The organism is Acinetobacter sp. CY73 (assembly GCF_059515865.1).
In genome coordinates this window covers 115,343-230,685 of the sequence record NZ_JCAKMZ010000001.1, presented here as the reverse complement: position 1 = coordinate 230,685, position 115,343 = coordinate 115,343, and the positions used below count along the sequence as shown (strand labels likewise).

The following is a 115,343-nucleotide window of genomic DNA, read 5'->3' as shown; positions in this document are numbered from 1 at the left end:
ATACTGAGCGCATTCAGCATACTCTCTTGCATGATGATTGAATGATCGTCACAATACAAAAAAATAAAATCGAATTAAAACAATGTGGGTCATTATTTTTTCTATCTTGAGTATGATCATCATCGTGGTGATCATTAAAGTATTTCTGTCTGATGCTGATGAAATCCCCAATACAGCTGAGCTACCAACTTTCAATAATCAAGATATCCCTCCTCAACGGCGTGCTGATACTGTTGAACAAGACAATTCTCTTTCAATTGATGCCCCCATACAACGGTCAGGTAAAGGCAAAGAATTAGGAACTATCAAATCTGTAAAGTCTAGAAAAATGGGAATGGCTGAAACAATTGCTGAAGATATGTTTGAGCAACCTCAGCTCATCACTTTTGATCAGTTATTGCAGTATAGGTTAGGATTCGATCGTGATGGAAAATTGCATTATTTTATCTGCTGTTTTCTTTATAGTTTTGTTTTGGTTTTTAGATGTATTTTATTTGCATTTGAATGCTTAGGCTATTTATTCTTCCATATGGTAATCCGTTTGTTCTTTGGAATCTTGATTCGATTAATCTTATCTGTGATTCTACTGCCATTTAGAGCGATTGCTTATCTATTTAATGAAGTTTAATCAGCATTTAAGAATATAAACTCAAACGCTTTAAATAAAAATAAAGGTCATTAATTAATGGAAATGGAACTGTTAGCAACAACGATTTGGTTCATTATTTGGTGGCTCTATGCCCTTTATGATGTTTTTTTCTCACGCTCTCACGAGATTATTCCTGAAGAGTTATGGGGAATTAGACTTAATCCACTGATCCAGCACAGTATTAAGGTCCTTATCTTTCCACTGTATGTGCTTTATCACTGCATAGTAATTCTTTTCAAATGTATTCAATATCTGTGCTATCAAATTTTCTTTGAACTCATATTGATGAGCTTATTGAGAATTATTGGGTTAGTGCTCAAAGGAATTTTCCTGTTTCTAATACGGATATTCGCCTAAAACGACTAACCCTATACTAAACTCTTCATAATGCATGTTTCATATGGATTATGAAGAGTCTTATGATCTAACAATCAATCCTCTAAAATTGATTCAAATGCTTTTAGACGTTTGCGAATTGATAATAACTCAATGATTGTTTTCCATGATGAAACTAAATATTGGAAAGACTCACGCACTCTATTAAAAACACCCATTATTTGTTGAATTAAACCTAAGGTTAATAAACCTGCTGCGATAGCAGGAAATAAAACAAATAAGCTAAACAATACGTCTAACTGTCCGTACCAACGAGCAAACAAATTAAAATAGGCATAATGAAAATATAATTTAAAATAATTTGATCGAATATTTTTAAATAACTCTTTTAATGTCGCAGGCTCAGCTCGATCACTATGATCTTCGCCATAGACCAATTCCTTGCGATACGCCGCTTCCACTTTTTGGTTATTGAATTCAAGACCTGGTAGCTTTATACCAACCAACATCAATAATAAGGTACCAAAAACAGCCCACCCAATCGCGGCCCATACCAGTGAATATTGTAACTCCCCAATAATAGGAAGAACTGGTACTTTACTTGATAATGTAAACAACAAAGGTAAAAATGCAATTAACATTAGAATAGCACGAACAAGTTCGACTCCTAAATCTTCGACAATCGTTGCAAAACGCATAGTATCTTCTTGTACACGTTGTGATGCACCTTCAATATGTCTTAATTTATCCCAATGCGTTACATAGTATTCATTCATTGCAGTACGCCATCTAAAAATATAATGACTAGTAAAAAATGCGCTTATTACTCCACTCATTACCGAAATAGCTGCAAGTGTAATAAATGTAGTGGATTCAGCATAAAGCATGCTTACATCGCCACCACCAGTATTTAAGATCTTCTGAATAGCATCCCAAAAAGGAACATACCAAGCATTGACCGCAACACTGACTTGAACACTTAACCAAATATTAAACAGAATAAATGCTGAACCACACACTGACCATAACTGCCAAGGGTTATTGGATTTCCATTTCCAGAACAATGCAAACAGTAACGTTGCTACGAAGAACCACAGATAAAACCACAGGAAAGCTGGTGACCAAAATCGACTGATTCCAATAACCAGTTCCGCATCAGCATAGCCTTGTGCAAAGCCAAAATAGCTTCCCCAGCTGCTACCCCCAGCAAAGTTCCAGAGTCCAACATTGATAATAAACCACAGTACTAATGAGCTAAAAAACCATTTTGGATGTGGAAAAAAAGACTTAAACATCGACTTTCGTTATCCTTAATTTTGTTATGAATACTATTTTTTGAATACTAATCCTAAAAACTTGAATCGTCTCATTTTTTTAGAAATAATTTGTTATCGATGTTTGCTTTTATTCTACTTTCTGTATTTAGAATTCAACATCTAACTCTAATCTAAGTCTTTTCACTTCAGTGCAAACTTCAGTTCAAACCGAGTCGATTGCAATGAATTGAGGCATGCACAATCAACTCATTCTCTTAAAACTAATGATCGAAACACATCAGCTCACGATGACTCAAATCAAACGCTTTGAGTACTAAATACTTCACAATCAAACGCTTTAAGTACTAGATACTTCACCATCAAATCACTTCAAAATCAGATGACTTAAACATCGTGCCTATAAATTTTTTACTTTAAAACTAGATCAGAAAGCTTTTGACTGGTTTGAATGGCCAATTGATCAACCCAATGACTGTAATATGCTGAGATCCATAGTGTGATCAGGATAAAAATCCCCGAAGCTATTATCGCTGAGGTTGTATACTGAAGACCGAGACTTAATAAATAATTAAAAATAGGCACACCGACAACATACAGTATGATCAAGTGGAGTAGATAAATAGAGAATGAAAGCTTACCCAACCATACCAAAATCTTTTGATCTAAAATTTGGGAAAGTTTTGGACTCATCAGAATGCTATAGACAATCAGCATACCTGCAAAAAAATTGCAGTAATCATAAGTCCGCTCACCTAAAAATGCATAAAGCCATTGATAAGAAGCACTATGATTATGTGCACCAGCCAAATATAAACCACTGATTAACAATGCCATAGCACACGTTAAGCTGAGTTGCTTGCCATATAAATAATAATAGAGACCAATGACAAAACTACTAATACCGAGAAAAAAACCTTCACCTTTTAAGTACCATGCCAACAATGGTAAAAGGATCGATCCAATAAAAAATGTCACCCGACTGAACTGATAAACGTAGAGCAGTAGAAATAAGACCAAAGATCCAATCAATTCGATGTGCATTGTCCACAGCACCCAATTGACTGAGCTTTCAGCAAAGAAAAATGAACCGATCGTTCCTTCATAGAGGGCAAGCTTTAAACTAATATCCTGCATGACATACGTCTGAAACCAACCATTCATTTGACTACTATCAACATGAATAGTTTGAAATACTGCCCAAATGATCAAACATGAGATGACAGCAGGTATAGCTAAGCGTGGATAGCGCTTGATCACCATACTTTTGATTTTTGCTTCAGCTTGTTCAGGCTTTCTTAAAATAGCGTAAGACAATACAAAGCCACTCAGCACAAAAAAAAGAAATACGGCTGCTGTGCCTGAGTACCAAAATGCAAATGGAGAATGATGAATAAAAGATTGCCATGCAGATGTTGAAACTTCAGCAGGATTAAAATGATGCAAAAATGGAAAAAAACTTAGACTTAAATGGGAAAATACCACAGCCAAGCATGCTAATCCTCGAATGCTTTCAGCCGAATTAAGTTTGACCATAAAGCTAAATTTTCCTATCTATTTTGAATAATGATGGTTTGAATATTTACATCTAACAAGGTGAATTTAAATTATTCAATCCGAATAATCTGTCCAGATTCATCATGATATACCGTCACAATTTTCTGCTGACGTGAGCGATGAATTTGTTCGGCTGACAGTTCAAAATGTTCTGCATAATCCGTAATCCCTTTGACTTGAACGTATTTGATTGACTTGGCTGGAATAAAGTTACTCCATAACCACAGCATCAAAGCACATGCCAAAATGGCCACAAAACCATTTTCAAGTACACTCCAAAACACATGCATGATTTGATTGACCAGTTGATGATTATGCTGATCAAACACCCCCAATGAAACCATCAAGGGTTGCCATAATAATAACCATCCTGCCCAAAGCAACACTGTGGTCGTGGTGCTCAAGCATCGTTGTTGCCAAGGCAACTGATCTCGGATATCAATAATGATGGAATGAATATTCACAATGCATCTCTTCAATTAGCTGTCATTACGAACACCACGGTCGGGACTGACCCAACGTGCACGTGTGTGATCTTTGCGTAATAACACTTTAGGCATCGCGACAATCGTGGCTGATACGGTAATCATCCAAAACAGGAATGGATACCAAATCATCCAAAAATAGTTTTTTGCTAGCCCTTTTTCATATCGACTGTCCATCCACATGCTAATTGCAAACTGGAATAAACACGTCGCCCCGATAAAAATCCCTGTGCCATACGGCAAAAATGGTGAACTAACCTCTGGAAACCCAACTGCTGGCAATAACCAACTGAGAATCCACAGAATCACCAAAAATAACATCAGATAAGACCAAACCAAGGTCAAGCTCATTTCGAGTAACAATGGCCATAAAAAATTCAATTTCGGTTTAAACAGCACATCTATGTTTTTAGTGAGGACTTGTGCCCCACCCATTGCCCAGCGCAGGCGTTGTTTCCATAATCCCGTAATCGTTTCAGGCATCAGCACCCAAACAATGGCATTCGGTTCAAACTCAATATCCCACCCTGCACGTTGCAGTTTCCATGAAATATCGATGTCTTCTGTCAGCATATTGGGTGACCAGTAACCCACTTCATGTACTGCACTTTTACGAAAAGCGGTAATTGCCCCCGATACCGTAAAGAGTCGTCCAAATGTCCGTTGCGCACGTTTGATCATACCAATAATCGATGAGAATTCACCCACTTGCACACGACCAAGTAAAGTAGATCGATTGCGAATGCGCGGATTTCCCGTCACAGCAGCCACTGTTGGATGATGTTGAAAATGACGAATCATCCACTGAGCTGCATGTGGATCCAGTAAAGCATCACCATCTATCCCCAATAAATATTCCGCTTCAGTCACCAAACTGCCTGCTTGTAGTGCCATGGCTTTGCCCTGGTTTTCGGCCAAATGAACGACTCGCAGATTTTGAAAGCGCACGCTCATACGATCTAACACAGTACCTGTATGATCCGAACTGCCATCATTAATGGCGATCACTTCAAAATTCGGATACTTCAATTTTAAGGCTTGCCCAATGGTTTCTTCTGCGTTGTCTCCCTCATTAAAACAAGGCACCAATACCGCAACCAAAGGATAATCCTGAAGCGATGGAGGCAAATCAAAAGCAGGCTCTTTACGCTCACGAATACAAAAAATCAACGCCCCGATCATCCAAAGATACGACATAAACAATGGATAATAGAAGATGAAGTTCAATATCGACTGCCAAAGATTTTGAAATGTGTGCATGTATCAAGGTTGCCTTAAGGGATCAAACCAGCAGGTTTGGTATCAAATACCGCTTTCAGTATTTTTGGGTTAGGATGGTCATCGAACGGATTGTCTGGATAATACCCAACATGCAATGCACCTTGTTGATAAAGTGCCTTAAAGGTCTCTGCCATTTCTTCGGATGACACTTTTTTGTTGTTTCTCCAATCCACTGCCTGAATTTCAAAGACCGTTTTTTTCAAACCATTTGGATATTTTGACACACGGCTGACCAAGTCTCTAAAAAACTTCTCTTTATCTTCAACCTGTTCCATATAAGGCATCGCCATAATCGCAGTGAAATCATAGTGATCAAGTGAGCGTTCTAAAGACTGCGCATACCAATTTTCAGCATAAGCAGATAATGCCACTTGAGCATACATATTTCGCGCCGTCATGAGGAACGGTTGGTAATAACGAATTTCTTCTGCCAACTCCATTGAAAAATCATCAATGGTTTGTGTCTTAAAAGCAGTCCACTTTTGTAGTTTTTTATCATCCGCACGGATATCTGCCAAGTTCGCAGGTAGGCCCGCTTTTTGATAGGCTTTGAGTGCGTCGTGACTGGCATCTTCATAATCCGACATGGTCGCGTCATCATGAAAAATCACGCCATTAAATGAAGAGGATTTTGCCAAGTCTTGATAAATCCCTTTAATCATCATCTGAGCAGGTTTCGAGTAAGGGCTTAAACGGTGATAGCCCATATTTAAGTGCTTGCCCTTCGCTGTGTGCTGCGTTTTGACAATATTCTTAGAAACTGGATTAGTTTTGGGTAATTCCCATGCATAAACGGGCATCCATGCATAAACACGACTGACTTGAGTACGCGTTTGAATCTGCCAACTCACGCGGTTAAATAAGTCTTCGCGCATGGGAATAAAACGATTTGGGAAATAAACCAAATCTGCTGAACCATTGCCATCAGGATCAGAGAAAGCTTGTAAATAGACCGTGTTGACATTCATCGCTTCAATACGATCCAACAGCATACCTAAGTTTCGCTCTTGCTGTTTCGGATCAGGATCGTAAATATAATCTAAATCAACATGCATCACTTTTTGCGGGCGATGATGATCAGTCCACTGTTGTTGGCGAGCATGAATTTCTTTTTCTAAATCACTAGGTGTCGTGTCATTTTGAATTAAAATTCGGTTCAACTGCCCTTTTAACTGATGCTTATGACCACCCAAATCATCCAGCGTTAAACTCAATGGCATCCCTGCTTCTTGTGCCAATTCAACCGTTTTTTGGTTATAGCGACCATAAGGCCAAACCATTGCCCGCGGAGCTTTCAGTCCATGCTTTTTAAATAATTGATTATTTTTAATCAAATCCTGTTGAATACGTTGTGTATAGTGACGGTCTGATTCATAGCTACGCGTCGCACGATCATATAATCGAGTGGTTGCGGCTGGCTGAGTATTGCCCTGTGGATTGCCTAAAATACCATGATGTAAATCATAGCTATGACTTCCAATTTCAACTAAACCACTTTTCTGAAGTTGTTGTAGCTGTGTCCAACTCAGCATTCGTTCACGAGCAACAGCTTCATCACCAAACTTGACTTTTTGCTGACCCGTTGGCTCTAACCATGCCCCCACAATTGATAGAAGCGCAGGAATCTTTCGCTGTTCTAAAATCGGAAAAACAGTATCGTAGAAAGATGCATAACCATCATCAAAAGTCAGTAACACTGATTTCTGACCCAGTTTTTTCTGTCCAGACTGCGCAGCGATAACCTGATCAACACTGACAAAATGATAGCCATTTTTAGACAACCAATCTAAATGCGATTTAAATTGTGTGGCAGTTACTGCGTAATTCGGTATAAGACTATTTTTATTTTGAGTCACTTCATGATAGGACAAAACAGTTAACTGTTTTAAATCATCACTCTGAAGTTTGTCAGGATTCTTTCCTTTTGCCAGCACAGACGATGTCGAGAAGGCACTTAAACACGATATTGCAATCATGGCAGTCAGAGAAAAAATACGAGATGTCATAACATTAACCCTATTGCCATTTACATGGATTGCAAAAGCTCATTTGATCATTCAATTATAAACACGGATAACTCAATTATCTGAATAAAAATTAAGAAAATCAAAAGCTAAAATGGCTTTGAAGAAACAGAGAGAAGTAAGAAAACAAACTTAAATAAAACTATGACCAAAATAAGTTGGGCATTTAAACACTATTCCAGTATTTCTTCTGTGAATAAATGTAGCTTTAATCAGTCTAAATCCTTCATTAATCGAACATTTCCGCTATTATTTTACTGTTTCTGACTAAAATACAAGCACTCTCACAAGACATCTAAAATTCTAAAACACTTCATCAACACTTAACATGTGATATGAACCCTTTCACCAAGATCACTAAGTACCTTTAGCATTAAACCAATATTAAAAAAGCCCTCAAACTTGAGAGCTTTTCATCAATAGATCAGTCTTTAAAATGACTCATCTATCAATCATTAATCACGCGTTTTAACGTCATATAATTCAATTTCAAAAATTAAGTTCGAGTTAGCTGGGATGATATTGCCCATTTTGCGTTCACCATAAGCCAAGTGAGCAGGTACGATGAGTTTACGCTTCCCCCCCACTTTCATACCGATAATGCCTTGATCCCAACCTTTAATTACACGACCCGTACCAATCACCGTTTCAAAGTAGTTGCCACGGTCAAGTGAAGAATCGAATTTAGTGCCATCTTCTAACCAACCTGTGTAATGTGTCGTAATCAAAGCACCTTTCACCGCTTCTTTACCTTCACCTACAACCAGATCAATCACTTCTAATTCAGCAGTCATTTCAAATATCCAAAATCAATTTTTTCAATACGGGCATTATAAACGTTTTAAAGGACTTCTATATTGAATCATTGCAAAAATACGATCTGAACTTTTAAAAGTTCTATTGCAAAATTCCAAAATAAAAAAGGATGCTCATTCAGCATCCTTTTGAATTCGTTGATTCAGTGTTATTGCAACTGAGTCCACTCAATTTCAGCTTGTGCATTATCACCAATCAATGTCCATTCACCATCCATGACATTGAGTTGAAGTTGCATCGTACGCTGACATAAGTCTTGGATTTGAGCAGTGGTCTTTTCACTTAACTGCCAAACTCGGACATTTTTCATGGTTTTCAGTTTGCTGTTGCGTTTATACCATTCATCCACACTTGAACCATACGTCATGACAGCGACTTCTTTACAACGTGCACTGGCTTTTTTGACTTTATCTTCATCTGGTGCACCGACTTCAATCCACTTTTCCAATTGACCTGTCAGGTCTTTTTGCCAAAGTGCAGGTTCATCCGTTTCAAATAAATCTTTGGTGAACTCTAAACGTTCATGAGCAAAACGTGCATAAGCCAAGACACGCACCATTAAGCGTTCAATCGTTTCAGAAGGATGTAATGCCATTGTCAGTTGATAGTCACCGTATTGGTGAAGATCCATATTGGCAATATTCAAATCTGCCTTATAAATTGTAGCTTTAAGCGCCATAAAAGAGTCCTCAAATTTGGCGCTAGCATATAAGATTTTGGCTAAAATTACTTTTATTTTTCAGCAGAATCGATACGGCAAGTTAAAATAGCAGTTTCAAGCTCAACCCAATCTCGATCATGTTGGGTAATCACTTCAATACGATTATCGATATTTTCTTCACCAGACTTATAATTCAACTGGTCAGGGTTAAAGTTAAAAGTCATCCAACCTTGATTGGTATTAAAAATCCCCTTAATTCTGATCCAGTCTTTTTGGTCGCATAAAACATCCAAAAGATCATAAAAATCAAATTGCCAACGCTTCGAAAATTTCCAACCTGCTACAGTATAGCCCTGTGCAGTTTCTACATAATGATAAGGAAGCTGTTTGATTTCTGCTAAAACTTTGCCTTCTGGAACACTACGTTGAATTTGGATCAAGGGCTGAATTTTGCGTTGAATCCCATTGAAGGTGATATCAATTTTTTGTAGGTCTACATGACCTAAATCTACTTTCAGCCACTGCTGTACATATGCCACATATTCATCTTGTAATTTAATTAATGCTGTTTCATCCACATCATTCATTTGATTGGCATGAGAAATCACCACGATTTGTGCGACCTTTAACTGATCCCGATAAAGATGTTGTTGCGTCCATTCAGCATCATGCAGACGTGAACCATCGATAACCGTGATCAAGGCACGCATATCAATTAAACCTTGCCAATGCGGTTCAGTTAATTGTTCTAAAAGCTGTGCAGGATGCCCTAATCCTGTTGGCTCTATAAACAACCGATCAGGCTTCGATTCTTGGATGAGTCTTGATAATGCAATTTGCATCGGCAATTGGCTGGTACAACACAGACAACCGCCAAGTAATTCTTTGACTTGATAGCCTTCAGATTGAGGCAATAATTGTTGATCTACACCAATTTGACCAAACTCATTCATGAGTACAGCCCAAGTTTCACCTTCAGGCTTTTGAGCCAACAATTGTTGCAACAGTGTCGTTTTACCTGCACCGAGGAATCCAGAAATGATATGGGTTTTAACTTGAGTTTGATGAATCAGTTTCAAAATAATCTCGAATAATCACGATGTAGACAATAGATAGGAATTAAATATAAAGATGCATTGCATAAGTAATTATTGTTTAACTTTAGATGAGGAAATACAAGTATTAGAATAATCCAATCAATAAACGGCGAATTAAATGATATCAACCCACTGATTTAATGAAGCATTTACAAATATTTATTGATACTATTTCGGTTGTAAAGTTCGTTTTATATATCTAAAAAATAAATTAATTAAGAGGAAATCATTCATAACTTCAATTTTGAATATTTACTATTTAAAAACAAAGTGTTCATTCTAAGTAAAAATATCGATCAAATATTAAACAATAATTCATATTTTCATACATTTTTAAGCCCTTAAATAGCGATTTTATGAACAAAAGAAAAACAAAAATGCAGGCTTTGTAAGGCTGTTGTTACTCGTAGTGTTACGCTTTGTTGATTTCATTGCCCTGATTGAATTATGGGCTTAGCATGATTTTCGTTACTTCAATTTGTGTTAGCCGATTGCTACAGCGAGCACATTGATAATTTTTTAACACTTCAGTGTGAACCTGTGTATACGATGATATGCACGCCTAAGTTCAACACGTTATGATTAAATGAATAAGGATGCCACCATGAAATTAGTTAAAACTTTACTTGCAACGACATTAGCTTTCACTGCGTTCTCTACTTTTGCAGCAACAGTAAAAGAGGACGCTAAGGATAAAGATAAAGAGAACGAAAGCATTGTGATTGCGTCATCTCAAGAAAATCCAGTGAACTCTGAAGCACCTGCAGCAAGCCCATCTTCTGCACAACCTACTACAGATATTGCTGCTGAAGAGCCAACAGTTAGCCCTTCGACTACACAACCTGCTCAATAAGGTTAAGTAAATCGATTAAAGCGTCAATCCACTTGGCGCATCAGTAATATGGAATATTGATCTATATGAGGCTGATTTTCAATTCTTCTATTGAGACTAGCCTTTATTCGGATCATTCAAGGATGAATATTTAAAAGTAAATTTATTCTGTACTCACTCATAAAGAGATAGCGTTTTTTAACCCTATCTCTTTTTTATTTCTGGCATTCACCATCGAAAGTGAATCGTTATTTTTTGATTCGGGTTGCAAATTTTATCTAAATTTAAAAATAAAAATTATATTTAAATCCTTATTAATATTACATTTACGAGTGAAATCTTTAAACCAATTATTCAAAAAAATTTGCAACAGAGTTTTTGAAACATTACCCTGTGTGTTTGTAGTGAATTGGAAACCAGCCTAGACTTTTTTCATCCAATAAAATATAAAGCCAACTGCATCACACTTTTGCGTTTAATTTATTCTTTTTTTTGTTGTAGAGACAATAATAATGAAACTTAAAAATTTAGCCCTTAGTGGTTTACTCGCCATTTCACTTGTTGGCTGTGCTAAACCGTTACCTGCCGATAAAGTTGCTTACGCTGGTACTTGGACCAGTGCTGATAGCCGTGTCAATATTACGATTACACCAGAAGGTCGTGTTGAATATAGTAATAAACAACCTGGTAAAAGCTCTTCTGTATCGGCACCGATCAAATCCTTCAATGGTGATAACTTCGATGCAGGTATAGGGCCATTAACCACAACGTTCAAAGTCAATCAGCCTCCCAAACAAGATCAACAAGGCAATTGGTTTATGATTATTGATGGTCATACTTTGGCTAAAGTTCAATAAGATATTGATTCTTGAAAATCAATGGACACCGCTCCAAATTAAAGTCTAGAAAGCATTGACTGCTCTGTTTTATAGCCTTGATAAAAGTAAATGTGTTCAGTCAAAAGCTAAAATTTGAGCTAAAAAAAAGATCTCTGTCGAGATCTTTTTTATTGTTATCAGCATCAATTGAAATTTAAACTGATTTTTTATAAATGCTACATGAAGGGTGGTGATTTTCACTCAAACGTGCGATTTTTCGATGTTCTGCTGCTTCAAAGCGGCAACGCTTCCAATCATTGTCTAAATTTAAACTTGGAATCTGTTTCGGCTTTCCATGTTCATCGACTGCAACCATCGTAAAGTAGCAACTATTGGTATGTCGAACTGTTCGTTTTTGAATGTTTTGTGCTTCAACTCGGATACCAATTTCCATTGATGTACGACCAACATGATTGACGCTTGCAAGAAATGTGACTAACTCACCGACATGAATAGGCTCTTTAAAATTCACTTTATCTACAGATAAAGTCACCACATACGAACCTGAATAACGACTGGCACATGCATAAGCCACTTGATCAAGTAGCTTTAAAATGGTTCCACCATGCACATTTCCAGAAAAGTTGGCCATATCTGGAGTCATCAAAACAGACATCGTTAATTCGGATTGATCATCTGTTAGAGGCATAGTTTGATCGAGTGAAGACATATATTTTGAACCAATAAATGACGTGAAAAGATATATTTCTATTATATCTTTATTTTGCACAAACTTTGTTTAATTCAACGTTTAAAATTGTGCAAAATCGTTGATTTGTAAAATTAATCTTTAAATTAATAGCGATCAATTTTAAAACGGCTTTGAACATCAAAAAACTGGATATTGAACGAATCCTTTGAAACTTAGCAAGATAAAGTTGTTGATGACATTAGCTATCGCTTTCAACGAGTCTCATCATTTCAGCAGAGATATTATTGAAATGGAGTGCTTCTTGAAGCGAGCAATCATATTGAATTTGATACGTTTGATCAGCGTTAATCTCTACAATAACAAATACCATATCAGGCTTATTTGATAACTGAACCTTTTGCCCAACTGAAAATAAAGACATGAATTTCCTCTATTAATTATATTTTATCTTAAAGTGCCAAACATAAATTATTATTTCGGATCATGCCTATTATATTAAAATTGACCGATAAGTAAATTTAAAACGATGATTTACTAAGAGATAATAGTTATCAAACAATACTCAATAAGGATCATTCTGATTATATTTAATCCTTCTTTAAAAGAATAAAATAAGGAATACTTTCTAAATTATTCTACTTGCACGGAAAATTGTTGTGCTTTTTCAGCTTTTTTTGATTGCACTAGAACCTCGATGCGATTTAACTTTTGCTCCGTAGCTACTGCCCCAGCTTGTATGGTCGTTTCACGTCCCTTGACATCAAAAATATGGATTTTTTCACGTAGGTCGGGTTGTATGATGATATCTGCATTTTTGAGTTCTTCTGCAGCAAGTCGATTTTGCATAATATTTATATTTTGGTTAAACATACCCCATACATTACTCGTTTCAGTGTGAATGGGTTGAGCCAAGATATCGACGGCGATAATAATATCAGCACCTAAATCTCGTGCGACATTAACAGGTACAGGACTCACCAATCCACCATCTACATAATCTCGACCTGATATATTGACTGGAACAAACATACTTGGGATTGAAATAGAAGCACGCACTGCCTGACCAGTACTTCCCTTATTAAAGATCACTTTATTGCCGTGTTTAAGTTCTGTTGCAACGACATACATAGGAATTTTCATATCTTCCAACAGCTTTTGATCCACTTGTTCATTAACGTAACTTTCGACTTTCGATCCATCAAAGAATCCTTGAAGTCCAATATTAAACTCTCGTACGTCATTCACTTGCAGATTTAAAGCGATATCTCTCAACTGTTGAGCTGTTTTACCACTTGCATAGATTGAACCTGCAATGCTCCCTGCACTTGTACCTACAATAAAATCTGGGTGAATTCCATTTTTTTCTAATACTTCAATCACACCAATATGAGCATAGCCACGTGCACCACCACTTCCTAACACTAATGCAACGACAGGCTTTGTATTTTTTTTGTTTTTAAAAATGTTGTAGTCCAAGTCTGACCTTGCTTCTGTGCTTACATTTTGCTGAAGCAGTTGAGTCGATCGTTGACTAGGCTTTATATTATTTGGTTGGCATGCAACCAAAGCAAAACTTGTGAACAACGCCATTAATGTTAAAAACTTCATATGTAAACAAAAGCAATAGATGATCGAGTCTATCAAAGCATAACATTGCGATAAACTTTGTATGAATTATTTATGACAATTCGACATTGATGTCTTAAATGTGGAGATTTAAGTCTCATTTTATGCTTTCTTGTTTTAGTCTCACAGACTGCGTTAAATCATCAAAACTTACATCCCTTAAATCAAAAAAGCCCTATCGAAATAGGGCTCATTAAAATCAATAAATCAATCAAATTAGCTAAAGAATTTAAGGATCATTTGAATCACTGTAGCATTAATAATATCTACGAAAAATGCTCCACATAGAGGAACAATCAAGAATGCCTTATGCGATGGACCATACATATTGGTGATGGCTTGCATATTTGCAACAGCAGTAGGAGTAGCTCCCATACCAAAACCACAATGACCTGCAGCAAGCACTGAAGCATCGTAATTTCTACCCATTACGCGGAAAGTCACAAATGCAGCATAAAGTGCCATAGTTAAAGTTTGTGCACCCAAGATTACAACTAATGGACCAGCAAGATCAGCTAATTGCCATAGCTTTAAAGATAATAATGCCATCGCTAAATATAAAGATAATGAGGCATTACCAAATACATCAATAGCACGATCGAAAATTGTAACCTTAAGAACGCTCTCAAGAATGTTACGTAAAATCACACCACCAGCCAATGCCCATACGAAAGTTGGTAATTCAAACCAAGTCCCTTTACTAAAACCTGTCATGAACTCAGCAAATGCTAAACATGCTGCAAATAGACCTAAAGTCGTAATCGCATTATCAGCTGTAATAAGACGAACTTGATTGCGATTTTCAAAGGCTACAAATTCGGTTTGCTCATTTAAAGACGTCGAAGGATCATTATTTAAATCAGTTTGTCCAACAGTTCCTGGGGTGGTGATTTTGTATTTATTGATTAAAAGTTTAGCTAATGGACCACCAATAATACCACCGATGATTAAGCCGAATGTCGCACTCGCCATACCTAATGCTAGCGCACCTTGAATGCCGTGCTCAACTTCAAGAATTTCTCCCCAAGCACCCGCTGTACCATGACCACCAGTTAACGTAATTGAACCAGCAATTAAACCGATTAAAGGGTCAATTCCAAGTAAAGTCGCTAAACTGATACCAACAGCATTTTGCACAATGATAAAAGATGCAACACAAACTAAGAAAATGACTAATCCCATACCGCCTTCTTTAAGCTTTGCGAAGTTAGCGCTAAGACCAATCGAAGCAAAGAAGATCAACATGAAACTTGTTTGTAATACTGAACTAGTGGTGATGCTATATCCCCACAGATTATGCACAATTAAAGAAGCAACAGCTGCGACCAAACCACCAGCAACAGGCTCAGGAATATTATATTTTTTTAGAAAATTGATATTATTTACTAGGAAACGACCAAGTAATAAGACGATTACCGCTGCAATGAGCGTGTAAAAAGCGTTAAAAGTTATTTCCATCATTAATACTCATCAAATACAACGTGAAATTTTTAATGTCATGCTTATTTTTTTAATTAGCAAGATGATTCAAACGATATCCAATTTCCAAAAGATTTAACTTGAGAATACCTAAAAGTCAAACCTATTCCATGATCAAAACGATTATAGACACCATCGTTGTTGACCTTATCTTAATTGCGGATATGACTTAGATTCAATTATGTTAATAAAAAACATACAGACATTAAAACAAACAAGTTTAAAAATAAAATCGCAAGCCTGCCTAATAATAATCCAAATTGGATACATTGATTCCTCTGAACATCCCTTAACCTTAGACTTTAGAATCAAAGTTTTGAAATACGAGAGGCGAGCATTTCGAATACTAGGCGGTGATTATGCACTTTTTTTTATAAATGTCTTTACTTTCGTTTATTAATTAGCCATATTTTTTATCGACTTTAGTCTTATACCTACTCTTTTAAATAATAAAAACTCATATCTAAATAACCCGAATCCTGCTTAAGGAAATGAGATCATTCATCTTGAGACTTATCCATCATTTTGAGCATAAAAAAGTCTATGCTTTGGTCTGATAACACTAAAAACTAATCATAAAATTACATTTAGCTTATGGTTTTAAAGAAAAATCCTTATCCGCGATTCGGGTTAAATAATAAAAAAACCGAGGTATAAACCTCGGTCTTAATTTCTATGTATTTAATCAATTAGAAGTTGTATTTAGCCATTAAGCCAACACGATTGTCCTTAAATGACTGTCCAGCAAATGTTTCACGTTTACCATTGACGTATTCAACACCAAGATCGATTGGTTTAACAGGTGTATAAATTAAGTTCGCCCAAGCTTGTTGAACCTTCTCATTTGCTGATGTGTTTAATGACGCATATTCTGTGCCATCATCTGCAAATACCGCACCGTAAGCTAGAGTTGTACGTAATTTAGGTGAAATTTTATAGGTTCCACCCAATTGTACACCAATCGCTTCGTTTTGCTCGATATCATTATTATCATCAATTACATATGCCGAATTAGAGCCATATAGATAGTTACTATTGCCTTTAACATATGAAACATCTGCAGACACTTTAAGAGGGTCAGAAACCTGGTAGTTTGCACCAGCGGCTACACCAAAACCAATCGCGTCATCAGCAGATTCAGCTTTATAATGTTCGATTAAAGCACGTGCAGAAGCAGAACCTTTTCCTTCTGCAAAACCTTGAGTCACTTTTGCTGTTAAATTTGGCAAGCTATATTTTAAATTCGTGCCAGAAGAATTACCTTCTTCTGCTGAAACAAGTAATTGAGTTTGTGGTGCAAGTTTATGTGCATAACGCACTTGGGGAATACGAGTCGTACCACCGCCTACGTTAGTACCAAAATCAATCATCTCAGGTGCATGATTCGACAAGAAATTAGATGTTGTTTGACCAAATAACCAATTGTTGAGCGTTAAATACGCGTGACGTACACGAAACTGTTCGCCATCACCGCCTGCAAAGTCAGCTTCAATTTTACCACCAACATCTGCACCTTCTACGTTGGTTTTAAAATCAAGTCCAATACGTGTTGTTTTAGCAGTAGCGCGTAATTTATCTTGCGCATCTTCTTTACTCGTATGTACTGAGTTAAAATCGTTATTAGCACCTTCAATGATATAATTCGCATCTCCACGAACAAAACCATATACAGTAACATCAGCACCTGCTTTAGTTTTCGCTTTAATTACTGTTGCAGCAGGTTGAGATGCAACTTCAGCTAATGTGACTTGTTGTCTTTGTTGAACTTGTTGCTGTTGGTTAACCAAAGCTTTTAGCGCTTCAATTTCTTGACGTAATTGTTGGATTTCTTCTTTTTCTGTCGCTGCATGTACAGAACCCATCATTACAGTTGTTACTGCAATAGCTAAACCTTGTTTAAAAAAAGTGCGACTCATTTGGTTCTCCAATGTTTTAATGTGCATCCGTGCATTTGATTATTCTTGATCACAAACAGTTAAAATGTTTATCCCAGGCAACAATAATCTATCAAACCAACGCACTACTCTGCATTAAACCGATAAGTAATAAAAGTAAAAATTATAAGTAACATAATGTGTATCAACACATGACCTAATCTAACAAGTTCTTCACAATTTTCAAATAACTTTTGTCAAATCAGACCATAAACTCAAGCATATTTTATGATTATCATTTCAAATAACTTGATATATCTGTATGTTAATTCAAGCTTTATGCACAAAATTTAGTCGCATTAGACCATAGTCTATATAGTAAATTATTCAAGAATAACAAACCAATAAGGAAATATTTATATGAATCAAGAACAGATTAAATATGTTGATGACGCTATTACCAAACGACAATCTATTCGTGCTTTTCTTGATAAACAAGTCCCAATCCAAACCATTAAAGATATTTTAAAGGTGGCTTCAAGAGCACCCTCTGGAACCAATACTCAACCATGGAAGGTTTATGTGGTTACAGGAAATAAGCGTGCTGAACTTATTCAAAATGTGTGTGATGCCCAAGTTGCGCTCTATCAAAAACCTGAACTTAAAAAGTTTCACACTGAATCATTCGCTTATTATCCCGAAACGTGGATCTCACCTTATATTGATCGTCGTCGTGCCAATGGTTGGGGTTTGTATGGCTTGCTGAATATCCAAAAGGGAGATAAAGAAAAAATGGCAGCTCAACAGTTGCGAAATTTTCAACTCTTTGATGCACCAGTCGGTCTTTTCTTTACTGTAGATAAAGCCATGGGCATCGGCTCAAAGATGGATATTGCCATGTTAATTCAAAATGTAATGATCGCAGCCAAAGCTCGCGGTTTGGATACTTGTGCTCAAGTAGCATGGAATCACTTCCATGGAATTGTACTGAATGTTTTAGGTGCTCCTGAAAACGAAGAACTGGTCTGCGGTATGGCTTTAGGCTATGCAGATCCTCATCACATTGTGAATAGCTTTATTACCCCGCGTGAGCCTGTTGAAAATTTTACTGTTTTTTTAGATTGACAATTTTTTTAGATGTATTGAAGCGCTACTTCCGATTCTAAGGATGAGGTTGAATGACTCAATTCGTGACAACAATTCAATTCATACTCACTGCTTAAAACCACCAAATACCCATCCTAATTTTAAGATCAGCGTTCTATTCAATCTTAAACAGCGATTGGTTTTAAGCACTTTCCATCTGCGCGATTTTACATAATTTTAAAACAGCAATCAGCCCACCACAGGTAAGGATTAACATAAGCACCCCCATATTCATCAACGGTGTAGCTGTTAAGAAGTTGAGAACCACACCACCCAGCAACCCTAGCGAAAACTGCATGCTTCCCATAATTGCACTTGCTGTCCCTGCACGCGCCCCCTGCTTAGCCATCGCCAGTGCCATCGAATTTGGCCCTGTAAAACCAATGCCTGACACTGTCATAAATAATCCAATCATCACGATGACCAATGAAGGATCTTTCAGCCAACTGACTAAAAATAACATTGCAGATCCAAGCACTTGTATGGTGCCACCAATCTGCAAAAGGCGATAAATACTTAACTTATTGGCTAAGCGTTTATTCAATGAAGATAAAATAATGATTCCTAAAGCATTGAAACCGAACAGAACAGCAAACAACTGCCGATCAATACTGAACTGATCCATAAACACTGCAGGAGCTGAGCTGATATAGCAAAACAAAGCTGCACCTGTAAAGCATCCAGCCCACATCGGTAATCTAAAACTTTTGTCTTGAAAAATAGCAGAATAAAGTAGGATCACCTGCTTAAAATTCAGCTTTAAACGGCGCTCCACGGGCAATGTTTCATCAAACCAGATATGGACGCAGATTAGACAAAATAAACCAATTATGGCGAGCACGATGAACACCGCTTGCCATGGGAAAATATATAAGACAAACGCCCCTAATAGGGGTGCAACAATGGGGGCTAATCCCATCACCATCATCATATTTGCAAAGGCTTGGGCAGATGCATTTAAATCTAATTTATCTCGAATCGCAGCACGTGCCATTACCACACCGACGCAGCCACCCAAAGCCTGTAGCACTCGTGCAGCAATCAATGACCAATCATCTGGTGCGAATGCACAGAGTAAGCTCGCGAATGTATATAAAGCCATGCCGAAATAAAGTGGCTTCTTGCGCCCAATCCGATCACTCAATGGCCCATAAATGAGCTGACCGACAGCGAGTCCAAAGAAATAAGCAGGCAAAGTATTGGCGATCTGCTGAGTCGTTACCTCAAAATAATCTGCCATTTCAGGTAATGCAGGCAAATACATATCAATGGACAACGGACCCAAAGAGGTAAAGAGTGCCAGTAGTACAATCCATTGCATGGAATATTGTTTTTGTTGACTATTTTCTGTCATTTGGCATTTTCATTTTGTTGATGACTTTGTGATGAGTGTATACTGATCTAAAAATATTTTATGCTTGTTATAAGTGAATATTCACCAATTATTCATACTATAATGTGCTCAATAAACTAAATGCACGAACAAAAAGGATTGGGGTTTGAATACTTGGTTGATGCAACTTAAAAAAGCAACCTATAACACTTCCATGATGTATAGCCTGCGAATGATTATTGCATTTTCAGGGACTGCCTTTATCCCCTACTTATTGGGTCAGCAAATAATGACTATTCCCTTAACATTGGGTGTGGTTGCAGCAGGTTTAAGTGATATTGATGACCGATTCTCGGTCAGAATCATGAACTTGATTTATACCTATATTGGTTTTTTTATTAGTGCTTCAGCAGTTCAACTGTTATTTCCTTATCCAATCGCCTTTGCCATTGGCTTAATTGGTGCATGCATTGGTTTGATTCTGCTTGGATCCTTAGGTCGACGTTATGCCACCATTTCCTATGGTTGTCTGGTCATTTCCGTATACACCATGCTCGGTGTCGATTTATTCGATGACTGGTATATGCAACCTTTGCTACTGGTTGTCGGCGCAATTTGGTATGGCATCATCGCGACCATTAGTTTTTTGATTTTTCCTGCACGCGAAGTTCAAGATCAACTTGCCAAAAGCTATTCATCTTTAGGTGACTTCTTATTTGCTAAATCAAATCTCTTTGATGTAGACATGACAGCAAACAGCTATCAAAAAAGTATGATTAGCCTATCGCTTGAAAATGGTAAGCTGGTTGAAATCTTTAACGGCATGCGTACCACCTTATTAACCCGACTTAAAGGTGACCGAGGTCAAAGTGATACACGTCGAAGTTTACAATATTATTTCGTTGCTCAAGACATTCATGAACGTGCAGATTCAGCGCACATTGATTACCAAATCTTGGCGAAAGTTTTTGAGCACAGTGATATTCTATTCCGCTTTCAACGTATTCTCAGCTTACAAGCCAAATCCTGTAAAGACCTGAGTGACAGTATTGCCAATCGAACCCTCTATGTGCACAACAGTCGTTTTGAGCACTCTTTTAGCAACTTAAAACTCTCCATTGAAAAACTCAAACAAGATCAAAATTACGATTTGATTTGGATTAATGCGCTGTATTCTTTATTTCAAAACCTAAAAGCCATTGATGCACAACTACGAAATGTAGAAACCGTACGTAGTATTAAGTTAGACAAAAGCAAACATATCGAAAACCAACTCAAAGATGATGATCTTAAAGGTTGGGAAGACATCGTGGCACGTATTCGCCAAAATTTAACGCCTGAATCCGTCTTATTCCGCCATGCGATTCGTTTATCAACCGTGCTACTGGTGGGTTATATCTTCGTTCAGGTGACCAATATTGAATATGGTTACTGGGTATTACTGACTGCTCTTTTCGTCAGTCAACCCAACTTTAATGCGACCAAACGTCGTTTGCGCTTACGTATTTTAGGCACTATGGCAGGTATTGTGTTAGGTTTCATCATTTTGTACTTCGTACCCTCAATCGAAGGTCAATTGCTGTTACTCGTGCTTAGTGGTGTGCTATTTTTTGATCTACGGAGTAAGCAATATGCTCAAGCCACAGCTTTTATCACCATTCTGGCGTTAATTAACTTTAATCTTGATGGTTTAGGCTTTGAAGCCGCCTTGCCTCGCATGATTGATACGATTATTGGTTGTGGACTGGCTTGGCTAGGCGTGACGTATATTTTTCCTGATTGGAAATTCCGTCGCCTCCCCCACACCATTTCACGTTCTATTGAAGCGCAATGCCAGTATATGTCTGAAATCATTAAACAATACCAACATGGGCGTAATAACAGCTTAAATTATCGAATCGTTCGTCGCGCTGCGCATAATCGCGATGCTGATGTTGCATCACTGGTTTCAACTCTTGCCACTGAACCTGATTTCGATCCAACACAGAAAGCCATGGCATTTGAGTTCTTATGTTTAAATCATACCTTCTTAAGCTATATCGCAGCTTTGGGTGCACATCGTGATCAGATTCAAGATCAAGAGACATTAAAGTTATTGGATCAAGCTTTAGATGATATACAAGGTGCTCTTCTTCATGATCAACGCCCAGAACTGAGCATTATCAATATGCAGCAACTGATTCGTAAACGTATGAATAGGACAGAAGAACTCGCTTCAAAAGAATTGATCGTATTACAACAACTTCAATTGATATTCAGTATATTGCAACAACTGAGTGGCTTAAAACAAAATTTAAGCCATGAACGAGATGAGCAATCCACTGAATTAGCATCGATATAATGCGATTTTTTTGCATGGCAAATTAGTACAATATACTCACTGATTGTATTAATTTAATGCTAAACTCCATTTAGATTTACACTTTTTGTTAATGACACTATGACTGCGAAAAACGTTTACGCCTACACCTTACAACCCGTTCCTTATGAAGTTTCTGAAGCTGAACAACGCAATGCTCAACTCGCTATTTGGCGCAGTACCAATAAAATTGGAACCAAAGCTTGGGCGATCATGGCAGCAGTTGTGGTGCTTTCTATTCTGGGTTTGATCTTCATTAAACATTATTCAAATGTGATTTGCTGGGTCGCACTTGCCTGTGTTGCCATCTACTTTTTAGTTCGTAAATTCGGACTAGAATGGTACGTCAAACGTAAAATGAATGAGTTCCCAGTTGAACAAATCAAAGGGATCAAACTTGGTGTACAACCACACGGCATCGTGATGCGCCAAAAAATGGGCTTACAAGAAGGCGTAGGTACAGTCGGTTGGAGTGACATTTATGAATGGTATAACACTCCAGATTTCATCTTGGTGAACTTTAAACTGAAAGGTCAACAAGGTGCTTATATCCTGCCTAAGCGCATGAATAGCAAGAATTTCTCTTTTGAAACTGTACGCAAACATTTGACTCAAACTGTTGGCGCGCCAAAATCTTTATAATCCTATTGATTTAAAAATTTTTTAATCAATTTCAATATTAAACCTCCTGTCATAGGAGGTTTTTTATGACCAACACTTTTTATTGAATGATAATGAGAATAAATATTATTCAAAATTCCACATTTTGCACATAGTCTTCATATATAATCCTTAAATCCTCCACATTTCATCCTAACTATAAGTTCATGCTCAAAAAAAGCTTTTTTCAGATCCATTGGTTTCTAGGTATTACTGCAGGTCTCATCCTTTCCTTAATGGGCGTGACGGGTGCAATTTATTCATACGAACAACAAATTCTAAAATGGATCAATCAGGACAGTTATATCGTTCAAGTTCAGGACTCAGCTAAACTTTCGCCTGCTGAAATCTATCAGCATTTCCATACGCATAATCCTGATCTAAAAATTAACAGTATTACAGTTGCATCCGCTCCAGATGAATCATCAGTAATCAATGTGGCGAAAGAAGGTCAACGTCGTGGTCTCAACATGATGATTAACCCCTACACCGCTGAGATGCTACCTGAGATCAAGGGCCGTGAATTTTTTGCTTTTATTCAGCAATTGCACCGTAACTTAACTGTGGGTCCTGTGGGTAAACAAATCACAGGTGCTTGTGCACTAATGTTGATCTTCTTTGTTCTCAGTGGTCTCTACCTACGCTGGCCTAAACGCCACACATGGAAACAATGGTTTGCAGTAAAACCGCAATTAAAAGGTCGTAATTTTATTTGGGATTTACATGCCGTTGTCGGTACATGGGTGATTATTTTCTATCTTATTTTCGCAATGACAGGACTATATTGGTCTTATGGTTGGTGGCGAGATGGAATGTTTAAAGTGCTTGGTGTTGAGCGTCTTCAAGCAACTCAAAATGTACAGTCTCAACGTGAACGACCAACGGAAGGTGCTGTCCATTCAGCAAATACGACCCAGTCTCAAGAACGTGGACAAAATGCTGAAAATACGCAAACTGGTGAACGTGGTGAACGTGGTGAACGTGGTGAACGTGGTGAACGAGAATCTCGTCCAAAGTCGATGGATTCAATCCAAACGCATCGTGCTTTAAATCAAGCATGGAGAGCTTTCCCGACGCAGATGAAATATGAGTATTCGACTCTAACCCTGACTTTGCCTAAAAAAGATGATGGAAAACTTGAGCTTAGTTTTGTTGATCAAGATATTCAGCATGAACGCGCTCGAAATAAAGCTGTTTATGATTATCATAATAATCAGTTTAAAGACGTTGAGCTTTATGAAGATAAAAAGCTCAATGAAAAAATCATGAGCAGTATGTTACCTGTGCATCGTGGTAGTTTCTTTGGCCCTGTTTATCAATTTGTCGCAATGCTGGCATCTTTAGCAATGCCATTATTCTTTGTTACGGGATGGATGCTTTATCTTAAACGCCGTAAGCAGAAGAAGCTCACATTAGCCGCAAAACAAACGGGCGCAGCACTGACCATTGATCCCAATGCCACGCCATGGCTGATCGCTTATGCTTCACAAACAGGTGTATCTGAACAATTGGCATGGCGTACGGCAAGCAGTCTTCAAGAAGCACACCAACCTGTAAGCGTCAAATCAGTTCAACAGTTAACTGAAAGCGACTTTAAAGATTCAACGCAGATTCTATTTGTTGCGAGTACCTATGGCACAGGTGAAGCACCAGATCTTGCCTCATCTTTTGAAAAGAAATGGCTCAACTCGACATTAGATTTAAGTCATCTTAACTATGCAGTACTTGCACTGGGCTCAAAAGAATATCCTGATAGTTACTGTAGCTTCGGTCATAAAATTGCTGCATGGTTAAAGCGAAACAATGCAAAAGCATTGTTTAGCACCATTGAAGTCAATAATGCCGATAACCATGATATTCAACGTTGGAATGATGCACTTGCTCAGGCCTCAAAACTTGATTTAGTGAAGATGTCGATTGATAAAGTCTTTGATGAATGGAAACTGAATCAACGTACTTTATTAAACCCCAATAGCCAAGGACAGCCTGCATTCAACATTGAGTTGACAGCTCAACATGAAGCAACATGGCAAGCAGGTGATATTGCTGAAATTCGCCCTGGGAATAGTGTGGAACGACTTGAATGCTTTATGCAAAAGTATCAAATCGATCCAAACGCTATGGTTGAATCGTTACAAATCAATATCAGCGATGCTTTACGCTATAAGCATCTGGATATTAACGTTGAACCTTTTGCCAATCTAGATCATTTAGTTGAGCAACTGAATGATTTGCCGACACGTGAATATTCAATTGCCAGCATTCCAGATCAACAAGTCCTACGCTTAGTCGTCCGCCAACAGCAGGATAGTGAAGGTAACCTTGGCTTAGGTTCTGGATGGCTAACTCAGCACACTGCCCTACGTGATCAAATTCAACTTCGTATTCGTACCAATGAATCGTTCCATCTGATTGGGGATAATCGTCCGATCATTTGTATTGGTAATGGTACAGGCATTGCAGGCTTAATGAGCTTAATCTCTGCACGTATACGTCAGGATTATACGGATAACTGGCTGATCTTTGGTGAGCGTGAGCAAGCACATGACTTCTTCTACAAAGAGACCATTCAAGCGTGGATGAATACTGCGATGCTTAAGCGTATCGACCTCGCTTTCTCTCGTGATCAATCTGAAAAAGTCTATGTACACCATAAACTTCGTGCAAATGCGGATGAGCTTAAAGCTTGGATCGATAAAGATGCAGTAATTTATGTTTGCGGTAGCATTGACGGCATGGCAATGGATGTTGATCATGCATTAATCGAGATTCTCGGTGAAGCGTGCATGGATGAACTGCGTGAAACTGGACGTTATCGTCGAGATGTATATTAATTTTTAGATTCAATCTTTCTTTCAATTATTTTCTTAAAGCCGAGCCTCAGTGCTCGGTTTTTTGTAGTACTTCAATGACAGCATGTATTTCGATTATTGATTAGATATTACCACTACTTCTGAATTACATTAACTTTAAGTATGATGCCTTCAACGACTATTGCTATCATGCTTAATCATGCAAATATACTTCAGAATAATACTCGCACTACTGGGTTTGATATTACTTATAGATGGATTGTATCTTTTAGCTCAGGGTAAAATTCATCTAGGCATCATTCTTCCTGTATTGATTGGCATAATCTTCTGTATACATGCCATTTTTTGGCAAGCGATTCAAAGTAAATTAAAGGGATCTAAACGCTTAAAAATGCTGTGGCAAGCTTTATGGGTTATTTTTGGAATTTGGCTGATCTCACTTCTGTTATTTTTTGCTTATATTCAGATCAACAAGAACAATGAGGCTGAAATCCAAGCTGTTAAAGCCATTATTGTATTAGGGAGCGGTCTCATTCAAGGGAAACCTTCTCCGACACTACAAGCGCGATTAGATCGAGCAGCAGAAATCTATCAGCACTCTCCTAATGCGATGATTATCGTCACAGGAGGTCTAGGATTAGCTCAAAAACAGACCGAAGCTCAAGTGATGTCTTTTTATCTTCAACGACATTATCAAATCAATTCCAATAAGATTCTGCTTGAAGATCAAAGTACCAGCACAGAACTCAATTTGAAAAATAGCAAACCACTCTTAATCCAGCTCCAGATCAGCTTAAGTGATCCCATTGCAATTACCACCAGTGACTTTCACAGCATTCGTGCTCAAGCCATTGCACATGAACAAGGCTATCGCAACGTTTATAGCTATAGTGCAAATACACCCCTCGAAACCCGCTATAACGCATGGTTAAGAGAATATTTTGCTTATATCAGTGGTTGGGTATTAGGTGAGTATTGAAAAAATTGGATGCTATTCTTTGTAGTTAAACTATAAAAGACCAATTGGCTCAACTTATTGGTTTTTTAAATCACTTATTTTGCATGTAAACGAATTTTACGTGGCAATGGTAATGGCTGATCTTCAAAGCGCTTGGGTTCTTTAATATACAAATCATAAAGATAAGCTTTCAAATCAACTAAAAACTGACGTCCAGATACCAATACATTTTGCCCTTCAGGCATTAAATTGATGGATAAATGTGTATTGTGCTGACGAATATAAGGCACAATATTCTCTACAAACTGATTCAGTGGAATTTCTTCAATTGCATAATCAGCCCATTTATCACGAATCAATAATTGAGCCAGATTCTTATTTTGCCACACGGCTAAAGTTTGTTGACCCGATGGTGTTGAACAGAGTGCCCAACCATCATTATATAAGCCATAGATTTTCGCTTGAGACACGATGGACTCAATGAATTGAGTATATTGCTCTTTAGGCGGAAGAATAGTATTCGAAATGGAAGTATTGGATTTCCGCTGATATGGATTTCTCATCATTGTTTTTATATAAAAATAATTATGTCAACATTTTATACAAAAAATGTGAAATAGGAATACTTTTTTAGATAAATATGAGATTTGTATAGACTTTCTAGAGAAGAAATATGGTGGGCGCTGACGGGATCGAACCGCCGACATTCTGCTTGTAAGGCAGACGCTCTACCAACTGAGCTAAGCGCCCTGAGGAAAAAAATTCATGAATTGAATTTTTGACGCAAGACAAACGCAGTGCGTAGTCTATGCAAATTCTAACCAATTTCCATTTCAGGGAATGAAAATGGCGCAGCGGACGGGACTCGAACCCGCGACCCTCGGCGTGACAGGCCGATATTCTAACCAACTGAACTACCGCTGCACGGCAAACTTATAAAATAAGTTTTATATCAAAAGATTCACATCTTAAGATATGGTGGGCGCTGACGGGATCGAACCGCCGACATTCTGCTTGTAAGGCAGACGCTCTACCAACTGAGCTAAGCGCCCTTAAAGGGTCTAACTATTTGACTTTAGGATGGCGCAGCGGACGGGACTCGAACCCGCGACCCTCGGCGTGACAGGCCGATATTCTAACCAACTGAACTACCGCTGCATCACAAAAATCTGGTGGGCGCTGACGGGATCGAACCGCCGACATTCTGCTTGTAAGGCAGACGCTCTACCAACTGAGCTAAGCGCCCTTAAAAGGTCTATTACGTAAATGGCGCAGCGGACGGGACTCGAACCCGCGACCCTCGGCGTGACAGGCCGATATTCTAACCAACTGAACTACCGCTGCACTTACATAATATTGCTATTAAAGCACAAACAACATGTTATCTGAATTAAGTGGCGCAGCGGACGGGACTCGAACCCGCGACCCTCGGCGTGACAGGCCGATATTCTAACCAACTGAACTACCGCTGCACTTAAAACATTTAACGTAAAGGCTTGGTGGGCGCTGACGGGATCGAACCGCCGACATTCTGCTTGTAAGGCAGACGCTCTACCAACTGAGCTAAGCGCCCTTTACGACTTCATCGTTTGTGTGGTGCATTATAGAGAATCCTCACAGCCTGTCAAACGCTTTTGCACAGGTTTATGTGTTTTTAAGTTTGAGTGATTAAAAAATAGATCATTTCAATCAAAAAAGCTGTTTTTTCGCTATTATCGATCTATTTATGATCTTATTTTTTAAAATATTTTTTCAATTTTAAAATGAAATTTTAGATCAAGTAGCATAGAGCGCTTAATGTTTAAGCTTTGATTTTACTTTCTGATAAAAAAACCAATGCACCCTCATCGATTAAATCAAAAACTTCTTTGACTTCTTTACTATTCATACGAATGCAACCGTGTGATTTTGGAATTCCCATAGGCTCTGTGTCTGGCGTGCCATGAATATAGATGTAGCGCTGATAGGTATCACATCCTTTACCGAGGTTAAAATCTTGTTCTAAACCCTTTAACCAAAGAATACGTGTCAAAATCCAATCACGTTCAGGATTTGACATACCCAAATCTTCATCATAGACCTCCCCCGTCCACTGTCTTGCTTTGAAAACAGCATTGATGGGTAAATCATGTCCGAATTTATTTTCAACGCGATGCCAACCTCGAGGAGTTTTACCAGAATTTTCCTGCTCACCAATACCATTCAAACCACTCGAGATCACATAGAACTTATTTTGTTTAGGCAATGACAAGGTTTGTGATTCTAGATCAATCACAATGTCGGCTTGGTCTAATGCATACATATATAAAGCCCTACCAGTAACAATGGTTTTTAAAGTTGATTCTCATTGAATGGGGTTTAATAAAACTCATAGCCCATTGATAAAAGTTATATTGAACACCAGCTCATCAGAAATCCAATTATAACGACTAGAACGAAAGTAAATACTTTAGAGATTGTACTTGAATGGTTGAATCATTTTTACAGTCGAAAATTGGTATTTAAAAGTGGTTAGTACGCAATTAATCCACACTTTTATTTTCGTTCTGAATCTTTTCAGTGTATGAAGGCTTTTCAGGACGCGTCCATAACCAAATGGCAACGATCAGCATCGTCACATCGGTAAATATTTTCACCATTAAAGGTGCAGTCGTCATCAGCATTAAAATCGCACTCATCAACATCATGATACTCGCAAACCATTTAGCCTTGCGAGGCACCGTGCCATGTTCACGCCAATTTCTGAGTGTATGTCCATATTTAGGGTGGTTGAGCAACCAAGCATCCATTTGTGGCCATCCTTTTGAAGCTGCCCAAGCTGCTAAGATCAGAAATACTGTCGTTGGCATACCGGGCAAAATAGCCCCTATAAAACCTAGTACCACAAATACAATCACTAGGCTGCGCCAAAACAATATCTTCATACCACAACTCATTCAAATGAATCTCATCAGTATATATGTTTTTGTGGCAGAATCTGTTTGTAAAATGCTGTTCTCACCTATTGTGATGGTCTTAGAGTCTGTTATGACAAATCTTTTTGAGCCGTGGTTATCTTTCAAACATCCTCTCGTCAGACAACTGGCTTTTGCTATTGCCAGCCCGAATATTTTAAAACAGATTCCTCAAGACTTAGTGTTAAAACATGCTTTTGAACTACATCCTGATATCTTTTGGCAACAACAATTTGAACAATACCGCTCTCGATTAGAACAATTAGATTTAAATCCAAATGAACTTACCCATTTTATAGCGAAGCTTAAAAGCACACGTTTAGGACTTCGATTTGAATACTTAATGTGGTTTTGGTTGCAAGATAGTGAATATCATCATTTGAAAATCATTGGACACAGTATTCAAATCATTGACGGTCGGCATACGGTAGGCGAACTTGATTTCTTGATCCTGAATCAAATGACTCAACAGGTCGAACATTGGGAAGTAGCGCTTAAATTTTATTTATCTGAACCCAGCTTATTACTTAAAGAGTGGTATGGCTTAAATCGGAGTGACACCTTATTTAACCCGAATCGCGGATAAGGATTTTTCTTTAAAATCATAAGCTAAATTTAATTTTATGATTAGTTTTTAGTGTTATCAGACCAAAGCATAGACTTTTTTATGCTCAAAATGATGGATAAGTCTCAAGAAGAATGATCTCATTTCCTTAAGCAGGATTCGGGTTATTTAGAAAACTGAATCACTTCTCTCAAAAACAATTTCAATTCGATCATATTGATTTGAATCAACAACAGTACAAAATTGATCGAAAATTTGCTGTACTGAAAGGACAGTTATACCTACCCGAAACTATTCCTCAAAATCAGTACACATCATCAATTTCATCTCCAATTGCGAGTTGGGTCAATCCAGCACGACGTATAGGTCAATGGGGATATCATATTCGATCTGATTTTTATCGTGTAGAACGCCAAGAGTGGATTTGTACTCAGCAAGCTCAAAGCTCACCCAATGCAGTTTGGTGGTACGATGGTTTATACCGAAATTATCAAACTTTAGAAGAGTTTATGTTTCGTCAAGCCGAATATATACATAGCAGTGTAAAGATCTTGTAACGACTTCTTGCTTAAAATACACACAATAACATTCAAGTAATAAAAAGCTCATACTTTTTTAGTTGATTCATTTCTATGCTGTTTACACATCAGAATAAATTACAAACTGGAGATGATGATGACAAAAATATTAGCTGCTTCTTTATTGGTTGCTTTCGCTTTAACTGGTTGTAATACTTTTAAAGGCGTGGGAAAAGACGTTTCTAAAGCAGGTGATGCAGTATCAAATACTGCTGAAAAGACTTCAGAAGAAATCCGTCGTAACTAAGATAGAATCACGTTAAAAATCAGTTTTTATAATTTATTTTTAACCAATTAATATGATTCTTGATTATAAAAAAACCTTATCTTTGATAAGGTTTTTTTATTTATCCTACAAATAATCAGCTTCAAAAATATACATTATCATTTAGAAAGTGCATCGATTATGATAATTAGAAATATTGACTAGATATTACTCCAATGACGCAATCTGCTACTTTAGATTTAAGCTTAGAACTACTCCGTCAACCTTCTGTAACCCCTGAAGATCACACTTGCCAAACCATTATGGCTAATCGGCTCAAAAAAATCGGGTTTAATATCGAAAATATGCGTTTTGAAGATGTAAATAATCTTTGGGCGCGTCGTGGAACAGAAGCTCCTGTGTTTTGCTTCGCTGGACATACGGATGTCGTACCAACAGGTAAATTAGATGCATGGGAATCAGACCCATTTCAGCCTGAGATTCGTGATGGAAAACTCTATGGTCGTGGCAGTGCAGACATGAAAACCGCATTGGCAGCTATGGTGGTTGCTTCTGAACGCTTTGTGGAAAAACACCCTAATCATAAAGGTTCGATTGCATTCCTCATTACATCCGATGAGGAAGGTCCTTCGATTAATGGTACGGTTAAAGTTGTTGAAGCGTTAGAAGCACGAAATGAAAAACTCACTTGGTGTTTAGTTGGAGAGCCATCGAGTACCCACACGCTTGGTGATATCGTTAAGAATGGTCGTCGTGGCTCACTGAATGCCAATTTGACAGTCAAAGGTAAGCAAGGTCATGTTGCTTATCCTCATTTGGCAATCAATCCCATTCACACCGCTGCAAGTGCTATTGCGGAGTTATGCGAAACGGTTTGGGATCATGGTAATGAATACTTTCCTGCTACGACTTTCCAAATTTCAAATATTAATTCAGGTACCGGTGCAACCAATGTTGTTCCAGGCACAATGAATACTTTATTTAATTTTCGTTATTCAACAGAAGTGACTGCTGAAGAGCTTAAAGCACGCACTTTGGAAATTTTGGATCGTCATGGTGTTGAGTACGACATTCATTGGACACTTTCAGGTTTACCCTTCTTAACTCCTGTAGGTGAATTGGTCAATGCCGCTCGTACTGCCATCTTCAACGTGACAGGGACTGAAACACAACTATCCACGTCTGGTGGAACATCTGATGGCCGCTTTATTGCCCCTACAGGTGCGCAAGTGCTTGAATTGGGTGTATTGAATGCCACCATCCATCAGATTAATGAACATGTCAACATTGCTGAATTGGAGCCTTTGGCTGAGATTTACGAGCAAATTCTCGTTGAACTCTTAGCGTAGTTAAGAGTCATTAAAATAAAAAGGGATGCATGAGCATCCCTTTTTATCTTAATTTTTAGCTGGATGCTTCAGTTATGAAAACTGCGATTGAATATATGCTAAATCAGGCACGTGAAATAACTCGGTACCAATGCGAACATATTGCATAATACTTTGATCTTGAATAATCAAATCATCATCAACCACTTCAGAAATACGAATACGAATAGACTTCGGCATCTCTTGACACATCAAAGCAAAACGCTGATCAATCTCTTCACCTTCAATAACAAGTGCTACACCTGACTGTCGATCAGGGTTATTAACATGAAAGACCGGCAATTTTTTATCGTGCCATTCGACTTGATTAACTTGTGTTTTGCTATCTAGTGCGGATAAAACCACATTTTGAGGTAACAACATCGGTGGTTTTGCGAAACACTGAATGATGTATGCATCAATAAATCCTGTAGATACCGTAATTAGATACTGTAACTCTTGAGTCTTAGCATAGTCATTCGATTTGAGCGTTAAATTTTCAGTCATTATGCTTCTCTACTGGCCTGCAAAGCAGCGGTAATATTTTCTAATAAATTGGCTTCTTGGAATGGTTTACCCATATAGTCGTTTACACCCAAGCTAAATGCACGCTCACGATGTTTCTCACCTGTACGTGAAGTAATCATAATAATTGGCAAGTCACGATGAATTTCGTGATGGCGAACCAAGTTAGTGACTTCAAAACCATCCATACGTGGCATTTCAATATCGAGCAACATTAAGTCAGGTTTGACATTTTCCAACTGCTCAATCGCATCCACACCGTCTTTAGCGGTAATCACATCATAACCATGACGTTCAAGTAATCGTGACGTTACCTTACGTACCGTGACTGAGTCATCGACGATCATCACCAATTGACGTTGATCATTACGACGTGTATGCACACGTTGTTCAATTTTGACGTCTTCTCGGCTACTTGCCAATACTTGACGTGCAATACTCTGACCATCAAGAATCAAACAGACTTGACCATCACCGAGAATCGTAGCACCAGATATTGCTGCCACTGATGAGAACTGCTCACCAATTGGCTTCATGACAATTTGAGAGCGAGAACCAATCAACTGATCGACTAACAATGCAATGGTGTTGCCCATATTACCTTTAATCAGGAGTACAGGTAATGAGTGTGCAAGCCCCGCAAGCTTTGGAACGGGTTGATGTGCCACAAATTCAGCTAGATAACGAAGCTTGTAGCTTTGATTATCGATGTCGAAGTGATCTTTATTGCTGTTAAAGAACTCTTCCAGTGCAGCGGGTGAGATACGGACGATACGATCGATTTGGGCAAGCGGTACAGCAAATTGCTGATCCCCAACTTTCACCATCAATGCATCACTGACCGCGACCGTGGTTGGAACACGAATCGTAAATATCGAACCTTGCCCTAATGTAGAAGCAACAGAGACTTGACCACCGAGTGATTTAATTCCACTTTGCACCACATCCAACCCAACACCACGACCTGAAATTTGCGTTACTTTTTCAGCAGTAGAGAAACCTGGATGGAAGATATATTGAATAACATCTTGATCAGAAAGTATTTGATCCTTTTTGATCAATCCTGAGTCAATCGCCTTCGTTCTAATTTTGGCTGCATCGATGCCACGCCCATCATCTTTAAATTCGATGAGAATATCGGTACCTTGACGACTAATATCAAGTTCAATCTTACCTTGAGCAGGCTTTTTGCTATTTAAGCGCTCTGTCGTCGTTTCAATACCATGATCTAGTGCATTACGTAACATATGTTCTAGTGGAGAAACCAACTTCTCAAGAATCGTACGGTCCAACTCACCTTCAGTGTTGTTTACCAAAAGCTCTGTCGGTTTGTTTAAGGTCGTAGATACTTGACGAACAAGTCGTTGTAAACGAGGCAATAAACGCGAGAATGGGACTAGACGTGCACGCATCAAACCTTCAGATATTTCAGCTTGAATACGAGACTGTTGTAACAGTACACCTTCTGTATCTTTGATTTTTTCAACCAAAGTTGATTTAAAGTCCACCAAATCTGATGCTGACTCGGCGAGCGACTTCGATAATTGGTTAATTGAAGAGTATTGGTCCATTTCTAATGGATCGAAATCTTCATAGCGCCCATCGAGATCGCCATGCTTCGCAATAATTTGAGATTCAAGCTCACCATCCATTCGACGTAATTGGTCTGCCAAACGTTGAATGGCAAGCTCCATATCACTCAATGTGTTGCCTAATTGACTCAGATCCATCTCAATACGTGAACGGTTAATCGCATTTTCACCCGAAAGATCGATCATTTTCTCAATCAAATCAGCAGAGATACGAATCATCTCATCATTTTGTTCAGCATTCGAATCCATACCTAACTCACCCATCATTGAAGGTGGTTCGGTACCATCGCCCTGCACAATCTCAACCGTATACTGGTCTTCTAATAATTCTGCACGCGTCAGCTTCTCAGGTAATTGTGCTGAGACATCCGTGTACTGAATATTTTCAAGACTGGTCTTGAGCGAAGTGAAATATTGGAAGTTTTCTTCGAGTACAGCACCTTTAATCCAGTTAAACGCTGATTCCAATAATGAATCGTATGCATTTGAATTAAAGTTATGCAGTGCGAATTGTTCAAATGCTGTTTCAAGCTCGTAAGCAATATCTGCGACTTGCTCCATTTGAACCATTTTTGCACCACCTTTTAAGCTGTGTGCAATACGTTGTAATTGAAGTAATAAACTACGATTACTACGTTGATCAGCCCATTGAGGTAAGAGTGCTTTAGCTTCTTCAATCAGCTCCTCTGCCTCTTCAGCAAAGACTTCTTGTGCAATACCCTCGACAGAACCCTTTGGAACTTCTTCAACCAATGAGTTTGTAACTTCTTTAGATTCAGTTTCAGTTGTAAATTCAAATGATTCCGATGCTGGGGTAAGATCAGGCTGAGCCAAATGCTTTTCATCAACAGCAACTGAATGATCTTCTGGCAACAATTCTGAATGCAAGTTAGGTTCAGGCACTTCAACAGAAGACGGCATACCCACATAATCAGGCTGACGTTGTACGATATTTTGAAGTAGCGCAATGGTGTAATTCGCAGGGTAATCTGTTCGCTCTTCACGAAGAGTTTGCATGCGATCTGCAATATCATCTTGCACTAAACGAATAGCTGCGACCAATGGTTCTGTGGTTTCCAATTGATCATTGATAATACGCTCATAAATTGTTTCTAATTCATGTGCGATCAACCCAATATGTTCAGCTTGAACCATATTTGCACCACCTTTCAGGGTATGCAAATGGCGCATTAAATTATTTAATGCAGTCGTATCATTTAAATGTTCAGACCACGTATTTAGATCTTCATCAATCGAAACTAGAATTTCATCCGCTTCTTCGATAAAGATATCTAATACATCGTTATCAAATGCACGAACGGCCTCTTCAGAATCAATATCTTGTTTATCAGCAACCAATTGAGTGGTTACAAAAGACAAATCGAGAATATCAAATTGAGATGTTGAACTCTGAGCTACATCAGATGGAGAGTTAACTGGTTCAACAAAATCCATATCTTGTTGTAAGTAAGTACTCAACTCATCAATGGTTTGTTTTGCATTGTCACTTAAACCAACCCTTTGACCTGATGCCAAAGTATCGAATAAATGAATAAACTCTTGATGCGCCCGACCAAATAATTCGAAGATATAATTGGTATTCAGTAGATTCTGATTACGAAGCACTGAATCATAGCTGGACTTTAACGCCATACCATATTGGTGAATCCCAAGCGCGGCACGGTTATTCGTATGTTCAATAATTTGCTGTGCTTGTTGACTTAATTCTTGGAAATATGCTGGATATTCATTTTGAGCACGTTGATCGAAATCAAGTTCAGTATCCAATAATACATCAATATTTAGACTCATTAAGTGAGTCAACATATCCGGACCTGATGCTAACTGCTCTACATGACTCGCTTGGAAGTCATATAAATCCCACGCTTGATCAAATTTCTGCTGAACCTGAACAAATCGCTCAGATTCATTGGTGTTGATGCGAATCAGATATAAATAATCTTGAATATATTCAACATAAGTCGACAGTAAAACACTCTCATTTGTAGAGGTTTCAGTATCACTTTTAACCAAAGATTTAAAGACTTCTTCAAGCTTGCTACTTGACTCAAAGATATCGTTCACCTGCGCCATTGAAGAACTACCACGCAAGGTATGTAGCGCTCGAATCAATTGATTATATTGATCAGCAGAATGCTGGTCCAATTTCAAAAATGATTCAATGGTTTTGACATGCTCTTCAGATTCTTCAAGGAAGATTGACATGGTTTCAGTGAGTTGAGCTTGCTCAAAGATCAGAGCTTCACTTGCAACATTTTCTTGAAGCGTCACAGCACTTTCTACACTGTTAGCATCAAAATTGAATTCAAATGAATCTTCGCCATGGATCAATTCAGATGCACTTGAATCTTCATGATCAAGACCTTTTTCTAAACCAGTGATCGAATCTTCGTGATTCAAACTTATTGCTAAACCTAATAATTCTTCTAATGCTGGTTCAAGGCTCAAATTTTGTTGTAATTGTTGACCTATAAGCACCAATGGTCGTAAATCTAAAGTATGTTCACGTCTATTTTTGAAATCTGGATAAAGTTTATACTGGTATAGATTAAATACAGTCATCACATACTGAAGTACATTCTCTGATAACTCTACATTATTCGCGATGACGCGATTGAGTGTATCTTCAACCGTCCAAGCCAATTCGCCTGAATATTTAGCCCCAACCATACGGCCAGAACCTTTTAAAGTATGAAAATTACGTCGAATCGTAACCAATACTTCATCCTGACTTGGCTTTGCTACCCACTGATTCAGCAATGGCTTTAAAGTTTCAAAAATTTCTTCCAATTCTTCGACAAAAATTTCTAAAATTTCAGCATCCTGATCAAGATATTCATCTTCAGGCAAAACAGTCGAATCGACTAAATGTTTTAATATTTCTTTCATAGCTCAGGCTTCTATGCTTAGTCTCTAATCCAGAGAGTAGAACCTATTAACTTATATATTCAATGCGAACAACGCATTGAATCAAAGATTATCTATAACTCTGTAGCCCCCACCTCATGATGAGGGCTACTCCCCAAAGAATATCTAACGATTAATCAGGTAACTTAAAGTTCGTTACAGATTCACGTAGAGAGTCAGCCATATTTGCCAACTCAGACACTGAGCGAGCTGTATCGAAAGTCGCTGTTGTCGTTTGCGAGGTAATTTCTTGAACAACATTCATCGTGTTCGCAATATGACCCGCAGACGCAGACTGAAGTTTTGACGTTTCAGAAATGTTAGCAATCAGTTTTTCTAAGGTATTTGATACAGTTTGAATCTCATCCAAAGCTACACCCGCATTCTTCGCAAGATTCGCACCACGTACAACTTCCGACGTCGTTTGTTCCATTGAAATGACGGCTTCATTGGTATCTGTTTGAATCGTCTTAACCAAAGTTTCAATCTGTTTAGTCGCAGAAGCCGAACGTTCCGCAAGACGTTGTACTTCATCTGCAACCACGGCGAAACCACGACCCGCTTCACCTGCCATCGACGCTTGAATCGCAGCGTTTAATGCCAAGATGTTCGTTTGATCGGCAATATCGTTAATTAACGATACGATGTTACCAATCTCTTGAGAAGATTCACCAAGACGCTTAATACGTTTCGAGGTTTCTTGAATCTGCTCACGAATCGTATCCATACCCTGGATCGAACGGTTTACAACTTCAGCACCATTGGATGCAATTTGTACAGAACGCTGTGCTACTTCAGCAGATTCTTCTGCGTTAGCAGAGACCAAATCAATAGATTGTGCAATTTCGTTAATCGCTGTAGATGCACCTGCAATTTCTTGCGCCTGATGCTCAGATGCTTCAGCTAACTGATGCGTAATCTGCTGCGTGTCTTGGGTATATTGTGCAACTTCTTGCGATGTTTCATTAATACGCGATACAAGGTCACGTAATTGGTCAATCGCGAAGTTAATCGAATCGGCAATTGCACCGGTAAAGTCTTCAGATACTGTTGCATACGAACTCAAGTCACCATCCGCCAAATCGGCAATCTCGTCCAGTAAACGTAAAATCGCATTCTGGTTACGGTCATACTCGTCCTGTAAACGCATTACACGAAGTTGATCTGACTGACTACGAAGAACCAATAATTTGAATACGCTGTATAAGAAAGCGATCAAAGCAATCAGCAGCAAAAAACCTGGTAAAATCGTTTTTAAACCAGAATTAACTTTAAGCTTATCTAAGCTCTCAAGAAGAGGATCAGACTGAGCTGAAATATTAGCAACAGCTTGACGAACTTTTACAATTTGTTCTGAGTTAGATAATACAGAGGCTGAACCCGACTTAATAATCGTATCGTAATCACTTTTGATACTTTTTAATGACTCTCGTGCTTCTTCGTTATCTACTCGTGCAACACCAAGTTCAGCATTACCATTTAATTGTGCATTAACATAAGAACCGAAAGTTTCAATATCTGAGTTAAAGTCATCTGCAGAACCACTTGCACTGTCTGTACCACCCAATACTGAACCAATCGAACGTAAGATACGTTCCGCAATAAAGACTTGGTTTTTACCAATAATCACTTGGCTACTTGGCACATTATTACGCGCCATTTGATCGACCATTAAGTTATATTCAGCCTGTATGCCTGGAATCGTTTCTTTGATTGCAAGGTTGGTGTCATATAACTGATTAATGATTTTTTGTTGAGATGTGATCAGATTAATATCTTTATTTACATTACCCCAAATCTGTTCAACTTTAGCTAAATCATCATTATTTGAGTGAATGCTTTGAACAGTTTCAAGGTTGGTTGCAAATTCCTTTTGTGAATTCGTTAAAGCTTGAATGGACTCTTTTGTACCTGAAGACATAGCTTCCGATGCTTGGCGAGACATTGTTTGCGATAATAAACGCAACTCACCTACACTACGTGTTAAATCGTTATTACGAGGTACACTGTAGAATAGATACAGTAAGATCAAAACTGAAACCAACAAACTGATTAGACCTAGTTGTAAATAAGATCTTGTTTGTTCAGTATCGCCAAACAATTTAGAAAATTGGTCGGCTTTCGCTTTCAGTTTAGTCACAAATACTGAATTACTTTGGTGAGTATTCTCACTTGCATTTTTCTTGTTCAGTTTAAAGCCCATCCAGCTTCTCCCCATTACGTGACTGATTAAAGCCTACGTCAAAACTAGTTTATAAATTTTTCTGATGCGTTCATGAATTGCGGATCATTTAATAACCGACTGAACATAAAAATATTCCAAGCTTGATTATGTTGCTGGAAATATCCCTGACAGTACGGCTTAAGCTTTTCGTCTATTTGTTTATTTTCTGAAAAAAAGCTTTTTTTATTAAAATGTTGTATCCCCAAAACTTGATCAACAATCAAACCAACATAATGATCATTATGGCTAATGCATAAAACTTTTTGAGTCGGTACGAACTGAGTTTTTTGATCTGAAAGATAATTTGCCAAATCAGAAACAGATAGCAAACGACCACGAATGTTTGCCAAACCTTTTACCCACCCTTTCGCCATTGGAACCGGCGTACAATCAGGGGGATAAATCACTTCAGATACTTCACCTAATGGAGCAACAAAATATTGCCCCAACATTTCAAATGCAATGCCTGACCATCGGTTTACTTCTTTATCATTGCCTGCGTAGTTTTTATTGCCACGCTTGGACAATCGAAGCAATTCGATAAATCCATTTGCTGCCATATTTTATCCCACAGTGAGATATCGTTTTATCACACTAATCAATTGACTTTCATCGATTGGCTTAGTTAGGTAGTCACACGCACCTTGCCTTTTTCCCCAAACACGGTCTGTATCCTGATCTTTAGTACTCACGATCACGATCGGTATGTGTTTAGTCGTTACACCTCGAGCAATTTGACGTGTCGCTTGAAAACCGTTTACACCAGGCATCACAATATCCATCAGGACGAGATCTGGTAATTCGGCTTGAGCAAGCGTAACGCCATCTGCCCCATTTGATGCTTCAATCACATCAAATCCGTTTTTATTCAATATTTCTTTAAATCGAAACATTTCAGTTGGTGAATCATCAACAACAAGAATACGCGCCATTTTTTTCCCCAATAAAGCAATGTCGTCTTTTATGCAGTTACATGATTACGTATAGCATTTAGCAATTCGTCTTTACTAAAAGGTTTGGTTAAGTATTCATCAGAACCTACAACTCGTCCTTTCGCTTGATCGAATAATCCGTCTTTACTTGACAACATAATGACCGGAATGTTTTGGTAATTTTGCGAGTTTTTAATCAATGCACAAGTTTGATAGCCATCTAAACGTGGCATCATAATATCCACGAATACGATATCAGGATTTGCTTCTGCGATTTTTGAAAGTGCTTCAAAGCCGTCGACCGCAGTTACAACGTTAAACCCCTCGCGTTGTAACAATGTTTCAGCTGTACGACGAATGGTTTTTGAATCATCAATTACCATGACTTTAAGATTTTGAAGTTTTTCGTCCATTTAACGACCCTTCCCAGTAAGCTGAATTAAGCAGAGCTGAACTAATTTATTTTTACAATAATTGTCATTTTTTAACATATTTTCACTATCTTTTTCAATGAGCTTTTCTCTGTCTAGCGTTAATGTGTCATAAAGGAAAATAAAAGAGATAACCCGTTCATACAATTTATGTAATATTTTCGAGTTATATATTTATAAATTTAAACTAACACCCTAAAATGCTTGGGTTAAAAGCTAAAATAAAAAACTCTTTTTCTTTTTGTGGGGAATAAATGTCCAAATTTTTGAATTATTTTGCTACATCTTCATTCCTTTCTCCTTCGAAGCAAGTTTATGTGCTTTCTTCCGTTTTGTCCATTTTTATAGCGGCTGAATGTTTTGCGAGCAAAGCAGTCTGGTATCGTTACTATGACAAGAATGGTACTGCCAACATTAGTAGCACTGTAACCCCTGCGCATATTCGTAATGGTTATGAAGCGCTCGATGCCAATATGCAGGTGATCAAAAGAAACAAAAGTTACAATGCAGAGGCCGATCAAAATCAATCTCGTGTTCGCGAGCAACAAGCACGTCAACGCGAACACGATATGAAATTAAAAAGAGCATATGGGACCAGTAAAACTGCAGCGATGAAACGCGATGAGTTGCTGAGAAACTACAACAAACAAATTGAATTGCAACAGCGTCAGCTAAAGCAAATTCAAAAAGATCGTATTATGTTCAAGCGTCAAGAAATGGAGCATTTTCGCAAAGGACAAGCAGTTCCCAATGATTTAAAAGATCGTTTGAAGTACAACATGCAGAACATTACCAATATCAAAAAAAATATTGAATCTTTACAAACAGACTATCGAAATACGCAGACCCAATACGCCACAATTATAAATCGCTTAAAAGCCCTTGAATAAAAAGGCTTTATATGGAAATAAGGACCACAAATGAAACCCACACTGCATAAAGATCCACAGACACGAGCTGTACTCAAAATCTCAGTATTGTGCCTAAGTTTGGTCCTTGCTGCATGCCAAAAATCCGAAGAAAAACCGATCCAAAAGCAAGAAACCCAAACCAAAATAGAACTGATTCAACAAGATGTTATTCAAGTTGAACAAGGAAGTTCTACCCAGCGAACTGCATTTTCAGGAACGATCAAAGCCGTCAATCAAAGCTCCATCCAATCTCAAGTGATGGCAACCGCTACTGCTGTGAATGTCCAAGTCGGTCAACAAGTCAGTCGCGGGCAAACTTTAGTTGAACTTAATAATCAAGACAATGCATCTCGTTTAGCACAATCTAAAGCCAATCTTGCTTCTGCCCAAGCTCAAGCTCAACAAGCTTTAAATATGGTACAACGCAAAAAACGCTTATATGACCAAGGGTTTATTTCTAAAGTTGAATATGAACAAAGCCAAGTAGACTACAAAGCACAGCTTGAAACCGTTAAAGCACAACAAGCCAATGTCGATATATCCGTTAAAGCGAATCAGGATGGCATACTTAAAAGCCCAATCTCAGGCACGATTACCAAACGTAGTGTAGAACCGGGTCAAACCGTTTCTGTAGGGCAAACACTGCTTGAAATAGTCGACACCTCTCAACTTGAGATTCAAGCCAAAGTCTCGGCTGATCAGCAAAGTGCCTTAAAAGTTGGCAATCAAATTGAATATAACTTGCAAGGTAATCCACAAAAGTTGACTGCGACTTTGACACGTATTAGCCCGATTGCAGATCAGGTCAGCCGTCAGATTGAGTTCTTTGCTCAACCCAATCAAATGATTAACTCTTTAAGCATTGGTGCTTTTGTAGAGGGTTCTATATTGGGAAATAATAGTATTCAAGGTCAAAAAATACCGCTCGACACCATTCATGACTTACAAAACAAACCTTTCGTTTGGGTGGTTCGACAACAAAAATTAAAACAAGTGCCGATTAAAATTTTAGAACAACGACCCAATCAAAACCTCTCGATTGTTCAAGGCTTAGAAGCAACTGACCTCATCAGCAAAGTTAAATTTAGTGCAGATGATATCGACAAATCTGTCTTGATCTCAGCTAAGTAAAACAGGAGCATTGCTATGTGGCTCACTCGGATCAGTGTTAAATATCCTGTTTTCACGATTATGATGATGTTCTGTCTAATGGTGCTTGGTCTCGCCTCTTGGCAACGTATGGGCGTAGAAGAGTTTCCAGATGTCGACTTCCCTTTTGTCGTGATTTATACCAACTATCCAGGTGCGTCACCTGAAACCGTTGAATCTGACATCACCAAGAAGATGGAAGATCAAATCAATACCATCTCAGGGTTAAAGCAAGTTATTTCCCAGTCAAGTGAAGGTTTATCTACCATCATTGCTGAGTTTAATTTGGATGTGCCTTCAACCGTTGCTGCCCAAGATGTTCGAGATAAGATTGCGCCTGTGACCGCTCAATTTCGAGATGAAATTGAAGATCCCATTGTGGAACGTTACGACCCAACTGCTAGTGCGGTCATGTCTGTGGTTTTCGAATCCGATCAGATGTCTCTACGCGAGCTCAGTTCTTATCTTGACCAACGGATTGTTCCTCAACTCAGAACCGTAACAGGTGTAGGTACCGTCAATTTGCTCGGTGATGCACAACGGCAGATTAGAATCGAAGTTGATCCTTATAAATTACAAAGTTTTGGGATCGGGATCGACCAAGTCATTAACACCTTAAAAGGTGAAAATATTGAAGTTCCTGGTGGAACGCTAAAACAAGGCAATTCCGAACTTGTTGTTGAAATTAAATCTAGGGTGATCCAGCCTCAATCTTTTGGTGAGTTGATTGTTGCAACTAAAAATGGCTCGCCTATTTATCTCAGACAAGTTGCCAACATTCAAGACGGCCAAGCCGAGTTGGAGTCCAGTGCATTTCTGAATGGTAAAACGGCCATCGCAATGGATATCTTACGTAGTTCAGATTCAAATGTGATTGATGTTGTCGATGCCAGTTATAAAACGCTCAATAAAATTGAACAACAGTTACCTAAAGGTACAACACTCAAAGTCGTTGTAGACACCTCCAAAGGTATTCGTGCAAGTATCAAAGACGTCGCTCGAACCATTGTCGAAGGCGGCATTTTAGCAGTTCTCATTGTCCTACTCTTTTTAGGATCATTCCGTTCAACTGCCATTACAGGTTTAACCTTACCGATTGCATTACTCGGTACACTGACCTTTATTTGGATGTTTGGTTTCACCATTAACATGATGACTTTACTGGCTTTATCGTTGAGTATCGGTCTGTTAATTGATGATGCCATTGTGGTTCGAGAAAATATTGTTCGTCATGCAGATATGGGTAAAGATCATGTTACTGCAGCATTGGATGGTACCAAAGAAATTGGTTTAGCCGTCCTTGCAACCACTTTAACCATTGTTGCAGTTTTCCTTCCTGTAGCATTCATGGGTGGGATTATCGGTCGTTTCTTCTATCAGTTTGGGGTGACCGTCAGTACTGCTGTCCTGATTTCGATGTTTGTCAGTTTTACCCTTGATCCAATGCTGTCCGCACATTGGGCAGAAAAGAAAAATCCAAACAAGCAACCTGGCCGTGTAAAACGATTTTTCTTGTGGATCTCAGGCAAACTGGATCAACTTACCCATGTCTATGAAAAGTTGCTCAAACTCGCACTTCGTTTCCGTGTGATTACATTGGTCATCGCATTTGCATCACTATTTGCTGCTTTAGGTTTATCAAAGTTGATTGGTACAGAGTTCGTGCCTGTTCCTGATAAGGGTGAAATTCGAGTCAAATTTGAAACGCCTGTCGATGCTTCTCTTGAATACTCTCAAGCCAAGTTAAAACAAGTCGATCAAATTATTCGTCAGCATCCTCAAGTTCGTTCAACTTATGGTGTGATTAACGGCGTGACAGACCGCGGTAAAAATCACGTCAGTATTCGTGTCTCTGTTACGCCTCGACAAGAGCGAACAGAAACCCTTTCTGAACTCAACAATCAACTCCGCGATCGCTTAAAAAGTGTGGCTGGGATTACCGTCACCTCTGTTGCTTCAGCCGATGAAACCGTTTCAGGTGGTCAAAAACCTGTGATGATTTCAATCAAAGGCCCTGATCTAGATGAGTTACAGAAAATTTCAGATCGCTTTATGGCTGAAATGGAAAAAGTCGAGGGCGTTGTCGATCTCGAAAGCTCATTGAAAGAGCCAAAACCTACACTTGAAGTTCATGTTAATCGTTTACTTGCCAATGACCTTGGATTATCGGTCGGTCAAATTGCCAATGTGATTCGCCCACTCCTTGCAGGTGATGATGCAACCACATGGAAAGACGACAAAGGCGAGAACTACGACGTGAATTTACGTTTATCAGAAGATAAAAGAACGCTGCCAAGCGACATTCAGAATCTATATCTAACTTCGCAAAAGATGGATGAGAATAATCAACCGATTTTGATTCCCCTCTCAACTGTTTCCTCACTTGAAGAAAGCTATGGTGCCTCACAAATCAACCGTCGTGATTTGGCACGTGAAGTTTTGGTCGAGGCAAATACTTCAGGTCGTCCTGCGGGTGATATTGGTCGTGATATTAGTGCAATCCAAGATCAATTCGAAATGCCTGCTGGATATAGTTTCGATACGCAGGGTTCAAATGCGGATATGGCAGAATCTGCAGGCTATGCAATGACTGCAATCACGCTATCCATCGTATTTATTTATATTGTTTTAGGTTCCCAGTTCAATAGCTTCATTCATCCTGCTGCGATTATGGCCTCCTTACCCCTATCACTGGTCGGAGTTTTCTTAGCCTTATTCGTGTTTAATTCCACCATGAACTTATTTTCGATCATCGGGATTATTATGCTCATGGGATTGGTCACCAAAAATGCCATTCTGCTGATTGACTTTATTAAAAAGGCGATGGATCGTGGTGAGAGTCGTTATGATGCTATTATTGCAGCGGGTACGACACGTCTTCGCCCGATCCTGATGACCACCAGTGCGATGGTTATGGGTATGGTACCTTTGGCACTCGGTTTAGGTGAAGGTGGTGAACAAAGTGCACCTATGGCACATGCCGTGATCGGTGGGGTCATTACCTCGACCCTCCTGACATTAGTGGTTGTCCCTGTGATCTTTACCTACTTGGATGACTTTAAAAACTTTATGATGCGTCAAATGCGAAAAATCGTGTCATAATATTGCCAGTTGTAATGAGGTGTCATTTTGAATGTGCACCTCATTTTTTATCATATAATCTTATGCTTTAACGCTAATTATTAGGACAGTTTCCATGCGCGCGAGTCGCTTTTTATTTGCTACGTTAAGAGAAACCCCAAGTGATGCTGAAGTTATTTCACATCAGCTGATGCTTCGTGCGGGTATGATCCGTAAATTGGCTTCAGGTTTATACACTTGGTTGCCGATGGGTGTACGTGTGTTAAATAAAGTGGAAGCGATCGTACGTGAAGAAATGGATCGTGCAGGCTCATTACAAGTGTTGATGCCTGTGACTCAACCTGCTTCGCTTTGGGAAGAATCTGGTCGTTATGTGGAGTATGGTGCTGAATTGCTACGTTTTAAGGATCGTCATAACAATCCTTTCGTACTCGGTCCTACGCATGAAGAAGTTATTACGGATATGGCGCGTAACGAACTGAAAAGTTACAAGCAATTGCCTGCCAACTTCTATCAAGTTCAAACCAAATTCCGTGATGAAGTTCGTCCACGTTTTGGTGTCATGCGTTCACGTGAATTCATCATGAAAGATGCCTATTCTTTCCATGTTGATCAAGCGTCTTTACAAGAAACTTATGATGTAATGTATGAAGCATACTGTCGGATCTTCACACGTTTGGGTTTAGATTTCCGTCCAGTTCAAGCAGATACAGGTTCAATCGGTGGTTCAGGTTCGCATGAATTTCATGTATTGGCTTCAAGCGGTGAAGATGATATCGCCTTCTCTACTGAATCTGATTACGCTGCCAACATTGAAATGGCGGAAGCTATTTTGGTGGGTGAACGTGCTGCACCGACTCAAGAATTAAAAATTGTTGAAACACCAAATCAAAAAACCATTGCTGATGTTTCTGCTTTCTTAAACACTGAAGCAAAAGATTCAGTGAAAGCCTTACTCGTTCAAGGTGTTGCTCAACAAGAAGGTCAAAAAGCACCAGTGGTTGCATTATTCCTTCGTGGTGATCATGAGCTGAATGAAATCAAAGCTGAGAAGCATCCTCAAATTGCATCACCATTGACTTTCGCGACTGAAGATCAAATCGCTGAACTAGGCTTAACTGTAGGATTTATCGGTCCTCAAGGCCTAGTTGAAAAAGGCTTAACTGTGATTGTGGATCGCGCTGCCTCTGTATTGTCTGACTTTGTTGCTGGAGCGAACGAAGTGGATAAACATGCCACTGGCGTAAACTGGGAACGTGATGCTCAATTTACTGAAGTCTATGACCTTCGTAATGTGGTTGAAGGCGATCCATCTCCAGATGGTCAAGGCGTATTACAAATCAAACGCGGTATTGAAGTGGGTCATATTTTCCAATTGGGTCAAAAATACTCAGAAGCTTTAGGTTGCAAAGTTTTAGGTAAAGATGGCAAACCATTTACAGTCACCATGGGTTGCTACGGTATCGGTATCACTCGTGTTGTTGCGTCTGCGATTGAACAAAACTACGATGACAAAGGGATTATCTGGCCTGCTGCGATTGCTCCATTCCAAGTGGCGATCGTGCCAATGAATGCTCACAAATCACCTCGTACTTTAGAAGCAGCAGAGTCTCTCTATGCTGAACTTCAAGCGGCAGGATATGATGTATTGTTGGACGATCGTGATGAACGTCCTGGTGTTAAGTTCTCTGATCTAGAAATTAACGGTATTCCACATCGTATTGTGATTGGTGAAAAAGGTTTGGATGCAGGGACTTTTGAATATAAAGGTCGTACTGATGCTGAATCTGTAAATATCAGTAAAGAAGAAGTTTTAGCGAAAATTGCAGAATAAACATTTGCACCCTAAACCTCTAACTTAAAAAAATCCCGCCAAGTGCGGGATTTTTTATCTGTCTATATCTTATTTCTATATCTGCTAAAAATAATATTAAAGCCCGCGAATACTGACTTTCAGGTCTTTAACACTCGCACCAATTGCTCCAAAACTTCCCATTGAACCATTAGGTAAACCATTAAAGATGGTAGGTGAAATTGCAGCATCATTTCCCAGCATCACATTATTGAGTGCCACGTCCATTTTAGAGGAAGTGCCCGTGTTGCCAAAAACAAAACCAGTAGGCTCTACACCTGCATAAAAACCATTTAAATTGATTCCAGTCGCCGTATTTCCTTTCACTTGAAAATCAAACTTCGCCGATGTATCACCAGAAATCACTGCGATTGGACAGCCAGAGTCCGTACCACATATCGACTGAATTGCTCCACTGAATTTAATCATTTGGCTTTGTGGCACATTGCCCAATTGAATATTTACACTGGGTGAGTTGCCTTGCACAAAATTAATTTCAAAATTGTTTGATGCACTACCGATTTCTACAAATTTTGAAACACCGCCATTAAGCACGCCCGCAGTTGTGAAGACATCCTTAGATTTTCCTAAACCTGTCGTCGCATTGGTATTTGCAAGATACACAGCAAAAGGACTCATTCTCAACCCTGTGATTTGACTTCCAAAGCCCAAACCAATATTGGCGAATGCTTTTCCATTTCCAGCATCCGTATCCACTATCGCATTGAGTGTAGATGAATTATTTGCCCCTAGAAAATTAATCGACATCGGAGTATTTGCTGTTCCTGCCAAAGTCAAAGAGGCCGCTTGATTATAATCTTGATTTAAAATTTTCGATCCAATGCCATCTTTGTCAATCAATGCGATTTGACCGATATCAACTTGCGGGAGCGTAATCCCAACGTTGATTCCATCTTGGCCTGTTGTTGTCGACAATGTTTGATCATCCAAAGCTTCTAGTGCCATAACTTGCGTTAATGGCATCATCAACATCGTCAGGACATATATTTTATTTTTATTCATTGTAAATATCCCTATCTTTTAATTTCGTGGCACGATATTAAATTCACTTGAGATGCGCCCACCTGTAATCGCTAACTCACCTAAACGTGCACCCGGGCCTGTATTGGGTGGATAGAAATTGATATCTCTTGCTCTAAACACACCTGAAGTGGTTTGCTGTGGATTTAAGAGTAAATTCGCATGGAAGCCAACTTTTGCATTTCCACTGGTCTGATCTTTATTCACCACAATGGCATTATTAAATGCCACTTTACCTGTAATTCTATCTAAACCGAGTGTCGAACCATTTTGTGGATCACTAATCTGAACAGTATTGTTATTACCTTTCAGATCAAGCTCACCTGCCACAGATAAGCGACTACCATCAGCAATTGAACTATTCGGAAGTAATGAAAAATCAATATCTCCGCCTAAACGTAGTTTCAAACCAAACAGTACATCATCAGGGAGCGAGAAATTATTTGCAGTAGAGGCACTCTGCGTTGCACAACCCGCAGCAGAACTACTGAGCTTACATGTTTTATAAGTTGTACCTGGTAAATAACCTGCTGCAACTTCAGCCGACATCACAATCAACATATCTTTTAAACTGACGTTCAGACTGCCATTTTCCACACCCAAATGACCCGCACCTTTAAGCAGGGTATCCACATTTCGCAGTCCCATATAGTAATCCGTTGTGGTATTGGTTTGGCCTACTTTTCCGCCATCAATCAACAGAATCGACGTTGTTTTATCGCCTTTGCCTTTACTCACACCTTCAGTACTCATCGCAATCGAAAGTCCCAAACGTGCTGTTTCACCTGCACTGCTGACCAAATTTTTAACCACATTTGAACCTGACAGTGTGTAATAAAATGCTTGATCTGCTTGAACTTTAGTACCATACAATGCCAAATTTGCATTTAAATTATAAAAAGGAAGTGCAAGTCCCCACTCATTATTTAAACCATTATTGGCAAATAAATTTGCATCATCCACACCCGCACTCGTTGTAAAACGACCACGACGCGCTAAGGACTGGAACTCAGCCCCACGAATAGCCACAGCAACACTATATGGATTAGTTGTACTAATCGCATTATGGACATATTGTCTATAATCGAGATCTTTAGTAAGAAACTCACCATTACCAAAACGGCTGGTTTGAAACACATTGTTCACAGGAATAGATAAAAACTTGGTGTCCACTAAGTTAATGTAGACATTACCACTGTCAAAAGATGCACGACTGCCTGCCATCAATCCAGTTAAATTACTGAACTCAAATCCATAAGCATTTAAACCCGCACCACCAATTTCAAGTTTTGTCGCTTTGGATGCATCGCCGCCTAACATTGAATCGTTATCATTGGTGAATTCAGCTTTCATCCGGAAGCCAATCCCTGAATTCCCAATATTGTTCCCGCCTTGAGCGCCATCTGTGCGTACAGCATTACCCAATACGTTTTCTTGACCTTTCGTACCTCGAAATTCAAGTGATGAGTTCACCATACGTCCACTTGCACCTAAACGAATAAGCCCTTTTGCACCTTGCGGACTATTTGTTGTGGCATCTATGGCATAAGGATTTTGCGCATTCGCCTCTTTATTCAGCATAATCTCTAAGTTCAAACCAGAACTTGTGGTTACCCCATTTGCTGAATAAGTCCCTGTATTTTTAAACCCTGCATTTGAAGACGCTGGATCTGCGACGCGATTTAAATCGACATAACCTAAATTTTCATTGGGTGTACTACTCATCGTTGCATAACGATCAACAGCACCATCACGAGTGTTGGTTTGCATTCTCAAACCTTCAGCTGAGTCTACAAAAATTGAACCTTTACCTTCAAAGTTAAAGTTGAAGTTTTTAAGAATCAACTGATTCAGCTTAGAATTGACATCTGTTTGCCCTAAATAAATATTGGCATTTTTAAGCCCCATCGACATTTCGCTCAGATTATCTTTGCTAAATAGCCCATCGATGGTTCTTAACTTTAGATCAATATTCGAAGCGGTTTGAATCGCTAAATTACCAATCGCAGGGGTACAGCTGGCAGTTGAAGCACCTTCACAAATACGGAAAGAATCTACAGTAACCAACGCAGGCGAAGCACTCACTGCTAAATCTAAGCCAACTTTATTGTCTTTACTGCCCGTATTGATCTGAATATCTGCACCCAATGGAGCAGATGATGCATTACTTTGGCGTATCTTAACTTGATCAGCAGTTGCTCTTAGTGTCGTACCATTTGCATTTAAACTGCCACGACCAGCATCATCGGACCAATACAGTTGATCAATATTGGCTTCACTTAAGGTCGTTGAAATTTGAACGCCATCTTGACCATCAACGGCTCTTAATGCTTCGTCTTGCATTACTTCGAGTGCATATAATTGACCCGAAGCGAGTAAAACACTCATCGCCAAAGTATTTAACATTAAAATCTTGTTGTGATTTTGCTTCTTATTTTTTATCACGATTTTATTATTCATCACTATTCCCTGTTGGCTGATTGGTAATTAACAACGTGGATGACTAGCATCACAACCAAACATCATCACCTTACCTTGAAGTGCTAAATTTCCATTCATACGCACGCCCATAAAACCTTTCTCACGACCATGATCGTATGCAGATTTAGGTGCATTTGCCGAGTCATAACGAGATACTTGTAGATAGCCATGATCTGCTGGATTTGTACTATCACCGTCGCTGGTTGCCGAGGAGACAAACGTATCTTTGCCAAAGGCTAGAGCATCAAATCCAAAGTTGCGGATTTGAATCGGTAATTGAGGATCAAAGCTTAGTTGCATCGCAGCTTTGATCTTGTCGGCACCACCATCATTTTTGTAGGTTAAATCGATACCATCCAGTCCGATTTTTTGGATATTAATGGTTCCTTGAATACCTTTCATCACCAGCCATAATTTGTTGCCACCAGTGCTACTGGCTTGTCCATTTGCATCAACATAGCGATTGTTGACTGCAACAGCTAAACGGCAAAACTCAACTTTTTCACAAACAGCACCCGCACCATTATCAAAAACATACTTACCATCAATCAGTTTTTGATTCAGTGAGAGTTTTATTGATAAATCTGCGCCAGATTGACCTTCAACTTCTTGTAAAGCATGGTCGCTTAGAGCTTCTAATGCAAAACTTTGTGTAGACATTAAACTCGCTATAAGAAGAGTCGAGAGTATTTTCATTAGGTTCTCCTTATAGTCCTTTGGTGGTGATTTTAAGATGTTGGATTAATACCCCATCAATCACGGCTGAACCCATATTTTTAAAGTTAGCCGCTGGCGCTGTTGCACCCGGTGTTTGAGCCACTGGACGCATAGCACCAAATGAAACACCGACTGCATCTGCACCTTTGTATGCACTCAACGTATTTTTAGATGCATCGTAAACGGTTGAACCAATCGTAATACTGCTGTGGGTCGCATTATTCCCTTGATATCCAGTCAGTCCATTATTGCCACACTTATAAACGTTACAGGTTGAGCCCTGATATACAGTTGAATTGGGGTTGTCGTAGTCAGTATAAATTTTTCGGTAAATTTCTTCTTTATTGGGAATACGAGTCAGTTCTAAACTGAAGTTTGCACCATCTGAGCCCAAAATCAGCGGTTGATACAATGAACCTAACACTAAGTTTGCATTCAAATTATGGATAAATAATCCTTCATTCGCATCAAAAATTGGCGCAGATGTTCCATTCACTGCAGGACTATCTAACAAATTGGTATTCGTGGTTTCTCTGGTACTTAGACGTAACACTTTATCGTTTAAACTTGTGGTCTTTAAATTCGCTGCATCACCACTGTTTAATCGGACTAAGCCCGCTATACCTAAAGTATTATTATAAAAAGCACTCATCCCATTGGCATTTGTAGAACCATTTAAAGTTTGAAACACCTGTAAACGACTGCCATTAAGGGTGAAATCATTCCAAATGGCTTGTAAACGTAATCTATTCGCACGCCCTTCAGTTGTTTGATTGGTCGCACCTAATTTATACAACGATGCATCACCTTCTTTTTTACTTGGATCCAACACAAAAGCATCCGCCCATAGGCCCATTTTTAACTTATATGCATCTGCACCATCAGCGGCATTGGTCGGAATGGAAGTATTAAATAAAGGGGCTTCTAAAGTCAGGTAAGGCACCTGACACTTTGGATCACTTGCCGCACACTTACTATTGAGATCAAAATTGGGCACTTGATTTTCAGTTTCTACTTTTAAAATCCATGGATTGGTCGCCGTTCCCCATGAACCAATACGCGCTGCAGCATCAGAATTGGCCAATCGGGAATTATGATTTCCATCAGATTTGGACAGTGCTAAACCATAAACAAATAGATCGGCTTTACCCACAGAGTGATCTTTAGCATCGACAACATTGTCTTTATTCGTGTCGAGAGCTGCGTTGGTTAAAGGCCCAACAGGAATAACATGGATGTAACCTGTATCTTTAGATCGATCAGTGAGATCAGTACCCGTTGAATTTTCGCCCTGAAATACAAAGTAGGCATCTTGGGGTACGAGAGCAATACCCTCACCCGTTGTAGTACTTAAAGTTTCATCAGAAAGAGGCTGCAGTGCGAAGCTCATTTGCGAGATGCACAAAGTCATCAAAGTCGATAACATCGTCTTATTAAAATTAAACGTATAATTGAGTGTAGTCATCTTGACCTTCCTTTTTATACGATGCTCCGCACCATATTTTTATTTTTGGATTTTAAATTTCTAATTTTTTAAGAAAGATCCATTTTTTCTTAAAACATTTGATTAACGCATCACATTTTATATTATCCAAGTTGAATGCTTTATGCAAAATAATGCGTCCTAAAACACACTTTTTCCGATAAGTGATTGTTATTTAATTTATTGAAGAATAATAAAAACTTATAACCAATGAATCAGTTTTTTAATGAGGTATATTTGATTGTTTTTTGTTATTACACTTTATTTTAGACTGATCAAAGTGTCCTAAATAAAAAAGCAAACGATGGCGTTTGCTTTTTTAACATTCAGCGAAGCCAATATTTTAAGTTTTTGGAAGCGTCACACCTGTTTGACCTTGGTATTTACCACCGCGGTCTTTATAAGACGTTTCACACACTTCATCTGATTCAAAGAATAACATTTGAGCTACACCCTCACCTGCATAAATACGTGCAGGTAGGTTTGTAGTATTAGAAAATTCCAAAGTCACATGACCTTCCCACTCGGGTTCAAGTGGTGTGACGTTTACGATAATACCGCAACGTGCATAAGTCGACTTACCTAAACAAACTGTCAATACATTGCGTGGAATACGGAAGTACTCAACGGTACGCGCCAAAGCAAATGAGTTCGGTGGAATAATACAAACATCAGCTTCGATGTCGATAAAACTTTTTTCATCAAAGTTTTTTGGATCCACAATGACTGAATGAACATTGGTAAATACTTTAAATTCACGTGCACAACGTACATCATAACCATAGCTCGATACGCCATAAGAGATGAGCTTTTGTCCATTCTCATCTAAGCGAACTTGGTTTTCTGCATACGGTTCAATCATGCCGTGATTTTCGCTCATTTCGCGAATCCAACGATCAGACTTAATTGCCATTTATATTTCCCAAAAACTGATTTCAATTACTGCGGGTTACTTTAACTGAATTCGACAATAATGGAAATAACAAAGCCTTGATCATGCTCATTTGCGTTGAACAACAACTGTGTGCACTTGAGCTATGTAAGATATGTAAAACGATGAGTATTTTAAAGGCTCAAAAGTGCTGAATAACTGAGTGGAATAGAAAAACTCATCAGAATCAAAGATGCCGTTTTTTGCATATTTTTTTGATTAAGCCAATGGATTTTATTCGACGCTAATAAAGAACCCAATACTGTCCAACTAAAAGCTATTGGAATAATCAAAATCAAGAAAACCAACATGTGCGGTACATAAACATGCGCATCCGTCCAAGCCATATTGGGAAAAATCGCTGAAGCAAATAGCAAAGCTTTTGGATTTAATAGCGTCGCTAAAAATAACTCACGCGCACGTATACACGAATGAACTAATTCTTCATCTGCCCCAGCAGTACGCCATAATTTGATCGACAAATATAGAAGATAACCTGCACTGAATAATTTAAGAATAGTCGGTAATAAAGGCATATGAGTTGAGACTTTGCCAATGAGAAAGCCCCAAAATGTAATTGAAATCAGATAGCCAATCGCTTCTGCTGGGATAAGTCGAAATGATTTCTTTACCCCCACTTGAATCCCCGAAGATGCAAGTAATGTGTTTGTGGGTCCTGGTGTGAAGAGGATCGTAATCACTAAACCGATAAATAGCCATGAAATCATACAATAAACTCACTCTTGAGCGATTGCAGATTAATCCTGTTTTTTCAGCCTTGCAAAAAAATAATTGTGAGTAGACATGAGCTAAAAACAATATTTATTTAAATAAAATAATTTCAACCAGTTAATGATTTTTAATATTTCTACTCCACAGTCATTTCGCTCTATTTCCCAAAATTCATCCAAATGTGTTAAAAATTCAATTTTTATAATTGTTATGAACATTTTTAAATCATCTAAAAATTAAAAAAGAGAGCCGAAACCCTCATTTTTTAAGATACTCATTAAATGATTTTTATCTATTTCAGCTTTTTTTGTACTGATTATTTAGATGTACTCGCAGATACAGTCACTTCACCTGAATCCGCCTGAACAGCTTTTTCTTTGGCTTGAACAAAAGCTTCAGGGAAATCAACATGGTTAATAATTGCGGCAGATGCTGTAAGTGAAGTAAAACTGAATGCAAGAATGATCACTTTTAAGGTACGCATATCAATGAACCTACACATTATTGTTGGGAGAAGCTAAAGTATAGTGATTAAAATTAGAGTAAATAATCACAATTTTGCATGTTTTATAGTCAGTTTAAGGTTTCGAGATTTCTCAGCTTTAAAATCAATGTTCCAATTTAAATGCTAATCTAAGAAACAAAAAAGCCCAACATCAGTTGAGCTTTAAATATTTAAGAATAATTGTGCGGTTTTAAGATATTCATAAATTTAAAAAATACGATTTTCTTTCTTATCAGCTTTAGGTAATTGCTTTGCAATTTTTTCAGCAATCTCAATATAAGACCGAGCTGCACTGTCTCCTGCGATCACAGAAGGCTTACCAATATCAGCATTTTCACGAATACTCGCGTTCAAAGGCAAACGACCCAATAGAGGAATATCGTATTGTTCCGCCAATTTATCGCCACCACCTGTACCAAAGATCTGCTCTTCAAATCCACAATTTGAACAAATATGCGTCGACATATTTTCAATCACCCCCATCACTGGGATGCCGACTTTGTTAAACAATGCGATGCCTTTAGTGGCATCCATCAATGCGACATTTTGAGGTGTTGTCACAATCACAGCACCCGTCACAGGAATCCGCTGTGCCAAAGTCAACTGAATGTCTCCTGTTCCAGGTGGCATATCAATCAAAAGCACATCTAAGTCTGGCCATAACGTTTGATTGAACAACTGCATCAAAGCACCTGTTGCTTTCGGTCCACGCCAAGCGACAGGCGTATTGTGATCACCTGTTAAATGACCAATAGACAGTACAGCCATGCCATAAGCATCAAGTGGTACGAAATGCTCAGCTTCAATCATTGGCGTGCGACCTGCATTACCTAACATAGTTGGAATACTTGGTCCATAAATGTCCGCATCTAGTACGCCAACTTTTAATCCCATTTGTTGTAATGCCAATGCGATATTCACTGTTGTGGTTGATTTACCAACCCCGCCTTTACCCGAAGAAATGAGTACAACATTTTGAATACGTGGATGCTTTGGTACATCACGTTGCTGTGGCGCAGCCTTTTGAATCGGTGGGTTATTTGGATCGACTTCTGCTGTGTGTTGAGCTTGATTTGGTGAAACTTCGGCTGTTGAATGTGTTTGAACTTTAGGTTCAGTTTGAGCCGTTGCAGAAGCATCAATCACTGGAGGTAATTTTGGATTGGGTTGATGAGACTCTACATTTGATGCAGTCTGTGCTGGCTGAGATGAACAACGCTCACCCGCAGTATGATTGTGCCCACAACCACTCGATTCACCATGTTCATGCTTTTGTTGGATGACATGCATATTCAATTCTTGAATACCACATGGCTCAAGCGCATCAGCAAGGTCATCATGAATTTTTTGTAAATGTCCCGCCTCCGACTTGAACGTATTAATCGTGATTTGCAGAACGTGCCCTTCAACATTCACTTGGCTGATGCGATCTTTTAAAGCATGATTTGAATTTGGAAGGATATAGCGCTGTAAAATCGCTTGGATTTCTTCTTCCTTCACCTCCTGAGCGGGTGCAAAAACTGATTTAAGTGAAGAAAGCCACGACATATATTTGCTCCAAACGGACATACAGCTGAATACCTTAGTGTAACTTGAAATGTCATTAAATTTAAGCCTCGTTATGGCGCAAATCATCTAGAAAACTAAATTCCGACTAAATCAATCAGATTTATTCTACTTTTCAAGTAAAAATAATAAATTAATGACACAATTTGTCATTTATTTATCACGCTTTTTTTTGTTTAAATACTTGCCATATCAGGATGATACGACACAAAAATAATGTGTTTTATTTCACACTTTGTGCTTATAATCCAAAATCAAACACAATTTAATGGATTAGCATGAAATCAATTCTCATTTTTTTGATTGCTGGGCTTTTTTCTTTTTTAACATTTGCTTCAGTCGAAACGTCTAGCTTTAAAACCGCGAGTAATCAGACTGTTGCACTTGGTGATAGTTTGAACCAATTAATGAGCCGTACAGGTCAATCACCAACTGCTATGCGAACCACCCCTTGGCAAGAGGGTTCTAATCAGGTCAATGCTATGCAATATGACTATAACATTGGCGACAATGTTTATACGGTGACTGTGGTTAAAGAACAAATTAGAAAAATCGAAATAAAGTCTTATCTACAATAAAAATATTGATCCATAAACAATCCTACAATGTAGAAGAGCGCCAAATGGCACTCTTCTTTTTTTTGCTATAACGTTTAGATCATTTCAGTTGAATTCAATCTATTAATCAATACTCAGCTCAATACAAGCTAATCGATTTAAAAATCAATTAAACTTTTTTATCATCATTTGTTGGATTATCTGTATTACTACTGTCTTGATTACTACTGTCTTGTGTAGACTGATTTTCCGTTTGAGCCTGATCGTCTTTTTTGAATTTAGACAACGTCTCACTGGCCTTTTTCTTTAATTCATCAAACTTTTCAGTTGCCTGAACTTTGAGTTCTTCTAGCTTAACGGTAGCATCCTGTTTAAGTTCATTGGCTTTCACCTTAGCTTCATCCAATTTATGACTGGCTTCAGTTTTTAAATGTTCAAACTTTTCTTGAGCCGTTGCTTTAGCATCTGAAAATTTATCCTTTACCTGCTCCGCTTTATGATCAAGATTTTCTTTTCCCTCTTCGGTTTGCGTGTGACTTTCTTGCTTCAACTCATCTACTTTTTTTTCAGCTTCGAGTTTTGCCACTTTGGCTGAGTGTTTTAAATCATCCAACGCTTTTTCACCGTCTAATTTTACTTCTTGCGCTTTGTGCTTAATATCCGTACCTAAATCAGTTGCTTTATCTTTCAATTGTTCTGCATTTTTATTGTTGCTCATGTCTGCACCTCTGATTGGATTGATCACTGGATGAATCATTAAATTGTCTAACAATTATTTATACAGCATTTCATTCACTTGCATTGCTTTAGCATCATTTTGCAACAAAGTGACTACATGCCGTTGCGCAGTATTTTTTGCTTACAAGTGTTACAGTCATTTTTCAAACATCAAAAATGACCATTAGAAGTAAAACGATGCCAGATACTCAAAAAACGACACTTGATTCGAAGCTAAAACAGAAGATTATTCAAATTTGTGAAGATAAAATCAGACAGAAAGGTGACAATGTCGGCTTATCGTTTTATGCTTTCTTTACCAATAAAAATGATGATCCATACACCTTAATGCAAGTGGCTACATGGTGGATTCAAACGCATCAATTGGATCATTTTGAGAAAGCGACCAAAATTAAACAGCTCATAGTGCAAGATGAAAACTAAAGTATGAGCAATTATCTTGGTATATAGTGAGCTATATTTTTGATTAAGGACATTTAAAATATGAGCCAAAGCGAGTTATCTGACGCAACATTATGGTGGGGAATCAATATAAGAACAGGCGTTGTGACTTTTGATAATCTTTCTTGGTTGAATAATGATTACAAGCTAAATAAAAATTCTTTCTTAGATTTTTCTGAAGATTTATTACAAATAAAATTTTTAGAGAAAAACATAGTACTGGATGCAGGTTGGTATAAATATAATGGTAAAGGTAATGGATATTTTAAGGTTTGCTTAATCAAAGATCAAAATTGGGAAAAAGCACTAAAGTACTATCATTGTAGAAAGGCTTGTACTTTAAAGAGAAAGATAATAAATCTTATAAATTATGTTGATTTATATTGAATTAAAAAAATATAGCTATAAAGAAGGCAAATGTCTATTCACCTCCTTTTATAACATTATTTCTTCACTGTACTCATAAAGCTAATTGCTGCAAATAACCAAATAAACAATATAAAACTACGCTCTTGATTAAAGTTGGCAACATCAGTTCCGTGTAACATGTTATGTCGTGTCATGGTGACCGTTGAACTACTGTCCATTTTATACGGTGCAAGTTCTGCAAAGTATCGATTTAACTCGGTTGCAATTTTTGCTTTGTGCCAAAGGCTTTTAATCTCATGTCCTTTTAGACCAGGCACAATTTTATAAACGTCAACAAACTTCGTTTGGCTCTGTCTGAGATAGCCTTGTGCAATCAGCACATCTGTCAGTAAACCTTCCAACTGCGCATAAATCACAGGGATACATCCTGCATAACATTCAAGTTGATAAAGCTTGAACGCTTCTTGCAAAATTTCACGGCGCTGTGCTTTTAGATCACCAATTTCTAATTCATCAAAGGCTTGTAAAAGCTCGTTTTGAAAATATTCTGTCTTGATTAAATCGAGTAAATTGAACTGTTCGGGATTTGCTTCATTCTTTTGAATAAGTGTCCAAAAGTGCATCAGATTCAAGGCATCATTAGCAATCTTAGCTTCAATAGGTTGATCTAACTCATCTGCAAGCACATCAAAATAAGATTCTTTGGTGGCTAATGTTCTTAAACTTTGGATCAGTAAAGTATGTTCAGCTTCACCAATCTCCTGCCAGTATTGATTGGCTTGTTCTAAAATGCTTTTTCCAAGCACTTTATTCGGTGTACGCTGAGGAATGCGTGTAATCTCACGATCAAACTGATCATCTTCAAAGTCATCATCTTCAAAATCGTGGTAACGATCATTATGGCTGTCGATCATGCTTAAAACCCTTCAGAATACTTTCACATCATATTAAGCTGACATTATCGCTGTAATTGCACTTTGAATATATAAAAATCTACTTTTAAACAGAATTCACTTATTCCGTTGTGCATCTGACATGCAAGTCATGTAAAATCATCCACCTTGCTTAAAATACGAATGAGAGAGTTATATCCGTGCGTAATATCTTAGTCACTAACGCCCTTCCTTACGCCAATGGTCCTATCCATATGGGTCACTTACTCGGTTATATCCAAGCAGATATTTGGGTTCGTGCCATGCGTGCAATGGGTCATGATGTGACTTATGTCTGCGCGGATGATGCTCACGGTACAGCGATCATGCTGCGTGCCGAAGCCAATGGTATTTCACCTGAAGAACAAATCGCCAATGTTCAAAAAGAACATATGCGTGATTTTGATGGTTTCGGTGTGCATTTTGACCATTATGACTCCACAAACAGCGATGCCAATAAAGCACGTGCATCTGAAATTTATATTAAAAACCGTGAAGCAGGCAATATTGCTGTTCGCCCTGTCACCCAATTATTTGATCCTGAAAAAAGCATGTTCTTGTCGGATCGTTTCATTAAAGGCACATGCCCGAAATGTAAAGCGGAAGATCAATACGGCGACTCATGTGAAGTCTGTGGTGCAACTTACAATGCCACTGAATTGTTAAATCCTAAATCAACGCTTAGCGGTGCTGCACCTGTTGAAAAATCTTCAGATCACTACTTCTTTAAATTGCCGAACTTTGGTGAATACCTACAAAAGTGGACACGTGACGAAGGTCGACTGCCAGTTTCGATTGCCAACAAGTTAGATGAGTGGTTTGAAGCAGGTCTGAATGATTGGGATATCTCTCGTGATGCGCCTTACTTCGGTTTTGAAATTCCAGATGCGCCAAACAAATACTTCTACGTTTGGGTCGATGCGCCAATTGGCTATATGTCGAGTTTTGAAAACTACATCAAAACCAAACGTCCAGAACTTAGCTTTGATGATTATTGGAAAAAAGATTCTCAAAATGAGGTGTATCACTTCATTGGTAAAGACATCGTGTATTTCCATGCCTTGTTCTGGCCTGCAATGCTAGAAGGTGCGAACTACCGCACGCCATCAGGTTTATTCGTCAATGGTTTCTTGACTGTAAATGGTCAGAAGATGTCGAAATCCCGCGGCACATTCATTAAAGCAGAAACGTATTTAGAGCATTTAAACCCTGAATACCTACGTTACTACTTCGCTTCTAAACTTTCGGACAAAGTTGAAGATTCTGACTTAAACCTTGATGATTTCGTTCAAAAAGTGAATTCTGACTTAGTCGGTAAAGTGGTGAACATCGCCAGCCGTTGTGCCAAATTCATTAACACCAAATTTGATAATAAACTTTCTGCAACTTGTGCCGAGCCTGAATTGGTACAAAGCTTTATTGATGCAGGTGCATCTATCGCAGCTCAATATGAAGCACGTGAGTTCTCTGCGGCGATTCGTGAAATCATGTCTTTGGCGGATAAAGCCAACCAATACATTGATGAGAAAAAACCTTGGGCGCTTGCAAAAATTGAAGGTGAAGATCAACAAGTCCATGACGTGTGTTCTGTGGGTATTAACTTGTTCCGTCAATTGGCAGTTTACCTTGCACCTGTATTGCCAACTTTGGCAAAACAAGTTCAAGACTTCTTGCAGTTAGCATCTTTCGACTTTGCTTCTCGTGAAATGATTCTTATCGGTCATGAAATTGCGTTGTTCCAACCACTGATGCAACGTGTTGATCCGAAAGCGGTTGCTGCGATGGTGGATGCATCTAAAGATTCTTTGGCTGCACCTGCTGAAGCACCTAAAGCTGAGAAGAAAAAAGAGAAGAAGGTCGAAAAGAAAGCTGAACCTAAAGTTGGCGAAGCTGCTCTTAACACAAGCACCATTGGCATTGAAGACTTTATGAAAGTTGACCTGCGTGTAGCTGAAGTTTTAGAGGCTGCTACGGTTGAAGGTTCTGATAAACTTTTACAACTCACTTTAAATGTCGGTGAAGCTGAGCCACGCAACGTATTTAGCGGTATTCGTGAGTTCTATGCGCCGGAAGACTTAAAAGGCAAATTGGTCGTGATGGTAGCAAACCTTGCACCACGTAAGATGCGTTTTGGGATCTCAAACGGTATGGTACTCGCTGCGGGTAATGGCGACGGTGTTTGGGTGATTTCACCTGAAATGGGTGCTAAACCGGGTGATAAAGTGTCTTAATTGATATTTTTAAAATAAGGCTTCTTCGGAAGCCTTTTTCATATAAAAGGGATAACCATGTTAAGAAAAATAATCATATTGCTTTTTAGTTTGTTCATCTCACTGATGGTACATTCAGCTGAAAATGAAATAACCTATAAATTTAGTCCATCTGTTCAAGTGCTTAAGAACAACTATCAAAAACTTTTAAATATTTTAATGTCTGAGCATTCAACTGCTCATAGCATTTCTTACTCGTCTGAATTAGATCTGCTAGTAAAAGAAGGTAATGAAAATAAAATTGCTCAGTATGCTGAACAAGAAAAGTTAAAATATCTTGATATGTTAAATCAATTAATTTCTCAAGGTGACTCATCTGCATCAATGGCTCTCCTAGAGTTCGCCCTATTCTTCAAGGAACGTGAGCTAAGATCTGAAATTAATATCACTCCTATTGAAAAACTCTCAGATCAGAATAATGCTTATGCCTCGTATCTACTGGCTCAACACTTTAAATACGATCCCAACAAATATCTAAAATTCTTAGAAAAAGCAGGCGAACAAGGTTCACCTATCGCACAAAGAAGACTTGTCGATGAGTATAATTTCCGATTACCTGAAGAGTTACAAAGTACAAAAAAGGCGGAGTATTGGAAGCAAAAAGCGATAGCTTCAATGGGTTCTGATGAATATCAAAAGGAAGTCTGTAAGTTAGCAAATTGCGACACGAGAGAGTTCAAGCTGGTTGATTTCTCTAAAGATATTGAGAAGATCTTAAATCAAGGGAAATAATAGTCTTTCTTATACCCCACTCTATAGATAGCGATTACTCTCTTTGACTGTAAACCTTGCACCACGTAAGATGCGTTTTGGGATCTCAAACGGTATGGTACTCGCTGCGGGTAATGGCGACGGTATTTGGGTAATTTCACCTGAAACTGGTGCTAAACCAGGTGATAAAGTGTCTTAATTTTCAAATTATTGAGATGAGAAAAAAGCCTTACATTGCAAGGGCTTTTAAAATTATTTAACAATTTTGCCAGAGTGTTTAAGTAATAATCCTAACATTGGTATTAGCGGAAAAAAAATTGTCACGATATTCCATACAGTGACTCTTCTTGATAAAGAAATTTCACTATAAAACCATTTCCACCAAATGAATTGAAAAAATAAAATTGAAATTACTGATAATAGAAAATATATCTTATAAAATCTTATGCTACTAAATTTAATTATCAAACAATACAACAGTATATGAAAAATTAAATTATATAATAAAATTAATACAATACAAAAAAAAGGAGCTAAAAATAAGATAAGAGGTAATAGAAAAAAACCGAAACCTACGTCTCCTTGTACATTACCAACATCAAAAATAAAAATCGAAATTACAATAAAGGAAAGGACATTTCGCATCATTAGTGAAGCTTTTAAATTGATCTGATGTTCATTGATAAGAATTTTTAGATGATAGATAACGTGGCGATATGCTTTAAAAATAAGTTTATAAAAAAGAAAACAAACGACAAGATAAATAATAATACAGAAAGTAATTAGAATTAAAACTCCCATTTTAATAATTCCCCGATAAATTATTATAATTATTTTTCACATACAAAAGATTAAAATTGATCATAAATTCTATGCGTAAAAAAGACCATTCGGCTCAAATGAGGAGAATGCCAGTTTGAGTGAAAAACACCATATTTTTGTATTTTAAACTGCTATTTATCGTAAAGTAATTTGATAACTTATACCTACCTTAAGTGAAATCTTAGAACGCTCAACAATAATTGATTGGAAACTCAACTCTCAATTTATTCTTGACCAATTCGCAGAAACCAATAATTTGATTTCACTATCATTCATAATCAATTTTAAGAATCATATCAATTATTAGAAAAAATCCGTTATTTTTGTATATTAAGTAAAGTTATATTTTACCTCCGATCAATAAACTCTAAATACCCTCTCCCCTCAGCCTTTTGCTCCTTAACCACACCTGTCCATTGATAAGAACTGACATAACCCGCTGCCAAACCATAACAATAGGGAGTGTCCACCACAGCAACAATCTCCAACACTTTCTCACCCTGATGATGTGCCACCCAACGAAACGACTGCGGTACTTCCATGGCATGACCATCAGGCGTCATCAATGACTCTGTTTTCAATGCCACCACTTCGAAAAAAGCATCATCATACTGAATCGATGTGCCATTCACATGACGGTATGACACCGCCGTATACGCAGGCTCACCCGCAAAACCAATGAATGCCAAAACCAACTGCTCTTCTGCATTTAGGTTAATCACCTGATAACTAAATGACGATAAGGGTAAAGTCAAATTATGCAACAAAAGCTGTTTAGGCAACATCGACACTGAAATCGACTTCCAATGTTCCAATGTACATAGGCCTGAGACTTTGACGATTTCACCTTTTTGCGTCAATGAACCTCTATACTTCATTAAGACACTAAAATGTTGATACAACGAACTATGCGAAAACCACGTCAAAGCATCCGTTGGCGTTAAAGTAAGATCCACTTTTAAGTCATCTGAATTAGATACAAGACGATACTTGCCATCTTCCTCATAGAGCGATGAATCTTCAGCAAAATCGATCCGAAATGGTGACTGTTGGAACTTTAATTGATGCTGAATATCATAAATTTTATAGGCATCTTTTGTTTCCGACAGCGCTGTGCCATGTACTAAAGTTGCGCTATTTTCAGGCGCTAAATTCGTCAGTTTAGGCGACACTTTAGTGATCTTCGCCCCTACATCACCAATTACAGCAGCATAAGACAAATAACGATACGGTTCAGGCAAATCAGGAATCATGATACCGTAATGTGTACTCGCAAATTGTGAATGAAATACATGCGCATCAAAATTATAATCACGTGGAAGTTCAGCTTGCGCATCGGGTGAAACCGCACCAAGGAGCTTGGTACCCACTTGACCAAGACGATATTTTACTTTCTGTTGTACGGTATAATTTCGCGGCTTACTGCTTAAAAGTGAATGCATGTATTGCTCAGGGAGAATGAGATCATTACAGACTACTTAGATATAGATGTGAAGTTTATGGCTGATTAGGACTCGAGAATGTGATTAAGGGTCATATCCAAGTTTTTGTAGGACAATTTCATTCGAGATCAGACGTTCAGATCAGCAGAGACTGTATCAAATGGAAGCAATTTTTCTAATATAAAGCCAGTATCAATAATTTGAAACCAGCTTGTTTTATTTCATTTTATTCAAATTCCAAGAATGGATATTTCATATCACTGATTTCATATCACTGACTTCATATCACTTATTTCATTCCAAAGATCAGCTTTAAGCCAAGTACAGTCATGACTACACCCGCAGCACGATCAAACACCGCTTTAAATTTTAGATAAACACGACGTGGTTTTTCCGCAGACAAAGCTACAGCAACCAAGGAACACCAGCCTGCATCAATAAAAAAACACAGCAACGGTAATACAAAGTAATAATAGGTCGGGATTTCTTTGGGTAACAATGCGGTAAAAATACTGGCCAAGACAATCGCAATTTTAGGATTGGCCAATTGCGTAATTAAACCTGTGGTAAAGGCACGACGAAAAGACATTTGTGTTGAAACAGATTGATCCGCTTCAATCGGTTCTTTGGCATGCTTAATAATTTTATAGGCAAGCCACAATAAATATAAACCACCGCAGATTTTTAAAGCGAAGTATGCTGAAGGCACAGCGAGCAATAAAGCTTGTAAGCCCAATACAGCAAGCAAGCCAAATATCGCAGCACCAGTTCCTGTACCGAATGCTGTATATAAACCATGCTTACGCGAAATCGCAATTGAATTTTTAGCCACATAAATAGAGGTCGGCCCAGGACTCATCGCACCCAACATCAGTGCAAATGCTATCGATCCTAAAATCCAAAATGATTCCACCGCGACACCCTAACCCAATTTGATTCTGGTAATTCTACCGATTTAAAAATTGAATATCTTGCTATATTTCAATTCATTTTTACAATTTCACCGAATAATTCACTGCAAATTCATTGAATCACCTTCGAATTCAATGCATGATCCATGAATGACATGATTTTTAGATTAGAACCTTTTAGATTAGAACTTTTAAATTAGAACTTTGAGATTAGAACAAAGATGAAATTAGCCGAAGCTTTACTGCTCCGTAGTGACCTTCAAACCAAACTGGCTTCTCTACAGCAACGTATTAATAACAATGTGTTAATTCAAGAAGGTGATCAAGCCAGTGAAGATGCCAATGCATTAATTCAAGAAGCATTCGCAGTCAATCAAGAACTACATCAACTGATTCAGCGTATCCACTTGACCAATGCACAAGCACAGTCCATTGAAGGAAATCCGCTATTGGCTGTTCTCAATCAACGAGATTTATTGACGCAGCAGCATCGCGTATTGCAACAGGCGATTGATAGCTCTCGTCGTGAAAATGGTCGTTATAGTTCAAGCGAAATTCGTTGGATCAAGACCATTTCCGTTGCGGATTTACAAAAACAGGCCGATGCGATTAGTCAGCAACTGCGAAAAAACAATTTGGAAATTCAGGCATCCAATTGGCAAGTTGAATTAATATAGATCACTCAAATTCAGGAAGTTTATCTTTCTCACCCGTTCGGGCATATTGGGCGAGTACACAGCCTTTTATTCGTTTGTAAGGCTTTAATTCAACAAACGATTGCAGAAGTAAAACGTCTACTTCAAAAGCTTACAATGCTGACGTCGCACCCTGCATCTGTTATCTTTTACAAGGTACTTTTCACGACCACGTACTGACACTATGCCCACCGTATTCTTTTTTCAGTTCCTCTATGGATGAAAATTAAAATTGAGCTCTCTACATATTCAGGGTGCTGATTTGACCTGACTCTCGTTCAGCGATTGATTGTTCAGTGGTAGATGGTTATCTGCTAATTTATAATCTTTATCATGTACAGGAACGCCACCAATAATCATCGTGCGCGCTTCAATGTTACGATCATCGGCTTGTTGCATAGAGTCACATCCGAATAAAAATAAACTCAGCATGAAGAATAGGATTTTATTGTTATTGATCATGGCACGCTCCTGATGTGCTTGCTGTGTTTAGATTAACATGACCGTATAAAAAATAAACTTTTATTCCGCCTGAGATTTTCCATTCATACTACTTCAGTATTTATTTTAAGATTTCAGATTTTAGAGTTTAAGCACGGTGAAGACACTGACCTGAAACCAATCCCCCAAGTTCGATAGCCTTGCGTATCAATATGGAAGCGTTGTTTGCTATATAAGCCTAAACCGAGGCGATGTTTTTTGCCTTGCTGATGCCAAAACTGACACAGTTTTTGATCGATTTCATCATGATTGACATAAGGCTTTCGATGCTCATCCAAGGTTTGAAAGTCGACTGCAAAATTATTTAAATGCTTACTGGCTTTCGCGCCATGAACACAGGTATTGGCTTCTCGACTTCGATATACCGACACGATTTTATAATGGGCAAAATAACCTTCTTGTTGCAACTGTTCAATCAACTGTAGTGGCGCAACCAAATTCGACCATAACTTTTTAGGTGGCAAACTAAATCGATGTTGCTGACATTCAGCGCTCAAAGGGTGAGAATTCAGGGTCAACTCATATAAAGTCGGCACTTGTTTTACTTTAGATTGAAAGAACCTTTCGTATTCTTCGATTAATTGCGGGTCTTGAGTGAGTTTCCATTGTTCAAACTGTTGCTGATACTGTGCTTGTTGTCGTTTATCTTTGACTTGTTTTAACTCCTCAGCAGACTGAGTTTTATTTTGAGAATTCTGTTCAGAGCAACCAGAACTAAGTAAAAAGCAGAAAAAAGCACTCGAAAAAAGTGTAAAGGAACGCGAAAGCATATTATTTTTGGATCAGTTATTTTGCGTCATACTAACAAATTTGAAGCGCCAACACAGTTTTTATAGCGCTTTAAAGAAAAACCATATTGATTTTTAAGCTCATATAATTCGAAGAGATTCCACGTTAAAATGGAAATGACCAATCTAGTACGCTTCCTGATCAAATTTTGTTTAATCTTATCTTCCACGCTTTAGAGAATAAAATGTTTGATGACATCGCCCAAACGGTAAATGAGCAACAGATTGAATATTTAGGTGTGCCACTCACTATCAAACGTCTAGATCAGATTCATCCGCAGATTTCAGGGAATAAGTTTTTTAAGCTCAAATATAATTTTCAAGAAGCTCAACAACAAGGCTTTAAAAGTGTGCTGACCTTTGGTGGTGCATACTCCAATCATATTGCTGCAACGGCTTTTGCAGCACATCAGTTTGGTTTTAACAGTGTTGGCATCATTCGTGGTGAAGAACTGAAAGATCGCCCTTTAAACCCAACTTTAGCAACAGCACAAGCACTAGGCATGCAACTACACTTTATCAGCCGCACCGCCTATCGTGATAAAGATCAACCTAAATTCCTCAGCAAGCTCGCTCAACAATTTCCATCGCATTACATCATTCCCGAAGGCGGAACAAACCAACTGGCGATTCAAGGGTGTAAAGAGATTTTAAGCGTACAAGATCAGCAAAATTTTGATGTGATTTGTTGCGCTGTAGGCACAGGTGGAACCATTACAGGTTTGATTGAAGCCAGTTACCCCCATCAAATGGTAATTGGTTTTTCTGCTTTGAAAGGTGATTTTTTGACAGAAGACGTCCGCCAAAAAACGCAGAAGTCCAATTGGTATATGACCGATGAGTTTTGTTGTGGCGGTTATGCCAAAACCACACCTTCATTGCTGGAATTTATGACATGGTTTGAGCAAAAGTATCATATCCCACTTGAGCAAGTGTATACCGCTAAGATGTTTTACGGCGTATTCCAATGGATTGAGCAAGCAAAGTTTAGAGCGAATCAACGCATTTTGTTGATTCATACTGGAGGCTTACAAGGCAAAATCGTTGATTAAATTTCCAATTAAAATGCACAATATCTACCCTTATATACAGCTTTAAATGCTCTGATGAAATATATAAACAGATGCTTGATCAAATGATCAAAGATGCTATCGGTAATTGATTAGCCTACAGGACGGTTTTCGGTCAATGCAATCAAGCCCACAATCAAACGATACATATTCCAAATAAACGTGATCAAAAGAATGACAAAGCCGATTAAAATAAACATAGTAATGAAACCGACTAAATAACCGGCCAAACTCAACCAAAAGGTTTTAATCTGCCATTCAACATGACTCTCTAACCATGTCCCTCGAACTTCATTACGTTTCACATAGTTCATGATGATCGCTGCTAGCCAAGTGATCCCCACCACATAACTCGCAAAATATAGACCATAAGTAATCAGATTGAACTGTTTCAAATTTTGTTGTTGATCGGGTTGATTTAGACTTTGCATTATTATTCGAACTTATTGATTGTTGATTATGCTCAAAGTATAAAACAAGCCATGGAAAAAGAGTATAATCCTGCGTCCATAATTCCCACGGCGAGTCAGCTATGTCTTTCAATCAATATGATGTCATTGTCATTGGCGCAGGTGCGTCAGGTTTAATGACAGCATATATGGCAGCGCAACGTGGTCGTAAAGTGTTGGTCATGGAAAAAGCCAACAAAGTTGGTAAAAAGATTCTGATGTCTGGCGGTGGTAAATGTAATTTTACCAACCTATACGTCGAGCCTGAAAACTACGTGACCCATAATCCTCATTTTGTCATTTCGGCACTGAGCCGTTATACCAATTGGGATTTCATTGGTATGGTCTGTGAATACGGCATCGAATACGAAGAACGCAAACATGGTCAGTTGTTTACTGTAAACGGTGCAAAAGAAATTTTAGCCATGCTTTTAACAGAGTGTGATAAAGCAAAATTCGTTGACATTAAAACCAGTTGTGAAGTGAAAGCTGTCACTGCGCTTGACCCTCAAGGCTTTCAAGTTTCAACCAATGTGGGGCATTTTCAAGCAGAATCAGTGGTGATTGCCTCTGGTGGCTTGTCGATTCCAACATTGGGCGGTTCAGCTATCGGTTATGAAATCGCAAAACAATATGGTCATCATATTTTCCCTACTCGCGCAGGTCTAGTTCCCTTTACTTTCTCTGATGGTTTCAAAGAGGTAACCACGCGATTGAGTGGTAATGCCGTTGAAGCCACACTGTCCAATGAACTGAATAGCTTTACCGAAGCATTATTATTTACACACCGTGGTTTGAGTGGACCTAGCTCATTACAGCTGTCTAACTATTGGGATGTGGGTCAAAGTTTCAAAATTGATTTTTTACCAAGCGTCGATTTGAAAGATTTCTTGATCCATAAAAAGAAAAGCCAACCCAAAGTGTTATTACGTACCTTGTTGACTGAGCTTTTACCTAAAAGTGTAGTGCTTGAATTACAAAACTTAATTTGGCTCGATCAAGCAGATACTTCCATTGGTAATATCAGTGATGAAAAATTAGAATTCATCGCATCGCGTTTAAATGGTTTTGATGTCAAACCCTCTGGTACAGAAGGCTACCGTACAGCTGAAGTAACTTTGGGTGGTGTGGATACTACAGAAGTTTCATCTAAAACGATGGAAAGTAAAAAGCAAAAAGGCTTGTTTTTTGTTGGTGAAATCTTAGATGTCTCAGGGCATTTGGGTGGCTATAATTTCCAATGGGCATGGGCGTCTGCACATGCCGCATCGCAGTTTGTCTAATCATTGCTTATACAATCATTGCTTGTCTAATCATTTTACTGTTTAAAATGACTGATTAAAATTTGCTTGATTAGACATGAATACAGCATCATTCCAAATAATCAGTGCGTAATAGGTGAACATTTTTCGCACTGTTTAAACGTTCAACTGTACGTTCAAGTTTAACCAGCTCTTCTGAAATCTCATTTGAGCTTTGGATACCAGACAGTTTTTTAAAATTTTTAATTAATTTCAACACGAATAATTTCTCCATTTATGATCTTCCTGATCTATACAATATTATTGAATAAATATGACAACAAAATAAATAAGTATCTATATTTTAAGAAATTTATTTAATATTAATAAAGCATAAAATATACCAATTTGAAATTTATTTTCTAACTGGTTGTGCAACCTGATCGTTCAGTTGATCCGGCTGCACATCAGTCTTTTGATTATTTACAGGCTGAGGTTTAGCAAAAACGAATTTGTAAGCACTGGCTAAAAATCCAATCGTTACCCCTGCAATCACAACTGGGGCAAGAAATTTATTTGGTTGCTTCTTCATTATTTTTCTCTCTGATATAAACTTATCATTATTTAAACCCTATCAATATATGAGTGAATCCTGTTCAATATCAACTTTTATCTTTAGTCACTTAACTTTGAGTCCTTTTCAAATCCCTTTTGAACCCTTTTTTAATCCCAAATTTTGAATAACAATATGGTCAAGATTAAGTCCAGCCACAACTTATTGTGGCTGAACCCATGGTGATATTAAAGCTTATTTCGGGTCATCTTTAGGTTGAGTATCAACATCAGCTTCTGGCTCACCTGTAGATCCAAAAGGATTATTTAAAGGCTTATTTGTAGGATCAACATCCAGTTGCGTCGGTGGAATATCCGCCTTTTTATATTCTTCAGAAACGGTTGTAGCATCCATTTGTTCTTCTAATGGTGCAACAGGTACTTGAGGACTAGTCGAAGATGAATGAGAAGATGAACCTGAATCCCAGTCTGCTTTCGATGCTGTTTTAGTACCACTTTGAGATGTATGTAAAGGATTTGGTTTATCTGCATCATTTTTTGCTTTGTCAATTAAATCACTCAGTAATCGCTCTGCAGGCTGACGACCGCCCAAACCGAATGCAAGTGCAAATGCAACCGCGACAGCTCCGAGTGTTAAACCAAATGCCAAATTCACAATTGAATCTGCTATGCCCATGGCACGTAAACCCATGGCAACAACTAAGCCCATAATCAACACACGAACCAAATTACCTAACCATCGTGCACTATTATTTTCACCACGTTGCACCACATTGGCAACAATATTGGCCAACCAAAATCCGATCACAAGGATTACAGCACCCAGTAGAATATTGGCACCAAAGTAAATAAACATGGCGATTAAATTACTGACTTGTTCAAAGCCCAAGCGATTCGCAGCTTCTGATACTGCAAATAACATGGTGAAGAACACGATCAGATAACCCACAACACAAGACACTTTCGTTGTACCAAGGAATCGCTGTACATCTAATTTGGCTGGAATCTCATCCACCCCAGTTCCAGAAACCACTTCTACCACCAAATTAGCAACAAATCGTGCCACTACATAAGATAGGATTAAAATTAAACCTGCTGCAATGATATGCGGAATCGCATTCATAATCTCATACAGCATCGCTGTCGCTGGTTGAGAAATCGCTTCTACGCCTAATGCTTCAAAGGCGATGATCAATGAAGTAATGACAATGATCGCAAAGACAAATGAGCCGAGTACTTTAGGAAGATTTGAATTCTTAAATAGTCCGATTTTTTCAGCCTGTTGTTGCACATGCAGACTGCCTAATAGCCCTTCTGTAATACCACGAACAATTTTTGCCAAAATGTAGCCCACAAAAATGATAATACCCGCCATAAAGATATTAGGCAGAAATACTATTGCTTCGTTGACCATGTTTTGAATTGGATACAACAAACCATTCAAACCTAAAATCGATAAGACGATTGGTAAAAACAGCAACAAGATGAGCCAATAAATAATTTCACTGATGTTTTGGCTAAAAGAGTTTACCCCAACATCTTGACTAAGTTTTTCATCTAACTGGGTTTTATTCAGCAACTTGGTTAAACCAACTCTCACCAAATTCGCCACAATCCAGCCAATAAAGCCTACCGCAAGGGCAGCCAATAACTGGGGTATAAACAGTAGGAATTGTTGAACCATATTACTAAATGGACCACTAACACTATTGAGATTGAGCACATTCAATGCCCCAATCACAGCGATAATCATCACCACCCAAAACACAACTCTCGATAAAATATTTTCAATATTTGAGCGATGTCCTGTGGCAGTCGATAGTTTTTGATTGGTATTTAATTTTGATAATACCTTCTTGATCCCCCTTGCAATAATAAGGGCAATAATCCACCCGACAATTAGGATCGCAACTGCAGCTAGAATAGGATGGAATTGTTCCCAATAGTACATGCCATTGAATCCACCTTTCGATGAACCATTTATAAAATCATTCATATCTTCAATCCTCTTCTGTTTGTTCTAGGCATTCCTAGTTTTTGGAAAGTTCTGGTTGTTGAAGCCTTGAGTTAATGTTCAGTTTCTTGTGGTATATGCATTTACATTATTTCTAATCGTTTTATTTCAATTGTATTTCGCACATCCATGCAATCTTCACCATACATAATTGTCTACTTTTTAAACAATATAGAACTGCAAAATAGCTACAATTCGATACACATCGCTCTAAATCATTTCAGGATATTTCGTTTCACCAACTTCATAAAAAAAGCCCCAGAAGATCTCTGAGGCTTTCAAGGATAATTAAAATATCATCCTATTGATCAGTTGCTGTGGCTGTTGCAGTATCTTCAGCAACAGCATTGGTCGTATTCACAACTGAAGAATCTGTGGCAGTTGCAGTCGTATCTTGATTTTGTTGTACAGCAGGGACACTTGTATCCGCTGGGACTTGACCAGGCTTTGGTTCTCGATCAGCAAGCATATAGAAAATAAGGGCTGCCAAGAAAATCCCAATAATGATTAAGATAAATATCGGAATTCTTTTCTTTTCAGCTTTTTCAAGTTCATTCGTTTTATGCGGTTCTTTATTAAAATCATGTGGCATATTGATTCCCCTTTAAAACGATATTATTTGATGTTTTTTTATACTATCAAGTATTTGTGTTGCATTGTGTGAGTAAAGCGTAGGAATTGGTACAGACAGAATAGTCCTGAGATAAAAAGAAAAATGGGCTATAATATGCTCCCTTACTTTTCGCTGTTGTTAATATATGACCTATCGCAGGCAAAGTGTCTCTTTAGACTTAGACACAGATGTCACTCATCAATGTTATTTACATAAGACGCGTGATGAGCATTTGATTGGAATTATTGAATTCAATAAGCCAAGCTACATTTTGAAATGGGGTGACCTCGAATATTTCCGTCGCAAAACTGAAGAGTTTTCTGTGATGCCATTTCCTGAATGCGTCAATGCGATGATTATTGATATTCGTAATATTATTGCATTTTTAGACAATGAAGTTCCTATTATCCCATGGCGTTTATTGGAAGAAGATTGCCCAATCCGATTAGTTGTACCACATGATCGTTTGGAGCATTATGCTGGATTATTTGAACCGACTTGGCTCACCAGTGATGTAGAAACAGCAATCCAAGAAATTCGTCAATTTATGGATATGTTCGTTCATTGAGATTTGCATTGATTAAATGCACATTGATTAAATGCACATAAAAAACCTCCTTGAAAGGAGGTTTTTAATTATTTATAGATCGAATGATTTACTCATGTATGGGGTCTAAAAAACCTTAATCCTAGAAGATCAGTATTCAAACATGGCCGTCTGTCTATAACAGTATCTACCTGAAATTATCTAGCTGAAAAGTATCTAGCTGAAAATTATCTACCTGCAATTACCAATAATTTTCTACGGCAATATTTCCTTCACCACGACGATTCATGATCAAACCACGTGCTTTCAAAGCTTCTTTGGTGTCTTCAACCATTTCAGGGTTTCCGCAAAGCATAATGTGCGATGTTTCCACATTAAAGTTTAAACCTGCATATTTTTCGAGTTCACCATTTTCAATCAATACTGGCAATCGATCATGCAAGGTTGCATGTGGATCTCGAGTAATAATTGGGATGAACTTAAATCCTGTGTGCCCTTCACCAAAGGTCACAGCAATCTCTTGAATACGTTCTACATAAGCCAACTCAGATGCTGTACGCACACTATAGACCAAATGTATATTTTGATATTTGGCCCATGTATCAAAATCTTGCAACATCGAAATAAAGGGAGCTAAACCCGTCCCTGTGGCAAGTAACCATAGGTCTTGAGGCAAAGGCAGTTGATAACGTGTCAGTGTCAAAAAACCATAGGGAATTTTTTCTAAATACAGTTCATCACCTACTTGGAGATGTTGCAAATTTGAAGTAAAAGCACCATCTGGCACAACGATCGAAAAAAATTCTAGCGTTTCATCGAAAGGCGAAGACACGACGGAATATGCACGAACAACCAAATCATCACCGACTTTTAAACCAATTCGAGCGAACTGCCCTGCCGTGAATTTAAAGTGCGCAGGTCGTGTCATGGTAAAACTAAACAATGTATCGGTCCAACGGTGAACAGATAAAACTTTTTCTAGAGTAAATTTTTCAATTGACATAATTTCAACGTGGCACGACAGACTGTGCTCATGTTAGCATGACACTAGCGGTGATTGAAATTTCATATCGCCATACTATACAAGCCCAATAAAATGTTGATCAAAGTTTTAGATATTGAGTTGTGGATGCTTCGAATTTAAGCTCAACTTTAAACGATCAAATGTCTTATACTAGCAATGTTCTATCACCATCATTGTGAACTCGCGATTTTGGTGTATATCCATGGTCTATACCTATTGAGTAAGTCCATGAATGTGCCAATGATCTCATTTCAAATAATTGGTCATGACTCAGCCATTCACAATGTTCTCGATATGAAATATTTTCATCACCAACTCTTATTTATATATTCACATTAAGGCTTCACCCATGCGCATGACATTACGCCAACTGGCTGTTTTTGTAGCCGTTGCTCAAGAAGGTACCGTGACCAAAGCAAGTGATGCAGTTCGACTAACTCAAAGTGCTGCAAGTATGGCTTTGGCTGATCTTGAAGATGGTTTAGGTGCTCCGCTGTTTGATCGTTTGGGAAAACGTTTACAACTGAATGATCTTGGTCGTTTCTTACTTCCACAAGCACTTGAAATTTTAGGTCGTTGTGAAGCCTTTGAACAAGCAGCAAAAGGTGAACTTCAAAGCATTGATTTGCGTATTGGCGCAACACTGACGATTAGTGACTACCTCATGCCTGATTTGATGGCCAATTTTCTTCAAGAGCAACCTCAAGCTCATTTGCAGTTACAGGTCGGTAATACTCGTCAAATGATTGAAGCGGTTAATCAATTCCAACTGGATTTAGCCCTGATTGAAGGTTCATGTCACTTGCCTCAATTACAATCTATTCACTGGCGAGATGATGAGTTAGCCGTATGTTGTTCTCCAAACCATCCTTTGGCTCAGCTTGACCATCCAATTACCCTGAAAGATTTTGTTGATGCGGAATGGATCCTTCGTGAGGAAGGTTCTGGTACACGTGAAGTGTTTGATAATGCAATTTTAAAAGATCTACCCAATGCCAATATCCGTTTAACACTTGGGCACAATGAAGCAATTTTAAAAATTGTCGCGGGTGGTTTAGGTGTGTCGTGTATCTCTAAACTTGCGATCCAACCCTTGATTGAAAAACGACAATTGGTGATTTTAGATACACCATTCTGGCAATTAACACGCCCATTATTTATGCTCGTTCATCGTCAAAAGTATCAAGGCCCGGGATTAAAATCCTTTATGAAATTCTGCGATGAATAACAAGCATTTTCTCAAAAATAGACGTTTAAAATGATAAAGGCCCCAATGATGGGGCTTTTTTCATGATGCAAATTTGCTATCAAGCGGCAAAATTATTGAGCATTTTCACCAAGTAACTCTTTGCGACGATGCTCTGGGATAATCGGCTTATCAGAAAGTTTCGCCATTTTCTTACGTTGATCTTCAATTGCCTTTTGCTGTTCCAGTAAATAATAACGAGCTTTGGCTTCTTGCTCTTGCTTATGTAGTTGATACTTTTCAAAACCTAGATAACCGAATCCAGCCAATAAAATTAAGGAAATTAGCCCGAGTAAAATCCATGGATTAAAATTGAGTTCCATTTTCCTATTGGGTTTGATTTTATGCGTGTTATAGGAAAGCTGAGTCTTGACCTTTTGTAATTTATTCTCATCCTGTTGTTGAGTAAGATCCTTAGAATTTGACTCAACTGAATGGCTGGCTGTACTTTGCTGACGATCAGCCCCCATACTCCGGTTGTATTCAGGAATTGATGTCGTATGTCTTGATCCTAGTTCTTGTTGAAGCTGCTCAAAAGGATCACTTGACAATGGAACAATCGTCTTGGCATGGCTTAAATGAGCCGAGTCATTTGATGGTGTAATTAATGACGCTGTTGGCTTTTCATGGAAGATCGGTTTTATTTCAGTTGGATGTGATAAATCTAAGGTTCCTTTAATATCTACATCTACAGGCTCGGTCAATGTAGACAACTTTGCTGTTTGAGGTATTTTAATTTCATCTTCAGATTTCAGAAGCAAAACAGGCGTGTTTACCACCTTTTGAGTTTGATCGGCACTTATATCAAAATGATCTAGAGAATCTTGTTGTACTGAATTAGAATCTTCTATGAATTCCGGTAAATCTGAATTTTCATTCGAAACAAATGTACTACTATTTATCTGAACAATTGAATCACTTGGAATATATGGTTTAGCTTGTTCATTATTTTCAGATTTTTCCATCAAATCAGATAGATTTTCGGACGCAAACTCAGGATGAACATCCCTTGTAACTTGAGTATTTTGCTCCCGAATGCTTTCTTTATGATTTAAAAGAATATTCGAACTAGTTAAATTGTTTGATTGAATTTGTTGTTTGTGAGGTTGATAAGACTGCTCCTCTGAATCCTCTTTATTTACAGCGTTTAGAGTATTCACCATATTTAATGGGTTTAGATTAACATCATCCTTTTTGATATTCAGTTTTATACCGTTTTTAAGTTTCTGATTGTTTTCTAAAAGTGCTAGCGTAGTAGGATGTTTTTTTTCATCTGCATCATTTTCGTTTAAAGTAGCTTCTTTTTCTTGCTGTTCTTTTTTTAATACCTCTAAATCTTCCTCTTCACTATAAAAAATGTTATTTCGAGGTTTTTCAGTTCTGGCGTTTTTGTAATCTAAACGGACAATAAATTTGGCAATATTTTGAGCATCTTTCTCTTCAACCAAGCATTTTACACGCTCACCAATTTGTGGTTCTAAAGTTGAATTTGGAAAATCTTTCACTGAAAAATGAACGTCTATATCTTTATCTAATAAATGAATGATTCCCACCTGCTCGGTAGTATCATAAGATTTAAGTATTCCCTTATAAAACATAGACTGTCCCCAAAGCCTTAACAATCAAAAAATTTGTTATGTTCTTTTAACATTATTTGTATGAAAATTAACAAAAATGAGACATGTAGCCTCTTTGCTATATTACTCAATTTTTAGCCTTTATGTATATAGGTAAGTGATTTAGGTTTAAAAATTTGATCTATTTAATATAAACATTAGGTATTAAGGTATATATAATTTTTGTTCATCATGTTTCCCTAAAAGTGATCCAAAAAACCTGCAAAACATTGTTTTATGATGATTAAATTTATAAAATCGATTGATTATCCTGAAAATGGATTCAAAAAAGGGGGAATCCCCCCTTCACATATAACTTCAACATTTAACGAATTGAACATTAACATTCAAAATTTGGTCAAAAGACAAGCTATTATTTTCTAAAACTCGACAATAAACTGGTCGCAATCGACTCATTATGCGCCAAAATCTTTTTCTGCTTGGTCTTAGCAGGATTCGGGTCTACACGCTCAATACGTGCTGCCTTTAATTTGTCACCATTTTCTTCAAGGACAAATTTCACTTTTTCATTTTTTTTCGGTTCAGTTTCAAGTGCATCTGGAAAGTCTGAAATATGGAAAAATATATCTTCACCCGCCATCGAAATAAATCCAAACCCTTTCTCTGGATTGAATTTAATCACTTTCCCAAATTTAAATTCTAATTTCATGAACTTAACCCTACTCTATAAACACATTGATCTTAGTATATAAAAAAAGAGGCACCAAGCCCCTTTTTTACTGATTTTAAATTCAGTCTTTTTGCACAGAACCGAAAATTTTATCACCCGCATCGCCTAAGCCGGGAACAATATAACCATTTTCATTTAGACCTTGGTCAACCGATGCAGTAAAGATAATAACATCTGGGTGAGCTGCTTCTACACGTTTAATTCCTTCAGGTGCAGCAACCAAAACCATGACACGGATATCTTTACAGCCACTTGCTTTCAATACATCAATCGCAGCAACCAATGAAGAACCCGTTGCAAGCATTGGATCAATGATCATGGCTAAACGGTTTTGAACGTCAGGTACTAACTTTTTGTAGTAAGTACGCGCTTCAAGTGTTTCTTCATCACGTTCAAGACCCAATACAGAAACTTTAGCACTTGGGATTAGGTTTAAGAATCCATCGAGCATCCCAATACCAGCGCGTAGAATCGGTACGACAGTAATTTTCTTGCCCGCGATACGGTCAACAGTGACTTTACCATTCCAACCCGCAATTTCATGGTCAACCACGGGTAAGTCCTTTGTTGCTTCATACGTCAAAAGCATGGTTACTTCTTGAGCAAGTTCACGGAAGTTCTTGGTGCTGATATCTGCACGACGTAATAAACCTAATTTATGACGAATGAGCGGATGACGGATTTCTTGAATGGGCACGGGAGAACACCTAAAACATAAAAGTAAATTTCCACTATTATAAATGTTTTTTATATAAGAAATAAGAAAAGCCCTCAATCAATGAGGGCTTTTTTTGTTAACCGCTATAGGTTTTTTAGATGATTACACAATTTTATTGAAGAACAATGTGTAATGGAGCTACCAGTTGTGCTTGGTTCGCCAAAGCAATAATCGGATCTGGATAAACACCAATCACCAATACTGCCAATGCTGCAAGCAACACCATGATGCCACCCACTTTCTGACCCCAATGTTTATCAGCATCAATACGTGGTGTTTCTGGTGCTGTCATATACATCACAATCATCACACGGAGGTAGTAGTACAAACCAATACCTGAACCGATAATGATCATTGCAGCAAAGAACCAATGTTGCTCAGACACAACCGTCATCACAAGCATGAACTTACCAATGAAGCCCGCTGTTAACGGAATACCCGCTAAAGACAACATCATCACTGTTAAGGTAGCCGTTAGCACTGGACGACGCCAGAACAAACCACGATAGTCGGCAAGTGTTTCTGCTTCATTGGCATTGTTGTACGGACTCGACATTAACGCGACAGCACCAAAAGCACCGATCGTTGTTAATACATAAGTCACCACATATACGTTTACAGACGTTAAGCTCAAGAATGATGCACTAATCAGACCGAGCATTAAGTAACCGAAATGCGCAATTGAAGAGTAAGCCAAGATGCGCTTAAGGTTGACTTGTTTAACCGCAAGTAAGTTACCTACAAGAATCGACATCACTGCAATCACGATGATGATCGTCTTGATTGCTTCAACGCCAATCACGCCAGAAGACAATAAGTAACGAATAAACAAACCAATCATCGCCACTTTTGCAACAGTTGCTAAGAACGTTGCGATTGGCGCAGGCGCACCTGCATAAACGTCTGGTGTCCATTTATGGAATGGCGCAAGAGACAATTTAAATGCAACTGCGGCAACGATTAAACCAAGACCCAAGATGCCGAATACAGACGTGAATTTCTCACCCAATTGTGGAAGATACGCTTGAAGCGCCATCATCAATTGTGGATCTTGAGTTTGCGTTAATGTCCAGAACATATCATCGACTTGACCAGCAAATGACAGTGAACCCAACATTGCGTAAACGTAAGCCATACCCATCAACAACATCGCCGAAGCGGTTGCTGAAAGCACAAGATACTTAATACCCGCTTCTAAAGACTTCGCACGTTGATGTGTATAAGCCAACAGACCATATACAGGAATCGACATCAACTCTAAGCTGATGAAGAACGATGCAAAGTGAGCGCTTGATACCATTAACATTGCGCCCGAAATCGAGATCAACATTAAGATATACAGTTCTTCACGATTGTCTTTATACGAGTCAATATAAGCATGCGATAAAGTACAGCAAGCAAGTGCTGCAACAATAATCACCAACTGATAAAGCAATGAGAATGGATCTACAATAAACAGACCCATCACATTTTTAGGAACAACTTCACCACCAAACATGGTTAATAAAATGTTTGCCAGTGCTAAATTCAGACCAATCACAGAAACAGTCGCAATCAGATTGTGATTACGTTTGATCGCTGTAAGGATCATCACGACGATTGCTGTCAAAGCAACAATCATCACTGGAGCCAATGGCATTAGCTCAGAAAAAGAGAGTGTGAAGTTCATGACTTATTGGATCTCCACATTTTCAAATTGAGTTGTTGTTTGTTGAACAACTTCAACTGCTTCTTGTACTGGAATATAGCTGTTCGCTAACCACGCCATACTTGAGTTTGAAATATCAAGGAAGGTTTGTGGGTAAAGACCGAGCCACAGTAGACCTAAAGCACAGATCGACAGAATCACTAACTCTCGCGCATTTAAATCTTTCAATGGGCTCGTGTAGTGCTGCTTTTGCTCTTCATTTGGCGTACCAAACAATGCTTTGTGAATCAGGATCAAACCATACAAACCAGCGAATACTAAGCTGACCGCAGCAATGATTGTGAACGTTGGGAACTTGGCAAACGCACCCATCAAGATCAGGAATTCACCGATAAAGTTACCTAAACCTGGAATACCCACAAGTGCAGCGACGAAGAACATTAAGAAGAATGGTAAGTATTGGAATTGACCACGAATACCACCCATCAAACGTAAATCACGCGTATGTAAACGCTCATACACTTGACCACACATAATGAACAATGCAGCAGATGACAAGCCATGTGCCAACATCATGATCATTAAGCCTTGGAACGTCAGAACGTTACCTGCATAAATTGCAAGTAATACAAAGCCCATGTGTGAAATTGAAGTGTACGCAAGCAGACGTTTCATATCTGTTTGTTGGAAAGCACACCATGCACCGTAGAAAATACCGATCAAACCAAGAATGATTGCGATATCTGCAAACTGTGCAGACGCAGCGGGGAAGAACGGAATCACAAAACGTAATAAACCGTATGCCGCTGTTTTAATCAAGATACCTGCTAAGTCTACAGAACCTGCTGTAGGCGCTTGAGCATGCGCATCTGGTAACCAACCGTGCAATGGGAAAACTGGAAGTTTTACGGCAAAACCGATGAATAAACAGATCATGAATGCATAAGCAATTGCGGGTGCTTGAGTATCCAGTGCATTTGCTACAGCCATTAAATGACCATAACCGAAGCTAATCGTTTGCGTCATCATGTATCCATAGATCACCAGACCTAGAATACCCACAAGCATGATCAAACCAGCAACTTGTGTGTAGATGAAGAATTTAGTTGCAGCATAAACGCGCGATTTACCATCTGCTCCTTTATGACCCCAAAGCGCGATCAAGAAGTAGATTGGCACCAACATCATCTCCCAGAAGAAGAAGAAGAGGAACATATCAATCGCTAAGAATACACCGATCACACCACCCAAAGACCATAAAAGGTTTAAGTGGAAGAAACCAACATTCTTTTGAATCTCGCCCCATGAACAGCCCACTGCTAACACACCAAGGAGTGCAGTTAAGCCAACCATGAGTAAAGATAAACCATCCACAGCTAAGTGGATGTTAATACCAAGGGTTTGAATCCATGGCACCATGAATTCAGCAGACCATGTTGGAGCAGCGCCACCAACTTCATAGCTATACGTACCTGACTGCCAAAGTGCAATACAGATCACTAAAGTAACAAGCATACCTGCCATCGCAATATAGCGCGGCAAATGTTCGTCGAACTTGTCGACCAACCAACATACAAAACCAGCAATGAACGGTACTAAGATCAGCGCGGGTAAAAACCAGTTGTTTGTGATTTCCATCTTATTTCCCCACGACCTGAGTCACGACCAAGATCATCAAAATGACAACGATACCGAATGCCATGCTTGATGCGTATTCACGCAATGAACCTGTTTGACGTGAGCTTGTGAAGCTATGACCACCTTTCACAATAGCAGGAAGCATTAACCACAAACCGTCAATTGGATCACGACCTAAAATCTTCGCGATAAGTAAATAAGGCTTAACGAATACGAGGTCATACAACGCATCGAAACCAAGTGCATTACGGCAAATATTCACCAGTCCAGCACCTAAGCAAGTGTTTGCAAATGATTGAACTGCTTTATATGCAAATGCAAATAACACGACACCTACAACCAAACCAGTCAATGCGATAGCAATTGCAACATACTCAGCGCCATGCGCACCTGCTTCTAAAGCTTCAGGAATTTCAAATGCAGGAATTTGAGCAGCATTAAGAATACTCATTACAGGTGCTTTCAGCACAATTGCCAAGCCTGTAGAAAGTACAGCAAGAATCGCTAAAGGCGCCCAATAGGTTGCACCTTTGATTTCGTGATAAGGCGTGTTTTCTTTACCAAAGAATACGATCCAGATTAAACGGAACGTATAAATAGACGTTAAGAATGCACCCACAACACCAACCCAATACAAGATATTGAAGATTGACTCACCCGCTAAATGCTGTTGTGTCCATACTGCTGCAAGAATCGCATCTTTTGAGAAGTAACCAATCGTTAAGAATGGAATCGCCGCCAACGCACCGCCACCAATGGCAAAACATGCAAATAGGAATTTGTTCTTGTAGAACAAGCCACCCATTTTGAAAATATTTTGTTCGTGATGGAACGCAAGAATGACTGCACCAGAAGAAAGGAACAATAACGCTTTAAAGAATGCGTGAGTCAACATGTGGAACAGACCTGCTTGGTATGCTTCTGCACCCACTGCCATGAACATATAACCCAACTGACTCATAGTAGAGTAAGCAAGAATACGTTTGATGTCTGTCTGAACCAATGCTGCAAAACCAGCAACAAGCAATGTCACCGCACCCGTGATTGAGATGAAGATCATCACTTCTGGCGCCATTTCCATCACAGAGAACATACGGCAGCACAGGTAAACACCTGCTGTCACCATGGTTGCTGCGTGGATCAATGCGGATACAGGTGTAGGACCTGCCATCGCATCTGCTAACCATGTTTGTAATGGGATTTGAGCAGATTTACCTGCAGCACCCAAGAACAACATTAAAGCAGTCCAAATGGTGAGTGATGAACTTTGTGTCATAACCGTTGGCGCATTTGCTACGATTTCAGCAATATTCAAAGTTCCAAACTGTTGGAAGATTAAGAACAAAGCGATCAATAAGAACACGTCACCAATACGTGTTACGGTAAATGCCTTGATTGCTGCAACACCATTGGATGGGTTTTGGTAGTAGTAACCAATCAGCAAGTAAGAACACAGACCTACACCTTCCCAACCGAGGAACAATAACGCTAAGTTATCGCCAAGTACGAGAAGCAACATGCTCGCAACGAACAAGTTGAAGTAAGAGAAGAAACGTGCGAAATCTTCTTCACCACGCATGTACCATGAAGCAAAGATATGAATCAGGAAACCAACGCCTGTGACCATACCGAGCATCAAGAGCGATAAACCATCAAGGTGTAAGCTAATGCCAGGTGCGAAACCTGCAACATTGAACCACGTCCAAAGATGATGAACTTCAGCTTGTTGACCGCTATTGATAAACTGCATACCTGCAATTAGAGCAAATAATGCAGAAAGACCAACAGAACCTACACCAATGATGGCTGCAACAGATTCAGGAAGCTTGTTACGCCCTGCCGCTAAAAGGACAAAACCAATGAGCGGGAATAATATCGTTAATGCTAATAAACTCATCCGCGCATCTCACTAGCAGCATCTACATCCAAATGATGGAAGCGATGGTAGAACTGAAGGACGATTGCAAGTCCGATACAAGCCTCAGCCGCAGCAAGCGTTAGGATCAGAATGAACATGATTTGTCCATCTGGTTGCACCCAAGCACTGCCCGCCATAACGAATGCAAGCGCTGCTGCATTCATCATCACTTCGAGACTCATTAACACAAATAAAAGGTTACGACGAACCATCACACCGTAAAAACCGAGTGCAAAAAGAATGGTCGCAACAATCAAACCATGTTCTAAAGGGATATTACCCATTATTCTTTTCCTCTTCTGCACTTGGTTCACGTTTGCCCAAATGGAATGCCGCTACCAAGGCAGCAAGCAATAACATCGCAGCAATTTCAACCAATAATAAGTACTTCGTAAACAGTGCAATACCGACTTCTTTCGGTCCAACCATTTCTGTACCCATCAATGGTGCAGTCACGGTGTTGAAATCAGAAGTAAATGTCCAAATCAGCGTTAAGCCCATCAGGAAACTCATCAACGCTGGATATGCCCAAGCAGATGAAGTCATCCATTTACGTTCTTGTTCAACCGTGTGTTGACCTAAGTTAAGCATCATCACCACGAATACGAAAAGAACCATGATCGCGCCTGCATAGACGATGATCTCAAGCGCACCCGCAAATGGCGCGCCCACGATCATGAACATCCCTGCTACAGCAAGTAACGACACGATCAAACTTAATAATGCATGTACAGGATTCGCGTTGGTCACAACACGAATCGTGGAAACGATGGCCACAAGTGCCATCAAATAAAATGGCCACATCATGGTAATAGACTCCGTACATCAACTGGCGCGCTTTCGCGTTGTGCTTGACCTTTATCTTTACCTGTTACAGCCATACCCGTTACACGGTAGAAGTTGTAGTCAGGGTATTTACCTGGACCTGAGATGAGTAAGTTTTCTTTCTCATACACCAAATCTTGACGAACGTATTCGCCCAATTCGAAATCAGGTGTCATTTGAATTGCAGTCGTAGGACATGCTTCTTCACACATACCGCAGAAAATACAGCGAGAGAAGTTGATACGGAAAAATTCCGGATACCAACGACCATCTTCTTTTTCAGCTTTTTGTAATGAGATACAGCCAACAGGACATGCAACAGCACAAAGGTTACACGCCACACAGCGCTCTTCGCCATCTGGGTCACGTGTTAACACGATACGACCACGGAAACGCGGTGGTACGATGTCTTCAGCTTTAACTTCTGGATATAAAATGGTGTCACGTTTACGTGTTGCATGGCTAAACACCATGAACAGCGAACGAACGATCGTCCCAAATCCAGCTAGAATTTTATACATTTTGTACTCCCTGCTGTCCTAGGCCTGATTCATCAGAATCACAGCACCAGTCACCAACAAGTTGACCAACGCTAAAGGCAAACAAATCTTCCAACCGAAGTTCATCACTTGGTCATAACGAGGACGCATAAGCGAACCACGAGCCAAGACAAACATCATCACAAAGAATGCGGTTTTAATAATGAACCAGAACGCTGGTGGAAGGAACGGAATGTCTAAGTTGAAAGGCGCTAACCAACCACCAAAGAATAAAGTCACGATCAAAGCAGAGATCAGTACCACGTTGACGTATTCCGCAACGAAGAACATCCCCCACTTCATACCACCATATTCAACATGGTAACCTTCAGCCAATTCTTGTTCTGCTTCTGGTTGGTCAAATGGATGACGATGCGTTACCGCAACACCCGCAACCACGAAGATTAAGAAACCTAAGAATTGAGGAATCACAAACCAAACATCTTTTTGCGCTTCTACAATTTCACGCATGTTGAATGAGCCTGCAATCGCAACCACACCCATGAGTGAAATACCCAAGAACACTTCATACGAAATGGTTTGAGCTGCAGAACGTAAACCACCCAGCAATGCATATTTGTTGTTAGAAGACCAACCACCAAATAGAACTGCGTAAACAGCGATACCTGCCATTGCCATAAAGAACAACAGACCAATGCTCATGTCTGCAACACCTAAATAAGGTGAAACAGGAATAACCATGAACGATAGCACTGCAGTTGCCATCGCAACTGCTGGCGCTAAACGGAAAGTCAATTTGTCAGCAAACTTTGGTGTCCAGTCTTCTTTGAACATGATTTTAAGCATGTCGGCAACGATCTGGAACATACCACCTGGACCGACACGGTTAGGACCGTAACGGTCCTGCCATAAGCCCAGTAAACGACGCTCAATGAACGACATCAACGCAGCGATCAATACCACAACCAGTAAGATCACAATCGCTTGAACGACTGAGTAGGCAATTGGCCAGTTCTCAGCCCAAAGCGGCGTTTGACGGATTAATTCTTGTTCCATGAATTATGCTCCTACCGCTACTGATACAGGCTCTGCTAACGATACCGTTGGTGCTAGACCAATTGGGTAGCCAATATAACCTGTTGGTAAATATTCAATCACTTGAACTGGAAGTACGATTGAAGTCTCACCTGCTTTCACAGTGATTTTTTGACCATCTTTCAAATTCAAACGAGTTGCATCTTGCTCACCCACTGCAAATACCGCTTCAGGAATACGTGATTCCATTGCAGGAGTTTTCACTGTGAATTCACCCGAACCGAAGATGTGATGCATTGGCACTAAACGGAAGCTTTCAGCATTGATGAGTACAGGTGCAGGCGCAACGAATGTACGTGCCGGACGTTTAGTTAAACGATCAAATAAACGGATACCTGAATCACCACCTTTCAATGAACCACCCACTTTGTCTTGGAATTTGTTCCAAGCTTGTGGAGAGTTCCAACCCGCTGACCATGCAAATGGTACAAGTGGTGAAGGTGTTTGATTACCGACATAACCTTCCATAGAAAATGTTAATGCAGAATCTTGATCGCTCGGTTGTTTCGGCTCATGAATCGACAATGGCGCACGCATAGATGTACGACCAGAGTAACGACGTGGTTCACGCGCAACTTTAAGACCATGTACACGGAAGCCAGCATCTGGAGCGACATCTTGAATCGCTGCTAAAGCAGGGACATTTTTCGCAACAGATTCGATCACATCATCAAGTACAGTCCAAGAGATCGCTTGACCTTTTACGCCAGTTTCAATGGCATGAATCCAACGCCATGATTCTTTAATTGCATATTCAGGTTTGTAGTAGCTTGCGTCATACACTTGGTAGAAACGTTGAGCACGACCTTCTTGAGAAACCACCGTACCATCACCTTCAGCAAATGAAGCAGCCGAAAGAACGATATTCGCCTTTTTCACAGTTTCAGTTTCTGAATGGTCAAGTACGATGATGTCTTTAGCCTTAGCCAACGCAGCATCAATTTGTTTCGCTGGTAAACGACGGTAAAGGTCATTTTCAACAATCACAACCGTGTCGTAGTCTTGAGCAAATGCTTGCTCTAAGCTTAGACCACCCAAAATTGCCATACCCATTGAGTTCACTTCAGGAACCGTCAATGTCAAACCTGCGTTAGCGCCAAGGTTTTGAGCAACTTGAGCTGCAGCTTCCATGATCGCAGGATCTTGTAAGCTTGTACCCGAGATGATCAATGGTTTTTTAGCCGCTTTCAAGGTATCAGCAATGGTTTGAGCAAATGCTTTTGCATCATCATCTAAACCAAGAATTGCTTCACCTTTCACACCCGCAGCAACAGCAAAACCTAAACGTGCGATGTCGTTTGGAGAAGCAACCACTTCACCCGTTGCCACATCAGCTAGACGTGTTTGCGTTGCAGCCAAGATATAAATTGGAGATTTAGCATCTTGTGCAATACGTTGAACAGGTTCAGCTAACCACTCTTGAGTACGCTTCTCTGCCGCCATTTCTTTAGCTTTATTCTTCGCAGCTTGGCGAACAGATAAAGCCATACGAGGTGCAGTTTGCGTTAAATCTTCACCTAAGATCAGTACCGCGTCATAGCTTTCGATTTCACGCATACCTGGGTTGTATACACCTTCGGTTTGCATGATGGATGCAGCAAGTTCCACCAAGTTCTGTTCTTTTTGAGAAAGACCAGTAGAGAAGTTTGCTTGTCCTACCAATTCACGTAACGCAAAGTTAGATTCAAGCGATGCACGTGGCGAACCAATACCCAATACTTTTTTGCCTTGGATATTTGCAATCACTGTATCTAGAGCTTTATCTACAGACACGGTTTCAACATTCGTACCTGAACGGAACTGCGGTTGACGTGGGCGATCTGCACGGTTCACATAACCTGTTCCGAAACGACCTTTATCACATAGGAAGTATTGGTTCACTTCACCGTTGAAACGGTTTTCTACACGACGTAATTCGCCATAACGCTCACCCGGAGAGATGTTACAACCTGAAGAACAGCCTTGGCATACGCTTGGCGCATACTGCATATCCCATTTACGGTTATAACGCTCTGAATGCGTTTTATCAGTAAATACACCTGTTGGGCATACTTCAGTCAAGTTACCCGAGAATTCAGACTCTAATGTGCCTGATTCTGGACGACCAAAGTAAACACGTGATGCATTGGCATACACGCCAAAGTCTGTACCACCGGCATAGTCTTTGTAGTAACGAACACAACGGTAGCATGCGATACAACGGTTCATTTCGTGAGAAATGAATGAGCCTAGCTCTTGGTTGTAATGCGTACGCTTTGTGAAACGGTAGCGACGACGATCATGCTGAGTCATCACCGTCATATCTTGTAAATGACAGTGACCACCCTCTTCACAGACTGGACAGTCGTGTGGGTGATTGGTCATCAAGAACTCAACAATAGACGCACGAAAATCTTTTGCTTCTTTGTCTTCAATCGAAATATAGGTATTGTCAGACGCAGGCGTCATACATGACATTACTAAGCGACCGCGAGTATCTTCAGGGTTCGCATATTGAGTAACAGCACATTGACGGCAAGAACCAACAGAACCTAAGGATGGATGCCAACAAAAGTATGGGATGTCAATGCCGAGACTCAAACACGCTTGTAGCAAGTTTTCTGAGCCGTCGACTTCATACGATTTACCATCGACATGAATTGTAGCCATAGTCGAATTCCTTAAGCTTGTTCAACGTTGCGAGTTTGAGCAGCAGCATTCACCACTTTTGCTTCAAATTCACCACGGAAATGTTTAAGTGCGCCCATTAAAGGTTCCATCGCACCCGGTGCGTGAGCACAGAAAGTTTTACCAATCCAAAGCTTACGAGTTAACTCTTGTAAGTGATCGATATCTTCCTGCTTACCTTCGCCATTTTCTAAAGCTTTCAATGCTTTAACAGCCCAAGGCAAACCATCACGACATGGAGTACAGAAACCACAAGACTCACGTGCAAAGAATTCTTCAAGGTTACGTGTTGCTGAAACCATACATTGAGTTTCATCAACCACCATGAGCAAACACGTCCCTAGACGTGAACCTGCTTTCATGATGCTTTCCGCATCCATAGGAAGATCGATATGTTCTGCAGCCAAGAAGTCTGTAGATGCACCGCCTGGTAACCATGCTTTCAGTTTCAAGCCATCACGCATACCACCCGCGTGATCTTCAATCACTTCACGTGCAGTGGTACCAAATGGAAGTTCCCAAAGACCTGGGAATTTTACTTTCCCTGATGCGCCGTAGATTTTCGTACCTGGATCTTTCGACTTGCCTTCAGACAAACCGATATACCATTCAGGACCACGAAGCATAATTGCGGGTAAGTTATTGTAGGTCTCTACGTTGTTCACAATCGTAGGACGACCCCAAGCACCTGCAACTTGCGGGAATGGTGGTTTAGTACGTGGGTTTGCACGGCGACCTTCAAGCGAGTTAATCAATGCAGTTTCTTCACCACAGATATAACGCCCTGCACCTGTATGCACATACAACTCAAAATTCCAGCCCGTTCCTAGGATGTTTTCACCTAAGTAACCTTTGGCACGGATTTGATCTAATGCTTCATTCAAGTACTTCGCAGCTTCGATATACTCACCACGAATGAAGATATAACCATGTGTCGCTTCTAATGTATAAGCAGCAATCAACATCCCTTCGATCAATTGATGAGGAAGATCTTCCATCAACAAACGGTCTTTGAATGTCCCTGGTTCCATCTCATCGGCATTACAAATCAGGTAACGTGGACCTGAGTTGTCATTTGGTGCCATCAGCGACCATTTGATCCCTGCTGGGAAACCTGCACCACCACGACCTTTAACGGTCGCAGCTTTAATCACTTCAAGCACATCTTTCGGTGGCATCGTGATTGCTTTTTTAAAGCCTGCATAACCTTCAAGCGCTTCATAGTCATCAGCACTACGAACATTCGCTTGTTTGCTCAAACGCCATGTCAGCGGATGAGTTTCTGGGTTACCGTCGCCATAAATCGGTTTTGGTTCAGTATTCATACATACTTCTCCAAGAGCTGTTTCACAGAAGACACTTCAACGAGACCGTGAGTATCTTCATTAATCATCAGGGTTGGACCTTTATCACAGTTCCCTAAACAGCAAATCGGCAAAATCGTGAAACGACCATCTGCAGTCGTTTGACCAAATTGAATACCCAATTCACGTTGGAATGCTTCAGCTAAAGTCTCAGCACCCATCAGGAAGCAAGCAATCGAATCACAAAGTAAAATTACATTGCGACCTACGGGCTGGCGATAAATACGGTTATAGAACGTTGCTACACCTTCAAGATCAGCAAGGCTCATACTCAACATTTGAGCAATCGCATTCATCTGTGCATCATCTACCCAACCGTTGCGACGTTGAACGCATTTCAGTGCATCCAAACATGCTGCGCGTGGGTACGGATAATGCTCAATGTGATGTTCGATATCGTGGATTTCTTCCGCAGTCAAAATCCCTTCAACGTTCACACGTGGCTTTTTATCAGTCAAAATCATCATAATGCGTTTACCCCTTAGCGATCCACGTCAGCCATTACGACGTCAATGGTCGCTAAATAAATGATCAAGTCAGACATTAAGCTGCCGTTAATCACAGAAGGCATTTGCTGTAAATGCGTGAAAGTCGGTGTACGGATACGGGTACGGTAACTCATGGTTGACTTGTCTGAAGTCAAGTAGTAGTTCGACGCACCTTTCACCACTTCCGCCATAACAGAAGCTTCACCCGCAGGCATTACAGGACCCCACGATACGCTTAAGAAGTGCGTAATCAATGTTTCAATGTCTTGCAAAGTCTTATCTTTTGGCGGTGGAACAGCCAATGGATGATCCGCTTTGTACGCGCCAGAAGGCATGTTATCTAAACACTGCTTCACGATTTTTAATGATTCTTCGATTTCACGATAGTGAACCATTACACGTGCATAAGCATCGCCTTCATATTCAACGGGTACATCGAAATCGTAGTTTTCGTATCCGCTATACGGACGATATTTACGAACGTCGAAATCAATCCCTGTTGCACGTAGACCTGTACCTGTTACTCCCCAAGCCAATGCAGACTTAGCATCATATTGAGCAACATTACGAGTACGGCCTACAAACACAGAGTTTTTCAGTGCAGCAGTGTGGTATTCCTTCAAACGTTTTGGCATCCAATCCAAGATTTCACGGATCAGGTGTTGCCAGTTGTTTGGAAGGTCATGTGCTGTACCACCGATACGGAACCATGCAGGGTGCATACGGTAACCCGTGATCGCTTCGATCGCGTCATAGATTTTTTGACGGTCCGCAAACATGTAGAAGACTGGCGTCATACCGCCGGCATCCTGAATCGCAGTACCGATAAACAACAAGTGGTTATTGATACGGAACAATTCAGACATCATGACACGGATACATTGCGCACGATCAGGAACTGTAATCCCTGCCATTTGCTCTACGCCTAACACGTAAGGCATGTTTTGCGCACAACCACCTAAGTAATCAACCCGGTCTGTATAAGGAATGAATGAATGCCAAGTTTGACGTTCAGCCATCTTTTCCACACCCCGGTGGTGATAACCGATATCGGGCACACAGTCTTTCACTTCTTCACCGTCCAACTGCAAAATCACACGGAATGCACCGTGCGCAGATGGATGGTTAGGACCCAAGTTCAAGAACATGAAGTCTTCATCATCATTACCACGCTTCATACCCCAATCTTCAGGTACAAAACGCAGATGCTCTTGTTCATAATCTTGCTTCGCTTGGTTCTGCATATACGGAGTATATTCAGTCGCACGAGCAGAATACTCTTTACGAAGTGGGTGACCTTCCCAATACGTTGGCAACAAAATACGACGGAGCATTGGATGCCCTTCGAAATTGATTCCAAACATATCGTACGCTTCACGCTCGTACCAGTTGGCATTTGGCCAAATGTTGGTTGCTGTCGGAAGATTGAGATCGCTCTCGTTCAGCGCCACTTTAATACGAATGTCCGTGTTACGCTCAAGTGACAACAAGTGATAGAACACAGTGAAGTCAGACGCAGGTAAACCGTCACGGTGCGTACGTAAACGCTCATCTACCGCAGACAAGTCGAACAACATCACGTAAGGACGTGACACTGTACGCAAGAACATTAAAACTTCTTGTACACGTGCGCGCTCAACCCAGACCGTTGGAAAATCTTCAAAAGTCGTTTGCACATAGAAGTTCTCACCAAATTTGGTTTTGAGATCTTCTACAATCGCAAATGCTGGGCGTGAATCAACTGGAGTTGACTCTGGCATAGCAATGTCAGTTTCAGCCATTAGCTTGGCTTCCTATTTAATACAAATTCAGTCAACCAAAACGACAATTACACCCATTTGGGTGCATCAAAATTTTGTCGCTCAGATTATTTAATTTCATCCATAGAGCGTAAGTTTTTCACTGCAATACGTTCAGCATTCTTACGATCACGTTCTGGCATCATCTTTGGCTTATATACAGGCTTAAGATCATCACCAATCACCGCAGAAAGTGGACGGCGCTCAAGTTGAATTTGGTCTTGCAGCAACATCAAGGCTTGAATCAAAGCTTCAGGACGAGGTGGGCAACCTGGGATATACACATCAACAGGAATAATTTTATCTACACCTTGTACAACCGAGTAAATGTCGTACATACCCCCAGAGTTTGCACATGCACCCATAGAAATCACCCATTTTGGTTCAAGCATTTGTTCATACAAACGTTGAATTACTGGAGCCATTTTTACGAAGCACGTTCCTGCAACGATCATCAAGTCCGCCTGACGCGGTGAAGCACGAATAACTTCTGCACCGAAACGCGACAAGTCATGCACACCTGTTAAGGTGGTTGCATACTCAACGTAACAGCATGATGTACCAAAGTTAAACGGCCAAACTGAGTTCTTACGCCCCCAGTTTACTGCTGTATGTGCTACGTCCTCTAAACGAGTCATAAACACATTTTTATTCACTTCTTCTTCAAGCGGATCTGTCACGATTTGACGCTCTTGAAGTGGATATTGATCAGCATCCGGATTCGCACGGGTTAATGTATATTTCATCCCGTATTACTCCTTATCAGATGATGCAGTCGGTGTCTTAGACTTCACACGACCAGACGATTGTGCTGGAATTTGACCCGTAGGATCGATTACCAACTCTTCAATTGAGTTAAAGCGTGTAATTTCCGCGATGTCCATATTTGGAGAACCGATTTTAGCTTTAATTCCTGCTGCTTTACGCTTATCCGAAGGAGCCCAATTCAGTGCGCCTGTAGAAAGTTCGTAAATCAAACCCACAAGTAAAACTAAAATAAATACGGCTGCAGCTGCAAAACCGACCCAACTTACTTCACGAACTGAAACAGCCCATGCATATAAGTAAAGTGCTTCTAAGTCAAAAACCACAAAGAAAATTGCAACTAAATAGAACTTTGCAGACAAGCGAATACGTGCACCACCTGCACCTACAACACCTGACTCAAATTGCTCTTGTTTCGCACGACCCCATGATTTACCACCAAGGAGTAATGGAACAGTCAGCATAAAGACGCATAAAAATGTAACGCCGATCACGAAGGCAATAATTGCCCATTCGTATGGAGTAATGGCACTCATGCGGGGATAACTCCTGGCAGGCCTATTTATTAACAAAAGAATGTATGTATTGGCCTTTAAATACACCAAACACAAAATTAATCCCGCCAATTGTACCTGATTGCAGTCGTCAGTTGCTAGCGTAAGCGTCTTAGTCTTTGGGATGATATTTTAAGCAATCTTCAGAAAAAAATGATTTGATCACCCTATATTCAGCATTAATCGTTTTATTGAATAGAAAAGTGATTTTTGATTATTATTTTTTTATTTTGATAAAAGCTGGTTATTAATTGTATGAAAGCTCCTCATATCGCTTACATTGCATCACCTTTTCAAAATAGTCAAAGTTCAAGACGCCAAAAATAAATTCCCAGCAACCCATTAAGATTCGTGTGATTTTTTGCAAATCTTACTGCATCTGATCCATTGTTTATGTTATTTATAATGTAAACATCATTGTTTTCAAACAGAGTTCAAAAATATAGACAGCTGATCAATATAAAATTTGATCAGTAAAAGATGTTGCATAACATCATTGACTATTTCCAAATAAACAACCTGTTTAAAAAATAAAGAATTTAACCAACCAAATTCCATCGAAAAGGAAAACAAGAATGTCCCTAGAATTTACGCACAAACCGAATTACTTTTTATATGCTCAACTGATGATCCGTCATATTGAGTCTTATATCAAAAAACATCCTGATGCGAATAATGCCATTTTCGATTTGCGTGACATTTATCAAGTCTTCCGCGAAGACCTCCCATCGACCACGACAAATTTAGATGCGATTTTAAATATCGCAGATGAATATACAGTGGAAACACTCGCTGGAGATCAAAAGATCATTAGTCAGTACAATATCAATGCATCCGACAACAGCTTATTGATTGATTTTAATTCAGATGCGTTAACCGCCCTGAGAGACGGTAAAAAAATCAATGAGCCTGATGCAAATAACTATCAATAGTTATAAATGTGCTGGAGATAGATTCAATCAAGAGATCAACCAATTTACCTCTTGATGATCTTCTAATTGTTTACACCGCTCCAATTATCCAATAAATAAAAATATCCAATCAATAAAAAAGCACCTTCTGGTGCTTTTTTTATGATTCACACGATCTAATCAGATTATAAAGCCTATCAAAGCTTCTCAATGCTTATTAAATTTTATTGAATTTAACTATGTATGCGTTGCGCTTCTTTTCTTTTTAAACCGCTGTGCGGGCCACTCCATCACAAAACGGGCACCGCCCAAGGTTGGACTTTGATCTACTTTAATTGTTCCACCAAACCAGTACGCAATCCGACTCACGATCGAAAGCCCCAAACCATAACCACCCGATGCTCGAGTACGACTATCATCTAAACGTGCAAAGGCTTCAAACACTCGTTCGCGCTCGGCTTCAGGAATACCTGGACCGTCATCCTCTACACAAACATAGGCCATGCCTTCAGCAGTTACACCACCACTAATCAATATTTGATCGTCACAGTAGCGCACCGCATTTCCCACCAAGTTCTGCACCACGCGATGCAAGTAACGGCGCTCAGCATCGACCACTAAGTTTAAAGGCGGTGCCGCCAATTGAATCTTTTTATTGGTTTTCAGTGCTTCAGTTTCGATGACCACCTGATCAAGCACTTCGAATAAGATAATTTTTTCAATCTCTAAGGAGGGCATACCTTGCTCAAGCTTGGCATAAGTCATGATTTCATCAATCAAAGTATTCAGTGCTTCAATATCTTTATCAATCATTTCCACTTGTTGAAGACGATACTCATGCTCGTCCTCATCTGCCAACATCTCCATCCCAAAACGAATACGTGCCACAGGTGTCCGAAGCTCATGTGACACCGCACGCATCAGCTCCCGCTGCGCCTCAATCAAACGCTGAATATGATCAGACATGCTGTTATAGCTAGAAGCAAGACTGGCCATTTCGTCGCGCCCTTCAACAGGTACGCGCGTTGACATATCCCCCTTTTGCATGACATTTAAAGCATCATTCACCTGACGCAACTTACGCTGCATCGGTACAATCAAACCATAAACACCCAGACAAAGGATAAACATACTGAGTAAAGTAATACCTGCCGCCAACTGAAATGGCATCCAATTGAACATTGGAATCGGACCAATTTGCAACACATTGCCTGGAGAGTTTGGCATGGGTGAAATGACTGAAAAAGTCGTGCCTTTTGCCGTTGCGCTATCTTGATAAAGAATCACACTTTGATCTGAACGCAAGCGACCAATTTGTTCTGAATCCAACTTCAAAGTTGCAATATTCTTAATTTCAATATCGTAATAGAAGTGGTCTTTGATTTTCTGTAAGTGTTCTTGTTCTTGTCCAGGATAGTAAACCAAGTAATCCCAAATAAAGACAGGAATTACCTTCATTTGTTTTTCACCAATACTGTCTATCTTGATATAGAGGTACTGTGTAGGATCATTGGAAATACCAACCACCAGATAAGCAATGCCCTTTTCAGCATCGTAACGCACCACAGCCTTGTGTTGTTCAATTCGCTTTAACTCTGTACGTGACAACTCAACTTTTTTTGAATCCAACAAAAAAATCGGAAGTTCTAGTAGATGAGATGCATCAGAAATCCAATCATTTTTTTGTTGAGATGTTTGCTGGCGAGCAACGCCCTCACTGATGACATACGCAATGCCATCTGTCAAAGACTCTCGATATTCTTGCGCGCGCTGATAGTTAATGATTTGCACCAGCAAATAACTAAATATCGCCACCAGAACAACCAAAATCACGAGACCTGCATAGATTCGCAGAAAGATACTGTGTTTAGACACGTATGAATAACCTAGAAAATTGGCGGATAAGCCGAATGGCTTGAAAGCAGATTCAAGCCTTCTGGTTTAAACCAAGAGATGATTACATCCCGTTGGTTTCTTTAACAAATAAATAACCTTTACTACGAACAGTTTTAATACGTTTTGGATTTTCTGGATCATCGCCAATTTTTGGACGGATGCGTGAAATACGTACATCGATTGAACGATCTTGACCATCGTATTCAATACCGCGTAATCGCTCGAAAATATCTTCACGAGATAAAATACGACCTGCATTCGACGCCAACAACCACAATAAATCGTATTCAGCACTGGTGAAATCAACCAACTCACCATTCAATGTCACTGAACGACCACCGTTATCAATGACCAAGTCATCAAATTCAATACGCTGTGCCACTTCATCTTCAGGCGTTTTATCGGTACGACGCAGTAATGCACGGATACGGGCTAAAAGCACACGCGGTTGCACAGGCTTCGCAACATAGTCATCTGCACCCATTTCCAAGCCGAGTACCTGATCCATATCTTCAGTACGGGCAGTCAACATCAAAATCGGTTGATGATAATGTGGACGAACTTCACGACAAACGGTTAAACCATCTGCACCAGGAAGCATCACATCCAATACAACCATGTCAGGTTGTTCCGCAATAATACGACGGATGGCACGATTACCATCTGGCTCAACCCCAACCTCTAAACCATTACGAATTAAGTATTCTTGCGTTAAACGCGCAAGACGCTCGTCATCTTCAACGATTAAAATTTTAGGTAACTTTTCTTCTTGGCTCATACACCGCCCCTATATTTGACTGGGTTTACGCTACAAATTTTGTAGATTCAACACGCTATGCTTGCAATATACACACGTTTACATTGTAAACAAGATGCTATTCACCAAACTGATACACGACCGTAGCAATTTGTTGTTTTTTATTAATCCTTGAATTTTAGGCGTTTTTATCCCTTAATTCACACCTTATCCTTTATTTAAATTATTTTGAGTAATAATTGCGAGTAATTTTTATACAAATTGTTTCATTGGCTTCTTTTTTACTGCCAATTATCTCTTTTTTCGGCTTTTAAAGTTATCCACAACCTTATCTATAAGCACAGCAAAAAAGCTCTGTTATGCTAGCCACCTTTAAAAATATTCACACCACAAAAATGATTTTCGTCGGGAAAACAATGCTCAAATCATGCATCCCCTCGGTAAAAAAAATTATCAAAATGTCAATATTGATCTAAGCGAAAAATTACCGTATCTTGTGTCTTAAATCTAATTAAACCACTAAGTCTTGTGTTTATCCCTCAAATGTCGTGACGATGAAATTCCATCATTTTGTCCGATTCAAATGGTCTATAAACATAATAATGATGACAATGGAGCTACGCTGACAATGAGCGCTAATACAACCCCCGGTCAACTTCAAGTGATTAAACGCACTGGTGATGTTGCCACTTTTGATGCAGATAAAATCGCTGTAGCCATTGGTAAAGCTTTCTTGGCCGTTGAAGGTCAACCAAGCGCTGATTCAAGTCGAATCCACGATCGCATCACGCAGTTGACTGAGATGGTGATGAATACGTTTAACCGTCGTTTACCGTCTGGTGGCACAATTCACATTGAAGAAATTCAAGATCAAGTTGAATTAGCACTGATGCGTACAGGCGAACAGAAAGTTGCTCGTGCGTATGTGATTTATCGTGAACAACGCTCAGAAGCACGTAAACAAAAAGGCGCTCATCATCACCCTTCTCTTCAAATCACAGGTATGAACGGTCAGCTAGAACCTCTTGATTTAAGTCGCTTACACGCAAGAATTGCCAAAGCAAGTGAAGGCTTGGAAGGCATCGATGTTCAAGCCATCGTTGATGAAACGGTTAAAAACTTATACAACGGCGTGAAAGCAACCGACATCTCAACCACCATGATGATGGCAACGCGCACCCGTATTGAACAAGAACCAAACTATACTTATGTCACAGCACGTTTACTTCGTGACAACTTGGTTGCAACAGGTCTTGAGTTCTTGGGTCTACCGACAGATACCCATGAAGGTGCTGCTTTAGAAACATTCTTGAAAAAAGGTGTTGAGCTTGAGCTTCTATCTCCAGAATTGCTTAACTTTGACCTTGAAAAATTAGCAGCAGCAATTAAACCTGAACGCTCAAATCAATTCACGTATTTAGGTCTACAAACATTATTTGACCGTTACTTCATCCACTCAGATGACGTACGTTTCGAATTACCACAGTTATTCTTCATGCGTGTATGTATGGGCCTAGCGCTCAACGAAGACAACCGTGAAGATCGTGCCATCGAATTCTATAACTTATTGTCTAGCTTCGATTACATGGCATCTACGCCGACATTGTTTAACTCAGGTACTTTACGTCCCCAATTATCAAGCTGCTACTTAACGACAATCGCAGATGACCTTTATAACATCTACGGTTCTATGCGTGACAATGCCCTTCTTTCTAAATGGGCGGGTGGTTTAGGTAATGACTGGACACCTGTTCGTGCATTGAACTCTTATATCAAAGGCACAAACGGCAAATCTCAAGGCGTTGTTCCGTTCCTAAAAGTTGCCAATGATACCGCTGTTGCGGTAAACCAAGGTGGTAAGCGTAAAGGTGCAGTATGTGCATACCTTGAAACTTGGCACTTAGACATTGAAGAATTCCTAGAGCTTCGTAAAAACACAGGTGATGACCGTCGTCGTACACACGACATGAATACAGCAAACTGGGTTCCAGATTTGTTCATGCAACGTGTATTTGAAGATGCTGAATGGACATTGTTCACGCCATCTGAAACACCTGATCTACATGATTTGACTGGTTTAGCATTCGCAGAACGCTATGCTTATTATGAAGGCATCGCGAAAGAAACAAATATGCTGCACAAGAAAATTCGTGCAAAAGATTTGTGGCGCAAAATGTTGTCGATGTTGTTTGAAACAGGTCATCCGTGGATCACATTTAAAGACGTGTGTAACTTACGTTCACCACAACAACACGTCGGTGTCGTTCACTCTTCTAACTTGTGTACAGAAATCACACTCAATACAAACCAAGACGAAATCGCAGTTTGTAACTTAGGTTCGATTAACCTTGTACAACACGTGAAAGGTGGTGTATTAGACCGTGAAAAACTGGCTCGCACAGTAAAAACTGCGGTTCGTATGCTCGATAACGTGATTGACATCAACTACTACGCAGTTGAACAAGCACGTACTTCTAACATGAAGCATCGTCCAGTGGGTATGGGTATCATGGGCTTCCAAGATGCTTTATACGAAATGCAAATTGCTTACGGTTCTGATGCGGCGGTTGATTTTGCCGATGAATCAATGGAAGTCATTTCTTACTACGCAATTTCAACGTCAAGTAATTTGGCTGTTGAACGTGGTGCTTACGAGACCTTTAAAGGATCACTTTGGGATCAAGGTATCCTACCAATCGACTCTTTAGACATCGTTGCGAAATCTCGTCCAGATCGTATGTTTGAAGTAGATCGTACTACGCGTTTGGATTGGGATACTTTACGTGCCAAAGTTCAAAAAGACGGTATGCGTAACTCAAACGTAATGGCGATTGCACCTACAGCAACCATTTCGAATATTTGTGGTGTTTCTCAGTCGATCGAACCAACATTCCAAAACCTGTATGTGAAATCTAACCTTTCTGGCGAATTCACAGTGATCAACCCGTACTTAGTACGTGCGTTAAAAGATCGTGGTTTGTGGGATTCTGTCATGGTGAATGACCTGAAACATTTTGAAGGTTCTGTGCAAAAAATTGCGCGTATACCTGAAGAATTAAAAGCAATCTTTGCAACTGCGTTCGAAGTTGAGCCACGTTGGATTGTGGATGCTGCATCTCGTCGTCAAAAATGGATCGATCAAGCACAGTCTCTTAACCTTTACATCTCTGGTGCGAATGGTAAGAAATTGGATATGACCTACAAAATGGCATGGTTGCGTGGTCTTAAGACAACTTATTACCTCCGTGCATTGGGTGCGACATCTGCTGAGAAATCAACCATTAACACTGGTGCATTGAATGCAGTAAAACCAACGACTGTTGCTACACCTGTGGATCCTGTTGTAAAAGAACAACCTAAAGCAGAAGCTCCGACTGAAGAAGATGATTTCGGTCAAGCTGCGCCAGTGCCAATGGCATGTTCAATTGACAACCCTGATTGTGAGGCTTGTCAGTAATCTGACCACCTCCCCTAACCCCTCCTAAAAGAAGGGGGATCACAACTCTAACCTAAGATGTGAAAGTCCCTCTTTTATAAAGAGGGATTTAGGGAGATTAAATTTTAAACAAGGAAATCACCATGCCACCTATGACCCATAACTATATGTTAGGACTCGTTGTTCTGGTGATTTCCTTTTTAGTTTGCTTTTACATTCCACTGACTATTGCGTGGATCACGATTCGCAAACAACAGCGTAAGCAAAATAAGTAGTGTGGACTGCCTTTTATTTAAAAAATGGCGATGATCGGCAAAACTTAATTTTGCTTACACAAATTAAGCGTATATTAGAGGGCATCTCTCGTTGAGATGTCTGACTAAAAAGATATAAGCAACGTAGAGAGAATTGATATGTCTATCCTAAGTTGGGACGATTTCGAAGATGATTCGCAAAAACCGGCTGCACCTGAACTCAAGTCTGCGCCCCTCGAACCGCAAAAAACGGTTAATACACCGCTGGTATCTGATGCAAGCAACCAACCGTCGAGTGTGGCAGCTACACAACCCGCTCGAACCAATCAAAGCGCCGCAAAACATTCAACCGATTCATTGGCAAGAGCATCTGCTGCCTTAGAAACTTTGGATGTTGCTCCAGGCTTGGAAGAGCTTGAAATGGGCGCGCAACGTGTACAAGTTGACGATAAAGCCATGATTAACTGTCGTGCTGACTTGAACCAACTTGTACCGTTCAAATACGAATGGGCTTGGCAGAAGTATCTGGACGGTTGTGCAAACCACTGGATGCCTCAAGAAGTCAACATGAACCACGACATCGCGCTTTGGAAGTCTGAAAATGGCTTAACTGAAGATGAGCGTACCATCGTCATGCGTTCTTTAGGTTTCTTCTCGACTGCCGATTCACTGGTTGCAAACAACTTAGTATTGGCGATCTACCGTCACATTACTAACCCTGAATGCCGTCAATACATTCTGCGTCAAGCGTTTGAAGAAGCGATTCACACGCATGCTTACCAATACTGTATCGAATCTTTAGGTATGGATGAAGGCGAAGTCTTTAACATGTACCGTGAAGTTCCATCAGTTGCACGTAAAGCAGCTTGGGGCTTGAAGTACACTCAATCGTTGTGTGATCCTACATTCAAAACAGGTACACCTGAAAACGACCAAATCTTGCTTCGCAACTTGATCGCGTTCTACTGTGTTCTTGAAGGGATCTTCTTCTACTGTGGTTTCTCTCAAATCTTGTCTATGGGTCGTCGTAACAAGATGAATGGTGTTGCTGAGCAATTCCAATACATCTTACGTGATGAGTCTATGCACTTGAACTTTGGTATCGATATGATCAACCAAATCAAGATTGAGAACCCAAGTCTATGGACGACTGAATTCCAAGAAGAAATCGTTCAAATGATTCTTGAAGGTACGATGCTTGAGATCGAATATGCACGTGATACCATGCCACGCGGTGTATTGGGTATGAATGCTGCGATGATGGAAGAATATTTGAAGTTCATCGCAAACCGTCGTTTGGCTCAATTGGGCTTACCTGAACAATTCGCTGGTGTGAATAACCCATTCCAGTGGATGTCTGAGATGATGGACTTACGTAAAGAGAAGAACTTCTTCGAAACACGTGTTACAGATTATCAAACTGGTGGTGCGTTAAGCTGGTAATAGCTTTTTAGATTTATTTCTAAAAAGGGAGGGTTAATCCCTCCCTTTTTTTATTGTGATTTGAATTAAATAATTAACTTATTAAAAATCAATTATATGAGATAAATTCATGCAACCCATGTATACACTCGATGAAGAATTCCCAATTCTAGATAGAGAAATCGAAATTGCACATTCCTCTCTCACCCACACTCTTTACAATCATATACACAAGCAAAATATACGCTTCTTAAGCATGTATATTAATGAAGAAGAATCTCTAAATTTACAAATTACAAATCGTCTTAAATTTCAAATTACATGCATAAAAAATAATATCAAAAGTTTTAAAATTACAAAGTTCGATAGAACCAAAGAAATTGAATCTTTAACATTAAGTAAAATCACAATAGAAAATATCATTTCATTTTTGGAATTAATATCATCACTAAATATTACAGAACTTGATCAAAGAAAAATTTCATTAGAAAAGGTTAGCCAAGACAGTTCTTCTAACTCAATCTATAAATTAATTAGAACAACACTAGAAGCTGAACAAGGTAATGAACTACTTACAAAACTATTAGAGGATGGATTCATAACAGATAAAGATATAGTTAATACAGGCTATAGAAAACAACAGCTAAATCTATTTAAAAATTTAATTTATGATCCTAATGCGCTTACGCAATACCAGAAATCAAATGAATTATCATCACACTCTGAAGAAAAGACTTGGCAACATTTTTTGAGAAAAATGAATGGATTTTTGGATATGGTCTAGATTATAGATTCAATAAAATTTTACAACGTGAAGCACATTTAAATGCAGCTAACTTAGATGGTTCCAATTCCGTAATCGCTGACTATGTACTGGCAGATAATAAGTTTACAACTTTCGTTGAAATAAAAAGAGCAAATACGCCATTATTTAAATCACAAAAATTGAGAGGTAATTGTTGGCGTCTTTCAAACGACTTATATGAAGCTCACAGTCAAATTTTAGAACAAAAGATCAGCGGTCAAACTAAATTTGAAACAAATCAAGCAGGCTATTGCACTCAAGGGAATAGAATTGAACAAGGTGCTTATGATTCTAAAGCGATTCTTATAATAGGTTCATGGCATGAAATTGAAAAAGATGATCAATATACACAGGATCTAAAAATTCGCACTTTAGAATTATTTCGACGAGATTTAAGAAATATAGAAATTATTACCTTTGATGAACTATATGAGCGAGCTAAATTTATCGTTAAACATTAAAAAAGGCGCACTAAGCGCCTTTTTTAAACCTCAATGATTACTGAGGAATACGTAAAACCTGACCTGGGAAAATATCATCTGCATTTTTTAACAATGGACGATTTGCTTCAAAAATTTTATTGTACTGATTGGCATCACCATAAAATTCTTTCGAAATTTTAGAAAGGTTATCACCAGATTTCACTGTATAGAATTTGCTTTCTGGTTCTGGTGTAGCCACTGTAAGTTGATCATCCACTTGCGCAACGTGATCAATATTACCCACTGCAAGAATGATCTTTTCACGATCTGCTTGAGTTTGAACCTGCCCTTTTACAGTTGCCAAGTCAGATTGACCATTATAACTTACAGACAAACCTGTCACTGGAAGACCAAGTGCTTTGATGTGTCCTAATAGTTTGTTTGCAATTTCTTGTGCAGATGGCTCAGCAGGCGTTGCTGGTGCTGCTTGCTGTTCTGCAGGTGCTGTATTTTTTTTACCGATGCCTTTAACAAAATCAAAAAGACCCATGTGTATTCTCCGTTTAGTTTTAAATGGTGTTGTTCTAAAAAATCGTAAGTTTTATGTTTAAATTTAACTTTATTTTTTATACCTAAAATTTAGACCATTTAAGTGTAGCTTTGGTGAATTAAACGTAACGATATGTAATTATAATTTTTTGATTTAATAGAAATATTTTTATTTTATACAGACAATAAAAAACCACCTATGAAGGTGGCTTTTTATTTTCAGCGATGCTGAAAAGTCTTTAATTAAGCAAGTTTCTTAGAAACGTAGTCAATTGCAGATTGAACAGTCGTGATTTCGTTAGAATCTTCGTCTGGGATTGTAATGTCGAAATCGTTTTCGAAAGACATCACAAGCTCAACTAAGTCTAAAGAGTCAGCACCTAAGTCATCCATGAAAGACGCTTCGTTTTTAATCTCTTCAGCCTTAAGACCAAGTTGCTCAGCTACTGCTTGTTTGATACGTTGTTCGATATCGCTCACAGGAATTCTCCTCATTGCTTGTGGCGTTATAATTGCCACTAGTTTAATTGAATCTAAAGTTTTTTCAAAGTTTATACATCGCTTTAAGCCATGTATAGACCACCATTTACATGTAAAACCGTACCTGTAATGTAACTAGCCTTGTCAGAGGCTAAAAAACTTACAGCATCAGCAATGTCCTGAGGCTCACCAAAGCGATTTAAAGCCACTTGGTCACTCATTTTCTTACGAATTTCTTCACTCAATTGCGCTGTCATTTCAGTCGCAATAAAACCTGGTGCAATACTATTCACAGTAATTTGACGGCTACCCATCTCTTTAGCAAGGCTACGGCTGAATGCTTCAATGCCTGCTTTTGCAGCAGAATAGTTTGCTTGGCCTGGATTAGCAAAATGCGCAACAACCGAACTAATATTAATAATTCGACCATAACGTGCTTTTGTCATACCTTTAAGGACACGTTTAGACAAACGGAAGACAGCTTTTAAATGGATATTTAAAATGTCATCCCAATCATCTTCAGACATGCGAAGCAACAGATTATCTTTTGTGATTCCTGCATTATTCACAAGTACCAAAACTGAACCGTAATTTTGTTCAATATCAGATACTAAAGCATCAATTGCCGTACCATCACGTACATCTAAAACTTTGCCTGCGCCATTCTCAGCAAACTGTGCAGATAATTTTTCCGCACCTGCTTCCGATGTCGCTGTACCTACAACAAAAAATCCATCTTGAATTAACTGCTGAGCAATCGATGCACCAATACCACGGCTTGCACCCGTTACCAAAGCAACTTTACGTTCTTGTGTCATGCAATTTTCCCTTCAGCCACTAAAATGGCATTTAATGCATCTTCCATGCGAGATTGGGTATCAAGTGGAAATGCTTTCTCGATATTTGGTAGGCGTTTCGCCAAATTTGCCAATACATTACCCGGACCACATTCAGCAATATAGCTAATGCCTTGGTCTTGTAAAAATTGCATTGTTTTCGTCCATTGCACTGACTCATATAATTGAGCAGTCAATGATTGACGAAGTGTAGCAACATCAGTGGCAACTTGTGCACTGACGTTTTGAATCACAGGAATCTGTGGCATTTGAATATCAGTTTGTTCTAATGCTTCAGCAAACTTTTCAGCCGCAGGCTTCATCATTGAACAATGAGAGGGTACAGATACTGGCAGTGCAATCGCTTTACCACCATTTTCTTTTGCTAAGCCCATCACTGCCTCAACAGCAACAGTTGCACCCGCAATCACCACTTGACCTTGGGCATTGTAGTTGGCCGCTTCAACAGAACCATTTTCTTGTGCAGACACTTGTTGGCAAAGCTCAACAACTTTCGCATCATCCAAACCAAGGATTGCCGCCATTGCACCAGCACCTTGTGGCACAGCATCTTGCATCAACTTACCGCGCAAGTTCACAAGTTTAACAGCATCGCCTAAGCTTAAGCTTCCAGCAGCAACCAATGCGCTGTATTCACCGAGTGAATGTCCAGCAAGATATTTGGGTGCTACACCACCGAGTTCCAACCATACACGCCATAATGCGATACTCGCAGTCAGCAACACTGGTTGTGTAAATTCTGTTTGGTTTAACCCTTCACCACTTTGTGCAATGTGCCATAAATCAAAACCAATTGCTTCAGATGCTTCAGCAAATGTTTCTTTTACACCACTAAACTGTTCAGCAAGCTCTGCCAACATTCCCACTTTTTGTGAACCTTGACCTGGAAATACGAAGGCAGTTTTCGTTGCGTTTACAAATTTTGAGCTGTCTATCATGGACATATAAATACATCTTGTAGTCTAAATTTGAGTTGATTGTATCTTAACAAGCTTGTTTCGGTGTCACCATCGCAAAAAATACCGTTTTTCTTGGTTATTATTTATAAGCAATATTGAGGGTTTAAACCTGAATCTCCTTCAAGGAATAGGACATAAGCCTTCACACTTAACATTACACAACATACTGTATTACAATAAGTTTTACTCTATTAAAATAAAATATATTTAAATCCTCTTGGTTTTTATTTCTTAAAATTAAGCTACGTGTATACCGATATTTTTTAGACGTGACACGATCTTGCACTACACCATTATCATCATTTTGGTTGAGTTCTGTGTTGACTCTTCGAATATCAAAAACTGAGTTATGGCGATTGAATCGCTTATTTTCCACCATCACATTTTGATCTTTCATTACACCATCAAATATGACCAAATCAATCGCGTATTGGGGTTTGAACTGACGAAAATCTGGCACACCGCAACTGTTTGCCTGCTCCTCATCATCAATTATCCCAACACAGAAGTCATTTTCATAATGCTTTGGCTTACGATTGCCCTGCTTGAGAAAATGATCTGATATCGCCTTAAATTGTTTTTCAGTTAAGTTTTGACCCAAGGGAATATTGATACGCTGCTGAGGATCTAACTTTTGATCAACTTAATGGAAAATATTTTGAGTGGATTGTTTTGCTTGAGCTTGACTGAATAAAATCGTTAAGCCAGCAAATACACACATCATCAAGCTTAAAAATTCATTTTTTATTTTCATATTGCTTAGTCTCTATTTATTCATATTTTGATAAAAGAATGACTTACTTTTTATTACTACGACTGATCAAGATTTAAGATACTTATTGATCAGTGTTCTTTTTAAAATTAATTCAAATGTTCTAATTTTGATCAAAAATCATAAAGCCAACGACACATAACCATAAAACAAACATAAAAAAAGGGAGCTTACGCTCCCATTTTTTCTACTAAGCTTGACGCTTAATACATTATCACTTATTCAGCATCAGCTGCTTTAGCGAATAATTGACGACCACGGTAAACACCATCTTTAGTCACGTGGTGACGACGATGAGTTTCACCTGTAGTTTGGTCTACAGTTAATGCATTCTCGGTTAAAGCGTCATGTGAACGGCGCATGTCACGGCGAGAGCGACTTTTACGGTTTTGCTGAACGGCCATGATGGCTCCTTACAAAGATCGAAAAAATGGATCAGAACAAATTCAGTTGTCTTATACTTTACAGTATAACACAAAAATTAGTTAAGTTTACCCTTTAGAGCAGCCAAAGCTTCAAACGGATTATCTCGTTTCTCTTCAACTATCTCTTCAACGGTAGGTTGATGCTTATGCACACAAGACTCATGCTTAGGCGACAAAGGCATCAACAATAACAACTCATCTTCTATCAGTGCAAGTAAATCAGCGGTGGCAGGTGCATCGTATGAACCTTTCGTCGTTGCTTCACTTTCACCTAAAACGATGAAATCAGCATCCTCATCCAAGCGCTCTATCAGTGACTCATTATCGATCAAAGCCAGATGAAAATCTAAAGCAAGGGGTATTTCAACAGTATCCAAACAACGTTGGCATTCCATTGGAACGTTTGCTTTCACACTACCATCTAGCCATACAATACGATGATACGCATCCATTGATAGCTTACAGTCTACGTTAATCAATTGATCATCAATTGATCCAACAGCTTCACGGGAAATTCGAACAAGGCGTGACAATGGCAGGGTACCTGACCATGTAAAACCTTGTTCGGCCCATTTAAACGGCTCAATCTGTGCCGGAAAGGTATTTGCTGACATAATTAAGGCGGCAATTCTACAAATTCATAAGTACTCTGTCAAAGATTAAGATACAATTTTGTACTTATTCAGACAGATCATTTGGGTAATACAAGTCATGCATCAGTTGCAGCCGCAACCTGAAGTCACCACTTCATTACAGTTAAACTATCCTATGCCTTCAGCTTTAGCCGATTACTTAGACCGCGTGCAACTCGCACCTTGGGTAAATCTGCAAACAGAAGCGCTACAGGTAGAGTGGCTTATCTTACACTTTAATCATTGGTTTTCCCACTTAAATGTCACTTTGATCAAAGGTGATTTTGAACCTGAATATTTTCCTGCAACATCAACTACTTCAGCTCGCATTCAATTTGCACATGGTTTTTTTAATAGTGCTTTACATGAAATTAGCCATTGGACGATTGCGGGTGATGAACGTCGAAAACTTGCCGATTTAGGCTATTGGTATGCCCCCGATGGACGTACCGCTGAGCAACAAGCCTTATTTGAGCAGGTTGAAATTAAACCGCAAGCGATTGAATGGTTATTCGCACAAGCCTTTGGTCGTAAGTTCCGTGTATCACTGGACAACCTCACAGGTGATGCAGGAAATGGCGCAACCTTTAAAGATAACGTCTTCGCGCAACTACAAAAATATTTTAGTGGTGAAGCTAAGCTACCTCGTGATGCAGCGCATTTTATTCATTGTATTTGTCTCTGCTGTCGAGCAGGTCAACCGCTACGTGCTGATGAATTTAAGCGTGAAATGTTAGACTAATGCATATGTACTATGGATGTGCTCAAGATGGTTTATCATCTAAAAGAGTAACCATTTAAATTGATTGAATGGATGAGAGGTGATTTAAATGGTGAAAAATCCACATTGATCAATTGAACCATGACCTGACTCAGGTAATAATGAAATTGTGCACCATCCGCCATTGAACAAAAGCACTCTGTTTTTTGCTCTGTGTTGCACTGATTGAAGGTACTAAGCAAGTGCTACAAAATGATTAGTTTTAAGCCGCAAATATATTTACAGATACTTAATATAATAATCACATCAGGAGAATCATTATGCTGCATTTAAGAGTACATCCTGACAATCCTCAACCTCGACTCATTAGCCAAGCTGTCGAACGCATTCGCGCAGGCGATGTCGTGGTCTATCCAACGGATGCTGCCTATGCGATTGGCTGTCAGATCGGAAATAAAACAGCTATGGCACGTATTGCACAGATTCGTGGCTTAGGTGAAAAGCATCAATACGCCATTATCTGTGCCGATCTTTCAGATATTGCCACTTACGCTAAAGTCGACAATGCAATGTATCGATTACTTAAACACAACACCCCTGCTGTCACGACTTATATTTTGCCTGCAACCAGTGAAGTGCCGAAACGTTTAATGCATCCTAAAAAGAAGACTATCGGTCTGCGTGTCCCGAGTAATACGATTTGCCAAATGCTCCTCAAAGAACTGGGTGAACCCCTCTTGACCAGTACATTAATTCTGCCTAATCAAAATGAACCTCTAGATGATCCTTATGACATCAAGCTGCAACTAGAAAAGCGCATTGATGTGTTTATTGACAGTGGACTCGGGACTTTAACCACAACCAGTATTGTCGACTTATCTGGTGATACCCCTGTAGTGGTACGTCGCGGTGTAGGTGATGTCAGCGCTTTTGAGTAAGCACTTTTCAAGATATTATAATCTTTAAGCACTCTGAGCTGAATCATCATTTAAATAAAAAAAGCCATCTTTCTAGATGGCTTTTGATTGGGTCAGTATCTTAACCTAACTCGAATCCTGCTTAAGGAAATGAGAAGATTCATATTGAGACTCCCCCATGATTTTGATCACAAAAAAGTCCGCTCTTTGGTCTGATAAAGTTAAAAATAAATCATAAAATTACGCTTATCCTATGATTTTAAAGGAAAATCCTTATAGGTGATTCGGGTTAACCTACACATGCTATTTTTTATCTTTACGTCCTGTGATTGGATAAAGCTTCATAAAATCTTCTAGTCGATTTTTTTGCTCACGCTCTAGATTAAAATTTTCTTGTTTCAACCAATCTTCAAAAGCCAGTTTCAGTTTTTGCCATTCTTCATCCAAAATTGAAAAGCAAGCTGTGTTTCGGTTACGACCTTTGACGATTCGATCTTGTCTCAGCGTCCCTTCGTATAAGAAACCAAAACGTACCGCAGCATTTACTGAAGCCTCATTGGATTCATCGCAGCGCCATTCAACTTTACGGAATCCATATTCGAAGCATTGATTGAGTAATAAATAAACCGCCTCGGTTGCTGCTGTGGTATGACGTAACTGCTCAGAAAAAAAGAGATTACCAATTTCAGCTTTACGATTAAGCTCATCAATATTGATCAAACCCATCCAGCCCCAATACTGATGTCCTACTTGCACCAAGTAGTGTTGTGCCTGCTTTAAACCAAATTCAGTTTTTAAACTTGCCTTGAGATCATCCTGCGTATTGAACCCGTCATAACGCATATATGTCCAAATGGCTTTTGCATTTTCTAACTCAGTATCTCGATCTAAAGTTCGCCAAATATTTCTAAAAGCGCTATCTTCATCTTCTTCCGAGATGCTATTCACTGGAATGATTTTGCACCAACGACCATTCAGTTGCTCTGCATGAAATTTATCAATTTCATCCGTTTCAACAGGTGCCCCAACCACTTGGTTAAATTCATTTAATTCTGTTTTTAGATATTCAAACATTTTTATTCTTAATAAATATGACCAAAGTCTCAATTTTGCAGTTTTTATGAATATTTATCTAGTATCTTATTTAAAATAATAACCAAAACACACTTACAAAACATCAACTTCGATCTAATTTGAAGCTCGAGTACTTTATTTAATACTTTTTATCGTAAAAACCGCTATTTTCAATTTATTCATCGGGCTTTTTCATTTAGAATAGACCTATTCTTTTTATGCAATTCGAATCACTGTCCTTTTTACTGATTTCGATAAGTGATCTCCTGAATCGCTCAACATGCTTTTGAAAATTCGCGTGGCTAATAACTGTAATGACTCAAGCAATCCATAATTCGATGGAGCCTTCTTCACACATCCGTGTCATGGATGAGTGGCAAGAAGATATTCCTGAAGATTTATACATTCCGCCTGCAGCATTCGAAATTCTATTAGAACATTTCGAAGGACCACTCGATTTTCTGATTTACCTGATTCAAAAAAATGGCTTTGATTTGCTTCAATTGGATATCTCTCCGATTGCAAGCCAATATTTATCGTATATCGACAGTATGAAATCGTTAAATATTGAGCTGACTGCGGATTACTTGGTAATGGCGGCACTGTTGGCAGATTTAAAGTCTCGTTTATTACTGCCTAAACCGAAAGCGATTCATATTGAAAAAGATCCCAAACAAGAGCTGATTGATCGTTTAGAAACCTATTTAAGAGTAAAACAAGCCGCTGAACGCTTGGGTCAGATGCCTATTTTGGATCGTGATACCTATTTAACCAATGTGTCTATTGGGCATATCGAGACAGTGAATGAAGGTTATGACGTGAGCATGCTCCGTGATGCCTTATTTTGCATCTTTAATCGTCCAGAACCTGTAGTTCATCAGATTGTCCAAGAGCCTGTTTTATTGGAAGAACGTATTTCTTATATTCAACATATGGTTCAAAGCGGTGAAGTACTGAGTTTTGAAAAATTACTTAAACCGAGCCAAGGTCGTATGGGCATGGTCGTAACATTTATGGCTATTTTAGAGCTGACGCGTCAGCAGAAAGTTCAGATTGTCAGTTCAGGCATTGAGTCCCCGTTAACAATTCAGGGATCACATGTATGACGATCGATCAAAGTACAATATTTAATATCGATGAGTTGCATCATGAAATCTTGATGCAAATGGAAGCGATTATTTTTGCAAGTGATGCGCCTGTCTCTGTCGCTCGTTTAAAAGAAGCCTTCCAAAATCAATATTCAAAGCAACAACTGCATGCTTATTTACAACAGCTTGCAGTATTGCAACATGGTCGTTCCATTGAGCTTGTTGAAACAGCTCAAGGTTTTCGCTTTCAAGTACGTGCAAAGTACCGCAGTACCATCGCTCAAACATGGCCTGAACGCCCAACCAAATTATCACCCTCATTGTTAGAAACATTAGCAGTGATCGCTTACCATCAGCCCGTGACCCGCGCTGATATTGAGCAGATACGTGGAGTAACGAATAACAGTCAATTATTGAGAACGTTATTCGAATGGAACTGGATTAAAGAATCAGGGTTCCGTGAACTTCCAGGAAGACCCGCGTTGTTAGTTACAACGCCACAATTTTTAAATGCTTTTGGTCTCAATTCTTTGGATCAATTGCCTCCCCTACAGGATGCCAAGGAAGCTTTTTTGACTTTGGATGCTCATGCACCCATGTCTTAAATAGGTGAACTGTTGATGATTATTTCTAAGGTTATGCTGTTATGAGTGAAAAATTGCAAAAGGTATTAGCACGTGTTGGCTTAGGCTCTCGCCGTTATATGGAAGAAGTCATTGCTGCTGGTCGTGTTAGTGTCAACGGTCAAGTTGCTCAAGTGGGTGAACGTATTGAACCTACCGATGAGCTTCGCATCGATGGTCGTAAAGTTGCGTTCCAAATTGAAGATGAAATTCGCCGTCGTGTTTTGATTTACTACAAACCAGAAGGCGAAATTTGTTCACGTAATGACCCTGAAAATCGCCCAACGGTATTTGATCAATTACCTTCAATTCCGGGTGATCGTTGGGTAATGGTGGGTCGTTTAGATATTAACTCGACTGGTCTTTTGATGTTTACCAATGACGGCGAACTTGCAAACCGCTTAATGCACCCTTCTAGCGAAATTGAGCGTGAATACGCGGTTCGTGTGATGGGTGAAGTAACACCTGCTTTGAAAAAGAACATGACCACAGGTGTTGTTCTTGATGACGGTCCTGCCAAGTTTGAATCGTTCTCTGAAATT

The 115,343-nt window shown here is 39.1% G+C and carries 102 protein-coding genes, 8 tRNA genes and 5 pseudogenes (1 of these 115 cut by a window edge); 38 read left to right on the top strand and 77 right to left on the bottom strand.

What is annotated here, in order from left to right; translation table 11 throughout:
• The first annotated feature begins 124 nt into the window (after positions 1-124).
• Positions 125-628, top strand: coding sequence for a hypothetical protein (locus AC5YD2_RS01115; RefSeq protein WP_496124543.1), 504 nt, complete (start codon positions 125-127; stop codon positions 626-628).
• Positions 629-1,080: 452 nt separating this feature from the next.
• Here AC5YD2_RS01115 and sbmA read toward each other — a convergent pair whose 3' ends face one another.
• From sbmA to AC5YD2_RS01075, 8 genes are all read right to left on the bottom strand, one after another.
• A complete protein-coding gene (gene sbmA, locus AC5YD2_RS01110) occupies positions 1,081-2,280 on the bottom strand; it encodes a peptide antibiotic transporter SbmA (protein ID WP_496124542.1) in 1,200 nt (399 codons plus the stop codon).
• A 390-nt stretch (positions 2,281-2,670) separates the two neighbouring features.
• The gene (locus tag AC5YD2_RS01105) at positions 2,671-3,795 is read right to left on the bottom strand and encodes an acyltransferase family protein (protein ID WP_496124541.1); all 1,125 of its coding nucleotides are present in this window, start codon (positions 3,793-3,795) and stop codon (positions 2,671-2,673) included.
• A gap of 71 nt (positions 3,796-3,866) precedes the next feature.
• Complete coding sequence (pgaD, locus tag AC5YD2_RS01100) at positions 3,867-4,280, bottom strand: poly-beta-1,6-N-acetyl-D-glucosamine biosynthesis protein PgaD (protein ID WP_496124540.1); 414 nt, start codon at positions 4,278-4,280, stop codon at positions 3,867-3,869.
• Between the two features lie 15 nt (positions 4,281-4,295).
• Positions 4,296-5,561 carry a poly-beta-1,6-N-acetyl-D-glucosamine synthase gene (gene pgaC, locus AC5YD2_RS01095; protein ID WP_496124539.1) on the bottom strand — a complete coding sequence of 422 codons (1,266 nt, stop codon included), beginning with the start codon at positions 5,559-5,561 and terminating at the stop codon, positions 4,296-4,298.
• Between the two features lie 14 nt (positions 5,562-5,575).
• Positions 5,576-7,588 carry a poly-beta-1,6-N-acetyl-D-glucosamine N-deacetylase PgaB gene (gene pgaB, locus AC5YD2_RS01090; protein WP_496124538.1) on the bottom strand — a complete coding sequence of 671 codons (2,013 nt, stop codon included), beginning with the start codon at positions 7,586-7,588 and terminating at the stop codon, positions 5,576-5,578.
• A gap of 473 nt (positions 7,589-8,061) precedes the next feature.
• A complete protein-coding gene (locus AC5YD2_RS01085) occupies positions 8,062-8,400 on the bottom strand; it encodes an FKBP-type peptidyl-prolyl cis-trans isomerase (RefSeq protein WP_496124537.1) in 339 nt (112 codons plus the stop codon).
• Positions 8,401-8,570: 170 nt separating this feature from the next.
• The gene (locus AC5YD2_RS01080) at positions 8,571-9,101 is read right to left on the bottom strand and encodes a YaeQ family protein (RefSeq protein ID WP_496124536.1); all 531 of its coding nucleotides are present in this window, start codon (positions 9,099-9,101) and stop codon (positions 8,571-8,573) included.
• A 53-nt stretch (positions 9,102-9,154) separates the two neighbouring features.
• Complete coding sequence (locus tag AC5YD2_RS01075) at positions 9,155-10,162, bottom strand: CobW family GTP-binding protein (RefSeq protein ID WP_496124535.1); 1,008 nt, start codon at positions 10,160-10,162, stop codon at positions 9,155-9,157.
• A 622-nt stretch (positions 10,163-10,784) separates the two neighbouring features.
• Here AC5YD2_RS01075 and AC5YD2_RS01070 point away from each other — a divergent pair.
• Together AC5YD2_RS01070 and AC5YD2_RS01065 are read left to right on the top strand one after the other, a co-directional pair.
• Positions 10,785-11,033: a hypothetical protein gene (locus tag AC5YD2_RS01070; protein WP_496124534.1), complete on the top strand. Its 249-nt coding sequence runs from the start codon at positions 10,785-10,787 to the stop codon at positions 11,031-11,033.
• A 491-nt stretch (positions 11,034-11,524) separates the two neighbouring features.
• The gene (locus tag AC5YD2_RS01065) at positions 11,525-11,869 is read left to right on the top strand and encodes a hypothetical protein (protein WP_496124533.1); all 345 of its coding nucleotides are present in this window, start codon (positions 11,525-11,527) and stop codon (positions 11,867-11,869) included.
• A 175-nt stretch (positions 11,870-12,044) separates the two neighbouring features.
• Here the strand turns inward: AC5YD2_RS01065 and AC5YD2_RS01060 are convergent, their stop codons facing one another.
• From AC5YD2_RS01060 to AC5YD2_RS01040, 5 genes are all read right to left on the bottom strand, one after another.
• Complete coding sequence (locus AC5YD2_RS01060; protein WP_496124532.1) at positions 12,045-12,560, bottom strand: acyl-CoA thioesterase; 516 nt, start codon at positions 12,558-12,560, stop codon at positions 12,045-12,047.
• 220 nt (positions 12,561-12,780) lie between these two features.
• Positions 12,781-12,963 carry a hypothetical protein gene (locus tag AC5YD2_RS01055; RefSeq protein ID WP_496124531.1) on the bottom strand — a complete coding sequence of 61 codons (183 nt, stop codon included), beginning with the start codon at positions 12,961-12,963 and terminating at the stop codon, positions 12,781-12,783.
• A 209-nt stretch (positions 12,964-13,172) separates the two neighbouring features.
• Positions 13,173-14,150: a patatin-like phospholipase family protein gene (locus tag AC5YD2_RS01050; RefSeq protein WP_496124530.1), complete on the bottom strand. Its 978-nt coding sequence runs from the start codon at positions 14,148-14,150 to the stop codon at positions 13,173-13,175.
• A gap of 234 nt (positions 14,151-14,384) precedes the next feature.
• On the bottom strand, positions 14,385-15,626 hold the full coding sequence (gene gltS / locus AC5YD2_RS01045; RefSeq protein ID WP_496124603.1) for a sodium/glutamate symporter: 1,242 nt from the start codon (positions 15,624-15,626) through the stop codon (positions 14,385-14,387).
• A gap of 710 nt (positions 15,627-16,336) precedes the next feature.
• Complete coding sequence (locus AC5YD2_RS01040) at positions 16,337-17,563, bottom strand: DcaP family trimeric outer membrane transporter (RefSeq protein ID WP_496124529.1); 1,227 nt, start codon at positions 17,561-17,563, stop codon at positions 16,337-16,339.
• Positions 17,564-17,941: 378 nt separating this feature from the next.
• Here AC5YD2_RS01040 and AC5YD2_RS01035 point away from each other — a divergent pair, with 378 nt between their 5' ends.
• The gene (locus AC5YD2_RS01035) at positions 17,942-18,646 is read left to right on the top strand and encodes a nitroreductase (RefSeq protein ID WP_496124528.1); all 705 of its coding nucleotides are present in this window, start codon (positions 17,942-17,944) and stop codon (positions 18,644-18,646) included.
• A 163-nt stretch (positions 18,647-18,809) separates the two neighbouring features.
• Here AC5YD2_RS01035 and AC5YD2_RS01030 read toward each other — a convergent pair whose 3' ends face one another.
• Positions 18,810-20,021 (bottom strand): multidrug effflux MFS transporter, encoded by a 1,212-nt coding sequence (locus tag AC5YD2_RS01030; protein ID WP_496124527.1) that lies wholly within the window; start codon positions 20,019-20,021, stop codon positions 18,810-18,812.
• 160 nt (positions 20,022-20,181) lie between these two features.
• On the opposite strand from AC5YD2_RS01030, the gene yccS reads away from it, so the two are divergent.
• The 4 genes from yccS to AC5YD2_RS01010 all read left to right on the top strand — a co-directional run bounded on the left by yccS (position 20,182) and on the right by AC5YD2_RS01010 (position 26,811).
• Positions 20,182-22,341 carry a YccS family putative transporter gene (yccS, locus tag AC5YD2_RS01025; protein ID WP_496124602.1) on the top strand — a complete coding sequence of 720 codons (2,160 nt, stop codon included), beginning with the start codon at positions 20,182-20,184 and terminating at the stop codon, positions 22,339-22,341.
• Positions 22,342-22,440: 99 nt separating this feature from the next.
• A complete protein-coding gene (locus AC5YD2_RS01020) occupies positions 22,441-23,001 on the top strand; it encodes a YcxB family protein (RefSeq protein ID WP_496124526.1) in 561 nt (186 codons plus the stop codon).
• Positions 23,002-23,186: 185 nt separating this feature from the next.
• Entirely contained in the window at positions 23,187-25,853 is a 2,667-nt protein-coding gene (locus tag AC5YD2_RS01015) for a PepSY domain-containing protein (protein WP_496124525.1), read from the top strand.
• 178 nt (positions 25,854-26,031) lie between these two features.
• Positions 26,032-26,811 carry a YdcF family protein gene (locus AC5YD2_RS01010; protein WP_496124524.1) on the top strand — a complete coding sequence of 260 codons (780 nt, stop codon included), beginning with the start codon at positions 26,032-26,034 and terminating at the stop codon, positions 26,809-26,811.
• 74 nt (positions 26,812-26,885) lie between these two features.
• Here AC5YD2_RS01010 and AC5YD2_RS01005 read toward each other — a convergent pair whose 3' ends face one another.
• The 11 genes from AC5YD2_RS01005 to AC5YD2_RS00955 form a co-directional block, all read right to left on the bottom strand.
• Positions 26,886-27,353: a DUF2750 domain-containing protein gene (locus AC5YD2_RS01005; protein WP_496124523.1), complete on the bottom strand. Its 468-nt coding sequence runs from the start codon at positions 27,351-27,353 to the stop codon at positions 26,886-26,888.
• A 111-nt stretch (positions 27,354-27,464) separates the two neighbouring features.
• Positions 27,465-27,540 (bottom strand) — tRNA-Val (locus tag AC5YD2_RS01000).
• A 97-nt stretch (positions 27,541-27,637) separates the two neighbouring features.
• A tRNA-Asp gene (locus tag AC5YD2_RS00995) sits at positions 27,638-27,714 on the bottom strand.
• Positions 27,715-27,766: 52 nt separating this feature from the next.
• A tRNA-Val gene (locus AC5YD2_RS00990) sits at positions 27,767-27,842 on the bottom strand.
• A 29-nt stretch (positions 27,843-27,871) separates the two neighbouring features.
• Positions 27,872-27,948, bottom strand: a tRNA-Asp gene (locus AC5YD2_RS00985).
• A gap of 12 nt (positions 27,949-27,960) precedes the next feature.
• Positions 27,961-28,036 (bottom strand) — tRNA-Val (locus AC5YD2_RS00980).
• 21 nt (positions 28,037-28,057) lie between these two features.
• A tRNA-Asp gene (locus AC5YD2_RS00975) sits at positions 28,058-28,134 on the bottom strand.
• A gap of 51 nt (positions 28,135-28,185) precedes the next feature.
• A tRNA-Asp gene (locus tag AC5YD2_RS00970) sits at positions 28,186-28,262 on the bottom strand.
• Between the two features lie 25 nt (positions 28,263-28,287).
• Positions 28,288-28,363: transfer RNA gene (locus tag AC5YD2_RS00965), tRNA-Val, on the bottom strand.
• Positions 28,364-28,591: 228 nt separating this feature from the next.
• On the bottom strand, positions 28,592-29,092 hold the full coding sequence (elsL, locus tag AC5YD2_RS00960; RefSeq protein ID WP_496124522.1) for a cell wall-recycling L,D-carboxypeptidase ElsL: 501 nt from the start codon (positions 29,090-29,092) through the stop codon (positions 28,592-28,594).
• 220 nt (positions 29,093-29,312) lie between these two features.
• Positions 29,313-29,714 (bottom strand): YbaN family protein, encoded by a 402-nt coding sequence (locus AC5YD2_RS00955; RefSeq protein WP_496124521.1) that lies wholly within the window; start codon positions 29,712-29,714, stop codon positions 29,313-29,315.
• 85 nt (positions 29,715-29,799) lie between these two features.
• Here AC5YD2_RS00955 and AC5YD2_RS00950 point away from each other — a divergent pair.
• The 4 genes and pseudogenes from AC5YD2_RS00950 to dapE all read left to right on the top strand — a co-directional run.
• Positions 29,800-30,309: pseudogene (locus AC5YD2_RS00950) on the top strand (DUF1853 family protein); the annotation flags it as partial.
• A gap of 221 nt (positions 30,310-30,530) precedes the next feature.
• The gene (locus AC5YD2_RS00945) at positions 30,531-30,866 is read left to right on the top strand and encodes a hypothetical protein (protein WP_496124520.1); all 336 of its coding nucleotides are present in this window, start codon (positions 30,531-30,533) and stop codon (positions 30,864-30,866) included.
• Between the two features lie 118 nt (positions 30,867-30,984).
• Positions 30,985-31,134, top strand: a complete 150-nt coding sequence (locus AC5YD2_RS00940) for an entericidin A/B family lipoprotein (RefSeq protein ID WP_496124519.1) — start codon at positions 30,985-30,987, stop codon at positions 31,132-31,134.
• Between the two features lie 194 nt (positions 31,135-31,328).
• Positions 31,329-32,462: a succinyl-diaminopimelate desuccinylase gene (dapE, locus tag AC5YD2_RS00935; protein WP_496124518.1), complete on the top strand. Its 1,134-nt coding sequence runs from the start codon at positions 31,329-31,331 to the stop codon at positions 32,460-32,462.
• Positions 32,463-32,534: 72 nt separating this feature from the next.
• Here the strand turns inward: dapE and AC5YD2_RS00930 are convergent, their stop codons facing one another.
• The 6 genes from AC5YD2_RS00930 to pilG form a co-directional block, all read right to left on the bottom strand.
• On the bottom strand, positions 32,535-32,987 hold the full coding sequence (locus AC5YD2_RS00930) for a hypothetical protein (protein ID WP_496124517.1): 453 nt from the start codon (positions 32,985-32,987) through the stop codon (positions 32,535-32,537).
• The gene (locus AC5YD2_RS00925; RefSeq protein ID WP_496124516.1) at positions 32,987-37,507 is read right to left on the bottom strand and encodes a hybrid sensor histidine kinase/response regulator; all 4,521 of its coding nucleotides are present in this window, start codon (positions 37,505-37,507) and stop codon (positions 32,987-32,989) included. The genes AC5YD2_RS00930 and AC5YD2_RS00925 overlap by 1 nt, the downstream gene beginning before the upstream one ends.
• A 151-nt stretch (positions 37,508-37,658) precedes the next feature.
• Positions 37,659-39,728 (bottom strand): methyl-accepting chemotaxis protein, encoded by a 2,070-nt coding sequence (locus AC5YD2_RS00920; RefSeq protein ID WP_496124515.1) that lies wholly within the window; start codon positions 39,726-39,728, stop codon positions 37,659-37,661.
• 44 nt (positions 39,729-39,772) lie between these two features.
• Complete coding sequence (locus AC5YD2_RS00915; RefSeq protein WP_496124514.1) at positions 39,773-40,309, bottom strand: chemotaxis protein CheW; 537 nt, start codon at positions 40,307-40,309, stop codon at positions 39,773-39,775.
• A 3-nt stretch (positions 40,310-40,312) separates the two neighbouring features.
• Positions 40,313-40,681 carry a response regulator gene (locus tag AC5YD2_RS00910; RefSeq protein WP_496124513.1) on the bottom strand — a complete coding sequence of 123 codons (369 nt, stop codon included), beginning with the start codon at positions 40,679-40,681 and terminating at the stop codon, positions 40,313-40,315.
• Between the two features lie 29 nt (positions 40,682-40,710).
• A complete protein-coding gene (gene pilG, locus AC5YD2_RS00905) occupies positions 40,711-41,094 on the bottom strand; it encodes a twitching motility response regulator PilG (protein ID WP_496124512.1) in 384 nt (127 codons plus the stop codon).
• A 272-nt stretch (positions 41,095-41,366) separates the two neighbouring features.
• Here pilG and AC5YD2_RS00900 point away from each other — a divergent pair, with 272 nt between their 5' ends.
• The 4 genes from AC5YD2_RS00900 (at position 41,367) to AC5YD2_RS00885 (ending at position 48,087) form a co-directional block, all read left to right on the top strand.
• Entirely contained in the window at positions 41,367-42,002 is a 636-nt protein-coding gene (locus AC5YD2_RS00900; protein WP_496124511.1) for a hypothetical protein, read from the top strand.
• Positions 42,003-42,032: 30 nt separating this feature from the next.
• Positions 42,033-43,154 (top strand): efflux RND transporter periplasmic adaptor subunit, encoded by a 1,122-nt coding sequence (locus AC5YD2_RS00895; protein WP_496124510.1) that lies wholly within the window; start codon positions 42,033-42,035, stop codon positions 43,152-43,154.
• A gap of 15 nt (positions 43,155-43,169) precedes the next feature.
• Positions 43,170-46,274 carry an efflux RND transporter permease subunit gene (locus tag AC5YD2_RS00890; RefSeq protein WP_496124509.1) on the top strand — a complete coding sequence of 1,035 codons (3,105 nt, stop codon included), beginning with the start codon at positions 43,170-43,172 and terminating at the stop codon, positions 46,272-46,274.
• Positions 46,275-46,368: 94 nt separating this feature from the next.
• On the top strand, positions 46,369-48,087 hold the full coding sequence (locus tag AC5YD2_RS00885) for a proline--tRNA ligase (protein WP_496124508.1): 1,719 nt from the start codon (positions 46,369-46,371) through the stop codon (positions 48,085-48,087).
• 96 nt (positions 48,088-48,183) lie between these two features.
• Here the strand turns inward: AC5YD2_RS00885 and AC5YD2_RS00880 are convergent, their stop codons facing one another.
• The 8 genes and pseudogenes from AC5YD2_RS00880 to apbC all read right to left on the bottom strand — a co-directional run bounded on the left by AC5YD2_RS00880 (position 48,184) and on the right by apbC (position 57,543).
• Positions 48,184-49,128 (bottom strand): DUF6160 family protein, encoded by a 945-nt coding sequence (locus tag AC5YD2_RS00880; RefSeq protein ID WP_496124507.1) that lies wholly within the window; start codon positions 49,126-49,128, stop codon positions 48,184-48,186.
• Between the two features lie 18 nt (positions 49,129-49,146).
• Positions 49,147-51,606 (bottom strand): DUF6160 family protein, encoded by a 2,460-nt coding sequence (locus tag AC5YD2_RS00875; protein WP_496124506.1) that lies wholly within the window; start codon positions 51,604-51,606, stop codon positions 49,147-49,149.
• Between the two features lie 27 nt (positions 51,607-51,633).
• A complete protein-coding gene (locus tag AC5YD2_RS00870) occupies positions 51,634-52,323 on the bottom strand; it encodes a hypothetical protein (protein WP_496124505.1) in 690 nt (229 codons plus the stop codon).
• Positions 52,324-52,453: 130 nt separating this feature from the next.
• A pseudogene (locus tag AC5YD2_RS00865) lies at positions 52,454-53,809 on the bottom strand (hypothetical protein); the annotation flags it as partial.
• A gap of 361 nt (positions 53,810-54,170) precedes the next feature.
• Complete coding sequence (gene dcd / locus AC5YD2_RS00860) at positions 54,171-54,740, bottom strand: dCTP deaminase (protein WP_496124504.1); 570 nt, start codon at positions 54,738-54,740, stop codon at positions 54,171-54,173.
• A 152-nt stretch (positions 54,741-54,892) separates the two neighbouring features.
• A complete protein-coding gene (locus tag AC5YD2_RS00855) occupies positions 54,893-55,486 on the bottom strand; it encodes a LysE family translocator (RefSeq protein WP_496124503.1) in 594 nt (197 codons plus the stop codon).
• Positions 55,487-55,806: 320 nt separating this feature from the next.
• The gene (locus AC5YD2_RS00850; RefSeq protein WP_496124502.1) at positions 55,807-55,974 is read right to left on the bottom strand and encodes a hypothetical protein; all 168 of its coding nucleotides are present in this window, start codon (positions 55,972-55,974) and stop codon (positions 55,807-55,809) included.
• Between the two features lie 228 nt (positions 55,975-56,202).
• Positions 56,203-57,543 (bottom strand): iron-sulfur cluster carrier protein ApbC, encoded by a 1,341-nt coding sequence (apbC, locus tag AC5YD2_RS00845; RefSeq protein ID WP_496124501.1) that lies wholly within the window; start codon positions 57,541-57,543, stop codon positions 56,203-56,205.
• 296 nt (positions 57,544-57,839) lie between these two features.
• Here apbC and AC5YD2_RS00840 point away from each other — a divergent pair, with 296 nt between their 5' ends.
• A complete protein-coding gene (locus tag AC5YD2_RS00840; RefSeq protein WP_496124500.1) occupies positions 57,840-58,139 on the top strand; it encodes a hypothetical protein in 300 nt (99 codons plus the stop codon).
• A gap of 235 nt (positions 58,140-58,374) precedes the next feature.
• Here the strand turns inward: AC5YD2_RS00840 and AC5YD2_RS00835 are convergent.
• Positions 58,375-58,836, bottom strand: a pseudogene (locus tag AC5YD2_RS00835) (hypothetical protein); the annotation flags it as partial.
• A 197-nt stretch (positions 58,837-59,033) separates the two neighbouring features.
• Here AC5YD2_RS00835 and AC5YD2_RS00830 point away from each other — a divergent pair.
• Positions 59,034-59,279: a DUF6500 family protein gene (locus AC5YD2_RS00830; protein ID WP_496124499.1), complete on the top strand. Its 246-nt coding sequence runs from the start codon at positions 59,034-59,036 to the stop codon at positions 59,277-59,279.
• A 60-nt stretch (positions 59,280-59,339) separates the two neighbouring features.
• A complete protein-coding gene (locus AC5YD2_RS00825) occupies positions 59,340-59,684 on the top strand; it encodes a hypothetical protein (RefSeq protein WP_496124498.1) in 345 nt (114 codons plus the stop codon).
• A 56-nt stretch (positions 59,685-59,740) separates the two neighbouring features.
• Here the strand turns inward: AC5YD2_RS00825 and AC5YD2_RS00820 are convergent, their stop codons facing one another.
• Positions 59,741-60,580 carry a hypothetical protein gene (locus tag AC5YD2_RS00820; RefSeq protein WP_496124497.1) on the bottom strand — a complete coding sequence of 280 codons (840 nt, stop codon included), beginning with the start codon at positions 60,578-60,580 and terminating at the stop codon, positions 59,741-59,743.
• 179 nt (positions 60,581-60,759) lie between these two features.
• On the opposite strand from AC5YD2_RS00820, the gene metG reads away from it, so the two are divergent.
• From metG to AC5YD2_RS00805, 3 genes and pseudogenes are all read left to right on the top strand, one after another.
• Complete coding sequence (gene metG, locus AC5YD2_RS00815) at positions 60,760-62,829, top strand: methionine--tRNA ligase (RefSeq protein ID WP_496124496.1); 2,070 nt, start codon at positions 60,760-60,762, stop codon at positions 62,827-62,829.
• 57 nt (positions 62,830-62,886) lie between these two features.
• A complete protein-coding gene (locus AC5YD2_RS00810) occupies positions 62,887-63,600 on the top strand; it encodes a sel1 repeat family protein (protein ID WP_496124495.1) in 714 nt (237 codons plus the stop codon).
• A 49-nt stretch (positions 63,601-63,649) separates the two neighbouring features.
• Positions 63,650-63,778, top strand: a pseudogene (locus AC5YD2_RS00805) (hypothetical protein); the annotation flags it as partial.
• 970 nt (positions 63,779-64,748) lie between these two features.
• Here AC5YD2_RS00805 and AC5YD2_RS00800 read toward each other — a convergent pair.
• Both AC5YD2_RS00800 and AC5YD2_RS00795 read right to left on the bottom strand, forming a co-directional pair.
• Positions 64,749-65,843: a DUF6670 family protein gene (locus AC5YD2_RS00800; protein WP_496124494.1), complete on the bottom strand. Its 1,095-nt coding sequence runs from the start codon at positions 65,841-65,843 to the stop codon at positions 64,749-64,751.
• Between the two features lie 289 nt (positions 65,844-66,132).
• Positions 66,133-66,756 (bottom strand): LysE family translocator, encoded by a 624-nt coding sequence (locus AC5YD2_RS00795; protein WP_496124493.1) that lies wholly within the window; start codon positions 66,754-66,756, stop codon positions 66,133-66,135.
• Positions 66,757-66,975: 219 nt separating this feature from the next.
• On the opposite strand from AC5YD2_RS00795, the gene AC5YD2_RS00790 reads away from it, so the two are divergent.
• Entirely contained in the window at positions 66,976-67,431 is a 456-nt protein-coding gene (locus AC5YD2_RS00790) for a DIP1984 family protein (RefSeq protein ID WP_496124492.1), read from the top strand.
• 267 nt (positions 67,432-67,698) lie between these two features.
• On the opposite strand, the gene AC5YD2_RS00785 is transcribed toward AC5YD2_RS00790, so the two are convergent.
• On the bottom strand, positions 67,699-67,911 hold the full coding sequence (locus AC5YD2_RS00785; RefSeq protein ID WP_496124491.1) for an NF038215 family lipoprotein: 213 nt from the start codon (positions 67,909-67,911) through the stop codon (positions 67,699-67,701).
• A gap of 113 nt (positions 67,912-68,024) precedes the next feature.
• The gene (locus tag AC5YD2_RS00780; protein WP_496124490.1) at positions 68,025-68,720 is read right to left on the bottom strand and encodes a D-Ala-D-Ala carboxypeptidase family metallohydrolase; all 696 of its coding nucleotides are present in this window, start codon (positions 68,718-68,720) and stop codon (positions 68,025-68,027) included.
• 203 nt (positions 68,721-68,923) lie between these two features.
• Here AC5YD2_RS00780 and AC5YD2_RS00775 point away from each other — a divergent pair, with 203 nt between their 5' ends.
• A complete protein-coding gene (locus tag AC5YD2_RS00775) occupies positions 68,924-69,790 on the top strand; it encodes a 1-aminocyclopropane-1-carboxylate deaminase/D-cysteine desulfhydrase (RefSeq protein WP_496124489.1) in 867 nt (288 codons plus the stop codon).
• Positions 69,791-69,900: 110 nt separating this feature from the next.
• On the opposite strand, the gene AC5YD2_RS00770 is transcribed toward AC5YD2_RS00775, so the two are convergent.
• On the bottom strand, positions 69,901-70,239 hold the full coding sequence (locus tag AC5YD2_RS00770) for a DUF4870 family protein (protein ID WP_496124488.1): 339 nt from the start codon (positions 70,237-70,239) through the stop codon (positions 69,901-69,903).
• A gap of 101 nt (positions 70,240-70,340) precedes the next feature.
• Between AC5YD2_RS00770 and AC5YD2_RS00765 the strand changes: the two genes are divergently transcribed.
• On the top strand, positions 70,341-71,540 hold the full coding sequence (locus AC5YD2_RS00765) for a BaiN/RdsA family NAD(P)/FAD-dependent oxidoreductase (RefSeq protein WP_496124487.1): 1,200 nt from the start codon (positions 70,341-70,343) through the stop codon (positions 71,538-71,540).
• A gap of 88 nt (positions 71,541-71,628) precedes the next feature.
• On the opposite strand, the gene AC5YD2_RS00760 is transcribed toward AC5YD2_RS00765, so the two are convergent.
• The 4 genes from AC5YD2_RS00760 to AC5YD2_RS00745 form a co-directional block, all read right to left on the bottom strand.
• Positions 71,629-71,778, bottom strand: coding sequence for a hypothetical protein (locus AC5YD2_RS00760; protein ID WP_496124486.1), 150 nt, complete (start codon positions 71,776-71,778; stop codon positions 71,629-71,631).
• A gap of 135 nt (positions 71,779-71,913) precedes the next feature.
• On the bottom strand, positions 71,914-72,090 hold the full coding sequence (locus AC5YD2_RS00755) for a hypothetical protein (RefSeq protein WP_496124485.1): 177 nt from the start codon (positions 72,088-72,090) through the stop codon (positions 71,914-71,916).
• A gap of 216 nt (positions 72,091-72,306) precedes the next feature.
• Complete coding sequence (locus tag AC5YD2_RS00750; RefSeq protein ID WP_496124484.1) at positions 72,307-74,067, bottom strand: mechanosensitive ion channel; 1,761 nt, start codon at positions 74,065-74,067, stop codon at positions 72,307-72,309.
• 319 nt (positions 74,068-74,386) lie between these two features.
• Complete coding sequence (locus AC5YD2_RS00745; RefSeq protein WP_496124483.1) at positions 74,387-74,677, bottom strand: hypothetical protein; 291 nt, start codon at positions 74,675-74,677, stop codon at positions 74,387-74,389.
• Positions 74,678-74,843: 166 nt separating this feature from the next.
• On the opposite strand from AC5YD2_RS00745, the gene AC5YD2_RS00740 reads away from it, so the two are divergent.
• Complete coding sequence (locus AC5YD2_RS00740) at positions 74,844-75,266, top strand: hypothetical protein (protein ID WP_496124482.1); 423 nt, start codon at positions 74,844-74,846, stop codon at positions 75,264-75,266.
• 220 nt (positions 75,267-75,486) lie between these two features.
• Here the strand turns inward: AC5YD2_RS00740 and AC5YD2_RS00735 are convergent, their stop codons facing one another.
• Positions 75,487-76,248, bottom strand: coding sequence for a ferredoxin--NADP reductase (locus AC5YD2_RS00735; RefSeq protein ID WP_496124481.1), 762 nt, complete (start codon positions 76,246-76,248; stop codon positions 75,487-75,489).
• A gap of 370 nt (positions 76,249-76,618) precedes the next feature.
• On the opposite strand from AC5YD2_RS00735, the gene gigC reads away from it, so the two are divergent.
• Positions 76,619-77,497: a LysR family transcriptional regulator GigC gene (gene gigC, locus AC5YD2_RS00730; RefSeq protein ID WP_496124480.1), complete on the top strand. Its 879-nt coding sequence runs from the start codon at positions 76,619-76,621 to the stop codon at positions 77,495-77,497.
• A gap of 92 nt (positions 77,498-77,589) precedes the next feature.
• Here the strand turns inward: gigC and AC5YD2_RS00725 are convergent, their stop codons facing one another.
• From AC5YD2_RS00725 to ndhC, 16 genes are all read right to left on the bottom strand, one after another.
• Complete coding sequence (locus AC5YD2_RS00725; protein WP_496124479.1) at positions 77,590-79,113, bottom strand: hypothetical protein; 1,524 nt, start codon at positions 79,111-79,113, stop codon at positions 77,590-77,592.
• A 391-nt stretch (positions 79,114-79,504) separates the two neighbouring features.
• On the bottom strand, positions 79,505-79,801 hold the full coding sequence (locus tag AC5YD2_RS00720) for a cold shock domain-containing protein (RefSeq protein ID WP_496124478.1): 297 nt from the start codon (positions 79,799-79,801) through the stop codon (positions 79,505-79,507).
• 82 nt (positions 79,802-79,883) lie between these two features.
• On the bottom strand, positions 79,884-80,519 hold the full coding sequence (upp, locus tag AC5YD2_RS00715) for a uracil phosphoribosyltransferase (RefSeq protein ID WP_496124477.1): 636 nt from the start codon (positions 80,517-80,519) through the stop codon (positions 79,884-79,886).
• Between the two features lie 133 nt (positions 80,520-80,652).
• Entirely contained in the window at positions 80,653-82,209 is a 1,557-nt protein-coding gene (gene nuoN / locus AC5YD2_RS00710; protein WP_496124476.1) for an NADH-quinone oxidoreductase subunit NuoN, read from the bottom strand.
• A 3-nt stretch (positions 82,210-82,212) separates the two neighbouring features.
• Positions 82,213-83,820, bottom strand: coding sequence for an NADH-quinone oxidoreductase subunit M (gene nuoM, locus AC5YD2_RS00705; protein ID WP_496124601.1), 1,608 nt, complete (start codon positions 83,818-83,820; stop codon positions 82,213-82,215).
• 7 nt (positions 83,821-83,827) lie between these two features.
• Positions 83,828-85,723 carry an NADH-quinone oxidoreductase subunit L gene (gene nuoL / locus AC5YD2_RS00700; RefSeq protein WP_496124475.1) on the bottom strand — a complete coding sequence of 632 codons (1,896 nt, stop codon included), beginning with the start codon at positions 85,721-85,723 and terminating at the stop codon, positions 83,828-83,830.
• Positions 85,720-86,028, bottom strand: coding sequence for an NADH-quinone oxidoreductase subunit NuoK (nuoK, locus tag AC5YD2_RS00695; protein ID WP_496124474.1), 309 nt, complete (start codon positions 86,026-86,028; stop codon positions 85,720-85,722). Before nuoK ends, nuoL begins: the two co-directional genes overlap by 4 nt.
• Positions 86,021-86,548 (bottom strand): NADH-quinone oxidoreductase subunit J, encoded by a 528-nt coding sequence (gene nuoJ, locus AC5YD2_RS00690; protein ID WP_496124600.1) that lies wholly within the window; start codon positions 86,546-86,548, stop codon positions 86,021-86,023. The genes nuoK and nuoJ overlap by 8 nt, the downstream gene beginning before the upstream one ends.
• On the bottom strand, positions 86,548-87,090 hold the full coding sequence (nuoI, locus tag AC5YD2_RS00685; RefSeq protein ID WP_496124473.1) for an NADH-quinone oxidoreductase subunit NuoI: 543 nt from the start codon (positions 87,088-87,090) through the stop codon (positions 86,548-86,550). Before nuoI ends, nuoJ begins: the two co-directional genes overlap by 1 nt.
• A gap of 18 nt (positions 87,091-87,108) precedes the next feature.
• A complete protein-coding gene (gene nuoH, locus AC5YD2_RS00680; RefSeq protein WP_496124472.1) occupies positions 87,109-88,125 on the bottom strand; it encodes an NADH-quinone oxidoreductase subunit NuoH in 1,017 nt (338 codons plus the stop codon).
• A gap of 3 nt (positions 88,126-88,128) precedes the next feature.
• Positions 88,129-90,813 carry an NADH-quinone oxidoreductase subunit NuoG gene (nuoG, locus tag AC5YD2_RS00675; RefSeq protein WP_496124471.1) on the bottom strand — a complete coding sequence of 895 codons (2,685 nt, stop codon included), beginning with the start codon at positions 90,811-90,813 and terminating at the stop codon, positions 88,129-88,131.
• A gap of 11 nt (positions 90,814-90,824) precedes the next feature.
• On the bottom strand, positions 90,825-92,156 hold the full coding sequence (nuoF, locus tag AC5YD2_RS00670) for an NADH-quinone oxidoreductase subunit NuoF (RefSeq protein ID WP_496124470.1): 1,332 nt from the start codon (positions 92,154-92,156) through the stop codon (positions 90,825-90,827).
• Positions 92,153-92,662 (bottom strand): NADH-quinone oxidoreductase subunit NuoE, encoded by a 510-nt coding sequence (nuoE, locus tag AC5YD2_RS00665; RefSeq protein WP_496124469.1) that lies wholly within the window; start codon positions 92,660-92,662, stop codon positions 92,153-92,155. The genes nuoF and nuoE overlap by 4 nt, the downstream gene beginning before the upstream one ends.
• A gap of 14 nt (positions 92,663-92,676) precedes the next feature.
• Positions 92,677-94,464, bottom strand: coding sequence for an NADH-quinone oxidoreductase subunit C/D (nuoC, locus tag AC5YD2_RS00660; protein WP_496124468.1), 1,788 nt, complete (start codon positions 94,462-94,464; stop codon positions 92,677-92,679).
• 86 nt (positions 94,465-94,550) lie between these two features.
• Positions 94,551-95,228: a NuoB/complex I 20 kDa subunit family protein gene (locus tag AC5YD2_RS00655; protein ID WP_004695382.1), complete on the bottom strand. Its 678-nt coding sequence runs from the start codon at positions 95,226-95,228 to the stop codon at positions 94,551-94,553.
• 6 nt (positions 95,229-95,234) lie between these two features.
• Positions 95,235-95,783 carry an NADH-quinone oxidoreductase subunit A gene (gene ndhC, locus AC5YD2_RS00650; protein ID WP_496124465.1) on the bottom strand — a complete coding sequence of 183 codons (549 nt, stop codon included), beginning with the start codon at positions 95,781-95,783 and terminating at the stop codon, positions 95,235-95,237.
• Positions 95,784-96,376: 593 nt separating this feature from the next.
• Between ndhC and AC5YD2_RS00645 the strand changes: the two genes are divergently transcribed.
• Positions 96,377-96,733, top strand: a complete 357-nt coding sequence (locus AC5YD2_RS00645) for a hypothetical protein (protein ID WP_496124464.1) — start codon at positions 96,377-96,379, stop codon at positions 96,731-96,733.
• A 216-nt stretch (positions 96,734-96,949) separates the two neighbouring features.
• Here AC5YD2_RS00645 and bfmS read toward each other — a convergent pair whose 3' ends face one another.
• Positions 96,950-98,587, bottom strand: coding sequence for a sensor histidine kinase BfmS (bfmS, locus tag AC5YD2_RS00640; RefSeq protein WP_496124462.1), 1,638 nt, complete (start codon positions 98,585-98,587; stop codon positions 96,950-96,952).
• Between the two features lie 82 nt (positions 98,588-98,669).
• Complete coding sequence (gene bfmR, locus AC5YD2_RS00635; RefSeq protein ID WP_035267251.1) at positions 98,670-99,386, bottom strand: response regulator transcription factor BfmR; 717 nt, start codon at positions 99,384-99,386, stop codon at positions 98,670-98,672.
• Between the two features lie 562 nt (positions 99,387-99,948).
• Here bfmR and AC5YD2_RS00630 point away from each other — a divergent pair.
• The 5 genes from AC5YD2_RS00630 (at position 99,949) to AC5YD2_RS00610 (ending at position 105,743) form a co-directional block, all read left to right on the top strand.
• The gene (locus tag AC5YD2_RS00630; RefSeq protein ID WP_496124459.1) at positions 99,949-102,822 is read left to right on the top strand and encodes a ribonucleoside-diphosphate reductase subunit alpha; all 2,874 of its coding nucleotides are present in this window, start codon (positions 99,949-99,951) and stop codon (positions 102,820-102,822) included.
• Positions 102,823-102,944: 122 nt separating this feature from the next.
• Positions 102,945-103,076, top strand: a complete 132-nt coding sequence (locus tag AC5YD2_RS00625; protein ID WP_496124457.1) for a hypothetical protein — start codon at positions 102,945-102,947, stop codon at positions 103,074-103,076.
• A 138-nt stretch (positions 103,077-103,214) separates the two neighbouring features.
• Positions 103,215-104,498 carry a ribonucleotide-diphosphate reductase subunit beta gene (locus tag AC5YD2_RS00620; RefSeq protein WP_496124456.1) on the top strand — a complete coding sequence of 428 codons (1,284 nt, stop codon included), beginning with the start codon at positions 103,215-103,217 and terminating at the stop codon, positions 104,496-104,498.
• Positions 104,499-104,607: 109 nt separating this feature from the next.
• Entirely contained in the window at positions 104,608-105,261 is a 654-nt protein-coding gene (locus AC5YD2_RS00615; RefSeq protein WP_496124455.1) for a hypothetical protein, read from the top strand.
• The gene (locus AC5YD2_RS00610) at positions 105,213-105,743 is read left to right on the top strand and encodes a Shedu immune nuclease family protein (RefSeq protein ID WP_496124453.1); all 531 of its coding nucleotides are present in this window, start codon (positions 105,213-105,215) and stop codon (positions 105,741-105,743) included. The genes AC5YD2_RS00615 and AC5YD2_RS00610 overlap by 49 nt, the downstream gene beginning before the upstream one ends.
• A 37-nt stretch (positions 105,744-105,780) precedes the next feature.
• Here AC5YD2_RS00610 and lysM read toward each other — a convergent pair whose 3' ends face one another.
• The 7 genes from lysM to AC5YD2_RS00575 form a co-directional block, all read right to left on the bottom strand.
• Positions 105,781-106,254, bottom strand: a complete 474-nt coding sequence (lysM, locus tag AC5YD2_RS00605; protein WP_496124452.1) for a peptidoglycan-binding protein LysM — start codon at positions 106,252-106,254, stop codon at positions 105,781-105,783.
• A 242-nt stretch (positions 106,255-106,496) separates the two neighbouring features.
• Positions 106,497-106,733 carry an acyl carrier protein gene (gene acpP, locus AC5YD2_RS00600; RefSeq protein ID WP_166322567.1) on the bottom strand — a complete coding sequence of 79 codons (237 nt, stop codon included), beginning with the start codon at positions 106,731-106,733 and terminating at the stop codon, positions 106,497-106,499.
• 83 nt (positions 106,734-106,816) lie between these two features.
• Positions 106,817-107,551, bottom strand: a complete 735-nt coding sequence (fabG, locus tag AC5YD2_RS00595) for a 3-oxoacyl-ACP reductase FabG (protein ID WP_496124451.1) — start codon at positions 107,549-107,551, stop codon at positions 106,817-106,819.
• Positions 107,548-108,534 (bottom strand): ACP S-malonyltransferase, encoded by a 987-nt coding sequence (gene fabD / locus AC5YD2_RS00590; RefSeq protein ID WP_496124450.1) that lies wholly within the window; start codon positions 108,532-108,534, stop codon positions 107,548-107,550. Before fabD ends, fabG begins: the two co-directional genes overlap by 4 nt.
• Positions 108,535-108,703: 169 nt before the next feature.
• The gene (locus AC5YD2_RS00585) at positions 108,704-109,150 is read right to left on the bottom strand and encodes a hypothetical protein (protein ID WP_496124449.1); all 447 of its coding nucleotides are present in this window, start codon (positions 109,148-109,150) and stop codon (positions 108,704-108,706) included.
• A gap of 389 nt (positions 109,151-109,539) precedes the next feature.
• Positions 109,540-109,725 (bottom strand): 50S ribosomal protein L32, encoded by a 186-nt coding sequence (gene rpmF, locus AC5YD2_RS00580; RefSeq protein WP_035269206.1) that lies wholly within the window; start codon positions 109,723-109,725, stop codon positions 109,540-109,542.
• A 77-nt stretch (positions 109,726-109,802) separates the two neighbouring features.
• Entirely contained in the window at positions 109,803-110,360 is a 558-nt protein-coding gene (locus AC5YD2_RS00575) for a YceD family protein (protein WP_496124448.1), read from the bottom strand.
• Positions 110,361-110,457: 97 nt separating this feature from the next.
• Between AC5YD2_RS00575 and AC5YD2_RS00570 the strand changes: the two genes are divergently transcribed.
• Entirely contained in the window at positions 110,458-111,120 is a 663-nt protein-coding gene (locus tag AC5YD2_RS00570; protein WP_496124447.1) for an elongation factor P hydroxylase, read from the top strand.
• Positions 111,121-111,419: 299 nt separating this feature from the next.
• Entirely contained in the window at positions 111,420-112,037 is a 618-nt protein-coding gene (locus tag AC5YD2_RS00565) for an L-threonylcarbamoyladenylate synthase (RefSeq protein WP_496124446.1), read from the top strand.
• A gap of 282 nt (positions 112,038-112,319) precedes the next feature.
• On the opposite strand, the gene AC5YD2_RS00560 is transcribed toward AC5YD2_RS00565, so the two are convergent.
• Positions 112,320-113,090 (bottom strand): GNAT family N-acetyltransferase, encoded by a 771-nt coding sequence (locus AC5YD2_RS00560; protein ID WP_496124445.1) that lies wholly within the window; start codon positions 113,088-113,090, stop codon positions 112,320-112,322.
• Between the two features lie 314 nt (positions 113,091-113,404).
• Between AC5YD2_RS00560 and AC5YD2_RS00555 the strand changes: the two genes are divergently transcribed.
• The 3 genes and pseudogenes from AC5YD2_RS00555 to rluB form a co-directional block, all read left to right on the top strand.
• A complete protein-coding gene (locus AC5YD2_RS00555) occupies positions 113,405-114,196 on the top strand; it encodes a segregation and condensation protein A (protein ID WP_496124444.1) in 792 nt (263 codons plus the stop codon).
• Complete coding sequence (gene scpB, locus AC5YD2_RS00550; protein WP_496124443.1) at positions 114,193-114,783, top strand: SMC-Scp complex subunit ScpB; 591 nt, start codon at positions 114,193-114,195, stop codon at positions 114,781-114,783. The genes AC5YD2_RS00555 and scpB overlap by 4 nt, the downstream gene beginning before the upstream one ends.
• 41 nt (positions 114,784-114,824) lie before the next feature.
• A pseudogene (rluB, locus tag AC5YD2_RS00545) lies at positions 114,825-115,343 on the top strand (23S rRNA pseudouridine(2605) synthase RluB); its annotated part runs 447 nt beyond the window's last position; the annotation flags it as partial.

What these genes read in the sequence shown, in the direction of transcription:
- sbmA (WP_496124542.1), bottom strand. Translation starts at nt 2,280, where the DNA reads ATGTTTAAGTCTTTTTTTCCACATCCAAAATGGTTTTTTAGCTCATTA.
- AC5YD2_RS01105 (WP_496124541.1), bottom strand. Translation starts at nt 3,795, where the DNA reads ATGGTCAAACTTAATTCGGCTGAAAGCATTCGAGGATTAGCATGCTTG.
- pgaC (WP_496124539.1), bottom strand. Translation starts at nt 5,561, where the DNA reads ATGCACACATTTCAAAATCTTTGGCAGTCGATATTGAACTTCATCTTC.
- pgaB (WP_496124538.1), bottom strand. Translation starts at nt 7,588, where the DNA reads ATGACATCTCGTATTTTTTCTCTGACTGCCATGATTGCAATATCGTGT.
- AC5YD2_RS01085 (WP_496124537.1), bottom strand. Translation starts at nt 8,400, where the DNA reads ATGACTGCTGAATTAGAAGTGATTGATCTGGTTGTAGGTGAAGGTAAA.
- AC5YD2_RS01080 (WP_496124536.1), bottom strand. Translation starts at nt 9,101, where the DNA reads ATGGCGCTTAAAGCTACAATTTATAAGGCAGATTTGAATATTGCCAAT.
- AC5YD2_RS01070 (WP_496124534.1), top strand. Translation starts at nt 10,785, where the DNA reads ATGAAATTAGTTAAAACTTTACTTGCAACGACATTAGCTTTCACTGCG.
- AC5YD2_RS01065 (WP_496124533.1), top strand. Translation starts at nt 11,525, where the DNA reads ATGAAACTTAAAAATTTAGCCCTTAGTGGTTTACTCGCCATTTCACTT.
- AC5YD2_RS01060 (WP_496124532.1), bottom strand. Translation starts at nt 12,560, where the DNA reads ATGTCTTCACTCGATCAAACTATGCCTCTAACAGATGATCAATCCGAA.
- AC5YD2_RS01055 (WP_496124531.1), bottom strand. Translation starts at nt 12,963, where the DNA reads ATGTCTTTATTTTCAGTTGGGCAAAAGGTTCAGTTATCAAATAAGCCT.
- AC5YD2_RS01050 (WP_496124530.1), bottom strand. Translation starts at nt 14,150, where the DNA reads ATGAAGTTTTTAACATTAATGGCGTTGTTCACAAGTTTTGCTTTGGTT.
- gltS (WP_496124603.1), bottom strand. Translation starts at nt 15,626, where the DNA reads ATGGAAATAACTTTTAACGCTTTTTACACGCTCATTGCAGCGGTAATC.
- AC5YD2_RS01040 (WP_496124529.1), bottom strand. Translation starts at nt 17,563, where the DNA reads ATGAGTCGCACTTTTTTTAAACAAGGTTTAGCTATTGCAGTAACAACT.
- AC5YD2_RS01035 (WP_496124528.1), top strand. Translation starts at nt 17,942, where the DNA reads ATGAATCAAGAACAGATTAAATATGTTGATGACGCTATTACCAAACGA.
- AC5YD2_RS01030 (WP_496124527.1), bottom strand. Translation starts at nt 20,021, where the DNA reads ATGACAGAAAATAGTCAACAAAAACAATATTCCATGCAATGGATTGTA.
- yccS (WP_496124602.1), top strand. Translation starts at nt 20,182, where the DNA reads ATGCAACTTAAAAAAGCAACCTATAACACTTCCATGATGTATAGCCTG.
- AC5YD2_RS01020 (WP_496124526.1), top strand. Translation starts at nt 22,441, where the DNA reads ATGACTGCGAAAAACGTTTACGCCTACACCTTACAACCCGTTCCTTAT.
- AC5YD2_RS01015 (WP_496124525.1), top strand. Translation starts at nt 23,187, where the DNA reads ATGCTCAAAAAAAGCTTTTTTCAGATCCATTGGTTTCTAGGTATTACT.
- AC5YD2_RS01010 (WP_496124524.1), top strand. Translation starts at nt 26,032, where the DNA reads ATGCAAATATACTTCAGAATAATACTCGCACTACTGGGTTTGATATTA.
- AC5YD2_RS01005 (WP_496124523.1), bottom strand. Translation starts at nt 27,353, where the DNA reads ATGAGAAATCCATATCAGCGGAAATCCAATACTTCCATTTCGAATACT.
- elsL (WP_496124522.1), bottom strand. Translation starts at nt 29,092, where the DNA reads ATGTATGCATTAGACCAAGCCGACATTGTGATTGATCTAGAATCACAA.
- AC5YD2_RS00955 (WP_496124521.1), bottom strand. Translation starts at nt 29,714, where the DNA reads ATGAAGATATTGTTTTGGCGCAGCCTAGTGATTGTATTTGTGGTACTA.
- AC5YD2_RS00940 (WP_496124519.1), top strand. Translation starts at nt 30,985, where the DNA reads ATGACAAAAATATTAGCTGCTTCTTTATTGGTTGCTTTCGCTTTAACT.
- dapE (WP_496124518.1), top strand. Translation starts at nt 31,329, where the DNA reads ATGACGCAATCTGCTACTTTAGATTTAAGCTTAGAACTACTCCGTCAA.
- AC5YD2_RS00930 (WP_496124517.1), bottom strand. Translation starts at nt 32,987, where the DNA reads ATGACTGAAAATTTAACGCTCAAATCGAATGACTATGCTAAGACTCAA.
- AC5YD2_RS00925 (WP_496124516.1), bottom strand. Translation starts at nt 37,507, where the DNA reads ATGAAAGAAATATTAAAACATTTAGTCGATTCGACTGTTTTGCCTGAA.
- AC5YD2_RS00920 (WP_496124515.1), bottom strand. Translation starts at nt 39,728, where the DNA reads ATGGGCTTTAAACTGAACAAGAAAAATGCAAGTGAGAATACTCACCAA.
- AC5YD2_RS00915 (WP_496124514.1), bottom strand. Translation starts at nt 40,309, where the DNA reads ATGGCAGCAAATGGATTTATCGAATTGCTTCGATTGTCCAAGCGTGGC.
- AC5YD2_RS00910 (WP_496124513.1), bottom strand. Translation starts at nt 40,681, where the DNA reads ATGGCGCGTATTCTTGTTGTTGATGATTCACCAACTGAAATGTTTCGA.
- pilG (WP_496124512.1), bottom strand. Translation starts at nt 41,094, where the DNA reads ATGGACGAAAAACTTCAAAATCTTAAAGTCATGGTAATTGATGATTCA.
- AC5YD2_RS00900 (WP_496124511.1), top strand. Translation starts at nt 41,367, where the DNA reads ATGTCCAAATTTTTGAATTATTTTGCTACATCTTCATTCCTTTCTCCT.
- AC5YD2_RS00895 (WP_496124510.1), top strand. Translation starts at nt 42,033, where the DNA reads ATGAAACCCACACTGCATAAAGATCCACAGACACGAGCTGTACTCAAA.
- AC5YD2_RS00890 (WP_496124509.1), top strand. Translation starts at nt 43,170, where the DNA reads ATGTGGCTCACTCGGATCAGTGTTAAATATCCTGTTTTCACGATTATG.
- AC5YD2_RS00885 (WP_496124508.1), top strand. Translation starts at nt 46,369, where the DNA reads ATGCGCGCGAGTCGCTTTTTATTTGCTACGTTAAGAGAAACCCCAAGT.
- AC5YD2_RS00880 (WP_496124507.1), bottom strand. Translation starts at nt 49,128, where the DNA reads ATGAATAAAAATAAAATATATGTCCTGACGATGTTGATGATGCCATTA.
- AC5YD2_RS00875 (WP_496124506.1), bottom strand. Translation starts at nt 51,606, where the DNA reads ATGAATAATAAAATCGTGATAAAAAATAAGAAGCAAAATCACAACAAG.
- AC5YD2_RS00870 (WP_496124505.1), bottom strand. Translation starts at nt 52,323, where the DNA reads ATGAAAATACTCTCGACTCTTCTTATAGCGAGTTTAATGTCTACACAA.
- dcd (WP_496124504.1), bottom strand. Translation starts at nt 54,740, where the DNA reads ATGGCAATTAAGTCTGATCGTTGGATTCGCGAAATGAGCGAAAATCAC.
- AC5YD2_RS00855 (WP_496124503.1), bottom strand. Translation starts at nt 55,486, where the DNA reads ATGATTTCATGGCTATTTATCGGTTTAGTGATTACGATCCTCTTCACA.
- AC5YD2_RS00850 (WP_496124502.1), bottom strand. Translation starts at nt 55,974, where the DNA reads ATGCGTACCTTAAAAGTGATCATTCTTGCATTCAGTTTTACTTCACTT.
- apbC (WP_496124501.1), bottom strand. Translation starts at nt 57,543, where the DNA reads ATGTCGTGGCTTTCTTCACTTAAATCAGTTTTTGCACCCGCTCAGGAG.
- AC5YD2_RS00840 (WP_496124500.1), top strand. Translation starts at nt 57,840, where the DNA reads ATGAAATCAATTCTCATTTTTTTGATTGCTGGGCTTTTTTCTTTTTTA.
- AC5YD2_RS00830 (WP_496124499.1), top strand. Translation starts at nt 59,034, where the DNA reads ATGCCAGATACTCAAAAAACGACACTTGATTCGAAGCTAAAACAGAAG.
- AC5YD2_RS00825 (WP_496124498.1), top strand. Translation starts at nt 59,340, where the DNA reads ATGAGCCAAAGCGAGTTATCTGACGCAACATTATGGTGGGGAATCAAT.
- AC5YD2_RS00820 (WP_496124497.1), bottom strand. Translation starts at nt 60,580, where the DNA reads ATGATCGACAGCCATAATGATCGTTACCACGATTTTGAAGATGATGAC.
- AC5YD2_RS00810 (WP_496124495.1), top strand. Translation starts at nt 62,887, where the DNA reads ATGTTAAGAAAAATAATCATATTGCTTTTTAGTTTGTTCATCTCACTG.
- AC5YD2_RS00800 (WP_496124494.1), bottom strand. Translation starts at nt 65,843, where the DNA reads ATGCATTCACTTTTAAGCAGTAAGCCGCGAAATTATACCGTACAACAG.
- AC5YD2_RS00790 (WP_496124492.1), top strand. Translation starts at nt 66,976, where the DNA reads ATGAAATTAGCCGAAGCTTTACTGCTCCGTAGTGACCTTCAAACCAAA.
- AC5YD2_RS00785 (WP_496124491.1), bottom strand. Translation starts at nt 67,911, where the DNA reads ATGATCAATAACAATAAAATCCTATTCTTCATGCTGAGTTTATTTTTA.
- AC5YD2_RS00780 (WP_496124490.1), bottom strand. Translation starts at nt 68,720, where the DNA reads ATGCTTTCGCGTTCCTTTACACTTTTTTCGAGTGCTTTTTTCTGCTTT.
- AC5YD2_RS00775 (WP_496124489.1), top strand. Translation starts at nt 68,924, where the DNA reads ATGTTTGATGACATCGCCCAAACGGTAAATGAGCAACAGATTGAATAT.
- AC5YD2_RS00770 (WP_496124488.1), bottom strand. Translation starts at nt 70,239, where the DNA reads ATGCAAAGTCTAAATCAACCCGATCAACAACAAAATTTGAAACAGTTC.
- AC5YD2_RS00765 (WP_496124487.1), top strand. Translation starts at nt 70,341, where the DNA reads ATGTCTTTCAATCAATATGATGTCATTGTCATTGGCGCAGGTGCGTCA.
- AC5YD2_RS00755 (WP_496124485.1), bottom strand. Translation starts at nt 72,090, where the DNA reads ATGAAGAAGCAACCAAATAAATTTCTTGCCCCAGTTGTGATTGCAGGG.
- AC5YD2_RS00750 (WP_496124484.1), bottom strand. Translation starts at nt 74,067, where the DNA reads ATGAATGATTTTATAAATGGTTCATCGAAAGGTGGATTCAATGGCATG.
- AC5YD2_RS00745 (WP_496124483.1), bottom strand. Translation starts at nt 74,677, where the DNA reads ATGCCACATGATTTTAATAAAGAACCGCATAAAACGAATGAACTTGAA.
- AC5YD2_RS00740 (WP_496124482.1), top strand. Translation starts at nt 74,844, where the DNA reads ATGACCTATCGCAGGCAAAGTGTCTCTTTAGACTTAGACACAGATGTC.
- AC5YD2_RS00735 (WP_496124481.1), bottom strand. Translation starts at nt 76,248, where the DNA reads ATGTCAATTGAAAAATTTACTCTAGAAAAAGTTTTATCTGTTCACCGT.
- gigC (WP_496124480.1), top strand. Translation starts at nt 76,619, where the DNA reads ATGCGCATGACATTACGCCAACTGGCTGTTTTTGTAGCCGTTGCTCAA.
- AC5YD2_RS00725 (WP_496124479.1), bottom strand. Translation starts at nt 79,113, where the DNA reads ATGTTTTATAAGGGAATACTTAAATCTTATGATACTACCGAGCAGGTG.
- AC5YD2_RS00720 (WP_496124478.1), bottom strand. Translation starts at nt 79,801, where the DNA reads ATGAAATTAGAATTTAAATTTGGGAAAGTGATTAAATTCAATCCAGAG.
- nuoN (WP_496124476.1), bottom strand. Translation starts at nt 82,209, where the DNA reads ATGAACTTCACACTCTCTTTTTCTGAGCTAATGCCATTGGCTCCAGTG.
- nuoL (WP_496124475.1), bottom strand. Translation starts at nt 85,723, where the DNA reads ATGAGTTTATTAGCATTAACGATATTATTCCCGCTCATTGGTTTTGTC.
- nuoK (WP_496124474.1), bottom strand. Translation starts at nt 86,028, where the DNA reads ATGGGTAATATCCCTTTAGAACATGGTTTGATTGTTGCGACCATTCTT.
- nuoJ (WP_496124600.1), bottom strand. Translation starts at nt 86,548, where the DNA reads ATGTGGCCATTTTATTTGATGGCACTTGTGGCCATCGTTTCCACGATT.
- nuoI (WP_496124473.1), bottom strand. Translation starts at nt 87,090, where the DNA reads ATGTATAAAATTCTAGCTGGATTTGGGACGATCGTTCGTTCGCTGTTC.
- nuoH (WP_496124472.1), bottom strand. Translation starts at nt 88,125, where the DNA reads ATGGAACAAGAATTAATCCGTCAAACGCCGCTTTGGGCTGAGAACTGG.
- nuoG (WP_496124471.1), bottom strand. Translation starts at nt 90,813, where the DNA reads ATGGCTACAATTCATGTCGATGGTAAATCGTATGAAGTCGACGGCTCA.
- nuoF (WP_496124470.1), bottom strand. Translation starts at nt 92,156, where the DNA reads ATGAATACTGAACCAAAACCGATTTATGGCGACGGTAACCCAGAAACT.
- nuoE (WP_496124469.1), bottom strand. Translation starts at nt 92,662, where the DNA reads ATGATGATTTTGACTGATAAAAAGCCACGTGTGAACGTTGAAGGGATT.
- nuoC (WP_496124468.1), bottom strand. Translation starts at nt 94,464, where the DNA reads ATGGCTGAAACTGACATTGCTATGCCAGAGTCAACTCCAGTTGATTCA.
- AC5YD2_RS00655 (WP_004695382.1), bottom strand. Translation starts at nt 95,228, where the DNA reads ATGAAATATACATTAACCCGTGCGAATCCGGATGCTGATCAATATCCA.
- ndhC (WP_496124465.1), bottom strand. Translation starts at nt 95,783, where the DNA reads ATGAGTGCCATTACTCCATACGAATGGGCAATTATTGCCTTCGTGATC.
- AC5YD2_RS00645 (WP_496124464.1), top strand. Translation starts at nt 96,377, where the DNA reads ATGTCCCTAGAATTTACGCACAAACCGAATTACTTTTTATATGCTCAA.
- bfmR (WP_035267251.1), bottom strand. Translation starts at nt 99,386, where the DNA reads ATGAGCCAAGAAGAAAAGTTACCTAAAATTTTAATCGTTGAAGATGAC.
- AC5YD2_RS00630 (WP_496124459.1), top strand. Translation starts at nt 99,949, where the DNA reads ATGGTCTATAAACATAATAATGATGACAATGGAGCTACGCTGACAATG.
- AC5YD2_RS00625 (WP_496124457.1), top strand. Translation starts at nt 102,945, where the DNA reads ATGCCACCTATGACCCATAACTATATGTTAGGACTCGTTGTTCTGGTG.
- AC5YD2_RS00620 (WP_496124456.1), top strand. Translation starts at nt 103,215, where the DNA reads ATGTCTATCCTAAGTTGGGACGATTTCGAAGATGATTCGCAAAAACCG.
- AC5YD2_RS00615 (WP_496124455.1), top strand. Translation starts at nt 104,608, where the DNA reads ATGCAACCCATGTATACACTCGATGAAGAATTCCCAATTCTAGATAGA.
- lysM (WP_496124452.1), bottom strand. Translation starts at nt 106,254, where the DNA reads ATGGGTCTTTTTGATTTTGTTAAAGGCATCGGTAAAAAAAATACAGCA.
- fabG (WP_496124451.1), bottom strand. Translation starts at nt 107,551, where the DNA reads ATGACACAAGAACGTAAAGTTGCTTTGGTAACGGGTGCAAGCCGTGGT.
- fabD (WP_496124450.1), bottom strand. Translation starts at nt 108,534, where the DNA reads ATGTCCATGATAGACAGCTCAAAATTTGTAAACGCAACGAAAACTGCC.
- rpmF (WP_035269206.1), bottom strand. Translation starts at nt 109,725, where the DNA reads ATGGCCGTTCAGCAAAACCGTAAAAGTCGCTCTCGCCGTGACATGCGC.
- AC5YD2_RS00575 (WP_496124448.1), bottom strand. Translation starts at nt 110,360, where the DNA reads ATGTCAGCAAATACCTTTCCGGCACAGATTGAGCCGTTTAAATGGGCC.
- AC5YD2_RS00570 (WP_496124447.1), top strand. Translation starts at nt 110,458, where the DNA reads ATGCATCAGTTGCAGCCGCAACCTGAAGTCACCACTTCATTACAGTTA.
- AC5YD2_RS00565 (WP_496124446.1), top strand. Translation starts at nt 111,420, where the DNA reads ATGCTGCATTTAAGAGTACATCCTGACAATCCTCAACCTCGACTCATT.
- AC5YD2_RS00560 (WP_496124445.1), bottom strand. Translation starts at nt 113,090, where the DNA reads ATGTTTGAATATCTAAAAACAGAATTAAATGAATTTAACCAAGTGGTT.
- AC5YD2_RS00555 (WP_496124444.1), top strand. Translation starts at nt 113,405, where the DNA reads ATGACTCAAGCAATCCATAATTCGATGGAGCCTTCTTCACACATCCGT.
- scpB (WP_496124443.1), top strand. Translation starts at nt 114,193, where the DNA reads ATGACGATCGATCAAAGTACAATATTTAATATCGATGAGTTGCATCAT.